Raw genomic sequence first — 115343 nt, 5'->3', positions numbered from 1 at the left:
GCGGCCACCACTTTCAAATACGTCTTCGACTATCACCCGGGTGACATTTACTGGTGTACCGCCGACGTGGGCTGGGTCACCGGACACAGCTACCTGCTGTACGGCCCGCTGGCCTGCGGTGCCACCACGCTGATGTTTGAAGGTGTCCCAAACTGGCCGACGCCAGCGCGTATGTGTCAGGTGGTCGACAAACACAAGGTCAACATTCTCTATACTGCGCCAACGGCGATCCGTGCGCTGATGGCAGAAGGCGATAAAGCCATCGAAGGTACTGACCGCTCTTCCCTGCGTATTCTTGGTTCCGTGGGTGAGCCAATTAACCCGGAAGCCTGGGAGTGGTACTGGAAGAAAATCGGTAACGAGAAATGCCCGGTGATGGACACCTGGTGGCAGACCGAGACCGGCGGCTTTATGATCACCCCAATGCCGGGAGCGACCCAACTGAAAGCAGGTTCTGCAACGAACCCATTCTTCGGCGTACAGCCTGCACTGGTGGATAACGAAGGTCATCCGCTTGAAGGGGCAACCGAAGGCAACCTGGTGATCACTGACTCCTGGCCAGGTCAGGCGCGCACGTTATTCGGCGATCACGAACGCTTCGAGCAGACCTATTTCTCCACCTTTAAAAATATGTATTTCAGTGGCGATGGCGCGCGTCGCGATGAAGATGGTTACTACTGGATAACCGGGCGCGTGGACGATGTGCTGAACGTCTCCGGCCACCGTCTGGGCACCGCCGAGATTGAATCTGCACTGGTGTCTCATCCGAAGATTGCTGAAGCCGCCGTGGTAGGTATCCCGCATAACATCAAAGGCCAGGCGATTTACGCCTATGTCACCCTGAACCACGGTGAAGAGCCATCGCCAGAGCTGTATGCCGAGGTGCGCAACTGGGTACGTAAAGAGATTGGCCCGCTTGCCACACCGGATGTTCTGCACTGGACCGACTCGCTGCCGAAAACCCGTTCAGGCAAAATTATGCGCCGTATTCTGCGCAAAATCGCGGCAGGTGACACCAGCAACCTCGGTGACACCTCAACGCTCGCGGATCCTGGCGTGGTGGACAAACTGCTCGAAGAAAAGCAGGCCATCGCAATGCCGTCGTAACCCCCTCACCCTAACCCTCTCCCGCAAGGGAGAGGGAACAATAAAACCTCCCCTACCAATACTTCTGGAGACTCTGTGATGAATAACGATATTTGTCAGCAGATAGAGAATAGTGCGCACTACAGGGAGCTCGTCGATAAACGGCAACGGTTTGCCTTCATCCTTTCCATCATCATGCTGATTATCTACGTCGGCTTTATTCTGCTTATCGCCTTTGCCCCACACTGGCTCGGCACCCCGCTGCACGAGGGGACCAGCGTCACGCGCGGGATCCCCATTGGCATTGGCGTGATTGTGATTTCATTTGTGCTGACCGGCGTGTACGTCTGGCGCGCGAACGGTGAATTCGATCGTCTTAATAAAGCGGTACTGCAAGAGGTAAAAGCATCATGAAGCGAGTCCTGACGGCGCTAGCCGCCACACTTCCCATTGCCGCCCACGCGGCGGATGCCATTACCGGTGAGGTACAGCGCCAGCCAACCAACTGGCAGGCGATTGTGATGTTCCTGATTTTCGTCCTGCTGACGCTGTACATCACGTACTGGGCATCGAAACGCGTGCGCTCCCGTAACGATTACTACACTGCGGGCGGCAACATTACCGGTTTCCAGAACGGGCTGGCGATTGCGGGTGACTTTATGTCTGCGGCCTCGTTCCTCGGGATCTCCGCGCTGGTGTATACCTCCGGCTACGATGGTCTGATTTACTCGCTCGGCTTCCTGGTCGGCTGGCCAATCATTCTGTTCCTGATTGCTGAACGCCTGCGTAACCTGGGACGCTACACCTTTGCAGACGTCGCATCTTATCGCCTGAAACAGGGGCCGATTCGCACCCTCTCAGCCTGTGGCTCGCTGGTGGTGGTTGCGCTGTACCTGATTGCGCAGATGGTGGGCGCGGGTAAGTTGATCGAACTCCTGTTCGGCCTGAACTACCACGTCGCAGTGGTGCTGGTTGGCGTCCTGATGGTGATGTACGTCCTGTTCGGCGGCATGCTCGCAACGACCTGGGTGCAGATCATCAAAGCCGTACTGCTGCTGTTCGGCGCCAGCTTTATGGCCTTCATGGTGATGAAACACGTTGGGTTCAGCTTCAATAACCTGTTTACCGAAGCGATGGCGGTCCACCCGAAAGGTGAAGCCATCATGAGCCCGGGCGGTCTGGTGAAAGACCCGATTTCAGCCCTTTCGCTCGGTCTGGGTCTGATGTTCGGTACTGCAGGGTTGCCGCACATCCTGATGCGTTTCTTCACCGTGAGCGATGCACGCGAAGCACGTAAGAGCGTTTTCTACGCCACCGGTTTCATGGGTTACTTCTATATCCTGACCTTTATCATCGGCTTTGGTGCCATCATGCTGGTGGGGGCAAACCCGGTGTTTAAAGATGCGGCAGGTGCGCTGATTGGTGGTAACAACATGGCGGCGGTGCATCTGGCCGACGCGGTGGGCGGGAATCTGTTCCTCGGCTTTATCTCCGCCGTGGCCTTCGCTACCATTCTTGCGGTGGTTGCAGGGCTGACGCTGGCAGGTGCGTCTGCGGTGTCACACGACCTCTACGCCAACGTCTTCCGTAAAGGCGCGAGCGAACGTGATGAGCTGAAGGTTTCCAAGATCACCGTGCTGGTGCTGGGTGTGGTCGCTATTCTGCTGGGCATTCTCTTTGAGAAGCAGAACATCGCCTTTATGGTGGGGCTGGCCTTCTCGATCGCGGCAAGCTGCAATTTCCCGATCATCCTGCTCTCCATGTACTGGTCAAGACTGACCACCCGTGGGGCGATGATTGGTGGCTGGCTGGGACTGCTGACGGCGGTGATCCTGATGATTCTGGGCCCAACCATTTGGGTGCAGATACTCGGTCATGAGAAAGCTATCTTCCCGTATGAATACCCGGCGCTGTTCTCTATTGCCGTGGCGTTTATCGGTATCTGGTTCTTCTCGGCTACCGACAATTCGCCGGAGGGTAACCTGGAACGCGAGAAATTCCGCGCCCAGTTTATTCGTTCGCAAACCGGTCTTGGCGTTGAGCAGGGTCGCGCGCACTAAGCCTTTCCTCCCCGGTTACTCTGGCCGGGGAATTTAAAACATCACCCACGCCACCAGCGGCGCAATCAGCACCATCACCACGCCTGAGAGCATCATCACCTGGCTCGCCACGACGCCCTCCTGCTGACCCAGCTCATAGGAACGTGCCGTGCCCGCACCGTGCGACGCCGCGCCAAAGCCCGCACCTTTCGCCATCCCTTCCCGAATAGACAGCCGCAGAAACAGCATATCACCCACCGCCATGCCGAAGACGCCGGTGACAACAACAAACAGCGCTACCAGATCCGGCTGTCCGCCAAGCGGTTTGGCCGCGGCCAGCGCAAATGGTGTCGTCACCGAACGTACCGCCAGGCTGCGCTGAATTTCATCGGGCAGCGTAAACAGCCGCGCCAGCCAGACCGAGCTACAGACCGCCACCACCGTGGCGGTGATCACGCCTGCGCTGAGCGACATCCAGTGGCGTTTGATAATCGCCAGGTTGTCATACACCGGGACGGCAAAGGCGATAGTCGCCGGCCCCAGCAGCCACAGCAGCCAGTGGGATTCGCCAATGTAGTTCTGCCAGGAGATATGACCGAAGACCAGCATCAACACCAGCAGGATAGGTGTGAAGACCAGCGGCATCAGCGGCAGGGCGTGAAAACGGCGATACAGCCGCTTGTTAGCAAAGTAGATCGCCAGCGTCGCAATCAGGCACAAGACGCTTATCTGAAAGTTAGTCATGTTTGTGCCTGCTGATTTCAAAGCGATACACTTTATCCACCACCCAGGCGGTCGTCCCCAGCACCATCAGCGTACTCAGCGCGATGACCGCAAAGATGCGCCAGCCATCCACCATCAGCAGTTGCGCATAGTTCACCACCGCTACCACTGCCGGAACAAAGAACAGCAGCATCTCTGCCAGCAGCCAGCGCGCACCAGCCCGTACCCAATTGAGGGGAATGACGCGACAAAGGATGAGCGTCAGCATCAGCATCATCCCCACAAGGTTGGCTGGCAGCGGCAGATGCAGCCAGCCGACAAGATATTCGGCAAAAACAAACAGTCCCGCGTAGAGCAGTACCTGAACCGGTACCTGGAGTCGTTGCGCAACGGCAGGCGTAACACGGCTTAACGCCACGGCCATGGGGGTTTCCTCAAAAATGAGACGAGGCGCCAGTATAGTGAGCGCACGGTATGGACAGAAATGAATTAAAATCATCAAAGGTATAGTTTCGAGGAATAATCATGGACATAAGAACGCTGCGCTATTTTGTCGAAGTGGTTCGTCAGCAAAGTTTTACCCGCGCAGCGGAGAAGTTGTTTGTTACCCAGCCCACCATCAGCAAGATGCTGAAAAACCTCGAAGATGAACTGAACTGCACTTTGCTGATCCGCGACGGGCGCAAGCTGTTACTGACCGATACCGGGCGCGTCGTCTTTGAGCGTGGGCTGGCAATCCTGGCGGAGTTCCGCCAGCTGGAAGCGGAGCTGGACGATATCAATCATCTGACGAAAGGTGTGCTTCGTCTCGGCATTCCGCCGATGGTAGGGATGATGATGGCCGGGCCGATTAGCCTGTTTCGCCAGCGCTATCCCGGCGTAGAGCTGAAGATATCTGAATTTGGCGGATTAACCGTCCAGCAGGCGGTTATCAACGGCGAGCTGGACGTGGCGATGACCGCCCTCCCCGTTGAGGAAGAGAGTGGCCTGGCGACACTGCCGCTCTTCAGCCATCCACTGTGCGTACTGGTTCCCCGCTCCGGCGACTGGCTGAAGAGAGACTCGGTGAAACCCGAGCTTCTCGGCGAACATCCGCTGCTGATTTACAACGAAGACTTTGCGCTCAGCCGCCAGTTGATGACGTTATTTAATCAACACAACGTGAAGCCGCGCATTGCGGTTCGCAGTGGTCAGTGGGATTTCCTGGCCGCGATGGTGCAGGCAGGTGTGGGGATTGCCATCCTGCCACAACCGATTTGCGAGCGGCTGGATAAAAACACGCTGCGCTGGATCCCGCTGGAGAGCAATCTTCACTGGCAGTTAGGGATGATATGGCGCGAAGGGGTGTATTTGTCGCACAGCGCACAGGCGTGGCTGGAGTGCTGTGAGGGGTTTTGGATCCCCTCACCCTAACCCTCTCCCACAGGGAGAGGGAACCGATCGAGCACGTAGGCCCGGTAAGCGTAGCGCCACCGGGCAAAAGCGCGTTACTGATTCTCTATCAACAGCGCTTCCAGCAGATCCAGATCGTGCAGCAGCTTTTGCAGCGTTTCGTTACTGATCTGGCGCGTGGCGCGCAGATGGTACAATTCAGCACGCTCTGAACGCAGCGCCGCCAGACGGAACCGGCGTTCGAGGTTCTCCTCCTGCAGCGAACTTTCCACATCGTTACGCCCATCGGCACGGCGACGCAGGTTACCAATCACGCGGGAACTGACTTCCGTCAGCAGTTGATTGTCGATGTTCTCTTCCGCATCGGCGGCCAGACGTTCTTCCATTTTCTGGATTGCCACAATCGCCACTTCGGCAGTCGCCGCACGGGCAATGCGCTCTTCCTTGTGCTGCTGGGTCGAATCACCGGCGTCAATGTGCTGCAGCAAAATAGGCAACATCACCACGCCAACAAACAGCGAGAACAGAATGACACCTGCCGCCAGGAACACCAGCTCATAGCGCGCCGGGAAGACATCGCCCGTCGGTAGCAGCAATGGAATAGAGAGCACACCGGCGAGGGTAATCGCCCCGCGTACCCCTGCGAAGGAGGCAATCAGCAGTTCACGTGTGGTCCACGAGCCGAACTCCATCGGTTTTTTCGTCAGGAAACGCACGCTGAACTTTTTCATCGTCCACAGCCAACCGAAACGCACCAGCATTAACGCCAGGTAGATCAGCACGATATCGGTAAACAGCATCCAGACTTCAACGTTCGGATCGGCCTCGGCCGCCACCAGCGAGGACTCCATAATGCCTGGCAATTGCAGGCCCAGGAGCAGGAACACCATGCCGTTAAAGACAAATTCCAGCATTGCCCAGGTGCTGTTCGCACGCAGACGCATAGCCAACGGTGCGCGACGCATCACGCCGGAACGGGTGATGGTCATGCCTGCCGCCACCGCAGCCAGAATGCCTGACACGCCGATATGTTCGGCAATCAGATAAGAGGCAAAAGGCAGAAGGAACAGCAGCACGATTTGCGTTGCGGGCTCATCGCCGCCCCAACGGCTGAGGAACCGCAGCGAACGTCCGTACAGCCAGCTCACCACGAAGCCTGCGAGAATACCGCCAATCGCCACCTTGAAGAATTCCAGCGTCGCACCGCCGACGGTAAAGACCATCGTGCCCATCGCGACCGCCACCGCAAACTTCAGGGCAACCAGGCCGGAGGCGTCATTCATCAGCGCCTCACCCTGTAGAATGCCCATAATTTTCTTCGGAATTCGGCCCTCACCCACAATGCCAGAAAGTGCCACAGCATCGGTTGGTGACAGGACGGCGGCCAGCGCAAAAGCGGGAATTAACGGGATACCCGGCACCGCCCAGTAAATCAGAAAACCAATCCCAACCACGGTGACCACCACCAGCGCCAGCGCCAGACCGAAAATCTCTCGCCCGTGCTCAAGGAATTCGCGCGTGGGGGTTTTCCAGCCATCTGCAAACAGCAGTGGTGGGATAAACAGCACGAGGAACAGTTCGGGATCGAACTCCACGTGCAGGCCAAACGTTGGCCACGCCAGCAGCGCGCCGATGGCAATTTGCATTAATGGAAGGGGGACCTGAAAGGGCAGTACGCGTGTAACTACCCCAGATAGCGAGACCACAAGGGTCATGATGAGTATTGTGAAGAAGATTTCCATGCGTTCCCTGTTTGCTGTGTTGCTTATGTACTCCGGAAGGCGTCGTGCCTTTTATTCTATCTTCCCCAGAGTAACGCAAAAGGCAACAGGATGAGTCCTGAAAATAAAAACGGGCGGCCTGAGCCACCCGTTTTTGCATCAAAGGACAACTTAGATTGCCCAACCGCCCGCGTAGAACGCCACCAGCGCAACGGCGATCACCACCGTGCCGATGTTCAGTTTGCGCCACTCGCCAGAGACCAGACGACCAATCACCAGCGATGCAAAACCGATCATAATGCCGGTCACGATGTTACAGGTCAGTACGATAAATACCGCGGTGATGAGGCCGGACATCGCATCCACAAAGTCAGCAAAGTCGATTTTTGCCACGTTGCTCAGCATCAGCAGACCAACGTACATCAGCGCTGGTGCGGTCGCATACGCCGGAACCAGATAGGAGAGCGGAGAAAGGAACAGGATCAGCAGGAACAGCACGCCGACGGTGATCGCCGTCAGGCCGGTTTTACCGCCTGCCGCCGTCCCCGCTGCGGACTCGATGTATACTGCAGCCGGTGCCGCACCCACCAGACCAGAGAAGACGCTGCTCAGGGAGTCAGTGGTCAGCGCTTTGCCGCCATCAATAATCTGACCGTCTTTATCCAGCAGGTTCGCTTGTCCCGCTACCGCGCGGATAGTTCCGGTTGCATCAAACACGGCAGTCATCACCAGCGCCAGCACGCTTGGCAGGATCACCGGGTTCAGCGCGCCGACGATATCCAGGCTACCAATCAGGGAGTTGCCTTTGTCATCGCTCAGCGACGGCATGGCGAAAATCCCGGAGAAGTGGACGTTTGGATCGAAAATCAGGCCGACAATAGAAACCCCGATAATGGTCAGCAGAATACCGCCCGGGACTTTCAGTTTTTCCAGACCGATAATCACCGCCAGGCCAATCAAAGACATAATCACCGGGAAGCTCGCGAAGTGACCGAGCGCAACCGGCAGACCGTCCAGCGGGTTCTTGATGACCAGACCGACGCCGTTGGCGGCAATCAGCAGCAGGAACAGGCCGATACCGATACCCGTACCGTGCGCTACGCCGTGCGGCAGGTTGCGCAAAATCCAGCTACGGATGCCGGTCGCTGAAATAACGGTAAACAGTACCCCCATCAGGAACACGGCACCCAACGCAACCGGTACGCTGATGTGTTGACCCAGCACCAGACTGAATGCGGTAAACGCCGTCAGAGAGATAGCGCAACCAATTGCCAGCGGCAGGTTCGCCCACAGGCCCATCACGATGGAGCCCACACCGGCCACAAGGCAGGTAGCAACAAAGACAGCTGCAGGCGGGAAGCCCGCTTTGCCCAGCATGCCCGGCACAACAATGACGGAGTAAACCATCGCCAGGAACGTTGTCAGACCGGCAACGACTTCCTGGCGCACGGTGCTGCCGCGAGCCGAAATTTTAAACATGGCGTCAAGTGAACCGCCAGTACGCGCAGATGGCGTAGACATAGAAAACATCCCCTGAGAGTTTTTTAGAAAGTCCGTAAGCGTGGTGGAGACGCCACTGCCAGCTAAACGTCAAATCCTTGAGTTGCGTTGGTGACGAAAGGGCGTCACATAAAAAGCAAACGTTTAGCTCCGCGCTTACAAACGGGTGGTCAAATTAAGGCAAACGATTATCTAGCCTAATCACCGCCCTTTTCAACTGAACTTTGTCGTTTTTCGCTAAAATTCACTTATGACGCTGAAGAAATAAACAGAGGATGCGCAAACGTTATCGTTTATGCGCAATTTGTTTACATTTCAATCGTCCCCCGGGATAGATAATGGCCCACCTTGTTCCAGCGTTCTTTTCCACCCGGGGCTGTTCTCAACCTTTTTCTTCCATGCCTGAATATGCGGCAGATTATTGATGCCACCGCGCGCCAGCAGGGCAAAAATCGGGAAACTCATCTGGATGTCGGCCATGCTGAGCGAATCCCCGGCAAACCAGCTGTTTTTAGCAAGATGCGACTCAATAAAGCGCGCATGGGTTTCCAGCTGGCGGTTAAGATAGGCTTTCTGCACTCCCTGTCCCAGCGCTTTACCCAGCGTTCTGATACCAAACGGGACGGGAGGTTTACCGAGGCTGTTAAACACCAGCTTCATTAACAACAGCGGCATCAGCGACCCTTCGGCATAATGCAGCCAGAAGCGGTATTGCACCTTATGAGCGGGATCCAAGGGTTTCAACCGTGAGTCGGGATCGTACGTTTCCTGCAAATACTCCAGAATGGCGCCTGACTCCGCCAGAATCAGGCCATTATCTTCGACGACCGGCGATTTGCCCAACGGGTGCACTTTTTTGAGGGACTCAGGAGCCAGCATGTTCTTTTCGCGCTGGTAGTGAATGATCTCATAAGGCAGGGCGAGTTCTTCCAGCGCCCAGATCACACGATGTGAGCGCGACTGGTTAAGGTGATGTACCGTAAGCATGGTTGTCTCCTGTTATTCATACTTTTTAACTATAGAAAATCGAACAACACCGCGAAAAAAATTCGGCTAAAAAACAACCGGCGTGGCTGGCGAAATGACGGGGCTTGCATAGAATTAAAGTGTCAGCACAATCCGGAACCTCCCCAACCAGCTCGACATGAGGGGTGCTGATGTCGGGGGAAACCCTCCCGTGAACCAGCGGGATAGAGAGAAAGACAAAGACCGGGAAAAACTAAAGCGCCCTTATGTGGCGCTTTAGTTCTTTATTAATCCTCTTCCAGCAATCGGGCTCCCGTTCCCTGTTCGCCCAGCCTGTCGCCCGGGTTACGCAACGGACAATCACTACGGGACAAACAGCCGCAACCAATGCAGCCATCCAGCTCGTCACGCAGTGCGACCAGGGTATGGATACGCCTGTCCAGCTCTTCACGCCACTGGGACGAAAGCTCCTTCCACTCTTTCGGGCTCAGCGTGTGACCTTCCGGCAGCACGCCAAATGCCTCGCCAATAGTGGCCAGGGGAATTCCGATTCTCTGCGCAATTTTGATAATCGCCACATAGCGAAGCACATCGCGGGTATAGCGGCGCTGGTTTCCACCGTTACGGATACTCTTGATTAACCCTTTGCTTTCATAGAAGTGGAGCGCGGATACTGCAACGCCGCTTCGCTTTGCCACTTCACCTGGAGTTAACAGCGCTTTAATTCGCGGCAATCTCTTTTCCATAAAACCTCTTTACCTCAAGCTAACTTGAGGAATTATACTCCCCCGCAGAGAAAACGACGAATCAACCAGGAAAGTTGTATCTACAGAGGGGCACCGTATGTCACATCAGCAGATTATTCAGACACTTATTGAATGGATTGATGAACATATCGACCAACCGTTGAACATTGATGTGGTCGCTAAAAAGTCGGGCTATTCGAAATGGTATTTACAGAGGATGTTCCGGACGGTTATGCATCAGACGTTGGGTGAGTACATTCGTCAGCGCAGACTGCTGCTGGCAGCCCAGGCGCTACGCTCAACGCAGCGGCCCATTTTTGATATCGCGATGGATCTTGGTTATGTGTCGCAACAAACCTTTTCCCGCGTGTTCCGTCGCGAATTTGACCGCACGCCGAGCGATTATCGCCACCAGTTGAATTAATCACTATCAATGCAAAGGTTGCTGCTGCCAGGTCATAAACTCCTGGGGCGGCATCGCTTTCGCGAAGTGCCATCCCTGACAGAACTGAACACCGCGCTTCAACAACCAACCGACCTGCTCTGCCGTCTCTACCCCTTCCGCAATGGTTTTCAGGCGCAGGCTTTGTGCCATCTCAATAATATGCTCGGCGATCAAGTGACTGGTGCTGTTGGTCGTCAAGGTGTCGATAAAGGATTTGTCGATTTTGAGGATATCAACGTTCAGCGAATAGAGGTTATGCAGGTTAGAGTAACCCGTCCCGAAATCATCAATTGCGACTTCATAACCTGCCTGACGGAAAGCCTGAATCACCGGTGTGGTTTTTGGCACATCAATAAACCCGCGTTCCGTCACCTCAATCTTGATTTGCTGCGCACGCACGTCATAGTGGCGGGCCTTGTCAGAAATCATGGCGATCAGCCGCGAGGAGTGGAAATCCGTGGCCGACAGGTTAATCGAGATATAGAGGTGCGGATGTGCGGCCAGGAAATGGCCCAGATCGCTGAACACCTCCTCAACAACATAATCCGTTATCCGCTCGCTCATTCCCTCTTTTTCAGCCAGCGGAATAAACTCTGCCGGGCTCATTACCTGTCCGTTAAAACCAGGCCAGCGTAACAACGCCTCAGCCCCCACACACTGATTGTTCTTGATATCAATGATCGGCTGATAGTGCAGGCAAAGCTGGCGTTTGTTCAGCGCCCGTTGCAGCAAGCGCCCAGGGGAATTGAGTTCACGATGGGTACGCGACCAAACCAGCAAAATAATAATGCTGCAGATCATCCCCAGTGGCAGCGTCAATGTCGCCTGATGATAAAGCGTTTCATAAAAGCGTTTATTCGATGTTGACACAATAGCCGCAATCGGTCTTTTTGGCGATTTTACGACGGTATAAAAACGGTTATCTTTTTGAAATACCGATTCCTTATCCCGAATCATCGAATTTAATAAAGAAACATTGGCTTTTTGGCTAACGGAAAAGAATGCATTGGTTATCGTGTCGTACACTCCCCATGAAAGGGAATGATCGTTTGACATCACTTCGCTGTACGAAAGCGGATTGACCACCACCACATAATTCCCACGCTGCATATATGTCATTTTATAGCCAGTATAAAATGGGGTATCGCGATAATAATAGATAGCGACATCCGGTTTACGGGTAATGGTGCCAACTTACTGATTTAGTGTATGATGGTGTTTTTGAGGTGCTCCAGTGGCTTCTGTTTCTATCAGCTGTCCCTCCTGTTCAGCTACTGAAGGCGTGGTGCGTAACGGTAAAAGTACTGCCGGACATCAGCGCTATCTCTGCTCTCACTGCCGTAAAACATGGCAGCTACAGTTCACTTACACCGCTTCTCAACCCGGTACGCATCAGAAAATCATTGATATGGCCATGAATGGCGTCGGATGTCGCGCCAGTGCACGCATTATGGGCGTTGGCCTCAACACGATTTTACGACACTTAAAAAACTCAGGCCGCAGTCGGTAAACTCACGCATACAACCGGGCAGTGACGTCATTGTTTGCGCGGAAATGGACGAACAGTGGGGTTACGTCGGCGCTAAATCACGCCAGCGCTGGTTGTTTTACGCGTATGACAGGATACGGAGGACGGTTGTGGCGCACGTATTCGGTGAACGCACGTTGGCCACGCTGGAGCGTCTTCTGGGCCTGCTGTCGGCCTTTGAGGTCGTGGTATGGATGACGGATGGCTGGCCGCTGTATGAATCACGCCTGAAGGGAGAACTGCACGTTATCAGCAAGCGATATACGCAGCGCATTGAGCGGCATAACCTGAATCTGAGGCAGCATCTGGCAAGGCTGGGCAGGAAGTCACTGTCGTTCTCAAAATCGGTGGAGCTGCATGACAAAGTCATCGGGCATTATCTGAACATAAAACACTATCAGTAAGTTGGAGTCATTACCAAAGTTTGCATAACACCCCACTTTGCAATTGCGTATAGCCAGGGTGCTGCGGAGGAAATAAGGCGCGGCCAATATTCTCTTTCCAGTAGATCACCCGCCATGATCGGTGATGCCGCTGGAGCAGGGTACCTGCCAGAAAATCGGCGGCTTCAAAAGAGTGGCAGGCCACCTCACCTGCGCAGACGACACGGTGCAGCCCGTCATTATCATTAACGCTTACCCAGGCCAGGCTCGCCCCCAGCGAGCGATTGATCGTCTCCAGCATTTCTGCCAGTGAACACTGAGTGTGAAGCTGGGGCATCAACTTAGCCAGCGCATGCAAAGCCTGCATGCTGTCATTAACAATCTCACATCGTTTTTTTTTCATCTTTTTGCCGATTATCACGCGATAAACCGGACGCAACTGTCTTCAGGTTCAAAAACCGGTCAGCCAGAGCTGGAGGCTGAAAATCAGCACAACGAAATGAAACGACTGTTGTGTGTAATTAAAAACGGACAAAGAAATAAAAATAATAATAAAATTCAAAAACCTGAAAGGTTAGCTGCGAGTAAATTAATATGTCCACTCAAGCATAATCTATAGGTTTATTGCTGTAAACGTTGTACAACAGGCGCCGTCTTGCAGAGGTTTTGCTATCTCGATGAATTCATTATGAAGAGTAGGGGAAAAGGGTTTATTAGCCAGCAAAGATATATTTTCTATCTGATACCTATCCATTTCATACAGCTATGAATCCTTCAATTTTCATCATCCTGACACTGGCGAATAAATCATCAAATGTGATATGGTTCACATATCTTATGTAATTAAAAACACTGTTTCATTCAGTGAGTCTGTTTTGTAGAGGATGGGTTTTATGGCAACCATTACTACCAGCATGGTTCTCTTACGCTGGCCGTTGTTGAGTGCGGTATTGATGTTTTTAGCCAGTACGCTGAACATTCAGTTTCGTAAGTCTGATTACGCTGGCCTTGCTATCATCAGCACCCTGCTTGGGCTGGGTGCAGCCTGCTGGTTTGCAACGGGCCTGCTTGGCATCACCCTGCTGGATATCGCTGCCGTCTGGGAAAATATTAAAGTGGTGATGGTTGAAGCGATGAGCCACACGCCACCAGACTGGCCGATGGTGATTACCTGATCCCTTACGGAATAAAAAACCCAGACTATTGTCTGGGTTTTTTGTTTGGATATCAGGGGATCAGAACGGAATATCGTCGTCGAAATCCATTGGTGGCTCGTTAGACGGTGCAGGAGCAGACTGCTGCTGCGGGCGAGACTGTGCGCCACCGCTAAACTGGTTGCCACCCTGCGGCTGCTGAGGCTGACCCCAACCGCCCTGCTGCTGGCCGCCACCTGCTGGTGCGCCACCGCCCTGACGGCCACCCAGCATCTGCATGGTGCCGCCAACGTTTACCACAACTTCAGTAGTGTATTTCTCAGCTCCGGACTGATCGGTCCATTTGCGGGTACGCAGCTGGCCTTCGATATACACCTGAGAACCTTTACGCAGATATTCACCGGCCACTTCTGCCAGTTTGCCAAACAGCACAACGCGGTGCCATTCAGTCTGCTCTTTCATCTCACCGGTCGCTTTATCACGCCAGGATTCGGAAGTAGCCAGCGTAATGTTGGCAACTGCGCCACCACTCGGCATGTAGCGTACTTCCGGGTCCTGGCCCAGATTACCGACGAGAATCACCTTGTTTACGCCTCTGCTGGCCATGTTCGTGTCTCCTGAATACGTTTCTTAATAGTGTAAACGCGCGAGTGTACCATTTCCACGCTGCATTTTGATAGCTGCGAGATGGATTCCAGAGTTCTCGTGCGAACGCTACATTGTTACATAGCCAATCGGAAAATGCATTCCAATACTGTATATTCAAACAGGTTAAATTGTGTCATAATTAGCCGTTTCTGACAGCCGTTTGTCCTTCAAACAAACCAGGCAATCCGTGTTCCAACCGGGAAAGGTGAATGGATAAGATCGAAGTTCGGGGCGCCCGCACCCACAATCTCAAGAATATCAACCTCATAATCCCTCGCGACAAACTCATCGTCGTGACCGGGCTTTCGGGGTCTGGCAAATCCTCACTGGCTTTCGACACTTTATATGCCGAAGGACAGCGTCGTTACGTTGAATCACTCTCTGCGTACGCGCGTCAGTTCCTGTCGCTGATGGAAAAACCGGATGTCGACCACATTGAAGGGTTGTCCCCTGCTATCTCTATTGAGCAGAAGTCCACCTCGCACAACCCGCGTTCAACGGTCGGTACCATTACCGAAATTCACGACTACCTGCGTCTGCTGTATGCCCGTGTGGGTGAGCCGCGCTGCCCGGACCACGACGTCCCGCTGGCGGCCCAGACCGTGAGCCAGATGGTGGATAACGTGCTGTCGCAGCCGGAAGGCAAACGCCTGATGCTGCTGGCCCCCATCATTAAAGAGCGTAAAGGCGAACACACCAAAACGCTGGAAAACCTCGCAAGCCAGGGTTATATCCGCGCCCGTATCGACGGTGAAGTGTGTGATCTGTCAGATCCCCCCAAGCTGGAGCTGCAGAAAAAGCACACCATCGAAGTGGTGATTGACCGCTTCAAAGTACGTGACGATCTCGCGACGCGTCTGGCGGAATCCTTTGAAACGGCGCTGGAACTCTCCGGCGGCACGGCCGTGGTCTCCGACATGGACGATCCGAAAGCAGAAGAGCTGCTCTTCTCCGCTAACTTTGCCTGCCCGATTTGCGGCTACAGCATGCGCGAGCTGGAACCGCGCCTGTTTTCGTTCAACAACCCGGCGGGCGCGTGTCCGACGTGTGACGGCCTGGGCGTTCAGCAGTATTTCGACCCGGATCGTGTGATCCAGAACCCAGAACTGTCCCTGGCAGGCGGGGCCATTCGCGGCTGGGACAAGCGTAACTTCTACTACTTCCAGATGCTGAAATCGCTGGCAGAGCACTATAAGTTCGATGTTGAAGCCCCGTGGGCCAGCCTGAGCCCGAGTGTGCACAAAGTGATCCTGTTCGGTTCCGGCAAAGAGAACATCGAGTTCAAGTACATGAACGATCGCGGTGATACCTCTGTGCGTCGCCACCCGTTTGAAGGTGTGCTGCACAACATGGAGCGCCGTTACAAAGAGACCGAATCCAGCGCGGTACGCGAAGAACTGGCGAAATTCATCAGCAACCGCTCGTGCGCCACCTGTGACGGCACGCGTCTGCGTCGCGAAGCGCGCCACGTCTTTGTCGAAAATACGGCGCTGCCGACCATCTCAGACATGAGCATCGGCCACGCGATGGACTTCTTCAACAACCTGAAGCTCTCCGGACAGCGCGCGAAAATCGCCGAGAAAGTGCTGAAAGAGATCGGCGATCGTTTGAAATTCCTGGTGAACGTCGGCCTGAACTACCTGACGCTTTCACGCTCCGCTGAAACGCTCTCCGGCGGTGAAGCCCAGCGTATCCGTCTTGCCAGCCAGATCGGCGCAGGTTTAGTCGGCGTGATGTACGTCCTGGATGAGCCGTCTATCGGCCTGCACCAGCGTGATAACGAACGTCTGCTCGGCACGCTGATCCACCTGCGTAACCTCGGTAACACGGTAATTGTGGTTGAGCACGACGAAGACGCGATCCGCGCCGCTGACCACGTTATCGACATTGGCCCGGGCGCAGGCGTGCATGGCGGCCAGGTGGTCGCGGAAGGGACGCTGAAAGATATCATGGCGGTACCTGAATCGTTGACCGGCCAGTACATGAGCGGCAAGCGCAAGATCGACGTGCCGAAACAGCGCGTGGCAGCAAACCCGGAAAAAGTCCTGAAGCTGACAGGTGCACGCGGCAACAACCTGAAAGACGTCACCCTGACGCTGCCTGTCGGGCTGTTTACCTGTATTACTGGCGTGTCCGGTTCAGGTAAATCAACGCTTATCAACGATACGCTATTCCCGATTGCACAGACGGCACTGAACGGCGCAACGCTTGCCGAGCCAGCACCGTACCGCGATATTCAAGGTCTGGAGCATTTCGACAAGGTTATCGACATCGACCAGAGCCCGATTGGCCGTACCCCACGTTCTAACCCGGCGACCTATACTGGCGTCTTTACGCCTGTACGTGAACTCTTTGCTGGCGTACCGGAATCTCGTTCACGCGGCTATACACCAGGACGTTTCAGCTTCAACGTGCGTGGTGGGCGCTGTGAAGCGTGCCAGGGCGACGGAGTGATCAAAGTTGAGATGCACTTCCTGCCGGATATCTACGTGCCGTGCGACCAGTGCAAAGGCAAACGCTATAACCGCGAAACGCTGGAAATTAAGTACAAAGGCAAGACTATCCATGAAGTGCTGGATATGACCATTGAAGAAGCACGTGAGTTCTTCGATGCCGTCCCGGCGCTGGCGCGTAAGCTGCAAACGTTAATGGATGTGGGGCTGACCTATATCCGTCTCGGACAGTCAGCAACGACGCTCTCGGGTGGTGAAGCGCAGCGCGTGAAGCTGGCGCGTGAGCTGTCGAAACGCGGCACCGGTCAGACGCTCTACATTCTGGATGAGCCAACCACCGGCCTGCACTTTGCCGATATCCAGCAGTTGCTGGACGTTCTGCATCAGCTCAGAGATCAGGGCAACACCATTGTGGTCATTGAACACAACCTGGACGTGATTAAAACCGCGGACTGGATTGTCGATCTTGGCCCGGAAGGCGGTAGCGGCGGCGGTGAAATCCTCGTCTCCGGGACGCCAGAGACCGTTGCAGAGTGCGAAGCCTCGCACACCGCACGCTTCCTTAAACCGTTGCTGTAATTGTCACACGGAAAGCTGCTGTCGGGTCGTTTCCGGCAGCAGTTCAACCGCCTGCTTGTACGATGCATCCACCAGATAGTAAATTTGCGAGCCCGGCAGAGAACCGTCGAGGTAGACAGTGCTCCAGTGAGCCTTGTTGAGATGCTGGCTCGGTCGGACGTCATGGTGCTGCTGACGTAATAAATCAGCCAGTTCCGGGCTGGTTTTCAGTGCAGCCGCCGGACGGCCTTCAACCTCTTTCACCATCGCAAACAGCACGTCAGCCACTTTGATCTGCGTGGCTTTCCAGTCGCTGTGGACGCTTTGTTCCGCGCCGGGCTTACTCATGCAGTACTGGAGTATCTCCGAAATTGTCATCTTAGCTCCCCTCTAAATGGGTTGGACACGGCCTGAGTTCCTGCCTCTTTAAGTGTGCAGCAAGACGACAAAAGGTAAACCCGGCAGGCGTGATTTGTACAAAAAACCAGCATACCTCAGTATTCAGAATTAACAATCACCTCTTCACCAAATTTCCCGGCCATCGGCAGTGGTCGATAGGTCGAATTAGAGGCGCGTAACACCCTGATCCCTCTTGCCCCTACATCATGCGCAGCGGTGATATCGTTATCAGAATCGCCATAAAACACTTTGATATTTTTCTGCTCCAGCCACTGCGTTTTGCTGTTCTGACCGGGTTTATCTCCCGCAAAAATGACCGGATTCATGTTGGCGGCAGGGATCAGAAAATCGTCCTGCAAGGTTTTAGATACTGTTTCCGTTTTGGTCTGGCTGCGTCCGGTAACAAAGTAAATGCTGTCGCCGCGCTTAACATGCATGGCAATAAGCGATCGGGCGACCTCTTTCGGGATACTGAACTCATCCCAGCCGTTGTTCATTTTTTCCCAGAACTCCGGGTTTTTCAGATAGTCTTCGCTGTCCGGTGAATATGTTTTCTTACCGCGCCAGAAACCCGGGCTTGAGAACAGGACGGTATCGTCAATATCGAAGCCCACGGCCATTGGCGGACGCCCCATCAGACTATTTTCGATTTGTGCCACAGAGACCCAGTGAACAGGCGCCTGCTCGGCAAGGATGGCGGCGGTGGTTCCGGTGTAAAGCGGTGTCGGTGCGGAGGCTCGCGCAACGACTGCGCTATTAAGCGAGAACAATAAGCAGGCGGCGCTGAGCGCCAGTGTGATCTTGCGCATGTTTTCCCCTGAATATTCAGTTTGTTATCGTTTTATTTTGAGCGAATGGTCAAAAAACTATCCGACCATAACCCCAGCGGGAAGCGAAGGAAAGGAGTTTTTGCTTATGGATCAGCGAAAAAGAAGAAAGATCACATTCTCTCTTCTGAAAGAAGAGAGAATGTGATCACTTACTTACATTACAGCGGCAAAGGCCTTCGCCACGCGCTGAACATTGCTGGCATTCAGCCCCGCCACGCACATACGGCCGCTGGCAATCAGATAGACGCCGAACTCTTCGCGCAGACGATCGACCTGAGCGGCACTCAGGCCGGTATAGCTGAACATCCCGCGCTGCTTGAGCAGATAGTCGAAGTTATGGCCCGGCACGGCCTCTTTCAGGACGTTAACCAGCTCCTGACGCATCGCCAGAATGCGCGTACGCATTGATTCCACTTCAGCAAGCCAGGATGCTTTCAGTTGCGCATCACCAAGAACCGTGGCGACGACCTGCGCACCAAAGTTTGGCGGGCTGGAGTAAATGCGGCGCACCGTCGCCTTCAGTTGACCCAGCACGCGGCTGGCGGCTTCGGCATCTTCACACACCACGGACAGACCGCCGACGCGTTCGCCGTACAGAGAGAAGATTTTAGAGAAAGAGTTACTCACCAGCGCCGGCAGACCTGCGCTGGTAACGGCGCGAATGGCGTAAGCATCTTCTTCCATGCCTGCGCCAAAGCCCTGATAGGCAATGTCGAGGAACGGGATCAGATTACGCGCTTTCAGTACCTCAATTATTGCATCCCACTGGTCATTAGTGAGGTCCGCGCCGGTCGGGTTATGGCAACATGGATGCAGCAGCACAATACTGCGCTCCGGCAAGGTGTGCAGTTTTTCCAGTAATGCCTCTACACGCACACCGTTGGTTTCGTTGTCGAACCACGGATAGGTCGCGACCTTAAAGCCTGCGCCTTCAAAAATCGCAACATGGTTTTCCCACGTAGGATCGCTGACCCACACCCCGGAATCCGGGAAGTATTTTTTCAGGAAGTCTGCGCCGACTTTTAGCGCACCCGATCCGCCAAGCGTCTGGATGGTGGCGACACGTTTTTGCGCGAGCACCGGATGATCGGCACCAAACAGCAGCGGCGCGATAGTGTTACGGTAAGTATTTAACCCTTCCATCGGCAGATAAAGCGATGCGCCATGTGGTACAGCGTTAAGGCGTGCTTCAGCTTCGGCAACGGCTTTTAATTGAGGAATAATGCCATCCTCGTTGTAATACAGACCGATGCTGAGGTTCACTTTGTCGCTGCGAGGATCTTCTTTGAAACGCTCCATTAAGGAGAGAATGGGGTCGCCGGCATAGGCGTCAACTTTCTGAAACACGCGATGATTCTCCGGAATTCGATGAGGCAGGAATTTCAACAATAAACCGGATATGGCAGAAGATCGAGGGGATGTTAATAAACGTGGAGTGAGAGTAACACTCTCACTCCAGCTATAAGTTAATCTATGTACTTCATCGCCACCCGTGATGTCAGGCGTGTAATAAGTTCGTAAGCACTCACTTTCGTGATTTCAGCAATGCGTTCAACGGGCAAGCCTTCACCCCACATCACCACAGCGTCACCCGCTTTCTCCTGTGCTTCCGGCCCCAGATCGACGCAAATCATGTCCATCGCCACGCGACCAACAATCTTCACTTCACGGCCATTGACCAACACTGGCGTACCCGACGGTGCGGCACGTGGATAGCCGTCACCATAACCCATCGCCACAACGCCCAACCGGGTATCACGCTCGCTGATCCAGGTTCCACCGTAGCCTACGGGTTCACCCGCTTTGTGCTCACGCACGGCAATCAGGTTAGACACCAATGACATCACCGGCTGGAAGCCAAAATCCGGTCCCCAGGGTTTGTTCTCCAGCGGCGATACGCCGTAAAGAATAATGCCCGGACGCGCCCAGTCGAAGTGGGATTGTGGCCACAGCAAAATACCGCCAGACGCGGCAATAGAGCGCATTCCCGGCTTACCTTCGCAGAAGGTATTAAAGATATCGAGCTGTTGTTCGGTCGCACCACATTCAGGCTCGTCGGCACGAGCAAAGTGACTGACGATGTTCACTGGCTGGCGCACATTTTTGCACTGGCATAAACGCTGATAAAACGCTTGTGCGTTTTCCGGACGGACGCCCAGTCGGTGCATGCCCGTATCGAGCTTCATCCACACGGTTACCGGCTCGCTCAGTTCGGCGGTCTCCAGCGCAGCCAGCTGTTCTTCGTTGTGAACGGCGGTGTGCAGGTGCTGATCGGCAATAGTGGGCAAATCAGTGGCTTCGAAAAAGCCTTCCAGCAGCAAAATGGGTTGTGTGATCCCACCCGCACGCAGTCGGATGGCTTCTTCAAGACGGGCGACGCCAAAGGCGTCGGCATCGGGGAGCGTTCGCGCGGTCTCAAGAAGACCGTGTCCGTAAGCGTTCGCTTTCACGACTGCAACGAGCTTACTGGCGGGAGCCAGTTCACGCAGACGTTGCAGGTTGTGTCGCAGAGCGCGGCGGTTAATGACTACTGTTGCCGCTTGCATTTGAATTCCTTAGAAATTACTCATCATCATATTGAGGACCGGCATAGTTGTCGAAACGCGACCACTGTCCGTTAAAGGTCAAACGTACCGTACCGATTGGGCCGTTACGTTGCTTACCAATAATAATTTCGGCGATCCCTTTCAGGTCGCTGTTCTCGTGATAAACCTCATCACGGTAAATAAACATGATTAAGTCAGCATCCTGCTCGATGGAGCCAGACTCACGCAGGTCGGAGTTGACCGGGCGTTTGTCGGCGCGTTGTTCCAGGGAGCGGTTAAGCTGGGAGAGCGCCACCACCGGCACGTGTAGCTCTTTGGCTAATGCCTTGAGCGAGCGGGAAATCTCTGCAATTTCCAGCGTACGGTTGTCGGAGAGCGACGGCACACGCATCAGCTGGAGATAGTCAATCATGATAAGGCCAATACCGCCGTGTTCACGGGCGATACGGCGCGCGCGGGAGCGCACTTCCGTCGGTGTCAGGCCGGAGGAGTCATCGATATAGATATTGCGTTTATCCAGCAGAATCCCCATTGTGCCGGAGATCCGCGCCCAGTCTTCATCGTCGAGCTGGCCGGTACGGATACGGGTCTGATCCACGCGAGACAGCGACGCTAGGGAACGCATCATGATCTGTTCTGATGGCATCTCAAGACTGAAGATTAAAACAGGTTTATCCTGCAACATCGCCGCGTTTTCGACGAGGTTCATCGCAAATGTTGTTTTACCCATTGATGGACGCGCCGCGACGATGATCAAATCCGACGGCTGCAGACCGGCGGTTTTCTTGTTGAGATCGTCATAGCCGGTATTCACACCGGTCACACCATCATGTGGCTGCTGGAACAGCTGTTCGATACGCGCAACGGTAGCATCAAGCACATCGGCGATGTTTTTCGGCCCTTCGTCTTTGTTCGCGCGGCTTTCGGCGATTTTAAAGACGCGGGACTCAGCGAGATCGAGCAGATCTTCACTGGTGCGACCCTGCGGATCAAAACCGGCCTCGGCGATCTCATTCGCCACCGAGATCATCTCACGAACTACAGCACGTTCACGCACGATATCCGCGTAAGCACTGATATTCGCCGCACTTGGCGTGTTTTTCGATAATTCTGCCAGGTAGGCAAACCCACCGACGCTGTCCAGTTGCCCCTGTCGCTCCAGCGATTCCGCAAGTGTGATCAGGTCAATCGGGCTACCCGACTCCTGCAGACGCGCCATTTCGGTAAAGATATGACGATGCGGTCGGGTGTAGAAATCCTCAGACACCACGCGCTCAGCGACGTCGTCCCAGCGTTCGTTATCCAGCATTAAACCGCCCAACACCGACTGTTCCGCTTCAATCGAGTGCGGCGGGACTTTTAAGCCTGCGACCTGGTAATCACGTTCGCGAGGTTCAGTCTGTTTGTTGAAGGGTTTGTTTCCTGCCATAGTGAATGGAGTTACCGAGATAAAGAGTGGGTCGAAAGATTACCATATTTTTCTTACGGAGGGAGCATGGCAACGCGCATTGAATTCCAGAAACACGGTGGGCCAGAAGTGCTGAAAGCGGTGGAATTTACCCCAGTAGCACCAGGCGAAAACGAAGTTCAGGTTGAAAACAAGGCCATAGGTATCAACTACATTGATACCTATATTCGCGGAGGCCTCTACCCGCCTCCGTCACTGCCGAGTGGCCTGGGTACCGAAGCGGCAGGAGTGGTTATCAAAACTGGCCGCGCCGTTAAGCACCTTAAAGAGGGCGATCGCGTGGTGTACGCCCAATCTGCTCTGGGGGCATACAGTTCCGTCCACAACGTCCCGGCGGATAAAGCCGCCCTGCTGCCCAACGCCATCTCCTTTGAGCAAGCTGCAGCCTCATTTCTGAAAGGGCTTACGGTCTATTACCTGCTGCGTAAAACCTACGAAATTAAACCTGACGAGCAGTTCCTGTTCCATGCTGCTGCGGGTGGTGTGGGGCTGATCGCGTGTCAGTGGGCAAAAGCGCTGGGGGCGAAACTGATCGGTACCGTGGGCAACGCGCAAAAAGCGCAGCGCGCATTGCAGGCGGGAGCCTGGCAGGTGATTAACTATCGTGAAGAGAACATCGTCGAGCGGCTGAAAGAAATCACCAACGGCAAAAAAGTGCGGGTGGTGTATGACTCGGTAGGGAAAGACACCTGGGAAGCGTCTCTCGATTGCCTGCAGCGCCGCGGGCTAATGGTGAGCTTCGGGAATGCATCAGGCGCTGTGACCGGGGTTAACCTTGGTATTCTGAACCAGAAAGGCTCACTGTATGTGACTCGCCCTTCGCTGCAAGGTTACATCACTAACCGGGAAGAGCTTGAGGAAGCCAGTAACGAGCTGTTCTCGCTGATCGCCAGTGGGGTGATTAAAGTGGATGTGGCAGATGCACAGAAATATCCGCTTGCCGATGCACAGCGCGCGCATGAGGTACTTGAGAGCAGGGTGACGGAGGGTTCAAGTCTGTTAATTCCCTGAATCCAGAAAAGAAATTGGGCTTCCCTGAGGAAGCCCTTTCTTTTTTTAGTTCGGCTGTATGTAGGGTACAGCTCGATGAATTCTTTAGCGGCAGTCATAGTGACAGATTCGATAAGTAAATCCTATTCTGTTCTAAGCAATGCCACCAGAAAAGTTACAAGTATGTGACGAACCCCTCAATACCTTAGTAACGAAAGCGGTTATTGCTCTGATAAGTGGACACTTTTGGCGTTTTAATCGCCCGTATCACCCACACCACCACAATAGCCAGCAGTAGCCACGGCAACAGCTTGATCGTCAGGGCAAATAATCCGCCGATAAACATCACCACCGTGGCGACAACGATAGCGGCCAGAATGCCGAGCAGCGAAACGCCTGTGGCTAATAGCATGACGAAAAAGCCAATCACAAAAAGTAGTTCCAGCATATTTTTCTCCCACACGCTCCTGAGTAATGCAGTAACCATTACAAAAAGCATGCCAAAACTAACTCATTGTTCTTAAAGCAAAACGCCCCGCAAAGATTTGCAGGGCGTGGTGAATTTGACCATCTTTTAGCGAAATTTATCGCTTATCAGCCACCAGTCTCAGCGCATGTTCCAGCACCTCGATGTCGGCACCGGCTTTATGCGCGTTCTCGCTCAGGTAACGTCGCCACTGACGCGCTCCCGGAATACCCTGGAAAAGGCCAAGCATGTGGCGGGTGATATGGCCAAGATATGTGCCGTTGCTCAGCTCGCGTTCGATGTACGGATACATGGCACGAACTACCGCAACCGGATCGGTATCTGCGCCTTCTACACCGTAGATTTCGCGATCGACCGTCGCCAGAATGCCCGGGTTCTGATACGCCTCGCGCCCGACCATCACGCCATCCATATGTTCCAGATGCGCTTTGGCCTCTTCCAGCGACTTGATGCCACCGTTGATTGACATCGTCAGGTGCGGGAAGTCACGCTTCAGCTGATACACGCGCGGGTAGTCCAGCGGCGGGATCTCACGGTTCTCTTTCGGGCTGAGGCCAGAGAGCCAGGCTTTTCGCGCGTGGATGATAAACATCTCGCACTCACCTTTCCCGGATACCGTATTGATAAAGTCGCACAGGAATTCGTAGCTGTCCTGGTCGTCAATGCCGATACGGGTTTTGACCGTGACCGGAATGGAGACGACATCGCGCATCGCCTTAATGCAGTCCGCCACCAGCTGTGCGTTCCCCATCAGGCACGCGCCAAACATACCGTTTTGCACGCGGTCAGACGGGCAGCCAACGTTGAGGTTGATCTCGTCGTAGCCACGCGCTTCTGCCAGCTTCGCGCACTGCGCCAGCGCGGCCGGATCGCTGCCGCCCAGCTGCAGGGCAACCGGATGCTCCTCTTCGCTGTAAGCCAGATAGTCGCCCTTACCGTGAATAATTGCCCCGGTGGTCACCATTTCGGTGTACAGCAGCGTATGGCGGGAGAGCTGACGCAGGAAGTAGCGGCAGTGTCTGTCCGTCCAGTCGAGCATTGGCGCAATGGAGAAACGGTGTGCAGGGAAAGCAGTCTGTAATTCTGACGACATGGCGAAGTTTTAAGCATCTGGTGAAAAGGGGCGCTACTATAGCACAAAGAAAAGCCGGAGGCGCAGCGCCTCCGGTGGACTTTAGAACGTCATGCTCAGTTGCGCCCCCGCGCCCCAGGTTTCGTCTTCACCATACAGACCCATCAGGTCGATATGAACCGTGTTAAGCGGTGCAAAGCCCACACCTGCGGTAAAGACATTGCTGTCATTGTCTTTCACATCAGCACGATAACCTGCGCGAACCGCCAGCCAGCTCAATGGCGTCACTTCCGCACCCACGCCAACATATTGGGAGTTCTCTTCGCTTTTAAAACCTTTGGTTTCGGTCAGGTCACCATCCGCCGTCAGCGTCAGGAGATCGGTATGCCAGGCCGCACCCGCCGTAACGACAGGGCTGATTTGGTAAGTATCGCGCACGCCATCCACCTCTTTGGTGTCGATATCACGCGAGAACAGGTTTTTACCGGTCAAACCCACCGTCCAGTTTTCGCCGAAATCAGCAGCAAGGCCGGCATCAACGTTAAACCCAGTATCGTCGTTGCGATAGCGACTGCTGTTGATATCGCCACTGTCAAAGTTGTAGATCGAGACCGTGTAGTTGTAGAGCCAGGTCTGTTGCAGCTTAGGAGTGATACCCACGGAAACAGGCACGCCGCTGATATCAAACTGACGCGCCACTGCAACGCCATAGTCTGAAACGATTGCAGCACGACCAAAACCCTTTGATTTCAAATCATTCGGGTCAACCCCAAATACGGCCGCCGGAACGGCTTCCACCGCGCGCAATTTGTCGATATCGCCCTGATCGATGTAAGAACTCACGCGAGCACGCGCATTGGCTTTGGCCACGAAAGCCACTGAGAGCACGTCATTAGGAATACTTACAGCGATCCCACCTCCCGCTTTACCGCTGGCGGTTTTCCCTTTCAGTGAATCCAGTTGATCGGCAAGGTCGCCTGCGGCGGCAGAGACCTGCCGCGATGCAGCACTGGAAGGATTAAGGAGATCGATAAGATTGATATTATCCAGGGTCCTGCGATAGGCGCTGACATCATCACTGATGTCATCAATCTTATCGCGCAGGTTGTCTTTGTCTGAAATTTGCGCACCGATAGATGGCAGGATCAGCGTGATACCATCGTCAGGTTTCGCCTTTGCAAGCAACGCCGGGTTGATTAATACCCCGCTGCCATAGCTCCCAGCCGCGACCCCCGTCCCCCCCATCGCATCGCTACGTGCTTCTGTCCAGGTATTGGCTGCTCCGGCCTGATTTGCCATAAACAAGGAGACGGCGATGCTAACCACCGAAAATTTAAAATGTTTTTTCACAGTATGCTCGTCTTATAGTCTGTTATGAAATAACCCCTGTCTGTTATCACTCAAACAGGTACGAACTATTGCTGTGAATAAGTACAAAAAGACCCGCTATTTCCTTAAGTTAAATTCTAACCAGACCTGTTGTAATTTGTGACGGCCCTCAATATTTATAGAAGAGGAAATTATTTTTTCCCAGGTTTTCCATCATGTGGCCCAAAAAACTGGGGCGGGTGATCGACCCAGCGATCTTCTCGCGTGGCGGCATACACTGGGTTGAGCGGATAGTAGATGCGGTTGTGCTTCTTGTTGGCTTCGCCAACTACCAGGAGTCGAACCTCTTCGTCCGTGTTGTTGATAAAGGTGTGGCAGACGCCGGTTCCGGCGGGAAAACCTACGCTATCGCCGGGTTCAAGTTTCCACAAATAGCCATTAATCCAGGCTTCAGGATACCCTTCAAGCACGTAAATGAACTCTTCTTCGTCGCTTTCCGCATGGGGATAGGATGTCCGACGTCCGGGGGGTAAACGCTCATGATGGATACCAATACGCCCTAGCCCGAGCTTGCGAGCCAGCGGCGCACCGATGGAAAAACGCTCGTCGCTGTCGGGATAGGTTGAGTTATCAGCGCCTTCCACGTCGCGCCAGTGTCGAATACAGTCAGGTCTTTTCATTGTTCGTTTCCCGGTTTGCAATGCGTCAGGTATAGCACAGACAGGCGGATCTCGGTGTTTTTACCAGAACATGATAAAGTGAGGGTTTTCCGTCCTATAACATCCGGGGTGCTAAATGGATAAGTCCACAAAAGAGCTGTTAGCGCAGGCCGAAAAGCTCTGCGCGCAACGCAATGTGCGCCTGACTCCGCAGCGCCTTGAGGTATTACGCCTGATGAGCCTGCAACAGGGAGCCATCAGCGCGTACGATCTGCTCGACCTGCTCCGCGAAAGCGAGCCGCAGGCCAAACCGCCTACGGTGTATCGCGCGCTCGATTTTCTGCTGGAACAAGGGTTCGTGCATAAGGTTGAATCCACAAACAGCTATGTGCTGTGCCACCTGTTTGACCAGCCAACCCATACATCAGCCATGTTTATCTGCGACCGCTGCGGCGTGGTAAAAGAAGAAGGGGCTGAAGGTGTTGAAGACATTATGCATACGCTGGCGGCCAAAATGGGCTTTGCCTTGCGTCATAATGTTATTGAAGCACATGGGCTGTGCTCTGCCTGTGTCGAGGTGGAATCATGCAGCCATCACGATAAGTGCCAGCACGACCACACAATCGTTGTGAAGAAAAAACCTCGCTAGCAATGAAAAAGGCGGCTCATGGCCGCCCTCAGGGTGTACTTCCTTGTACTTTCGGGTATAACCCGGTTACCAGCGGTAGTCGTTGCGTTTTTCCCAGTCGCCAACTTCCTTTTCCGCCTGGTCTTTTGCGTAGCCGTAGCGTTCCTGGATTTTACCGACAAGCTGATCGCGTTTACCTTCAATGACGGTCATATCGTCATCTGTCAGCTTCCCCCACTGCTCTTTCGCTTTACCTTTGAACTGCTTCCAGTTGCCGCTGATTTCGTCTTTATTCATCATCGTGTCCTCTTGTTAAGCGTCGGGTCGCAACGTCCGTTACGTTCTTTTCTGCTGGACGTGATAATAATTGTAGTTAAGGATTCTGCAGCTATTTTGATATTCGGAATCTTTAACCGTCACGATATATCGTGATGGGAAGGCAACCAGGTATTATTTCGCCAGTGACGGCGCCAGATAAAGGCCAGAGACAGGCCCCGCAACGAGAGGAAAACGGCCAACGCCAGCCACAAACCATGATTGCCAAGCCAGGGAAGCGTCAGCAGCGTCAGACCAAACCCTGCAGCTGCCACCGCCATACTGTTACGCATTTCGGCTCCGCGCGTAGCCCCAATGAACATGCCGTCCAGCAGATAACACCAGACACCGACCACCGGTAAGATCACCTGCCAGATGAGATAGTGGCTCGCCAGTTCACGCAGTGTGGGAAGTGAGGTGAGTAATGCAATGATCTGCTCACCAAAAACGGCATAAACCAGCGCAAATGCCAGTGCCACCAGCCCCGACTGACGACAGGCTGCCCGCCAGACATCCTGAAGCTGCCCGCTTTCGCGCGCACCGTACGCCTGCCCGGAATGTGCTTCCACAGCATAGGCAAAACCGTCCAGCGCGTAGGCGGTAAAGGTCAGTAGCGTCATCAATACGGCATTGACCGCGACGATGTCTGGCCCCAGCCGAGCCCCGAAAACCGTCAGCGCACCGAAACAGAGCTGAAGGAAAAGTGAGCGCAGCATGATGTCGCGGTTGAGTGCCAGCAGCTTACGGATATTGCCGCGCCATGCGGTTTTGAGTAGCGCAAGAGAGATCCCGCGCATCGCCAGCACGCGCCAGACCATCCACAGACCGATGATAAAAGTCCCGTATTCGGCAATTGCCGTCGCCAGTGCAGCCCCCTGCACGTTCATATGCAGACCCATTACCAGCCAGACATCAAGCACAATGTTGAGAAGGTTTCCCACCACCAGCAAAATGACGGGCGCGCGGGCATACTGCACGCCCAGTAACCATCCCAGCAGAACCAGGTTAGCCAGCGATGCCGGCGCACTGAGCCAGCGGATTTCAAGGAAACGTCTCGCCTGCTCCAGCACCGCCTCGTTACCGCCAACGATGTGAAGCGCGAGGTCAATCAGGGGCGAGCGCAATACAACGATTAATGCCCCCGCACCAAGCGCCAGAATGAGCGGCTGCACCAGCGCGCGCGCCAGACGCAGCGGATCTCTGGCACCATACGCCTGTGCCGTGAGCCCGGTAGTACTCATGCGCAAAAAGAGCAGCAGCATAAACAGGAAGCTGGTTGCCGTCGCGCCAATCGCCACGCCGCCAAGATAAACAGGTGAATCCAGATGACCAATAACAGCAGTATCGACCAGACCCAGCAAGGGCACGGTAATATTGGAGAAAATCATCGGCAGTGCAAGACGCCACAATGCCTTATCTGATGCCGTCAGCAGTGACATGAAAAATACCGGGAGAGGTAAAGGAAGCAGGCTACAGCAACGCCGTAGCCTGTCAGGAAGAGATTACAGCCATTCGCCGTTGCGAATCACCCCTACTGCCAGCCCTTCGATAGAGAAGTTCTGTTCGCGAAGATCCACCACAATCGGGGAGAATTCGCTGTTTTCAGGCAGCAGCTGTACGGTATTACCCTGTTTTTTCAGACGCTTAACGGTCACTTCGTCATCAATACGCGCGACCACAACCTGGCCGTTTCGCACATCCTGCGTTTTGTGAACCGCAAGCAGATCACCGTCAAGAATACCGATGTCTTTCATCGACATGCCGCTTACGCGCAGCAGGAAATCAGCGCTCGGTTTAAACATCCCCGGATCGACCTGGTAGTGGCCTTCAATATGCTGCTGTGCCAGTAAAGGCTCACCGGCAGCAACACGCCCCACCAGCGGAATGCCCGTCTCTTCTTCCACCAGCAGGCGGATACCGCGTGACGCGCCCGAAACAATCTCAATCACGCCCTTACGCGCCAGCGCTTTCAGGTGTTCTTCGGCAGCATTCGGAGAACGGAAGCCCAGACGCTGAGCGATTTCCGCACGCGTGGGTGGCATACCCGTCTGGCCGATATGATCCCGGATGAGATCAAACACCTCTTGCTGCCTGGTCGTTAACGCTTTCATTCCGCCCCCTGGGTGTATATACAGTTATGCTGTGAGTATATACAGTCAAAGGCGATTTTGGAACCAAAAACTGCACAAAAAACCAGGGACTTAATTATTCCTCGAGGCTCATCGGAAATGTGACCAAAGCAGCGTGACCCAGGTAATGACCGCAGTAATAATCGCCAGCAACACGGCAGCGGAACCCATGTCTTTTGCCCGGCCAGAGAGCTCGTGGAAATCTGAACCAATCCGGTCAACAACGGCCTCAATAGCGCTATTGAGAATTTCCACTATCATCACCAACAGTACGGAGCCGATGAGAAGAACGCGTGTTATTGCATCAATATCAAGGAAGCAGGCGATAATCACCGCGATGATAGCGGCGACGCCCTCCTGGCGAAAGGCGGCTTCATTGATCCATGCGGCACGGAAACCTTTCCAGGAATAGCCGGCGGCTTTGATGATTCGGGTTAACCCAGTGGTATTATTGGCCATTAAAAGAACCTTTTATTGGAAATAGCGTCAGTAACTAGAGTGGCAGCGCGTTTCGCTGCCGCCTGAAGTATGACGGGTAACAACAGAAATTTTGCGCGCTTTCTGTTATCCTTGCGCCGCAATTGCATTATTAACCAGAGGCTTTACATCGTTTATGTCCGGCTGGCCACGAATTTACTACAAATTACTTAATTTACCATTAAGCATCCTGGTAAAAAGCAAGTCTATCCCAGCAGAACCCGCGCTGGAATTGGGGCTCGATACGTCGCGCCCCATTATGTACGTTTTGCCTTATAACTCGAAGGCAGACTTACTGACGCTTCGCGCCCAGTGCCTGGCGCATGACTTACCTGACCCGCTTGAACCGCTAGAAGTTGACGGTACTCTGCTGCCGCGCTACGTGTTCATTCACGGTGGACCGCGCGTGTTTACCTATTACACGCCAAAAGAAGAGTCCATCAAGCTGTTCCATGACTATCTCGACCTGCACCGCAGCAATCCTGATCTGGATGTGCAGATGGTGCCAGTATCGGTGATGTTTGGTCGTCGCCCGGGTCGTGAAAAAGGTGAAGAGAATCCACCGCTGCGCATGCTTAACGGCATCCAGAAGTTCTTCGCGGTCTCCTGGCTGGGACGCGACAGCTTTGTGCGTTTCTCCCCTTCCGTTTCGCTGCGTCGAATGGCGGACGAGCATGGCACCGATAAGATCATCGCGCAAAAACTGGCGCGCGTAGCGCGTATGCACTTCGCCCGTCAGCGCCTCGCTGCCGTTGGGCCGCGTCTCCCGGCGCGTCAGGATCTGTTCAACAAGCTGTTGGCCTCCAAAGCGATTGCCCGTGCCGTCGAAGACGAAGCACGCAGCAAGAAGATTTCACATGAGAAAGCCCAGCAGAACGCCATTGCACTGATGGAAGAGATTGCAGCGAACTTCTCTTACGAGATGATTCGTCTGTCCGATCGTATTCTCAGCTTTACCTGGAACCGTCTCTATCAGGGCATCAACGTCCATAACGCCGAGCGTGTACGCCAACTGGCGCATGATGGCCATGAAATTGTCTATGTCCCCTGCCACCGCAGCCACATGGACTACCTGCTTCTCTCCTATGTGCTTTATCACCAGGGGCTGGTACCGCCGCATATCGCGGCCGGTATTAACCTGAATTTCTGGCCAGCTGGCCCGATTTTCCGTCGACTGGGCGCCTTCTTTATTCGCCGTACCTTCAAGGGCAATAAGCTCTACTCCACGGTGTTCCGCGAGTATCTGGGTGAGTTGTTCAGCCGCGGATATTCCGTTGAGTACTTCGTGGAAGGTGGTCGCTCCCGTACCGGCCGTCTGCTCGATCCGAAGACCGGCACGCTGTCCATGACCATTCAGGCCATGCTGCGCGGAGGAACTCGTCCAATCACGCTGGTGCCAATCTATATCGGCTATGAGCATGTGATGGAGGTGGGGACTTACGCTAAAGAGCTGCGTGGCGCGACTAAAGAGAAAGAGAGCCTGCCGCAAATGCTGCGCGGTTTGAGCAAGCTACGTAATCTCGGACAGGGCTACGTGAACTTTGGCGAGCCGATGCCGCTGATGACGTATCTGAACCATCACGTTCCGGAGTGGCGCGAGTCTATCGACCCTATCGAAGCGGTTCGTCCGGCCTGGCTGACGCCAACGGTCAACGGCATCGCGTCTGAACTGATGGTGCGCATTAACAATGCTGGTGCGGCTAACGCTATGAACCTGTGTTGTACGGCGCTTCTGGCGTCTCGCCAGCGTTCACTGACTCGCGAACAGCTGACAGAGCAGCTCGATTGTTATCTCGATATGATGCGCAACGTCCCGTACTCGGTTGACTCGACGGTACCTTCTGCGAGCGCCAGTGAGCTTATCGATCACGCTTTGCAGATGAACAAGTTCGAAGTCGAAAAGGACACGATCGGCGACATCATCATTCTGCCGCGCGAGCAGGCCGTGCTGATGACGTACTATCGCAACAATATCGCCCATATGCTGATGCTGCCGTCACTCATGGCAGCTATCATCACCCAGCATCGTCGCATTTCACGCCAGGAGCTATTGCGTCACGTTGACACGCTCTACCCGATGCTGAAAGCGGAGCTGTTCCTGCGCTGGAGCAAGGATGAACTGGCTGGCGAGCTGGATAAACTGACGGAAGAACTGCGTCGTCAGGGGCTGATCACTGTTGTGAACGACGAGCTGCATATCAATCCGTCACGTTCCCGTACCCTGCAACTGCTGGCGGCCGGTGCGCGTGAAACGCTGCAGCGTTATGCCATTACATTCTGGTTGCTCAGTGCGAACCCGTCTATCAACCGTGGAACGCTGGAGAAAGAGAGCCGGACGCTGGCACAGCGCCTGTCCGTTCTGCACGGTATTAACGCTCCTGAATTCTTCGACAAAGCGGTCTTCAGTTCACTGGTTCTGACGCTGCGTGATGAAGGCTTTATCAGTGATACGGGCGATGCCGAACCGGAAGAGACGCTGAAGGTCTACCAGATGCTGGCTGAACTGATTACATCTGATGTGCGTCTGACGATTGAGAGTTCAACGCAGGGCGAGTGATAATAAAAAGCCGGGCGGAGTTTTCACTCTTCCCGGCCTGTCTTTCGCAGAATGATTAAGGCCCGGTAAGCGCTAACGCTACCGGGCCTTATTTTTAGCCTTGGCAAATCACCGCATTTAACTCAGCAGCGTAAAGGCAATCATCCCGACAATTGCGCCTGTCGTACCGAGGATGGTTTCCATCAGCGTCCAGGTTTTCAGCGTCTGCGCTTCGGTGGCACCGGTAAATTTACCGAACAGCCAGAAACCTGCGTCATTCACGTGAGAAACCACGATAGACCCACCTGCAATACAGATAGACAGCGCAGCCATTTGCGCGCCTGAGTAATGCAGCTGTTCAATCACCGGCATCACCAGACCCACTGCGGTTAAACACGCGACGGTCGCAGAACCCTGAATGATACGCACCGCAGCCGCCAGCACGAAGCAGGTCACGGCTATCGGCAAGCCCATTCCGGTCAGCGCTTCACCCAGAGCGGGACCCACGCCGGAATCCACCAGTACCTGCTTGAACACCCCACCCGCACCGATCACCAGCAGAATAATGCCAGCCGGTTGCAGCGCTGCGCCGCAAATCTCCATGACCCGGTCTTTCGGCATCCCCTGGCGCATCGCCAGGCCATAAATCGCCACCAGACACGCCACCAGGATCGCCGTGAACGGATGGCCAATAAACTCAAACCATTCGTACGCGCTGGAACCTACCGGCACAAAGCGCGCGGCAATGGTTTTCAGCCCAACGAGCACCAACGGGAGCAGGATCAGTGACAGACTGAAGCCGAAGGATGGCATTTTACCTTCGCCGAGGTGCGGCTCGGTGATGTCATCCGGAATGTGCAGTTCAACGTAACGGCTGATGAAGTTGCCCCACAGCGGACCGGCAATAATCATCCCCGGGATCGCCGCACACAGACCAATCAGGATCATCCAGCCGAAATCAGCGTGCATCTGAGATGCCAGCAGCATCGGCGCTGGCCCGGGCAGCAGGAACGCCGCTGCCGCTGCCACGCCCGCAAACAGTGGGATAACCAGCTTCACGAGGTTAGTCCCGGTGTGGCGCGCCATAGAGAACGCCACGCTAATCAGCAACACAACCGCCACTTCAAAGAACAGCGGCAGGGCACAAATCAGACCGGCCAGACCAATCGCATAATGCGCACGGTTATGTCCGAAGGATTTCAGCATCTTGACGGCTATCTGATCAACAGCGCCTGTCTCATGTAAAATCTTGCCAAACATCGCCCCAAGCGCGACGACAATCGCCAGGAAGCCCAGCGTACCGCCCATCCCTTTTTCCATGGTCGCTGCGATTTTGTCGAGCGGCATCCCGGAAAAGAGACCTGCACCAATAGAAACCACCATCAAAGCAACGAAAGCGTGCATACGCGCCTTCATCACTAAAAACAGCAGCAGCAACACGGAACCCACTGCTGTCAAAACAAGCGTTAATGTACTCAAAACTTACTGCCTTTTATTAATGACCTCGATGGTGCTGGCAACAACACCTTCCAGTGACTGATCGATATCAACCACTAAGACATCTTTCTCATCTTCACCCGGTTCCTGCAGCGCTTCGAACTGCGTCACCAGCATCTGAGTCTTGAAGAAGTGACCTTTGCGCGCCTTCAGACGGCTTTCAATCACCTCAAAATCCCCTTTCAGGTAGATGAAAGAGAGGTTCGGGTTGCCGTCACGCAGCAGGTCACGGTAGGTTTTTTTCAGCGCGGAGCAAACGATAAGGGAAACTTTGTTGGTGCGCTGCATCGCGAACGCGGCGTCATTCAGCGCCTGCAACCACGGTTTGCGGTCGTCGTCGTTCAGCGGCTCGCCGGAGGCCATTTTCATGATGTTGCTGCGCGGATGGAGGAAGTCACCATCAAGAAACGCAGCCTGGAGTTGATGCGCCACTTCGCTGGCCACGGCTGATTTCCCGCTACCGGAAACGCCCATCAGGACGTAGACGTGGTGATCATGATTAGTCGTGCTCAAAGGGTGTCCCTCAGTCAATTGTTACGGGTAACAGTTATCGGTAACATTGTCCTGCCGGGGCAAAAGCGAAGCAATATCCAAACGTGCGAGAAGTGAATAAGTGTGAGCTAGCTCAAATTTGTCAGCTCAAATAGATCCACCCGGTGACAAGGTGAAACCTAAATCTAACATTTTAGGGGTAACCGTCTCGCCACGAATGCGCGCCAGCAGGCGTTCTGCGCCAATACGCCCCATACGTTCACGCGGTGTCAGGACGCTCGCCAGACGAGGCTCCATGACCTGGCCGATATCGTGGCCGTGGAAACCGGCAATCGCCATATCACGCGGGATGGAAAGTCCCAGACGCTGACATTCGAACGCTGCACCGACAGCAAGGTCATCGTTGGTACAGAAAATACCGTCCAGTTGCGGATACTCGCGCCGCGCCTGACGCATCAGCTCAATACCCGACGTATAGGAAGAGGACTGCTCCACCATCACGCTGTACGGGATTAAGTTCGCGTCGAGCATCGCCTGCTCGTATCCCTTCTGCTTGATGATAGTACGTTCATCAAGACGCGCTCCCAGATAGGCAATGTGACGATGACCGCGCGCGATAATCGCCGCCGTCATCTGACGTGCCGCTTCGAAGTTATCAAAACCCACGGCGATATCGAGGCATGGGGACTGGCTGTCCATCAGCTCCACCACCGGAATGCCCGCCACTTCGATCATCTTCAGCGTGCGCGGCGTGTGGGTACGTTCCGTTAAGATAAGGCCGTCGATGTTCCAGGAAAGCATGGACTCAAGACGTTCCTCTTCCAGCTCCGGCTTGTACCCGTAGTGCGCAAGCATGGTCTGATAACCAAACGCATCGGTCACACTTTCAATTCCGCGCAGCACTTCGGCGAAAACCTGGTTGGTTAAAGAGGGAAGCAGGACGCCCACCGCACGACTGGTCGCATTGGAGAGAATATCGGGTGCGCGGTTAGGGATATAACCCAGTTCATCAAGAGCCGCGGCAATCTTGCCACGCAGCGCCACGGAAACCTGCTCCGGGTTACGTAAAAAGCGGCTGACCGTCATTTTGGTCACACCAACGCGGTCAGCGACATCCTGAAGTACGGGGCGTTTCTTTTTCATCGTCCTGAGAAATCTTGAAGTGAGAGATTTGCTCAGTTTATCACGGACAAAGCCCAACCTTCCCCTGTCAGAGGGAAGGTTGGGCATTTATTTATGATTTATTACACCGGAGGCAGGTCAAACAGCAGAATTTCACTCTCGCTGTCAGCGTGTACGGAGATCGCCTGCTCGTCCCAGATGGCCAGGCCATCAGCCGTTGTTGCTTTAGTACCGTTGATGGTGACTTCACCTTTCACCACCTGGATCCAGATGCGGCGGTTAGCAGCAATCTGATGAACAGACTGTTCGTCTTTCGCCAGCGCCCAACGATACAGTTCCATATCCTGATGCACTTTCAGGGAGCCTTCTCGCGCATCCGGGGACAGCACCAGCTGTTTACCCTGTTTAGCGTCGAAGCGGCGCTGCTCATAGCGTGGCGTGATGCCGGTTTCTTCTGGAATAATCCAGATTTGATACAGGTGCAGTTTTTCCGTTTTGCTCGGGTTGTACTCAGAGTGACGAACCCCGGTACCCGCGCTCATAATCTGGAATTCGCCCGCAGGAACCTGCTCTTTGTTGCCCATGCTGTCCTGGTGTTCAACCGCGCCTTCCAGCACATAGGTCAGAATTTCCATGTCTTTGTGCGGGTGAGTGCCGAAGCCCTGTCCTGCATCAATCACGTCGTCGTTAATCACGCGCAGTGCGGAGAAGCCCATGAAGTTCGGGTCGTAGTAGTCGGCAAACGAGAATGAATGCCATGAGTCCAGCCAGCCATGATTCGCGTGACCACGTTCGTTTGCTTTGCGTAAGTAGATCATTGTTTTCACCCTCAGTTCGTTTCGATGGAGTAAGTGTGGACGCAAACGGCCTGGGATCATAGAGGGTGAAAATTGACTCCTCTGTTCAAAAATTATGAACAAGCGCAGAGGAGCCATTTTTGCTTATTTCGCGAGGGTTACCGTGGCAGGAGAAGCCTGTTCAAAGGCCCGTTCAAGGATTTCAAGGTTAGTCAGAACGTCAGATTCCTTGACGTAATTCGCCGCACCGCTATGGATAGTCGCAAACAGTGCATCGTACACGCGGCCATAATCACCCACCTCGGGCTTCAGCTCTTCTCTGGCCGTCGTGCCATCCGCCTTCACATATTCCAGCACGCCAACCGAATCATCCGCCGCAAAGCCCGGTTCACCCGGCATGATATTGGCCTTCAGGCTGGTCTCCTGCTGGTCAATACCGTATTTGATAAACGAGCCTTTCGTACCGTGAACGATAAATTTCGGATAGTCGATTTTCACCAGATGGCTGGTTTTGACAATGGCTTTCAGGTCGCCGTAGAACAGCTGCGCTTCAAACGTGTCGTCCGGGTTGGCTTTGTTACGCAGGCTGCGGATGTCATATGCCACGTAGTCCGGGCGACCAAACAGGGAGATGACCTGATCCATGGTGTGTACACCCAGCCCATAGAATGCGCCATCCTGAGGCAGACCAGGTTGGGTTTCTGCCACCGGGCGATAGTAGTCAAAATGACTTTCAATCTCGACGATGTCACCGAGCTTACCGCTCTCAATCGCTTTTTTCGCCGTCAGGAAACAGCTGTCAAAGCGACGGTTTTGATATGGCGTAACGGTCAGCCCTTTACTTTTCGCCAGTGCGAACAACGCCTTCGCTTCGGCGATGGTCGGCGTAAACGGTTTTTCCACCAGCACGTTTTTGCCTGCTTCCAGGGCGCGTTTCGCGTAGTCAAAATGGCTGTCAGCATGAGTACAGACAACGACCAGTTTCACCTGCGGATCGTTAAGGATTTCGTCCAGATCGCTGGTGAAATGGATGTGGGAATACTGCGGAGACTGCTCCTCTGGCTTCGCGCGGCGGCGGTAGATATGGGCCACATGCCAGGAATCTTTACGATGAAGGACATACGGAAGGTGATAGCGGGTCGTACTTTTACCAAATCCAATAAATGCGCAATGTAGTGTCATGGCTCAGTCCTTTTGGAAGGTTACTGAGATCTACCATAACAAAAAAAAAGCCAGCTAAAAGCTGGCTAAAGTAATACTGGAAGCAATGTGAGCAATGTCGTGCTTTCAGGTTCCCGTAGCGGTCTTCCTGAATGCAGGACAATAATAATCATTCTCATTCGCAGTTGTCCAATACTTTTTGCAAAAAATAGCGGTTGACTCAAATTTTAAAGTCACTGATGTTAAAGAGGACATTAACCCACAGAGGACGAAGGAATGAGTGAGATAGTGATACGCCACGCTGAACCGAAAGATTATGACGCTATTCGTCAGATTCACGCCCAGCCGGAGGTGTACCACAACACGCTACAAGTCCCTCATCCTTCTATGGAAATGTGGCAGTTGCGGCTAAGCGATCAGCCTGGGATTAAGCAGTTAGTTGCCTGCATTGATGATATCGTCGTCGGGCATCTCACGATTGATGTCGCACAGCGGCCGCGCCGCAGCCACGTCGCTGATTTCGGTATTTGTGTAGGGGCGCAGTGGCACAACCGCGGCGTTGCCAGCGCGCTGCTTCGCACCATGATTGATATGTGCGACAACTGGCTGCGGGTTGATCGTATTGAGCTGACGGTGTTTGTCGACAACGAACCGGCCATTGCGGTCTACAAGAAGCACGGATTCGAAATTGAAGGCACCGGCAAACGTTACGGACTGCGCAACGGCGAGTATGTCGATGCGTATTATATGGCGAGAATGAAGTAGTTTGTTGCCCTCACCCTGTGGGAGAGGGAATGAAAAACGTAGGCCGGGTAAGGCGAAACCGCCACCCGGCAATATAATCAATACCCCGCCGTTAAATCATCCACCGAACGCGGGTCCGATGCCCCAAACAGTGCGCCATCCGGCCCGACCATAATGCTCTGGGTGCTCCCCATCGCCTCTTTCACCGCCACCTTCTGTCCGCGCTGCTCCAGCAGTTTGATCGTATCCGGGCTAAAGCCCTTCTCGACACGCAGCTCATCCGGCAGCCACTGATGGTGGAAACGCGGGGCATTGGTCGCTTCGGCAACGTTCATCCCAAAGTCGATACTGTTCACGACCATTTGCAGCACAGTCGTGATAATGCGGCTGCCGCCCGGGCTACCGGTCACCAGCCAGATTTTACCGTCTTTCACCACGATGGTAGGCGACATGGAAGACAATGGACGCTTCTTCGGCCCCACCGCATTCGCATCACCACCGACCAGCCCGTAGACGTTCGGCACACCCGGTTTGGCAGAGAAATCATCCATCTCGTTATTCAGCAGAATGCCGCTATTGCCCGCCACAATCCCGGTGCCGAAGGTGGTATTCAGCGTATAGGTCACCGCCACCGCGTTACCGTCTTTATCCACCACCGAGAAATGGGTGGTCTGGTTGCTTTCGTACGGTGCCAGCTTGCCCGGGCGGATCTCACTCGACGGCTTAGCCTTGTTGATGTCGATCTGTTCAGCAATCGATTTGGCATAAGCCTTATTGGTCAGCGCCTGCCACGGCACCTTCACGAAGTCCGGATCGCCGAGATATTCCGAACGGTCAGCGTAGGCATGCTTTTCCGCCTCGGCCATCACCTGCATGGCATCGGCACTGCCGAAGCCGAATTTGTGCATATCGAAGTTTTCAAGAATGTTGAGGATCTGCACGATGTGAATGCCACCAGAGGACGGCGGTGGCATGGAGAAGACTTCGTAGCCGCGATAGGTTCCACTGATCGGCGCACGCTCCACCGCCTTGTATTCTGCCAGATCCGCTTTGGTGATGAGCCCGCCGTTCTTTTGCATCTCTTCAGCAATCTGGTCTGCAATCGCGCCTTTGTAGAAGGCGTCCGGGCCGTGCTCCGCAATCAGCTCCAGGCTTTTGGCAAGGTTCTTCTGCACCAGCTTATCGCCCTTCTTCAGCGGCTCACCGTCTTTCCAGAAGATCGCCTTGCTGTTTTCATGGTTCGGAATGACTTCACTACCGTAGGTTTTGAGATCGTCGGCCAGGGCGTCATTCACAATAAAGCCATCCCGCGCCAGCTTGATGGCAGGCTGCACGACTTTGTTCAGCGGCAGAGTGCCGTATTTTTCCAGCGCCAGAGAGAAGCCCGCCACGGTGCCCGGCGTGCCGGACGCGAGATGCGAGGTCAGCGATTTTTTGCTGTCCGGATTGCCCTGATCGTCAAGGAACATATCGCGGGAAGCCTTGCCGGGAGCCATTTCACGGAAGTCGATAGCCGTGGTTTTCCCGTCTTTGGTGCGCAGCATCATAAACCCCCCGCCCCCCAGGTTACCCGCCTGCGGATGCGTCACCGCCAGCGCGTACCCGACGGCAACAGCCGCATCCACCGCGTTACCGCCCTGCTTGAGAATGTCGACGCCCACGCGGGTCGCCAGTGCATCCACGGATGCCACCATCCCGTGGGTTGCCCTCACGGGATGAAAGACATCTTCCTCCACGCCGTAAGAGACTGGCGGTGCCGCTGGCGGGTTGGCCGCCACGCTAAATGTGCCGCCTGCCATCAGCGCGGCGATCGCTACCCAGCGTAAAAATGTTGGTTTCATCATTATTGTTCTCCAGGTGAAGGGATCCATATTCCCCGCTTAAGCCTGGTTCACAACTCCTAAAAAATCATCGTCATGGTGAAATCAGGGTAAACTTAAGAGAGGCCTCAAAAGGAGGAAATGACAATGAAACGCTTACTGATTCTTACCGCGCTGTTACCGTTTACCGCGCTCGCACAGCCACTGAATACCATGAACAATCCGAACCAGCAGGGTTATGTCATTCCGAGCCAGCAGCGTATGCAGACGGAGATGATGAGCCAACAGCAGCAGCAAAAAGGGATGCTTAACCAGCAGTTGAAAACGCAGACCCAGATGCAGCAGCAAAGCCTGCAAAATCAGATGAACGCCAACACTCAGCGCGTGCAGCAGGGCCAGGTACGGGAACAGCCGCTGCCCAACCATAACGGTGGCATGTTAGGCAACGGAACAATGCAGAGCAGCGGACAGCAGCATATGCTGCCGCCGCAGTCGAATGGCAGTATGCTTAATCCGCAGAACTAAAGTCCGGGCCGATGACGTCAATCGCATCGGTACAGATGCTGTCCACGCCCCAGCGCAGCAGTTCGGCTGCACGCTGGGGTTTATTGACGGTGTAGACCAGAATATGCAGACCCGCGTCTTTCAGCATCTTCACGCGCGCCTCATCCAGCAACTTGTGATTGAGATGGATAGAGACACACGCTAAACGGATAGTCAGCTCGCGCCAGTCTTCGCGCCACTCATCCAGCAATAGCCCGCGCGGCAGTTCCGGCACGGCCGCCTGCGCCGCCTCCAGGGCGTCAATTTCAAACGAGGAGAGCAACGGCGCGGTCATTCCTTCCCACAACTCACGCGCGGCCAGCGCGATGACCTTGCCCGTTAGCGGCCCGGTGCCGGTTGTCGGTTTGATTTCAATATTGGCCATCATCCCGTGCTGACGGCAGCGGTCCGCCACTTCCGCCAGCAGCGGCAGCGGCTCGCCTTTGAATTCACCGCTGTACCAGCTTCCGGCATCCACTTTCAGCAGATCGCGCCACGGCAATTCACCCGCCACACCCCAGCCGTTGCTGGTGCGTTCGAGGTTATCGTCATGCAGCAGGAAAATTTCGCCGTCTTTCGACAGCTTGGCGTCGAATTCGATCATCGTGTGGCCGTAACGCGCGCCAACATCAATTGCCGCCAGGGTGTTTTCCGGCGCCAGTTTACCGCCGCCACGGTGGGCGACAATATGGGGATAAGGCCAGTTGCTCATACTCGTTGTCCTGTTTCACCGTCAAATAAGTGCAGGTGATTTTCCGGCAGATGCAGCCATAGCGTGCTGCCGGCTTTAGGGCGTTCCTGATGTGCCAGACGCACCACCATTTTTTGCTCGCCCCAACGTCCGTGCGCCAGGTTATCAGCCCCCAGCATCTCCAGCGTATCCATCACCAGCGGTACGCCGCCTTCCGCCTGAGAGGTTAAACCAATATGCTCCGGGCGGATACCGAGCGTCATTTTACGCCCGGCGTAGCCACGATAGTACCAGTTGATTGGCAATGCCATCCCGCTTTCCAGCTCAAAATGGGTTCCAGCACTGCTGATACGCCCTTCCAGCAGGTTCATTGCCGGGCTGCCGATAAAGCTCGCCACAAAGCGGGTGGCCGGTTTTTCATACACTTCAACCGGGGTGCCGATCTGCTCAGCTATCCCCTTGTTCATCACCATCACGCGCTGGGCGAGCGTCATCGCTTCGACCTGATCGTGGGTCACGTACAAAGAGGTGGTTTTCAGGCGGCGATGCAGCTGCTGTAGCTCCAGGCGCATCTGCACGCGCAGCTTGGCGTCGAGGTTGGAAAGCGGTTCATCAAACAGGAACACCGCCGGGTCACGCACAATCGCGCGCCCCATCGCCACACGCTGACGCTGACCGCCGGAAAGCTCACGCGGTCGGCGCTTCAGCAGGCCATCCAGCTCCAGAATGCGGGCCGCTTCTCTCACGCGCTCCTCGATATGCCCTTTGCCCATTCCGCGGATTTTCAGCCCCCAGGCCATGTTCTCTTCCACACTCATGTGCGGATAGAGCGCGTAGTTCTGGAACACCATCGCGATGCCTCTGTCTTTCGGCTCCATTTCGGTGACGCGCTGACGGTCAATCCAGATATCCCCGGAGGTCACGCGCTCAAGCCCCGCCACCATGCGCAACAAGGTTGATTTACCGCAGCCGGACGGCCCGACCATCACGATAAATTCGCCGTCCGCCACGTCGAGCGTTAACGGCTGAATAACCTGGGTTTTGCCATCCCAGCTTTTAGTAACTGCCTGAAGTTTTAAACCTGCCATCTTATTTCTCGCTATCGACCAGGCCACGGACAAATGCACGTTGCATGGCTAAAACAATGACTACGGGTGGGATAAGGGTGAGCAGCATCGCCGCCATCACCTGGTTCCAGAGGGTGGTACCTTCACCAGTGGCGATCATGCCTTTGATGCCTGCCACGGCAGTGCCGAGGTTGACGTCCTGAATAATCAGCAGTGGCCACAGGTACTGGTTCCAGCCATAGATAAAGGTGATCACAAACAGCGCCGCGAGGTTGGTTTTCGACAGCGGCAGCACGATGTCGCGGAAGAAGCGCATCGGTGAAGCGCCGTCGATACGCGCGGCTTCAATCAGCTCGTCCGGCAGGGTCATAAAGAACTGGCGGAACAGGAAGGTGGCGGTCGCCGAGGCCATCAGCGGCAGGGTTAAGCCCGCATAGCTGTCGAGCATCTTCAGGTTGGCGATGACCTCCACCGTCGGGAAGATACGCACCTCCACCGGCAACATCAGCGTAATAAAGATCATCCAGAAGAACAGGTTACGCAGCGGAAAGCGGAACCAGACGATGGCAAAGGCCGAGAGCATCGACACTGTAATTTTGCCCACCGTGATACCGAACGCCATGATGAAACTGTTGAGCATCATCAACCAGAACGGTGCGCTGTTAACACCCACGCCCTGCGTCCAGATGGTCGACATATTCTCGAAAAGATGACCGCCCGGGATCAGCGTCATCGGCGTATCAAACACCGCCTTGGTGTCCAGCGTGGCGGCGACAAAGGCCACGTACAACGGGAACAGGATGACAATAATCCCTAAAATCAGCATGGTATGGCTGAAAATCGTCAGCCCGCGACGGTTCTCAATCATTGGTAGCGCACCTTACTTTCGACATAACGGAACTGCACCACCGTGAGGATGATGACAAGGAACATCAGCACGACGGACTGCGCGGCAGAGGCCGAGAGATCCAGGCCAGCAAAACCTTCGCGGTAGATCTTATAGATAAGCGTCGTTGTCGCCTGCACCGGGCCGCCTGCGGTCGCTGCGTCGATCACCGGGAAGGTATCGAAGAAGGCGTACACGAGGTTAACCACCAGCAGGAAGAAACTCACCGGGGCGATCAGCGGCAGCGACAGCCTGAAGAAACGACGAATAGGCCCTGCGCCGTCAATTGCCGCAGCTTCCACCAGCGAGCGCGGAATGGACTGCAGCGCGGCAAAGAAGAACAGGAAGTTGTAGCTGATCTGCTTCCACACCGAGGCGAATACCACCAGGAACATCGCCTGGCCGCTGTTCTGCGCGTGGTTCCAGTCGTAGCCGAACTCTGCCAGGAAGTGGGTAATCAGCCCGCGGCCAGGGTTAAACAGGAAGATCCACAGCACGGCAGCGACGGCGGGCGCTACGGCGTAAGGCAGCAGCATCAGCGTTTGATACAGACGGCTGCCGCGCACCACGTAATCCACCAGCGCGGCGAAAAACAGCGAGGCAACAAGGCCGCTGACGGTGACCAGCGCGCTGAACTTCATCGTCGTCCAGAAGGAGTCCAGGTAGTAGCTGTCATGGAACAGCGCGGTGAAGTTGTCCAGGCCAACAAACTGGCTGGAAAGCCCGAACGGATCGACGCTTTGCACCGAATACCACAGCGCTTCGCCCGCAGGCCAGATAAAGAAGATAACGGTGATGACCAGCTGTGGCGCGACCAGCAGATAGGGCAGCCAGCGGGACCGGAACACCGGACGGGATGATGACATTGAGATTTGGTTCCTGAACAATGCCGGGTGGCGGCTGCGCCTTACCCGGCCTACAAATATTTCTCCCTCTCCCCGTGGGAGAGGGTTGGGGTGAGGGCATCAGCCCGCACGATCCCCGTAGGCCCGGTAAGCGCAGCGCCACCGGGCGAATCACGGATTACGATTTGGTCGACTGCTCAAAGCGGCGCAGCAGCTGATTTCCGCGCTCTACCGCAGAGTCCAGCGCCTGCTGTGGCGTTTTCTTCCCGGTCCACACGCTTTCCAGTTCTTCATCGACGATGGTGCGGATCTGCGGCATATTGCCCAGACGCAGACCTTTGGTGTACGGCAACGGCGGCTTGTTCAGCATCTGGCGCGTCGCGATGTCCGCGCCCGGGTTCTTGCTGTAGAAACCCTGCTCGCGGGTCAGGTCATAGGCGGCTTTGGTGATTGGCAGGTAACCGGTTTTCTGGTGCCATTCGGCGGCATTTTCTGGTTTTGCCAGGAAATCCAGGAACTCAGCCACGCCTTTGTAGGTGCCCTTGTCTTTGCCCTGCATCACCCACAGGCTTGCCCCGCCGATGATGGCGTTCTGCGGCGCGCCTTTCACGTCAGCGTCGTAAGGCATCATGCCCACGCCGTAGTTGAATTTGGCGTAATGACGGATGTCTGCCAGCGAGCCGGAAGAAGCGGTAGTAATAGCGCAATCGCCGTTGTAGAACTTCTCGGTGGATTCGTCTTTACGGCCGTAGTAGCTGAAATCGCCCTTCTTGTTGAGTTCTTCCAGGAGCGCAATGTGTTTCACCTGCTCTGGCTTATTGAACTCCAGGACCGCGTCAGTGCCGTCGAAACCGTTGTTTTTGGTCGCCACCGGCAGGCCATGCCAGGCGCTGAAGTTTTCAATCTGGATCCAGCCCTGCCAGCCGCTCGCATAACCGCACTTCATCCCTGCCGCTTTCAGCTTCGCGGTGTACTCGGCCAGATCCTGCCAGGTTTTTGGCGGCTGCTCTGGATCTAAACCGGCTTTTTTGAAGGCGTCTTTGTTGTAGTACAGCACAGGGGTGGAGCTGTTAAACGGCTGGGACAGCAGGTGGCCAGTTTTGGAATCGGTGTAGTAACCGGAAACGGTCGGTACGAACTGGGATTCGTCGAAGTTGATACCCGCGTCTTTAAAGACTTCGTACACCGGTTTGATGGCTTTAGAGGCCATCATGGTGGCGGTACCCACTTCATAAACCTGTAACAGCGCAGGCGCGTTGCCGGTACGGAAAGCAGCAATACCTGCGCTCAGGCTCTGCTCGTAGTTACCTTTATACACCGGCACAATTTTGTAATCCGGATGGGTGTCGTTGAAACGCTGCGCCAGGGAGTCAACTTCTTTACCCAACTCCCCTTCCATGGAATGCCAGAACGGAATGGTGGTGACAGCCATTGCGTTCGTCGCAAAAGCCAGACCAATTGCCAGACCCAAAGCTGTGTGTCGTAACGATGTCATTGTCATCTCTCTTATTGTGCCGGATGCGCGATATCACGCGTTTTATGCTCGCGAGGTAACATGACATGCTCGAATGACAGAAAAATAACTGTTTGTTTACAGATAAGTGACAGCCAGGCGTCAGGGGGATGATGGTTGTGTGAAGGGGGTTGGGGTGAAAAAAAGCCGGGTGGCGGCTACGCCTTACCCGGCCTACTCGATCCTGTAGGCCCGGTAAGCGTAAGCGCCACCGGGCGATGAAGACGGCTCAGCCGCCTAAATAAGCGCTCCGCACCGCCTCGTTCGCGAGCAGCGCGTCTCCGGTATCAGAAAGCACCACGCGGCCGTTCTCCAGCACGTAGCCACGGTCTGCAAGCTTCAGCGCCTGGTTAGCATTCTGCTCGACGAGGAAGATGGTCATCCCCTCTTTACGCAACTGTTCGATGGTGTCGAAAATCTGCTGGATGATGATTGGCGCAAGCCCCAGCGACGGTTCATCGAGCAGCAACAATCGCGGCTGGCTCATCAACGCACGGCCAATCGCCAGCATCTGCTGTTCACCACCGGACATAGTGCCCGCACGCTGAATACGGCGTTCCCACAGGCGCGGGAAGAGTTCATACACCCACTTGATGCGGGTCTGGTATTCATCGCGGTGGGCAAAGAAGCCGCCCATCGCCAGGTTCTCTTCCACCGTCATGCGGGAAAACACGCGGCGCCCTTCCGGCACAATCGCCACCGCTTCACGCATGATTTTGGCGGTCTGCCAGTCGGTAATGTCTTTGCCATCAAACACAATTCGCCCGCTGGTCGCGCGCGGGTCACCGCACAGGGTGCCGAGCAGTGTGGTTTTGCCCGCGCCGTTGGCCCCAATCAGGGTGACGATTTCACCCTGATTGATATGAAGGCTGACATCGTGCAGCGCCTGAATCTTGCCGTAGTGCGCATTGACCTTGTCGAACGTTAACATCGCTTTTTCCATCTTATGGCTCGCCCCCATTATGCTTCGCCTAAATAGGCGCGGATCACGTCCGGATTGTTGCGGATCTCTTCCGGCGTGCCGTTTGCCAGCGGCGTGCCCTGGTTTACCACGTAGATACGGTCAGAAATGCCCATCACCAGCTTCATATCGTGCTCAATCAGCAGGATGGTGGTGTCGTGATGATCGCGCAGCTCGGCAATCAGCTCGTCCAGCTCTTTGGTCTCTTTCGGGTTGAGGCCAGCAGCAGGTTCGTCGAGCATCAGGATTTCCGGCTGCGTCACCATGCAACGCACAATCTCCAGACGGCGTTGGTCGCCGTAAGCCAGGTTGCTAGCCTGACGGTTAGCGTGCTGCAACAGACCGATGCGGTCGAGCCAGGTGGCAGCGCGATCCAGCGCTTCATCCTGCGCGCGACGGAAGGCCGGGGTTTTCAGCAGGCCGGAGAAAAGCCCGGTTTTCAGCTGCTGATGTTGCGCCACCAGCAGGTTCTCAATGACCGTCATCTCGCGGAACAGACGCACGTGCTGGAAAGTACGCACCACGCCCATACGGGCGATCTGTTGCCCGGGCAGGCCTTCAAGGTGCTGGTCGCGCAGCATAATGGTGCCGCCCGTCGGCTTGTAGAAACCGGTCAAACAGTTGAAGACCGTGGTTTTCCCCGCGCCGTTCGGGCCAATCAGGGAGACAATCTCTTTCTTGTGCAGATCCAGATTCACGTTGTTGACCGCCAGCAGGCCGCCAAAACGCATCATCAGACCGTTAACGGATAATAATGGCTGACTCATGCCTGCTCTCCTTTCGCTTGCCCGTTCTTCAGCTTCAGCTGTGGACGGGTCATCGGCAGCAAGCCCTGCGGACGCCAGATCATCATCAGCACCATTAAACCACCCAGCATCAGCATGCTGTATTCGTTAAAGTCGCGCATCAGCTCACGCGAGACCACCAGCAGGATGGCCGCCAGGATAACGGCGAACTGCGAACCCATCCCGCCGAGCACCACAATCGCCAGCACAAAGGCAGATTCGGCAAAAGTGAAGGATTCCGGGCTGACAAAGCCCTGGCGTGCGGCAAACAGCGTTCCGGCAAAACCGGCAAACGCGGCACTGATGGTGAACGCTGTCAGCTTGATGCGGGTAGGGTTCAGGCCCAGGGAGCGGCAGGCGATCTCATCTTCACGCAGTGCTTCCCACGCGCGGCCCAGCGGCATGCGCAGCAGACGGTTGATCACAAACAGGGTAATCACCACCAACAGCAGCGCCACCAGGTAGAGCCAGATGACACGGTCAGACGGGTCGTATTTCACGCCAAAGAAGTTGCTGAAGGTATCCCAGCCGCCTTCACGGGCGGTACGGCTGAATTCCAGACCAAAGAAGGTCGGTTTCGGGATCTGGCTGATACCGTTCGGGCCACCGGTCACTTCAGTGTTGTTGAGCAGCAAGATACGGACGATTTCACCAAAGCCTAAGGTCACAATCGCCAGGTAGTCACCGCGCAGGCGCAGCACCGGGAAGCCCAGCAGGAAGCCCGCAGCCGCAGAAACCAACCCCGCCAGCGGCAGACATGTCCAGAAGCCGAGGCCGTAATAGTGGTTCAACAGCGCAAAAGTGTAGGCGCCGATGGCGTAGAAGCCGCCGTAGCCCAGCACCAGCAGGCCAGACAAACCCACTACCACGTTCAGACCGAGACCGAGGATCACGTAGATCATGGTCAGAGTGGCAATATCTACCGTCCCGCGCGACACCACGAACGGCCACGCCACCGCCGCCACCAGCAGGGCGACGAGGAACAGCTTCTGTTTAACAGTTGAACCATCAATCGCAGGCAGCACGAATTTCGGGCCAGAAACGCCTTTCAGCGTCTTCTGGAACAGCGGACGCAGCAGCTGGAACAGGAACACCACGGCAGTGCCGATAAACACCCACTGCCAGCGGATGTCTGCTGCGGTGTCCACCACCAGCTTAGTACCGTTCAGCTCTAACTGAACGCCCATAAAGACGCCCGCCAGCACGAAGAACATGGCGGCAGAGAGCAGCGCCATTGCAAAATGCATCGGTTTCATACTTTCTCTACCTCCGGACGACCCAGAATACCGGTAGGCATTACCAGCAGAACCAGAATCAGCAGGGCAAACGACACCACATCTTTATATTCCGTACTCAGATACGCCGAGGAGAGCGCTTCGGCCACGCCGAGGATAAGACCGCCAATCATCGCGCCCGGAATGCTGCCGATACCACCCAGCACCGCTGCGGTGAAGGCTTTCATCCCGGCCATAAAGCCGATGTACGGGTTAATCACACCGTAGAACTGACCGAGCAGCACACCTGCGACGGCAGCCATTGCCGCACCAATCACGAAGGTAAGTGCAATCACACGGTCCGTGTTAATGCCAAGCAGGCTCGCCATCTTCAGGTCTTCCGCGCAGGCACGACAGGCGCGCCCCATGCGGGAATAACGAATGAACAAGGTCAGCGCCAGCATCGCAATGAAGGTCACGATCCAGATAACCAACTGCATGGTGGTAATAGACGCAGAGAAGTTATCACTCGCCCCGACAACCCACTGGCCATTAAACAAGCTTGGCAGCGCCACGTCGCGCGAGCCTTCGGTCAGGCTGACGTAGTTTTGCAGGAATATTGACATACCGATGGCGGAGATCAGGGCAATCAGGCGCTTGGAGCTGCGCACTGGCCGGTAGGCCACGCGTTCGATGCTCCAGCCGTAGGCACTGGCAATCACGATCGCGCCGACAAACCCGGCAGCGACCAGCAGCCAGCTGCTGTCGATACCCATCATCATCAGCGCGGCGATGATCATAAAGGAGACATAACTACCGATCATGTACACCTCGCCGTGGGCGAAGTTAATCATGCCGATAATACCGTAAACCATCGTATAGCCGATGGCGATCAGCGCGTAGGTGCTTCCCAGCGTGACGCCGTTAAACATCTGCTGCAGGAAATAGAGAAACTGCTCGGACATATGCAAACCTTTTTATACCCGCCCGTCAGTCCGGGCGGTGGGATAATTATTTGGCGGCCGAGGATGAACCGTCGGCGTGCCACTTAAAGACACCAAACTCAAATCCCTTCAGATCGCCTTTCTCATCCCAGTTCAGCGGCCCAATCACGGTGTTCGCCCCGTGTGCTTTTAAATCTTTCACCAGATCCAGCGGTTCTTTGCTGCCGGAGCGATCCAGTGCGGTTGCCAGAGACTGCACAGCCGCGTAGGTGATCCAGACGTATGGACCACTCGGATCCTTCTTCTGCGCCTTGAGCGCATCAACGATAGCCTTGTTGGCCGGATCCTGGTCATAGCGTTTTGGCATCGTAACCAGCATGCCTTCGGCGGCATCACCCGCGATGTTTGACAGGGAGGCGTTACCCACGCCTTCCGGCCCCATAAACTGGGTTTTCAGCCCTACCGAACGCGCCTGGCGGAGCATCTGGCCCATTTCCGGGTAGTAGCCGCCGTAATAAACGAAATCAATATTCTCTTTTTGCAGACGGGCGATCAGCGCGGAGAAATCTTTCTCACCGGCGGTAATTCCATCGAAGAAGACGACATTCGCGCCGCCTTTTTTCAGGCCGTCCTGAACGGAACGCGCCAGGCCTTCACCGTACTGCTGTTTGTCATGAATAATGGCAATGCGCTGTGGCTTAACGGTGCCGAGGATGTATTTGGCGGCGGTTGGGCCCTGAGAGGAGTCCAGACCCGCGGTACGCATAATGTGCTGATAGCCGCGTTGGGTCAGCTCCGGGTTGGTCGCACCTGGGGTGATCATCAGAATGCCTTCGTCTTCGTAGATATCAGACGCAGGCTGGGTGGAGGATGAGCACAGGTGGCCGATCACATACTGAATACCGTCGTTGACGATTTTGTTGGCGACCGCAACGGCCTGTTTGGGATCGCAGGCATCGTCGTATTCCACACCGACCAGTTTGTCGCCTTTGATACCACCTTTGGCGTTGATGTCTTTGATGGCCTGGCGCGCACCGTTGAACTCCATATCCCCCCACTGGGCAACAGGACCGGACATCGCACCGACTACAGCAACTTTAATCTCTTCCGCCATGGCCGCATGCGAAATCGACAATGCAACCATCCCCGCGAGTAACGTTTTCGCGTTCCTTCTCATCTCTGAATCCCCATTCGTGATGTCGTGTTTATATTTTGTTTTATTCTGGTTAAAAAGCATTCTGTACTTTTAATGCACAACGCTATTTTTACCAGTGCCTTTAATGGTTTAGCGCAGGTTTTTGTCAAAAACCAGACTAAAATCTCTATTTTTCAGGCTATTAAGCAAAGATAATATTCTGAAATCAGGCAGAGATAAACAAATAAAAGTGCAGTTTGCAGCATAAAATAACGGTACAAAGCGCCGAATAAATCACTACCATTCAGGTTAAAATTCTGCTTATTTTTCGATCCATGTGTTTTCAAACTGCCCATCGCGCTGCCAAAAAACTAATCACCTGGTTAATGAGAATAAAAAGAGGAAGCCGCTGAGTGAATAAATTGAGTACACTGCCCCTACTCAATTTGATTTGGACAACAAGCTAATGAAACTGACAATCGTTCGTCTGGTGACCTTTAGCGACCAGGATCATATCGACCTGGGCAAGATCTGGCCGGAATATTCCCCTTCGTCACTGCGCGTTGACGAGACTCACCGCATTTATGCTGCGCGATTTAATGAACGTTTGCTGGCTGCGGTTCGCGTGACTCTGAGCGGCACCGAAGGGGCGCTGGATTCACTGCGCGTGCGTGACGTCACCCGTCGTCGTGGTGTAGGGCAGTATTTGATTGAAGAAGTGATCCGCGAAAACCCGAGCGTGACCTCCTGGTGGATGGCCGACGTGGGCGTGGAAGACCGTGGCGTGATGGCGGCATTTATGCAGGCGTTAGGGTTTACGGCGCAGGAGAATGGGTGGGAGAAGCGCCAGGGATGACCTGTGCGGCCTGATGCCCTCACCCCGACCCTCTCCCACGGGGAGAGGGAGAAAACATTAAAAAAGGCAACTTACGTTGCCTTTTTGCGGCTTTTCCCAAGAATTTCGTGTTGCAGGAAGGCGGCAAGTTATGAAATCCCCGGGAGCTTACATAAGTAAGTGACCGGGGTTGAATAACGCAGCCAACGCACCTGCGGCGCGAAAGGCGACGGGAAAATTATTTGGCGTCTGTCGCCGTGCCATTCGCGTGCCAGTCAAACACGCCGAACTCGAAGCCCTTCAGGTCGCCCTTCTCATCCCAGGAGAGTGGCCCCATCACGGTCTCAACAGTATTCGCTTTCAGCCAGGTGGCAATCTCTGCCGGATCGGCTGATTGGTTCAGGCCCGCCTGCAGCGACTGCAGCGCAGCGTAGGTGGTCCAGACGAACGCACCGCTTGGATCCTGTTTCTTCGCCTTGATGGCATCTACGATTGGTTTGTTCGCCGGAACCTGGTCGTAGTTCTTCGGTTTGGTCACCAGCAGGCCTTCAGCGGATTCACCCGCAATGTTAGACAGGGAAACGTTCGCCACCCCTTCCGGGCCCATGAACTGGGTTTTCAGGCCTGCGGCACGCGCCTGACGCAGGATCTGGCCCATTTCCGGGTGGTAACCACCGTAGTACACAAAATCAATATTCTCTTTCTTCAGACGCGCCACCAGGGTGGAGAAGTCTTTCTCACCGGCAGTAATACCGTCGAAGAACACCACGTCAGCATTCGCTTTCTTCAGGTTGTCCTGGACGGAACGCGCCAGACCTTCACCGTACTGCTGCTTGTCATGAACGATAGCGATGCGCTTCGGCTTCACTTTTTCAACGATGTATTTCGCCGCAGTTGGGCCCTGGTCAGAGTCCAGGCCGGTGGTGCGCAGGGTCAGCTTGTAGCCGCGCGAGGTCAGTTCCGGTGCGGTTGCAGCCGGGGTGATCATCAGAATGCCTTCGTCTTCGTAGATGTCAGACGCTGGCTGAGTAGAGGAAGAGCACAGGTGACCGATAACGTATTTGATCCCGTCGTTCACCACTTTGTTCGCGACCGCGACCGCTTGTTTCGGGTCACAGGCATCATCATATTTTACGATCTGCAGTTTTTCGCCCTTAATACCGCCCTTGGCATTAATGTCTGCAACCGCCTGTTCTGCGCCAGTAAATTCCTGGTCACCATACTGTGCTACCGGACCGGACATCGCTCCTACGACAGCCACTTTAATATCTGCCTGTGCCATCGTGCTAAATGCCAACGCGATACATCCTGCCAGTAACGCTTTACCCTTCATGTTCATCCTGAGATTCCCCATTATTATGGTTATTACGATTATTGTGATGTTGTTGTGTAGCGCTTTATTTCAGTTATAGGTATGCCACTCGCGCTTTTTCAGCATACTCTGCTAAAACATACCCCATTTTTATGATTTTGGAATAGCTAATTTGAAATGAATATATGATAAGCCCGGCAGAGATTTCCGCCGGACGTGTGGCTTTAACGTGTCAGCGACGCGGAGATGATGTCCAGCGCTTTACGGAACTGCACTTCAGGGATAGTCAGCGGATACAAGAAACGAATGACGTTGCCGTAGACGCCGCAGCTCAGAAGAAGTAGCCCTTCCTGCAACGCGCGTTCTTGTACCTGACGGGTGAATTCCGGCGACGGGAGCCCTGATTGCGGGTCGTTAAACTCCACCGCCACCATCGAGCCTTGCGCACGAATGTCAGCGATATACGGGCAATGTTCCTTCGCTTTGCTCAGCACTTCCACCAGGTGATGACCAAGGTGCGCCGAGCGCGTGCAGAGATCCTCTTCATCAATCACGTCCAGCACGGCATGCGCCGCCGCAATCGCCAGCGGGTTACCGGCGTAGGTTCCGCCCAACCCACCAGGCGCAGGTGCGTCCATCACCTCGGCCCGGCCCGACACCGCCGAGAGCGGCATCCCGCCCGCCAGGCTTTTTGCCATGGTGATCAGATCAGGCTTCACACAGTGGTGTTCCATAGAGAACAGTTTGCCGGTACGGGCGAAGCCGCTTTGCACCTCGTCGGCAATCAGCAAAATGCCGTGGGTATCGCACAGCGCGCGCAGGGCCTGCATAAAATCAGCAGGCGCAATGTTGAAACCACCTTCTCCCTGAACCGGCTCGAGAATAATAGCCGCGACCTGGTCGGGTGCGATATCCGCTTTAAAGATGCGTTCCAGGCTCTTTAACGCCTCTGCCGTGCTGACGCCGTGCAATTCATTAGGATATTGCGCGTGGTAAACCGAGCCGGGGAACGGGCCAAAACCCAGTTTGTAGGGTGCCACTTTCCCCGTTAAAGCCATCGTCATAAAGGTGCGGCCGTGGAATGCACCACCGAAGGTGATAAGGCCAGGACGCCTGGTATACGCGCGGGCAATTTTTACGGCGTTTTCGACCGCCTCAGCCCCCGTGGAGAAGAACGCCGTTTTAGCCGGGCCCTCAACGGGCACGCGTTCGTTGAGACGTTCGGCAAGCGCCACGTAGCCTTCGTACGGCACAATCTGGTAGGCCGTGTGGGTAAAGGCATGGAGTTGCTTTTCGATGGCGGCAATGACTTTGGGATGGCGATGGCCGGTATTCAGTACCGCGATCCCCGCAGCGAAGTCGATGTACTCATTACCCTCCACGTCCCACACCGTGGCATTTTCAGCTTTATCGGCATAAAAATTACACATCACGCCGATGCCGCGCGGCGTCGCCTGTAAACGCCGGTCGTTCAGTTCGTTATTTTTCACCCTGTCCCCCTGAGAAAGTCACCTGCTTAGCGCATCAGTAAGTGTTTGCCAGGGGGAAGGAATTCGCCAGAGCGGGCGCTAAAAAAACAAAACCCCCGAATTTGCATTCGAGGGTTCTCGGTGTACTTCGCTTATCTTACGCTTCGATAGCGGCGCGAAGTTTTTTCATGGCGTTCTTCTCAAGCTGACGAACACGTTCAGCGGAAACGCCGTAGCGGTCGGCCAGTTCCTGCAGCGTGGACTTGTTGTCTTCGTCCAGCCAGCGGGCGCGGATAATATCCTGGCTACGTTCGTCGAGGCCTTCCATCGCATGGGTCAGCTTGTTCGCGGCCTGATCTTCCCAGTTATCCTCTTCAATGCCGTCAGCAAAGTTAGAGGCTTTATCCTGCAGATACAGTACCGGTGCCATCGGCTGGCTGTCGGATGCGTCGTCGTCGGAGGACATATCAAAGGTCATGTCCTGCGCGGCCATACGGGATTCCATCTCACGCACATCTTTGCTGGATACGCCCAGCTCGCGCGCCACCATTTCAACTTCATCCTGATTGAACCAGCCCAGACGCTGCTTGGTTTTACGCAGGTTGAAGAACAGTTTGCGTTGCGCTTTTGTCGTGGCGACTTTCACAATACGCCAGTTACGCAGAACGTATTCGTGAATCTCTGCTTTGATCCAGTGCACGGCGAAGGAGACCAGTCGCACACCCACTTCCGGGTTGAAGCGACGCACAGCCTTCATCAGACCGATGTTACCTTCCTGAATCAAGTCCGCCTGCGGCAGGCCGTAGCCCGCATAATTACGAGCAACGTGAACAACAAAGCGCAGGTGAGACAGGATCAGCGTCTTAGCTGCTTCCAGATCGCCCTGGTAATGCAGCTTTTCAGCAAGCTCCTTTTCTTCCTCGGCCGTTAACATCGGCCAGGTGTTCGCAGCCCGGATGTAAGACTCCAGGTTACCAACAGGGGCTAAAGCTAAAGTTTGCATTTCTTTGGTCATTCATTCCTCTCAATGTTTCTTCTGGTCCAGGTTATCCCCATCAGGCAACAACCATGCCAAAGCGTTTGAGCAACGAGATTAGCATTCACTCTTGTATCAGACAGTGATTTTATCCACAAGTTCCAGGTGCAACGGTGAATAAATTACGCACAAAATGTGACATGAAGATGATAACAGGGGAAGAGACAACAGGGACACTTTCCCTGCAGAGCGAACATCTCGGTGCAGGGAAAGATTATATCACGCTTTTATTAATCGGGAGTAAAGTGACGTAAATGTTGAACGGTTGCCAGCCAGGCTGCCACCCACCCAATCATCGAACACACCAGCAGCAGCAACAGGCACTCATCGAACCCTAAGCCGCTGATATCAAACTTCGTTCCGAAAACCTGCGCCACTTCTGTGACTGCCGACGACAGACGCATCACCAAAATTTCTGACAATATCAGTGAAAGAAATGCGCCGGAAAAACCGAGCAGTGCGCCGCCATAGAGGAACGGACGCAGGATGAAACCATCCGTCGCACCAATCAGTTTCTGCACGTTGATGGTATCGCGACGGGCGAAGATGCTCAGGCGCACGCTGTTACCGATGACGAGGAAGACCGCCGCCACCATCAGCACGCCAATCATCGCCGCCACGCGGCCTACCAGCCCGGTCAGGGCAGAGAGACGCGCAAACCAGCTGTCATCCATGCGCACTTCATCAATGCCCTTAATGCGCGTGATGCGATCGCGCAGGGTGTTAAGCGAATCGGTCCCCTGGAAATCCAGCTTCGGGATCACCACCGCCACGGCAGGCAGCGGGTTCTCTTCAAGCATGTCCAGCGCGCCGCCAAAGCCTGACCAGTTGCGGAACTCGCCCAGCGCGTCTTCACGCGAGAGATAGTTAACCTTCTCCACACCCTGCTCGGCCTGAATTTGCCCGACCACCTGCGCTGCGGCGTTATCGTCGAGCGCTTTATCCAGATAGACCGTGATCTGCGGGGACGGATAGTATTGTGAGGCCGCCTGGTTGACGTTTTTATAGACCATATAGCAGACGCTTGGCAGCGTCAGGGAGATGGCAATCACCATCACCGTCAGGAACGTCGCCAGCGGTTTGCTTTTCAGGTCCTGCAGCGCGCCGTGGAACGCGTAGCGCACCTGCTCGTTAAACACGTTGGTTTTGCGGGAGGCAGGCATTGGCGCGGCTTTCTGGCGCTTTGGCGCATTACGATTGCCATCACCACCGCCCTGCGACTTACGGAAACGATCAAACCGGTTCCCGAACTGTCGAATCTGGTTTATTGCATCACGCTTATTCACCATGGCCTCCGTGCAAATGACCGTCGCTCAGGGTCAGCATGCGGTACGAACGACGGGAAATAAGCCCGATATCGTGCGTCGCCATCAAAACCGTCACCCCTACGCGGTTGAACTCCTCAAACAGACGCAAAATCCCTTCTGACAGGGCGTCGTCCAGGTTACCGGTCGGCTCATCCGCCAGCAGCACCGCAGGTTTGTTCACCACCGCACGGGCAATGCCCACGCGCTGCTGTTCACCGCCGGAGAGCTGGATCGGGAAATTCTTCGCTTTGTCCAGCAGCCCGACCTTATCCAGCGCCGCAGAGACGCGACGGCGGATATCATCATAGCTGGCACCGGCAATAATCAGCGGAATCGCCACGTTATCGAAAACGGTGCGATCCATCAGCAGGTGGTGGTCCTGGAAAATCATGCCGATCTGCCGACGCAGAAACGGCACTTCGCGATTTTTCAGACGGCTTATCTCATGACCGCCGAAAAAGATTTTCCCGGCACTTGGCCGTTCGATCCCACAGATAAGCTTGAGCAGGGTACTTTTCCCCGCGCCGGAATGGCCGGTCAGGAATGCCATCTCGCCCGGTTGCAGGTGGAATGTCACCCCCTGCAACGCTTGTCTCCCACCGAGATAGGCCTTGCTGACGTGTTCAAAGCGAATCATTGTTAGTCCTCTCGGGCAAATAGTGCCTCAATAAAGTCGTCCGACTTAAACGGACGTAAATCTTCAATACGCTCGCCCACACCGATGTAACGGATAGGAATGCCGAACTGATCGGCCACGGAGAAGATCACCCCGCCTTTGGCGGTGCCGTCCAGTTTGGTCAGCGTGATCCCCGTCAGTCCTACCGCTTCATGGAACAGTTTTGCCTGACTAATGGCATTCTGTCCGGTGCTGGCATCAATGGTCAGCATAATTTCATGCGGTGCTTCTTCATCCAGTTTTTTCATCACCCGGACGATTTTCTTCAACTCTTCCATCAGGTGCGATTTGTTCTGCAAACGCCCTGCGGTATCGGCAATCAGTACATCCACGTTGCGCGCCTTCGCCGCCTGGATGGCGTCAAAGATAACGGATGCGGAATCCGCGCCGGTATGCTGGGCAATCACCGGGATGTTATTGCGCTGGCCCCAGACCTGCAGCTGCTCAACCGCTGCTGCACGGAAGGTATCACCTGCCGCCAGCATCACCGATTTACCCTGCTGTTCGAACTGACGCGCCAGCTTGCCGATGGTGGTGGTTTTACCCACGCCGTTCACGCCAACCATCAGAATAACAAATGGCGTTTTGCCTTCAATATTAAGCGGTTCGTCAACTTTTGCGAGAATTTCACCCATCTCATCTTTCAGAAGGCCATACAGCGCTTCGGCGTCGCGCAGCTGTTTGCGGCTCGCCCCTTCGGTCAGGTTGGTGATGATCTTACGGGTGGTTTCCACACCGACGTCGGCGATCAGCAGTTGCTCTTCCAGCTCTTCAAACAGATCGTCGTCGATCTTCTTGCCGCGGAAAAGACTGATAAATCCGGAACCTAAGTTTTCTTTTGTTTTAAGCAGGCTGCGTTTCAGGCGGGCGAAGAAACCTTCTTTGGTCGGTTTTTCCTGTTCCTGAACGATCTCCTCTTCTGCCTGCTCTTCCACTGGCACCACGATAACCGCTTCTTCAGCCGCTTCTGCTGCCAGCGCCTGTGCTTCCAGCTCTTCGTCGGTCAGTTCAGGTTCGTTTTCGGCTTCTTCTTCCACCGCCTCAACAATTTCAACGGTTTCCGCTTCGGCCTGCCACTCTTCGGCAGAAACGGCTTCGGTTTTCACCTCTTCCGGCAGCGGCAGTTCTTCGTGTTCGATGACGGCCTGCGGCGCTTCGGGAATCTCTTCGGCGACAACCGGTTCTGGCTTCTCGCTTTCCTGAACCTGTTCAGTGACCTCAACCACCTCTTCAGCGAAAGATTCAATCTCTTCTTTGCTGTGTGCCGTCTCTTCCGCTTCGACAACCGCGGCGGTTTCTACAGGCGTTTCAGGCTGCGACTGCTCTTCAACGGCATGTTGCTCTTCGGTTTTCTGTTCTGTTTCTTGCTCTTTTTCACCGAAGCCCAGCCAGGAAAAGAAGCCACGTTTTTTTTGTTTTGCCATCTGCGACTACACTCCTCGCGGCGCTATATACATGGAAGCTAAAAAAATGATGAAATAGTCTAACACTTTACTTAATTGACATCACCGCCCGCAATCGCAGGCCAATTGTTAACAGAGCTTTCCTGAGATGAAGAAACCCAACCGCGCCCCGGCCGGTCAAATTCGTATTATCGGCGGTCAGTGGCGAGGCCGGAAACTACCGGTGCCGGACAGCCCCGGTTTACGCCCTACTACCGACCGCGTACGCGAGACGCTGTTTAACTGGCTGGCCCCGTCAATGGTAGACGCCCACTGTCTCGACTGTTTCGCCGGAAGCGGCGCACTCGGACTGGAAGCGCTGTCACGCTATGCCGCCAGCGCCACGCTGCTGGAGATGGAACGCGGCGTGGCGCAGACGCTGCAGCAAAATCTGGCGACGCTAAAGGCAACCAACGCTAAAGTCGTGAACACCAACACGCTGAGTTTCCTCGCGCAGAAAGGTACGCCGCATAACGTGGTGTTTGTCGACCCACCGTTCCGTAAGGGGCTGCTGGAAGAGACGTTATCCCTGCTGGAGCAAAACGGCTGGCTGGCAGATGACGCATTGATTTACGTGGAAAGTGAAGTGGAAAACGGTTTACCGCCGGTTCCCGCCCACTGGGATCTGCACCGTGAAAAAGTGGCAGGTCAGGTCGCTTATCGTCTGTATCACCGTCAGGCTCAAGGAGAATCCGATGCCGGTACTGATTAATCTGGGACGTTTGTTGATGCTGGGCGTCTGGGCGTTTTTAATTCTCAACCTGGTGCACCCGTTCCCGCGACCGATGAATATTTTTGTTAACGTCGCGCTGGTTTTCACATCGTTTATGCACGCCCTGCAGATGGTAATGCTGAAAAATGGTCTGCCAAAAGATGGCCCGCAGATGACCGGCTGGCAGCAGCTGCGCGTCTTTATTTTCGGCGTGTTTGAACTGCTGGTGTGGATGAAGAAATTTAAGGCGCAGGTGAAGAAGTAAGGTGCGGCCTGATGCTCTCACCCTCTCCCACAGGGAGAGGGAACCGATCGAGCATTATTCAGGCGTAAAACCTTCGAATCGGGACCCTTTATAACTCAGCGTCCCTTTCTCCCCCACCGTCAACTGATGGTACTGCTGCGCCTCCAGGCGGAAGGTCATCTCGAGCCCGCCGGTTTCCGGCTTAAAGCTCGCTTCATAGCGCATTGTCGTGCCTGCTGGCGTCACCTGCTGCTGGCGTGAACGGCGGTCGTTAAGCGGTTTTTCGCGTTTGTTCGTCACTACCACGCGCTTTTGCAGCAGCGGTGCAGCATCGTTATCCGCCTTTTCGCGGCGCTGCTGTACGAAACGGAACGAGGCGGCAATGACGATAATCGCCACCACGATAATGAAAAACAGCGGCATCTTGCTCATTCTAAAATCCCATCAGATTATGCGGAATTCAGGATACCCTGCCTTCCCTGCCATTGCCAAACGCCCGTCCGCATCACTACACTGGATCAGAAACTGATTATTCAGCCTTAACAGATACAGGGAGTTAATATGCTTTGGTCATTTATCGCTGTCTGTTTTTCCGCATGGCTTTATGTCGATGCGTCGTACCGCGGTCCCACCTGGCAGCGCTGGTTGTTTAAACCGGTCACGCTGTTGCTCCTGCTGCTGCTGGCCTGGCAAGCGCCGATGTTTAACGCCGTAAGCTATCTGGTCCTCGCCGGGCTGTGTGCTTCCCTGATTGGCGATGCCTTAACCCTGCTGCCACGTCAGCGTCTGCTGTATGCCGTGGGGGCATTTTTCCTGTCGCATCTGCTCTATACCATCTACTTTGCCAGCCAGATGACGCTTTCATTCTTCTGGCCGCTGCCGCTGGTACTGCTGGTGATTGGCGCACTGCTTATTGCGGTGATCTGGTCGCGTCTGGAAGAGATGCGTTTGCCGGTCTGTACGTTTATCGCCATGACGCTGGTGATGGTATGGCTGGCAGGCGAACTGTGGTTCTTCCGTCCAACGGCACCGGCGATGTCCGCGTTCTTCGGTGCAGCACTGTTGTTACTCGGGAATATCGTATGGCTGGGCAGCCACTATCGCCGTCGTTTCCGGGCGGATAACGCGATTGCCGCCGCCTGCTACTTTGCCGGACACTTCCTGATTGTGCGCTCGCTGTATATTTAAATAAGCCTTGACTCTGGAGTCGACTCCAGAGTGTATGCTGCGGTTAATGAGAAAATTATCATTGCCGGAGACTGCCATGTCGACTCCAGAAACACCAAAAAAAGCCCCACAATTCTCAGCATTTAAGCTCAGTCCGGTTCCGCCGAAGGACGACTGCTGCTGCGATGGTGCGTGCGAAACACAAACCGAAATACTCCCTGAAAACGGCAACCGCTACAGTTGGGTCGTCAACGGTATGGACTGCGCCGCCTGCGCCCGTAAAGTTGAAAACGCGGTAAAACAGGTGCCGGGTGTGAGTCATGTCCAGGTTCTGTTTGCCACTGAAAAGCTGCTGGTCAGCGCGGATAACGACGTTAGCAAACAGGTTGAAGCTGCCGTAAGTCAGGCGGGTTACAGTCTGCGTAGCGAAAATGCGCCGGCAGAAAAAACCTCTTCCCTGCGAGAAAATCTGCCGCTTATTACCCTCATCATCATGATGGCCCTGAGCTGGGGACTGGAACAGATTAACCATCCGTTCGGCAATCTGGCATTCATCGCCACCACGCTGGTTGGGCTGTTCCCAATTGCCCGTCAGGCATTGCGGCTGATGAAAAGCGGAAGCTGGTTTGCCATCGAAACGCTGATGAGCGTGGCCGCTATTGGTGCACTGTTTATTGGTGCGACAGCAGAAGCGGCGATGGTGCTGCTGCTGTTCTTAATCGGTGAACGTCTTGAGGGCTGGGCCGCCAGCCGCGCGCGTAAAGGAGTCAGCGCGCTAATGGCCCTGAAACCTGAAACCGCCACACGCGTGATCAACGACAACCGGGAAACCGTCGCCATCAACACGCTGCGCCCGGGCGATGTGATTGAAGTCGCCGCAGGCGGGCGTCTGCCTGCAGACGGTGAGTTGCTCACCGCAACAGCAAGCTTCGACGAAAGCGCCCTCACCGGAGAATCGATTCCGGTTGAACGTACAACCGGTGAAAAAGTGCCTGCGGGTGCCACCAGTGTTGATCGTCTGGTGCAACTGACGGTGCTTTCCGAACCCGGTGACAGCGCCATCGACCGTATTCTGAAGCTGATTGAGGAAGCCGAAGAGCGTCGCGCGCCAGTTGAGCGGTTTATCGATCGCTTCAGCAGGATTTACACCCCCGCCATCATGCTGGTTGCCCTGCTGGTCACTGTCGTTCTACCCCTGTTTTTCGGCGCACCGTGGGAAGGCTGGATTTATAAAGGTCTGACGCTGCTGTTGATTGGCTGTCCGTGTGCGCTGGTGATCTCCACCCCGGCGGCCATCACATCCGGGCTTGCGGCGGCGGCACGTCGCGGAGCGCTGATCAAAGGCGGAGCCGCCCTGGAACAGCTAAGCCAGGTTCAGCACATTGCCTTCGATAAAACCGGTACGCTGACCGTAGGTAAGCCGCAGGTGACCGGTGTTTATCCGCAGGAAATCAGTGAAAACGAACTGCTGACATTGGCAGCTGCCGTAGAGCAAGGTTCAACCCACCCGCTGGCGCAGGCGATTGTGCGTGAAGCGAAGGCGCGTGAACTCACCATCCCTGCGGCAACTTCCCAGCGGGCACTGATGGGCTCAGGCATTGAGGCCGTCGTCGACGGTAAAAAGGTGCTGATTGTCGCGGCTGGCAAGTCTTCTACTCCAGAGGTTGAGGCGTTAGAACAGACCGGGCAAACGGTCGTGGTCGTCATGCAGGACGGCGTGGCGAAAGGAATGCTGGCATTGCGCGATACCCTGCGTGATGACGCAAAAGAAGCCGTGGCGGCGCTGCACCAACTGGGCGTACAGGGCGTTATTCTTACAGGCGATAACCCTCGTGCGGCAGCCGCAATTGCCGGTGAACTGGGGCTGGAATTTAAAGCCGGATTGTTGCCTGCAGATAAGGTCAGCGCAGTCACAGAGTTGAACGCTCATGCCCCGCTGGCGATGGTTGGTGACGGGATTAACGATGCCCCGGCGATGAAAGCGTCCACCATTGGTATTGCGATGGGCAGCGGTACCGACGTGGCGCTGGAAACGGCCGACGCGGCGCTGACCCACAACCGCCTGACCGGGCTGGCGCAGATGATCGGGCTGGCACGTGCGACGCGTGCCAATATCCGTCAGAACATTGGCATCGCGCTGGGGCTGAAAGGGATATTCCTGGTGACCACCCTGCTCGGCATGACCGGGCTGTGGCTGGCGGTGCTGGCGGATACCGGGGCAACGGTGCTGGTGACGGCGAACGCACTCCGGCTGTTGCGTCGTCGATAAAAAAACGCCCGGTGGCGTAACGCCTACCGGGCTTTATTTCAGGAGAAATAGCTCATCGCCAGGCCTAAAAATAGCACCAGACCGACGTAGTTATTATTCATAAACGCCTTAAAACAGGCTTCACGCTCGCGCTTCGCAATCAGCTTTTGCTGGTACGCAAACAGCAAGCCCGCCACCAGCACGGACCAGTAAAACTCCCAGTTCAACCCGTTTATGCGACCAATCGCGACCATCAGTGCCAGTACCGCGACCTGCAGGATACCGATAATCAGCTTGTCCTGACGACCAAAGAGGATAGCGGTTGATTTGATGCCAATTTTCAGGTCATCGTCACGGTCTACCATCGCGTATTGCGTGTCATATGCCACGGCCCAGAGAATATTCGCCAGGAACATCAGCCAGCAGCTGAGTGGTAAGGACTCACTAACTGCCGCAAATGCCATCGGAATCGACCAGCCAAATGCCGCCCCCAGCACCACCTGAGGCAGATGGGTGTAGCGTTTCATAAACGGATAAACCCAGGCCAGGGCCAGCGCCGCAACGGAAAGCAGAATGGTCATGGTGTTAAGGGTTAACACCAGCAGGAAAGAGAGCAGCACCAGAACAATGAACAGCACGCGGGCTTCTTTCCCGGTGACTTGCCCGCTGGGTAACGGACGACCGACAGTACGTTTTACATGCCCGTCGAATTTACGATCGGCATAGTCATTGACCACACAGCCTGCCGCGCGCATCAGCCAGACGCCGGCAACGAATACGCCCAGGATCCACAGCGGTGGCACGCCCGGCGTCGCGACCCACAGCGCCCATAAGGTCGGCCACAGCAACAGTAACGCGCCAATCGGTTTATCGGTACGCATTAAGCGGTGATAGGCCAACAGCTTATTCTGCGTCAGGCTCCACTCCATTTTTTTCTTCCTCTTAGTACAACGGCGATGCCGGTAAAAAAAGCTCCGTCAGTATTAACGGTTTACCGCTCAGGCGAAGGCGGGAACGACGCCCCCACAGTTCGGCATCACGACCAATCTCAATAAAATCTCGGGTAAGCTCAGACGAGGTGAAAAGGTAACGCCCCAGAGGCGTTTTCCCCAGCCGTTGCAGCGCCAGCTCGGGCCCGGAAAGGGTAGATTCGGGCACCACCGTCCGCCCGGCAAGCCATGGCTCGCCATCAGCGCAGAGTAAAATTTCACGCAGCCAGTAACGTGGCTCTTGCGGCAATAGCGGCAGCTCGGCAGCAATCTCATCGCCAGAGACAAACCCTTCCTGAATCAGGGTCACCGTGACCGTTTTACCCTGCTGCTCAAAACGTTTCGTCATGGAATCTTCCAGCAGCAACCAGTCCAGTTGCTGCGGATCAAGCGCAGGTATTTGGTCGAAATAGCGCAGCGCACGCAGTTGCGTTAGCGCAGGGTGTGACATGCCAGACTCTCCGATACATAACGTGATGGCATTGTATCGCAGAAAAGCAGATTGAGGGCGGCCAAACGTTATTTAACGATCACTATCGCAACAAGAGCGCAACAGCCCGGAGAATACCAAAAAAAGTGCGCCCACTCAGGCGCACCAAACTACTAACAAATCAGCACTGTGGGGAAACGGTTACCCCTTGCCTTTTACACTGCTGATAAAGGTGGAACGGGCAGTGGTTGAACCTAAACGTTCGGCTTCATCAAGCAGTTTCAGCGCTTTATCGACATCGCCGCGCTTCACCGCCTGCTTAATGGCGTTGTTGAAGTACTCTTCGGTGTCGTTCAGAACCGGTTCAGCTTTCTTCGATGGGGCTGGTGCAGCGGCGGCTACCGGTGCGGCAGCGGCTGTGGCGGCTGGAGCGGCATACACAGGCGCGGCTGTATTGCCTACTGTGACAGGGCCAGTACCGGAAGAGCCAAACAGTGGGCCAACCAGCACGCTGGATGCATTGTTTGTTGAGACTTTCAGCTTAAGCAAACCGTCGGTGACGTGACGCGCTAATGGATCCGGAATATCCGGAACCGAGTTGCCGGTGCCTTTCGCATAGGCTTTTGCCGGATCGATAAGCTTAGTGGTCTGCTGCAGATCTTTTTCGGTCGTGAAAACCAGAACATAAATCTTCTGCTGACCCAGGGCAGGCGTCAGGCGCATTTTGCCTTCCAGACGGTCGGCGCTCATCACGCCTGGTTCCTGGTAACTAAAATATTCGCTTGGGAAGAAAGCAGATGGCGTCAGGTTCTGATCCAGAATCAGTACGTTAGGTGCGAAGACGCTGGTTTGCTTGTTCACTTCGCTGGTCAGCGTCAGGGTTAGCTCACCAATGTTGGCCGGCACGCTGTAGGCGGCAACCGGCCCGGTGATCCCCGGCACGTTCAGTTGCTGGCCGCCCGTAGAAAGCTGTGTCGACTGCGTTTTGGATTGATCAACTGGCGTCCAGGTCAGTTGCTGGAGCGCCGCCGCCGGGATAGCCGGCGCAGCGCTGGTATTTTGTGGTACGAAATTCACGTCTGCAAAGGAGACCGCCGGAACACAGGCCATCAGCCCCGCAGAGAGGCACAGCGCGACGAGACTTTTCTTCATTTTCATTGTTATTACCTCTGATAGCGTGAGCACTGCGGTGGCCAGGCAATAGCGCGCAGCACCCTAAGGATAGAGGGGCTTGCGCCCCTCTTTTAGGTCATTACGTCAGGTCTAACGAATTACCACCAGATTTCCATCTGGGCACCGAAGGTCCACTCATCAGAGTCGCCGCGGCTGAAGGTTTTTGCGGACGTGTCGCTGTACGCAATACCAGAGTCATAGCCTGCACCGGAGTCGCCGTTCGCGTAGCCCCATTTTTCATCCCACTTCGCGTAAGTTGCGAAGACACGGATAGCTGGACGGGACCAGATGCTGTCGCCTGCCTGCCATTGTTGTGCCAGGGTGATTTTGTACTGACTGTTGGTGTCGTCGGTTTTCTGAGACTTAACGTTGTCGTAGCCCACTTCTAACAGGGTGCTCATGATTGGCGTCCATTTGTACATAGGACGCACACCGACGGTCCACCATTTGGTGCCGTTGTTGTTATCCAGGTTGATGTCCTGGTACATACCTACGTACATCAGATCCCAGGAGTCGCCCAGAGAGATCGCACCGTGGTCCAGAACACGCCACATGTCGCCGTTGTTGTTGATGCTACCACCTTCCGGACGGCCCTTGCCGTTGGAGGTCATAGAGTCAGTTGCGTACTGCAGCACAAACTTGTTAAAGCCCTTCAGCATGCTCTGGGTATGTTCAGCGGTGAACATCCAACCGTCTTTAGATGCGCCAGGCTGCAGGTAGTAGTCATCTGGAATATTGGTGTGACCATAATCAACACCGAACTCCAGCGTACCGCCTTCATTGACCTGCATCTGTGCTAAACGGACGTCGAAGACATCGTTCGGTACCAGGTTGTCATAAATACGGTTACCCAGCGCGTCACGATCGGCAAAGGTCGCTGAACCGCCCGCTTCGGAAGAACGGGTTGCAGCCAGAGAGAGCTTACCGAAGCCCAGGTCGATGTTTTCGATACCCGCACCAGGACCAGAAATATCCCAGTAGTAGAAGTCGATCATGTGAACGTCATGACGCTGATAGAAGCGCTTACCGGCCCAGATGGTGGAACCTGGCAGTGCGTCAATCAGGTTTTTACCCTGCACGTTAGCTTCACGGAAGGCCGGGCTGGTAGATTCCCAGTCGTTCTGCTGAGAGACGGAATACGCAACGTTGGTGTCGAAATAGAAGCTCTTATCGCCTTCTTTCCACACTTCCTGGCCCAGTTTCAATTCCGCATAGGTTTCACATTCGTTACCGAGACGGTATTTACTTTGTGCACCGGTTGCCTGGAAACACTGTTGCTCACCGCCACTCCCTGTCCAGCCAATGCCGGAACGAGCATAACCTTTAAAGTCCACAGCACCCGCCTGGGCAGACAGGATGCCTGCCGCAATGGCGATTGCCAGAGGGACTTGTTTGCGCAGAGTAATCATCATTCTATCTCCTGAGATCATTGCTTTTCTTTGAACACTTCACCTGTCGGTTTCGTGTCTTCTATTGGGATTGCTTAAACGCCTGGCTCTTTGTGCAACCGACGACATGCAGTGCCATCCTCACGGAACAGATGGCAACGCTCTGGCGGCAAGCCGATAGCGAATGTGGCACCCTCTTCTACCAACACCACGTCATTCTGGCGGTAGACCAGGTTCTGACGGATGGCGGGGATCTGGATATGAATCTGTGTTTCGTGACCAAGCTGTTCGACAACCTGAACTTCACCTTCCAGCGTCACATCGGCGATGTGGCTCGGCAGCAGGTGCTCAGGACGAATACCGAGGGACATGTTTGCCCCTACCTGTACGTTGGCGCTGTCAACAGGCAGCCAGACCTGCTGGCGGTTTGGCAGCTCCACCTGTACCTGTTCGATCGCAGTTGCCGTCACTTTGACGGGCAGGAAGTTCATCTTTGGCGAGCCAATGAAGCCCGCAACAAAGCGGTCTGCCGGGTAGTGATAAAGCTCGAGTGGTTTGCCCACCTGCGCCACGCGACCGGCGTCCAGCACCACAATTTTGTCGGCGAGGGTCATCGCTTCGACCTGATCGTGGGTGACGTAAATCATCGTGCGGCCAAGACGTTTGTGCAGACGGGAGATTTCAATACGCATCTGGACACGCAGAGCGGCATCCAGGTTGGAAAGGGGTTCATCGAGCAGGAACACGCGCGGTTCCGCCACCAGCGTACGGCCAATCGCCACACGCTGACGCTGACCGCCGGAAAGCGCTTTCGGTTTACGCTCAAGCAGGTGCGCCAGCTGTAATACTTCCGCCACCTGCGTGACGCGCTGGTTAATCACGTCTTTCTTCGCACCCGCCAGTTTCAGGCCAAAGGACATGTTTTCGGCAACGGACAGATGGGGGTAAAGCGCATAAGACTGGAACACCATGCCTACGCCACGTTCGGCAGGCGGGATGTCGTTCATACGGGTGTCACCAATAAACAAATCGCCACTGGTGATCGTTTCAAGACCGGCAATCATACGCAGCAGAGTAGATTTACCGCAGCCTGATGGGCCGACAAATACCACGAACTCACCTTCGTGGATGTCCAGATTGATGTCTTTCGACACCACAACGTCACCCCAGGCTTTCGTTACATTACGCAGCTGTACGCTCGCCATGCCCTTCTCCCTTCGTTACAACCTGTCGCCGACAGAAACATTCAAGATAAGTTCACTATGGGGTATCCATTACTTTCCCGAATCCTCCACCCCCCGGCTTTTTTATGGGGGAGGAGGCGGGAGGATGAGAGAGCAGGCTCTGCGACCGCGGCTGGAGGGCTGAGGCGAAATTCGTGAAGCCACCTGCAAAATTCAGTGTGTTTTTATGTGCGCCAGCACTCATAACTTAAATTTATGCAACGAAGATCACACAAACCGGGGGTGGGGCGTAGGAGTTGGGAGGATGGAAAGAGGATGTCAAATAAGGAGACTGAGTCACGTTGAACCACCTCATTGTATCCACGAGCACATCACCAAAAAAGGATGGCAGATATGAAGATCAAGACTGGCGCACGTGTTTTCGCATTGTCCGCCCTTGCAGCAATGATGATTTCCGCACCGGCTCTCGCCAAAATTGAAGAAGGTAAGCTGGTAATCTGGATTAACGGCGATAAGGGCTATAACGGCCTGGCCGAAGTGGGTAAAAAATTCGAGAAAGACACCGGTATCAAAGTGACCGTAGAACACCCGGATAAGCTGGAAGAGAAATTCCCACAGGTTGCAGCAACCGGTGACGGCCCGGACATCATCTTCTGGGCGCATGACCGTTTCGGTGGCTACGCGCAGTCGGGTCTGCTGGCAGAAGTCACGCCGGACAAAGCCTTCCAGGACAAACTGTTCCCGTTCACCTGGGACGCCGTTCGCTATAACGGCAAGCTGATCGCTTACCCAATCGCGGTTGAAGCCCTTTCTCTGATTTACAACAAAGACCTGGTACCTAACCCACCGAAAACCTGGGAAGAGATCCCGAAACTGGATAAAGAGCTGAAAGCGAAAGGTAAGAGCGCGCTGATGTTCAACCTGCAAGAACCATACTTCACCTGGCCGCTGATTGCTGCGGACGGCGGTTACGCGTTCAAGTTTGAAAACGGCAAGTATGACGTGAAAGACGTGGGCGTGGACAACGCTGGCGCGAAAGCGGGTCTGACCTTCCTGGTTGACCTCATCAAGAACAAACATATGAACGCGGATACCGACTACTCCATCGCGGAAGCGGCGTTCAACAAAGGCGAAACCGCGATGACCATCAACGGTCCGTGGGCCTGGACCAACATCGACAAGAGCAAAATCAACTACGGCGTGACGCTGCTGCCAACTTTCAAAGGCAAGCCGTCTAAACCGTTCGTTGGTGTGCTGAGCGCGGGTATCAACGCGGCAAGCCCGAACAAAGAGCTGGCGAAAGAGTTCCTGGAAAACTACCTGCTGACCGATCAGGGTCTGGATGAAGTGAACAAGGACAAACCGCTGGGTGCCGTTGCGCTGAAATCCTTCCAGGATCACCTGGCAAAAGACCCACGTATTGCGGCCACCATGGATAACGCTCAGAAAGGCGAAATTATGCCGAACATCCCGCAAATGGCGGCGTTCTGGTACGCCACCCGTACTGCGGTCATCAATGCGGCAAGCGGTCGTCAGACTGTTGATGCCGCGCTGAAAGATGCGCAGGGTCGTATTACTAAGTAAGTCTGAAAAACGGCGGGTGGCGCATGCGCTTACCCGCCCTACGACTACGGCACGATCCGTAGGTCAGGTAAGCGCAGCGCCACCTGACGATAAGTTTCCACCGTTGTAGAGGAAGAACCCCATGGATGTCATTAAAAAGAAACGCTGGTGGCAAAGCGACGCGCTGAAGTGGTCAGCGATAGGTCTGCTGTGTCTGCTGGTGGGTTACCTTGTTGTTTTAATGTACGTACAAGGGGAATATCTGTTTGCCATCATGACGCTGATTTTAAGCTCTGCTGGCCTGTATATTTTCGCCAACCGTAAAGCCTATGCCTGGCGCTATGTCTACCCGGGCGTGGCCGGGATGGGGCTGTTTGTTCTCTTCCCGCTGATTTGTACTATTGCCATTGCGTTTACCAACTACAGCAGCACGAACCAGCTTGCGCAGGAACGTGCCCAGCAGGTCCTTCTGGATCGCTCTTACCAGGCCGGCAAGACCTTTAACTTCGGCCTGTATCCTGCCGGTAACGAGTGGAAGTTAGCGCTTACTGACGAAGCAAGCAGCAAATACTATGTCTCCGACGCGTTCAAATTTGGCGGCGAGCAGAAGCTGACCTTAAAAGAGGCCGCAGCGCTGCCGGAAGGCGAACGTGCCAACCTGCGCGTCATTACCCAGAACCGTCAGGCGCTGACCCAGCTCACCGCCGTACTGCCAGACGAAAGCAAAGTGACCATGAGCTCACTGCGCCAGTTCTCCGGCACGCAGCCTCTCTACACGCTGGCGGATGACGGCACGCTGACCAACAACCAGAGCGGCGTGAAATATCGTCCGAACAACGACATTGGTTTCTATCAGTCCATTACTGCCGATGGCAAATGGGGTGATGACAAGCTCAGCCCGGGCTATACCGTCACCATCGGCTGGGACAACTTTACCCGCGTGTTTACCGACGAAGGCATTCAGAAACCGTTCTTCGCCATCTTCATCTGGACGGTGGTCTTCTCGGTTCTGACCGTGATCCTGACCGTGGCTGTGGGCATGGTTCTGGCCTGTCTCGTGCAGTGGGAAGCCCTGAAAGGCAAAGCGATTTATCGCGTACTGCTGATTCTGCCGTATGCCGTACCGTCGTTTATTTCGATTCTGATTTTCAAAGGGCTGTTTAACCAGAGCTTCGGTGAAATCAACATGATGCTGAGCGCGCTGTTTGGTATCAAACCGGCCTGGTTCAGCGACCCGACGACTGCCCGTTCGATGATTATCATCGTCAATACCTGGCTGGGCTATCCGTACATGATGATCCTGTGCATGGGGCTGTTGAAGGCGATCCCGGACGATCTGTACGAAGCCTCGGCGATGGACGGAGCGGGTCCGTTCCAGAACTTCTTTAAGATTACGCTGCCGCTGCTCATTAAGCCGCTGACGCCGCTGATGATTGCCAGCTTCGCCTTCAACTTTAACAACTTTGTGCTGATTCAACTGTTGACCAACGGCGGCCCTGACCGTCTTGGCACCACCACGCCGGCGGGCTATACCGACCTGCTCGTGAGCTACACCTACCGTATTGCTTTCGAAGGCGGCGGTGGTCAGGACTTCGGTCTGGCGGCGGCGATTGCCACCCTGATCTTCCTGCTGGTTGGCGCCCTGGCGATTGTGAACCTGAAAGCCACACGAATGAAATTTGACTAAGGAGGGCATCGATCATGGCTATGGTACAACCCAAATCTCAGAAACTGCGCCTCCTGGCGACGCATTTAGGCCTGCTGATTTTTATTGCGGCGATCATGTTCCCGCTACTGATGGTCATCGCCATCTCCCTGCGTTCGGGTAACTTCGCCACCGGGAGCCTGATCCCGGACGAAATCTCCTGGGAGCACTGGAAGCTCGCGCTGGGCTTCAGCGTGGAACACGCAGATGGTCGCGTCACACCGCCGCCGTTCCCGGTGCTGTTATGGCTGTGGAACTCGGTGAAAATCGCCGGGATCACCGCGATAGGTATCGTGACGCTCTCCACCACTTGTGCGTACGCTTTCGCCCGTATGAAGTTCCCGGGCAAGGCCTCACTGCTGAAAGGGATGCTGATTTTCCAGATGTTCCCGGCGGTACTGTCGCTGGTCGCGTTGTATGCCTTGTTTGACCGTCTGGGCCAGTACGTGCCGTTTATCGGCCTGAACACCCACGGTGGCGTAATCTTCGCCTATCTTGGCGGTATCGCACTGCATGTGTGGACCATCAAAGGGTATTTCGAAACCATCGACGGCTCGCTGGAAGAAGCTGCGGCACTGGATGGTGCAACCCCGTGGCAGGCGTTCCGTCTGGTGCTGCTGCCGCTGTCGGTGCCTATCCTGGCGGTGGTGTTTATCCTGTCGTTTATCGCCGCCATCACCGAAGTGCCCGTCGCTTCTCTGTTACTGCGTGATGTGAATAGCTACACGCTGGCCGTCGGTATGCAGCAATACCTCAACCCGCAAAACTACCTGTGGGGCGACTTTGCCGCGGCGGCCGTGCTCTCCGCCATCCCGATTACCGTGGTATTCCTGCTGGCGCAGCGCTGGCTGGTGAATGGCCTGACGGCGGGCGGTGTGAAAGGTTAAGTTTCATTTTGTTATGCCACTGCAACCCTCAACTTTAGACGTATTGTATTGACCCAACTTGTGACTGTTATTAGGCGGCCTCCGGGCCGCCATTTTTTTATTCGCGTTTCAGCCGCTTCGAGTTACACAGCCAGAGGGTGATTACCAGCAGCAGGATCGCCGCCGAGTAGATCAGCACGTCGAGCGGGGATTTATGATCGACGATGATCAGCCGCACTATCGCGGTGATCCCAATGTAGACGAAATAACGCAGCGGGAAGTGAAAGCCGGACTGAAAGTACTTCACAATCAGGGCGATAAATTCAAAGTAGAGAAAGTAGACCACCAGTCCTTCCACCAGCGCATATTTGCTGGTTTGTTCAGGGGCAAACAGCACATCCGCCAGATGCACCGTCTCTTTTCCCAAAAAGACGACCAGTATCAGTCCAAGGCTCAACAGACCGAGGTTCAGCACGGTCTGGAGGATAGTTGAGATAAACTCAACGCGCGGGCGAGTCAGGGATGTCATACAGCACCTCATTCTCCGGGGCGAGGTTCCTGTATAACGCAAAAATGTGACGGAGATCTATATTTTTTGTTTATATTTCGCGCGATCGCCCGGTGGTGAAGTACCACCGGGCTGGTCAGGCATCAGCGGAAGTTAATGTTTTTATCGCTGGTCATATCATACAGCTGGAACTTACGACCCAACTGCTGACCCCCGTCGCGCGTCAGCGGCGTCCAGCCAATCGCCGCACGGCTGCGGGTTGGGCCTGACGAGAACAGATCCAGCGGAATCGACACGTATACGCCTTTGGTGAAGTCCCCTTCCCCATATTCGTCCGGCGAGACGTTGGTGATGGTGGCATAACCGCCCACCACGACGCCGCTGTCAAAGTGTTTAGATATATCCAGCGTGCCGCCCTTATCACCCGCCAGGTACTGGCCGACGCTGGCTTTCACCAGTACGTCAGGGGCAAATGACGGTGTCCAGTAGGCGGTCAGATGACCCGTTTTGACGCTATAGTCGGTGAACTTCATCATGTCCTGGGCGCTGCGCCAGTCACGCTGTTTGACATAGTTGGCATCAATCCCGAACGCCCAGTTGCTGTCGACAGGACGATAAAGCACTTCTGCCCCAGCGCCGCCGAACATGGTTTCCAGATATCCGCCGTACACCTGGCCGTAGAAGCCGTTGCCGAAGTACTGGAAGTAGTTGGCCTGCAGGTTGTTCACATAGACATTATTCTGCACATACTCACGCACGCGGGTGCGCACGCGCGGCAGCGTCGAGTCATTTGGCGGATTGGTGTAGTTGAACTTGTCGTAGTTGTTAGCAATGTTGCCAAACAGGCTACCGGTGGTCAGCAGGTGGTCGGTGAGCCACAGATCCGCTGTCGCCATCGCGCCCAGCTGATACATGTAGAAGTTCTCTGGCCCGCCGACGGACTGATTCAGCACCGGATCGATATGGAAATCGAAGCGCGACTTGTCGATATACCAGCCCTGCTCGGTGGTATCTGGCACGATCGGCTCTACGCGTTTTTGCACCAGCTCGGTTTCATGCCCGAGCGGTTCACCTTCCAGATGGCGCTTGAGGCTGGCGACGTCCGTTTCCGTCGTCACCTGCGGCAGGTTGAGACGGTTCTCCGTCACGCGGATCGTGCGGATCCCATCCGGGAGATCGTTCATGACGATCCGGTTGGCGCGCTCGATCCCTTCACGCGAGTCGCGGTATTTCACATGCTCGCCGGTAACGTACAGCGTATCGCCTTTTACCTGAATTTTCGGATCCGCCAGACCCGCATTATATTTCAGCAACGTCAGCTGGTTTGCCACCACCGAGTGCTGCAGGATGGCGTCCTGCGGCTCCGGCTGGTATGCAGGCCGTGCGTTATCGTTGTAGTGCGGGCGCATGTCGTTGAAGTTAGTGCGCAGCGTGAAGCCAAACATGAAGGTATTGCCACGCTCGTAGCTGAGGTTAACGTCGGCCCAATCGGTGACGCGATAAATGGCGCCGACGTTAAACTTGCTCTTCTGTTCAATCTTGCCAGCGAAATCCTGCGAGTAGTCATTCCCTTCATACTCCAGCTTCAGGCGCAGCGGCTGCCAGGGTGTCTGGTATTCGACGCCACCAAACAGCGACGCCGGTCCGTGGAACATCTGGTCGCCGTTGATCGAACCCGCTTTCTGGTAACTATTATCGCGGTAGCAATATTTATCGCTGTAGGAGCAAAACGGGTTTTTGACGTTGCCGCTGGTACCGAGATAACCCCAGCCCAGACCGAGTGAGAAATCAAATGGTCCCCAGGCTTTACTGGCAACGATGTATTCCGCATCAAACAGACCGGTACCGCCGATATCTTTTGCGCCGACGGAGACCTGCGGCATCCAGTAACTCTCTTCCCACAGACGTACTTTGAGGTCGAAGGCTTTATCTTTGTAAGTCTGATCGCCGGAGAACGCCTCTACGCTGCTGTACTGTTTCGTACGCACGTCGGTATAGCGCAGCGTGGTTTCAAGCCACGGAAACAGTTGCACCGACGCCGAGTAGTAGCGGTATTGATCGTTATCGCGATAGTTAAGGCTCAACTCACCCTCACGCGCCATACGTGCGGTGGGCGTTTGCAGTAAACCGACGCCACCGAAGTCTGACTGGGACGGGCCAATAGGTGCCGGATACGTTTCTGCATGGCAGGCGGCACTCACACAAAGTGCCAGCATGCTGTAGAGATAGGTTCTTTTCATTATTCCGGAATCCGCTGTATCAGGGAGCGAAGGATATCGGCGTTAAGTCCGTCATACCCCTTCGTCCAGAAATGGTCGGCAAAACCGACAAAAATGATGCTGCCAGGCATAGGTTCGATATGGCGTTTGTTCCAGTAGGCCACTGGCGCTTTTTGTGTGTGCCCGTCAGGGTAAACCACCCAGGCGTAGCTGTTATCCGCACCGCTTAACAGGCTCTGCTCGTCGAGATAGCTCGCCACGTCACGACCGGGCGTAAAGGGCTTTTTCCCGGGGTGGCTGATAAGACCAAAAACGGTGATGGTTGAGGGTTGTGCAGGCAGCCAGAGCGTGTATTCCCCTTCCAGAGCCGGGTTACCGTTCTCCGACACGCGCACGTCATCTGGATCGAGGTTCACCGGCAGCCGACCGGTGATTTTCAGGGCCTGAACCTGCTGGCGAACGCTGTTAATCGCCGCCGCATCGTCACCCTCTTCCTGCTCCGCTAATCCCGTCAGCCTGGCGAGGAGCGCCTTGTATTGTTGTTCCGCTTCAGCGGTTTTCTGGCGTTCAGCGATCACCGCGCCAGGCCACCAGCTGTTCGCCAGTCTGGGCTGGCCGACGAGATCGAACAGATGCCCGGCGTTGGTCAGTGTTTTGGGCTGCGTGCTGTCCGGGATATAGACCTTCACCGTTCCGGCAGACCAGGCAAGCGGCGCGGCAAAACTGGCGATCAGCGCCACGCGAATAAGTGTTTTCATGATTTCGCGGCCTTGATAAGCGTAGTTTTGACCGGGAAGAATCCGGCTCCGAGATACTGCAGGGACTGACGGATTTGTCCGTCATCGTCGACCCAGAAACGGTTATGCCACGTGGCCTGGTCGGTGATCACTTCTTCATCGAGCACGCGAACCTGGGTTTTGTCACTTCCCACGCTGACACTGTCCGTCCCCTCCCAACGGAAGGTGGAGCGTGCGGTGGCGTAACGCACCTGTTTATGCTCGGTCCAGCCCATCGTGCGCGTCCAGCTTGCGCCGTCGGTGATCTGGTTGGGTTTGATAAGCGGGTCAGCAGCGATATTGTTCACCTCAAGCAGGTTGTCTCCACCCAACAGGGTTTTCACGAGACGTCCATGCTGCGTCACGATGGTGGCCTGATCCTGCGTCACCCATTTCTGCTGCCCGTTTTCATCGAAAGCGAGCACCACAAACAGTTGCGGGCCATCGTTTAACTGCATGTACTGGCTGGCATACGGCATGTTCTGAAGTTCATCATCGGTCAGATGTACACCCGGTGTGCCGAACATGCTGTCCCACAGTGAGTTCCCCAGCCCTTTGGTGGTGGCTGAGCACGCCTGCAAGAGCAGGCAAATCATGATGATTGCAGGTCGCTTCACGACTCTTCTCCGAAGGGCGAAATAACCACACCGAAGTGTGGTTATGATTAAAACACCCGGAATTATCGGGTGCTGGTCGTTGTGGTGGTCGTGGTTCCGGTATTGGAGCCATCACCGCCACCGGTTGCCGCCAGCGCGACACCCACGGCTGAACTTACGGTGCTGGTGCTGGCTGCGGTAGAACTTCCCGCAGACGCAGACGTCGCAGCCGACCCTGCCGCTTCCCCGACCTGAACCGGAGCTGCATAGACAGATGTCGCCGCAAGCGCAGATATGGCAAAAATGCCATACAGTACTTTTTTCATAACAATTTCCCTTCAATGAATGAATGGAGATTTGCCCGATAAGAATTTCAGGCGGAATCGAGTATACACAACTACTGCAGAGGGTTTGCCGTAAGGGTAAATAGGGAGAGAGTTTTCAGACTAATGGATAAGATCGAAGTATAAGAAAAGAAAGATAAATATAAAAACCAATAAAATCATTAAGATAAAATAAAAAAGCTGAAAGCAATTATCCGTATATTCCTAAAATAAACCGCAGCAATTAACGGGTTAACGGCTTTTTTCAGATAAAACTCAGTAGTGAAATTTGAGGGAGATAATAGACATCAGGAATTATCCGATAAAAAAATGCCGGCATATCGCCGGCACTTTTCATGACATTTTAATTACGCACGCCATGCTTTATAACGGTTGATCAAACCATTTGTTGAGCTGTCATGGCTGGTAATCGCTTTATCATCACCCAGCTCTGGCAGAATACGGTTTGCCAGCTGTTTGCCCAGCTCAACGCCCCACTGGTCAAAGGTGAAGATGTTCAGGATCGCGCCCTGCGTGAAGATTTTGTGCTCGTACAGGGCAATCAGCGCCCCCAGGCTGAACGGCGTGATTTCGCGCAGCAGGATGGAGTTGGTTGGACGGTTGCCTTCGAACACTTTGAACGGCACAACGTGATCCAGGGTTGCCGGATCTTTACCCTGGTCACGGTATTCCTGCTCGACCACCTCGCGGGATTTACCAAATGCCAGCGCTTCAGTCTGGGCGAAGAAGTTAGACAGCAGCTTCGGATGGTGGTCGGACAGTGGGTTATGGGTGATAGCCGGGGCGATGAAATCGCACGGTACCATTTTGGTGCCCTGGTGAATCAGCTGGTAGAACGCGTGCTGACCGTTCGTGCCCGGCTCACCCCAGATGATTGGACCGGTCTGGTAATCCACGGCGTTGCCGTTACGGTCAACGTATTTACCGTTGGATTCCATGTTGCCCTGCTGGAAGTAGGCCGCGAAACGGTGCATGTACTGATCGTATGGCAGGATCGCTTCGGTTTCAGCGCCGAAGAAGTTGTTGTACCAGATACCAATCAGCGCCAGCAGCACAGGCAGGTTTTTCTCTGGTGCGGTGCTGGAGAAGTGTTTATCCATCGCGTGTGCGCCTGATAGCAGCTCAACGAAGTTGTCGAAGCCGACAGACAGGATGATGGACAGACCGATTGCAGACCACAGAGAGTAACGGCCGCCAACCCAGTCCCAGAACTCAAACATGTTCGCGGTATCAATCCCGAACTCACCAACGGCCTTGCCGTTGGTGGACAGCGCCGCGAAGTGTTTCGCCACGTGCTTGTTGTCGCCAGCAGTCTTCAGGAACCAGTCGCGCGCGCTATGGGCGTTGGTCATGGTTTCCTGAGTGGTAAAGGTTTTAGACGCAACCAGGAACAGGGTGGTTTCCGGGTTCACGTTCTTCAGCACTTCGGCGATGTGGGTACCATCGACGTTAGAGACAAAGTGCATGTTGAGGTGGTTTTTATATGGACGCAGCGCTTCGGTCACCATGAATGGACCGAGGTCAGAACCGCCGATACCGATGTTAACCACGTCGGTGATGGCTTTGCCGGTGTAGCCTTTCCAGCTACCAGAGATGATCGCTTCGGAGAAGGCTTTCATCTTTTCCAGCACCGCGTTCACTTCCGGCATTACATCTTTGCCGTCAACGATGATTGGCGTATTGCTACGGTTACGCAGCGCCACGTGCAGCACGGCACGGTCTTCGGTGCGGTTGATCTTCTCACCGGAGAACATGGATTTGATGGCGTCAGCAAGCTGCGTCTCTTTTGCCAGATCCTGCAGTTTCGCCAGCGTCTCTTCGGTAATGCGGTTTTTGGAGAAATCCACCAGCATCAGGTCATCAAAGGTCGCGGAGAATTTGTTGAAACGATCGGCATCTTTCGCGAACAGCTCCGCGATAGTGACGTCTTTCATTTCATCAAAATGTTTTTGTAGTGCCTGCCAGGCAGCGGTCTGCGTTGGGTTGATGTTTTTCATTAGCAATACTCTTCTGATTTGAGAATTGTGACTGCGGTCGATTGTAGCGCCTGCAAATAAAAATTGTGATGGTTTTTATGCCATTGCCCTGGCCTGCATCAAACGCAGGTGAAAAGACCCGAAAAGTATAGCTGCTGGAGAGCGCTCCCGGAGCGGCGAAATGTCGGTCAAAACCGGGTAAAATGAAGCATAAAATATGGCCCTGTTATAAGTCCTGTTTCTCAGGGGTACCCCCCCATGAAAAATCCGCATAATCCCGGCATTGACAGGACCTCCCCCGCATTTTATTTATAGGGCCGTATTTTGCGCCTGCACCTGTTTTCGTTTCATTCTTGTGCCAAGGTCGCTTTATTCATTCCCTGACACGAGGTTGTTATGACGAGTTTTGTGGTCGCCAAATTTGGCGGCACCAGTGTGGCCGATTACGATGCCATGAACCGCAGCGCCGATGTGGTGCTAGCCGATCCGAATACCCGCCTGGTGGTGCTTTCTGCCTCTGCTGGCGTGACGAACCTGCTGGTTTCTCTGTCTGAAGGACTGGAAGCGACCGAGCGTTTCGTTAAGCTGGATGCACTGCGCAAAATTCAGTTCGACATCCTTGAACGTCTGCAGAACCCGAATGTCATCCGCGAAGAAGTGGAACGCCTGCTGGAAAATATCACCACGCTGGCAGAAGCGGCTTCTCTGGCCACCTCCACCGCCCTGACCGATGAGCTGGTCAGCCATGGCGAACTGATGTCGACTCTGCTGTTTGTGGAAATCATGCGCGAGCGTAACATTCAGGCGCAGTGGTTTGACGTGCGCAAAGTGATGCGTACCAGCGATCGCTTTGGCCGCGCCGAGCCGGACGTTGAAGCGCTGGCGGAGCTGACCAACCAGCAGCTGGCTCCCCGTCTGGCAGATGGTATTGTGATCACCCAGGGCTTTATCGGCAGTGAAGCGAAAGGCCGCACCACCACGCTTGGCCGTGGCGGCAGCGACTACACCGCCGCACTGTTGGGCGAAGCCCTGCATGCAACGCGCGTGGATATCTGGACTGACGTTCCGGGCATTTACACCACCGACCCGCGCGTTGTTTCTGCGGCTAAACGTATTGATGTGATCGCCTTCGAAGAAGCGGCAGAAATGGCCACCTTCGGCGCGAAGGTGCTGCACCCGGCAACCCTTTTGCCAGCCGTACGTAGCGATATTCCGGTCTTCGTCGGCTCCAGTAAAGACCCGAAAGCAGGCGGCACGCTGGTCTGCAAGAAAACGGAAAATCCACCACTGTTCCGCGCGTTGGCCCTGCGCCGTCGCCAGACGCTGGTCACGCTGCACAGCCACAATATGCTGCACTCCCGTGGCTTCCTGGCGGAAGTGTTTGGCATTCTGGCGCGCCATAACATCTCTGTAGACCTGATCACCACCTCCGAAGTGAGCATCGCGCTGACGCTGGATACTACCGGTTCCACCTCCACTGGTGACACCCTGCTGACGCAGTCACTGCTGATTGAGCTTTCTGAACTGTGCCGCGTGGAAGTAGAAGAAAATCTGGCGCTGGTTGCCATCATTGGCAACAAGCTGTCGCGTGCCTGCGGCGTAGGGAAAGAGGTCTTCGGCGTACTCGACCCGTTCAACATCCGTATGATTTGTTACGGTGCATCCAGCTATAACCTCTGCTTCCTGGTCCCTGCCGATCAGGCGGAGCAGGTGGTGCAGAAACTTCATCAGAATTTGTTTGAATAAAATTCGTTAGCACGATAAACAATACCTATAAGCCGGGCACAGACCCGGCTTTTTCATAACTAAACACAACACAATCGCAAGGAAATACCTATGTTATCCGCCATCACACGGCTGTTCCCGTTATGGGCGCTGCTGCTCTCCGTAGTCGCGTATTACACGCCCACCTCGTTCACCGGTATTGGTCCATGGGTCACCACCCTGCTGATGCTGATCATGCTCGGTATGGGCGTGCATCTGAAAATCGACGATTTTAAACGCGTGCTGTCGCGCCCGGCCCCCGTCGCTGCAGGCATATTCCTGCACTACCTGGTGATGCCGCTCGCCGCGTGGCTTCTGGCGATGGCCTTTAAGATGCCGCCCGATCTCTCCGCCGGGATGGTGCTGGTGGGCAGCGTGGCCAGCGGTACCGCATCCAACGTGATGATCTACCTTGCGAAAGGCGATGTGGCACTCTCCGTCACTATCTCTTCCGTTTCCACACTGGTTGGCGTAATTGCCACCCCGCTGTTAACGCGCTTATATGTGGACGCACATATTCAGGTGGACGTCATGGGCATGCTGCTTAGCATCCTGCAAATAGTAGTGATCCCGATTGCGCTAGGGCTGGTCATTCACCATCTTTTCCCGCGCGTGGTGAAAACGGTTGAACCGTATCTGCCGGCGTTCTCGATGGTCTGCATTCTGGCGATCATCAGCGCCGTGGTGGCGGGTTCCGCCTCACACATTGCTTCTGTAGGCTTTGTGGTGATCGTCGCGGTAGTGCTGCATAACACCATTGGATTACTCGGTGGTTACTGGGGCGGGAAGCTGTTTGGCTTTGACGAGTCCACCTGCCGCACGCTGGCAATCGAGGTGGGAATGCAGAACTCCGGTCTGGCGGCAGCACTCGGTAAGATTTACTTCTCACCACTGGCGGCCCTACCTGGCGCACTGTTCTCCGTCTGGCATAACCTGTCCGGTTCGCTGCTGGCGGGTTACTGGTCCGGTAAGCCGATTGATGAACAACCCAAAAAAGATGCGGTGAAGCAGGGTTAATTTACGCGGCTTGCTTTACACTGAAGCCTCCCCATCAGGAGGCTTCAGCAATGGCTACACCACGACTGACCCAGAAAGACATGACGGAAGCCGAGCAGCGCGAACTGAAAACGCTTCTCGACCGCGCCCGTATCGCACATGGCCGCACGCTGACGAACGCCGAAACGAACCAGGTTAAAAAAGAGTATATCGACAAATTGATGACACAGCGTGAGGCTGAGGCGAAAAAAGCCCGCAAACTGAAAAAGCAGCAGGCTTATAAACCCGATGCGGAGGCGACCTTCTCGTGGTCTGCCAACACATCGACTCGTGGAAGGCGCTGATTAGCGCCCTTTCTTTTTACGGCCAGGCTGGGTAAAGCGTTTCCCGTTGGCCGGTTTGCCGCGTCCTTTCTCTTCCGCCTGCGGCGCCTTCACCACCGGGCGCTTAATCGCCTGGGTTTTAGGTTTGGCTTTGGCCTTCGGCTTTGCTTCGGATGAAGAATTCTCAATAAGTTTGAACAGCTCGATCAGCTCGTCATCCGTTAAATCACGCCATTCACCCAGCGGGATCCCGGACAAGCTGACGTTCATGATGCGCGTGCGTTCCAGCTTCGTCACTTCATAACCGAAGTGCTCACACATACGGCGGATCTGCCGGTTTAAACCCTGGACCAGCGTAATACGAAACGCGAACGGTGCTTCTTTCTTCACCTTACACTTCTTCGTAACGGTGCCCAGAATTGGCACGCCCGCCCCCATCCCACGGATAAACTCATCCGTCACAGGCTTATTCACCGTGACGATGTACTCTTTCTCATGGTCATTTCCGGCGCGCAGAATTTTGTTCACCAGGTCACCGTGGTTGGTGAGAAAAATCAGCCCCTGGGAGTCTTTATCCAGTCGACCAATCGGGAAGACACGGCTGCTGTGGTTAACGAAATCAACGATGTTGTCCCGCTCGCCATCTTCCGTGGTACTGACGATACCAACCGGTTTATTCAACGCGATAAACACCAGGTCTTCAGCATCGCGGGGTTCGATGACCTGACCATTCACTTTAACCACATCGCCAGGGACGACCTGGTCGCCAATGGTGGCGCGTTTGCCGTTGAGGAACACGTTACCCTGTTCAATGTAACGGTCAGCCTCGCGACGTGAGCAGATCCCGCTCTCGCTAATGTATTTGTTTAATCGGGTTGATTGAGTTGGCAGCATAGTTTCTCCTGTGAAGGGCGAAATATACCTTACCTTGCGGCTGACAAAAAAGTGTTAGTAACCGTTGATCAAAAAATCGAGTGCATCCCGCAATGAAGCCCGGTTTTGCGTAAGATCGGCGACACGCTCGCCTAACTCTTTTGGCGATATGCCTGCCATCATGTGCATCATGACCACGCAGAGCTTACCCGCTATCTCAACGACAGGGCACACTTTCGCAGGCGGTTGAATGCCTCCCAGGTGGCTAAGCTCAACTGCGGGGGCGACCAGGATATGCTTCATCACATTGGCCACGGGATGCTGCATATTGATTAGCCAGGGATAGGCAGTTTTCCCCTTACCTTCATTCTCATAAGCAAAATATTGCTCCATCAGAACGACCTCTGAAAGTCACTAAAAGAGCCGTTTTCATCAACCCACTGGTTAATGGCCTCAATAGAAGCTTTATTTTCTGCTAACCACTCGGCGCGCTGATGCGCACGAAACTGCTCCTGCAGCGCAGCCGTGAGTACAGCGGATAGATTAAGTTTAAGCCGTCGCGCCTCTTCAAGAATTTCTGGTGCTAACGACACATTAACTGATTTTTTAATGCCTTGAGTAGTGCGCATGAGAACCCCCATCGGAATGCGCATGAATTGGCAAAGAGTAGCGTAATAAACGAGCATTTTCTATTCCCTTAAAAATGTAAGGTCTGAAGAGTAAATGGCGCTTTATAAGGTGTCACGCCTCGCAAAACGGTTTTGCGAGGCGCTTTCAGAGATTAATATTCATCCCGCTCGTCGTCTTCATCCGGCTGTTCCATCACGCTGTACGCCACCGCGCAGAACAACGAGTTGAGACGTTTCATATCCCCCAGCAGCCCCAGGTGCAGCGAACTCGTTTCGATACTCTGCACGTTCTGCTGATGCAGACGCTCAACGTGGGCGTGCGAGTAGCGGCGGTTCAGAATACGGAAACGATGCTTGTTGCGGCGCAGGCGGCGCGCACTCGGCACGTCGCTGGAGAAGAACACCGACATCGCCAGCTTGAGGTTGCTGACCAGCTGTTCGTGCAGCGCCTCCAGCTCCTTCAGGCCTTCACCTGAAAATGCGCGACGCGCGGCAAGGGATTTGTCGGCAATCTCGCTGCCCATGCGCTCAACGATATCTGAGGCCTGCTCCAGGTTAAGCGACATCTCGATAATTTCCGCCCAGCGGCGGGACTCCTCCTCCGCCAGTTCATCCTGCGGAATACGCGCAAGATAGAGCTTGATGGCGGTATAGAGCACGTTGATGTCGTCCGCCAGTCTGCGCAGCTCTTTCTCTTCACGTGGCTCGCCGTGCATCACCTTTTGCAGCCCTTCGAGCATGGTTTCCATCGCATCGCCTATACGCAGCGTCTCACGGGCAGCATTCGCCAGCGCCAGTGCAGGGGTGTCCAACGCGGACGTATCCAGATGCTTAGGTTTCAGACGCGCATCCAGCTCCGGTTCATCCTGAATAAGTCGTTCACAGAAACGGGCCATCGGCTCAGCAAAAGGCACCATCGCCAGGCAGCGCACCAGGTTATAGAAAACGTGGAAATAGATCACCAACTCCGCCTTCGGCAGCGGAAGGTTGTCCATCAGGTTCGCCAGCGGGTGGATAAAGGGCAGGATAATCAGGCTGCCCACCAGCTTGAACAACAGGCTGCCAAGCGCTACGCGACGGGCGGCAGCATTAGCGGCACTGTTGTTGAGCATCGCCAGCAGGCCAGAACCGAGGTTAGCCCCGATCACCAGACATAACGCGACCGGGAAGGAGATCACCCCTGCAGCGGTGAGTGTTGCTGTCAGCAGTACCGCAGCCAGGCTCGAGTAACTGACGATGGCAAACACTGCACCGATCAGCGCGTCCAGCATGATGTCGCCAGTCAGCGAAGCGAAGATGACCTGAACACCATTAGCCTCGGTAATGGGAGTGACCGCCTGCACAATCAGTTCCAGCGCCAGCAGGATAAGCCCCAGGCCAATCCCTACGCGTCCGAGCTGTCCGGCTCGCGTTTGTTTGCGGCCGAGGAAGAAGATGACGCCAATAAAAATCAGCAACGGCGACAGCCAGGAGAGATCAAAGGTAAGGATACGCGCCATCAACGCGGTACCTACATCAGCACCCAGTACAATCACCAGCGCCGGGGCCAGCGCCACCAGATCTTGCGCCACAAACGAGGTGACAAGCAGCGTCGTGGCGTTGCTGCTCTGAACCAGTGCCGTTACGCCAATACCCGCGCAGAAGGCGAGCGGTTTCTTCTCAACGCTGCTGCTGAGAACGGTACGTAAACGGGCACCAAATACGCGCATCACGCCGGTACGGACAATATGGGTGCCCCATACCAGAAGTGCGACTGCGGAGAGCAGATGTAACAGAATCAGCACGGAAGATGTTCCTCCTTATCGTTATTCGTTTTCCCTTGGTTCAGTATAAGGGTTTAAACGTAATAAAGAGACAGGGCGCCCAATGAGCGCCCTGTTTGTTGTAAGGAAAAGTGACGTCAGTCCGCGTCGTAGCCTAAATTCGGCGCTAGCCAACGCTCCACTTCAGAGACACTCATACCTTTGCGCAGGGCGTAATCTTCGATTTGATCGCGTTGCAGCTGCGCCACGGCGAAGTACTTGCTGTCAGGATGGCTGAAATACCAGCCGGAAACGGACGCCCCTGGCCACATGGCGAACGACTCGGTGAGTTTCATCCCTGTATGCGCTTCAACATCCAGCAGCTTCCAGATGGTTCCCTTTTCGGTGTGTTCCGGGCAGGCCGGGTAGCCAGGTGCCGGACGAATCCCCTGATAGTTTTCGCGGATCAGTTCCTCGTTGCTGAGGTTCTCATTGGCCGCGTAGCCCCAGAGTACCTTACGTACGCGCTCGTGCAGGTACTCGGCGAAGGCTTCCGCCAGGCGGTCGGCAATCGCTTTGACCATGATTTTGTTGTAATCATCGTGCTGCGCTTCGTACGCATCCGCCAGGGCATCTTCTTCCAGACCACCGGTTACGGCAAATGCGCCGATGTAATCGGCTTTACCAGAAAGCTTCGGCGCAACGAAATCGGCCAGGCAGTAGTTCGCGAAACCCACTTTCTCGGTTTGCTGACGCAGATGGTGACTCACCGCCAGCACGTGAGTGCGGGTTTCATCGCGATAGATTTCAACATCGTCGCCCACGCGGTTCGCCGGAAACAGCCCCACCACGCCACGCGGGTTGAGGGTTTTCTCCACACTCAGTTTGTCGAGCATCTCGTTGGCATCTTTAAACAGGCGCTGTGCTTCTTCACCGACTACTTCGTCTTCGAGGATGCGCGGATATTTGCCCGCCAGCGACCAGGTCATAAAGAACGGCGTCCAGTCGATGTAGTTGCGCAGCGTCTCGATGCTGGCAGTCACATCCTGCACGCCCAGACGATGCGCGACAGGTGGCGTATAGCTCGACCAGTCAAACGCCAGATCGTTATCGCGTGCCGCCTGCAACGTAACAGGCGGTGTGCGCGGTTTCTTGCGACCGTGCTGAATACGGACGGTTTCGTACTCTTTGCGGGTGCGCGTAACAAACTCGTCGCGCTGGGTGTCAGAGAGCAGCGCGGACACCACGCCTACCGTTCGCGAGGCATTTTGCACGTAGACCGTTGGACCACTGTAGTTCTGCTCGATTTTCACCGCCGTGTGCGCTTTTGAGGTGGTCGCCCCACCAATCAGCAGCGGAATGGTAAAGCCCTGACGCTCCATCTCTTTCGCCACGTTGACCATCTCATCAAGCGACGGGGTGATCAGCCCGGAGAGGCCAATCAGGTCGGCATTCACTTCACGTGCGGTTTTGAGGATTTTGTCCGCAGGTACCATCACGCCAAGATCGATAATCTCGTAGTTATTACACTGCAGCACCACGCCGACGATATTCTTGCCGATGTCGTGAACATCGCCCTTCACGGTGGCGATCACCATTTTCCCGTTGCTGGAGCCTTTCTCTTTGCTGGCTTCGATAAACGGTTCAAGATAGGCCACCGCCTGCTTCATCACGCGGGCGGATTTCACTACCTGCGGCAGGAACATTTTGCCCTCACCGAACAGATCGCCAACCACGTTCATGCCGTCCATCAGTGGCCCTTCGATCACTTCAATCGGACGTGCGGACTGAAGACGCGCTTCTTCGGTATCCAGTTCGATAAACTCGGTAATACCTTTCACCAGCGAATATTCCAGACGCTTTTTCACATCCCAGGAACGCCACTCGGCCTGCTGAACGTTGGCTGCTTCATCCGATTTACTGCCACGGTATTTCTCCGCCAGATCCAGCATCCGCTCGGTGGCATCGTCACGACGGTTCAGGATCACGTCTTCTACCGCGTCGCGCAGTTCTGCCGGCAGGTCGTCGTAAATCGCGAGCTGTCCGGCGTTTACGATCCCCATATCCATCCCGTTACGGATGGCGTAGTAGAGGAACACGGCGTGAATAGCTTCACGCACCGGGTCGTTACCGCGGAACGAGAACGATACGTTCGATACACCGCCGGAGATCAGCGCATGCGGCAGCTCGCGCTTAATGTCTTCACACGCGCCGATAAAGTCCTGGGCGTAGTTGTTGTGCTCTTCAATCCCGGTCGCCACAGCGAAAATGTTCGGGTCAAAGATGATGTCTTCCGGGGGGAAGCCTACCTCTTCGGTCAAAATTTTGTACGCACGGCGGCAAATCTCAATCTTGCGCTCGCGGGTGTCTGCCTGGCCCACTTCATCAAAGGCCATAACCACAACGGCCGCGCCGTAACGGCGTACCAGCTTCGCGTGATGGATAAAGATATCAACGCCTTCTTTCATCGAGATGGAGTTAACGATGCCTTTACCCTGAATGCATTTCAGCCCTTTCTCGATGACTTCCCACTTAGAGGAGTCAATCATGATCGGCACGCGGGCGATGTCCGGTTCACCGGCAATCAGGTTGAGGAAACGCACCATCGCCGCTTCGGCATCGAGCATCCCCTCATCCATGTTGATATCAATAATTTGAGCACCGCTCTCAACCTGCTGGCGGGCGACGTCCAGCGCTTCGCTGTACTTCTCTTCTTTAATCAGACGTTTGAACTTTGCTGAACCGGTGACGTTAGTACGCTCACCCACGTTCACAAACAGGCTGTCGTCACCGATGGTCAACGGCTCAAGGCCGGAGAGACGACAGGCAATAGGCAGCTCAGGTAATTTTCGTGGCGGCAGCCCGGCCACCGCATTGCTCATGGCCGCGATATGCTCAGGCGTCGTGCCGCAGCAGCCACCGACGATGTTCAGGAAACCAGACTCGGCCCACTCGCGGATTTGCGCCGCCATGGTGTTGGCATCGAGATCGTATTCACCAAACGCGTTCGGCAAACCGGCGTTCGGGTGCGCGGTGACGTAACATTCCGCAATGCGCGACAGTTCCTGTACGTACTGACGGAGTTCATCTGGCCCCAGTGCGCAGTTCAGGCCGAAGGAGAGCGCTTCGGCGTGGCGCAGTGAGTTATAAAAGGCTTCGGTTGTCTGGCCGGATAAGGTACGGCCGGAGGCGTCGGTAATGGTGCCGGAAATCATGATCGGCAGGTCAACGCCCAGCGCCTCGAACTCCTCTTTCACCGCGTAAATCGCGGCTTTAGCGTTGAGGGTATCGAACACCGTTTCAATCAGGATCAGATCGGAACCGCCTTCCACCAGCGCTTTGGTCGATTCGCGGTAGGCGGCAACCAGCTGGTCAAAGGTGATATTACGAAACGCCGGGTCGTTCACGTCCGGTGAAATCGACGCGGTGCGGTTGGTAGGGCCAAGCACCCCGGCAACGTAGCGCGGCTTGTCCGGCGTGCGGGCCGTCCACTCGTCGGCGCAGGCGCGCGCCAGCTTCGCGGCTTCAAAGTTGATTTCCGCCGACAGGGATTCCATCTGGTAATCCGCCATGGCGATGGTTGTCGAGTTGAAGGTGTTGGTTTCAACGATATCTGCACCCGCTTCGAAGTACGCGTTGTGGATATCGGTAATGACTTGCGGCTTGCTCAGCACCAGCAGGTCGTTGTTACCCTTCAGATCGCATGGCCAGTCGGCAAAGCGCTCGCCGCGGAAATCGTCTTCGCTCAGACGATAGCCCTGGATCATAGTGCCCATGCCGCCGTCCAGCACCAGAATTCGTTCATTTAACTGCGCACGCAGTTGCTCTACTTTGCTGCTCACACTTGCTCCCGACAACGCTCAACAAGGCCAAAAGGCTGCATTCCATACTGGCATAATCTCGCAGGGTGGAAAAGTCACACAGGGGTAACATGAGACATGTTCACTATCACTCCTCCGATCAGTCAGGATAACGGTTGCAAATTCACCAAATAAAACGAAAATGATTTCCACGATACAGAAAAAGGAGATCGTCATGGTCGCGACCGTTCCCGCTAAACGCGGCAGAAAACCTGCTGCTACCACCGCCGCACAACAGGGCGGACAGGTTCAATCGCTCACGCGCGGTTTGAAGCTGCTGGAGTGGATAGCCGAGTCGCACAACAGCGTGGCCCTGACGGAGCTGGCCCAGCAGGCTGGCCTGCCGAACTCCACAACGCATCGACTGCTGACCACCATGCAGCAGCTGGGCTTTGTCCGTCAGGTCGGTGAGCTGGGACACTGGGCTGTAGGCGCGCATGCGTTTATCGTCGGCAGCAGCTTCCTGCAAAGCCGTAATCTGCTGGCGATTGTGCACCCGATCCTGCGCAAGCTGATGGAAGATTCCGGCGAGACGGTAAACCTGGCGGTACTCGACCAGAGCGACCATCAGGCGATCATCATCGACCAGGTACAGTGTACGCAGCTGATGCGTATGTCGGCCCCCATTGGCGGCAAGCTCCCTATGCACGCCTCCGGGGCGGGGAAAGCGTTTCTGTCGCAACTGAGCGAAGAGCAGGTGACGGGGTTATTGCACCGTAAAGGGTTGCACGCCTACACCCACGCAACGCTGGTTTCGCCGGTGCATCTTAAAGAGGATCTGGCCCTGACCCGCAAACGCGGCTATTCGTTTGATGACGAGGAACATGCTCTGGGCCTGCGTTGCATTGCAGCCTGTATCTTTGACGAACACCGCGAGCCGTTCGCCGCCATCTCCATCTCCGGGCCGATTTCACGCATGACGGATGATCGCGTGACCGAACTGGGTGCGCTGGTGATTAAGGCGGCGAAAGAGGTGACGCTGGCGTATGGTGGGATTCGTTAAACCGCAAGCAAAACCGCTGCTTACGTCGATAGGCGTACACATCTTCAACATGCCCATTCTTAATTCGCGTTTGCAATCCACGCCAGTAACTGGCGTGGAACAGATCGTCGTGCATCTCTGCGAATAATGGCCCAATTCGCGGGTCAGCGCACAGCCAGTGGCGGAACTCCTCAGGAAATACATCACCCGGCGAGACGCTGTACCATGGCTCACCGGAGAGTTCATCTTCCGGATAGCGGGGCTGCGGGATGTCGCGGAAATTCACCTCAGTCATGTAACAAATTTCATCGTAATCGTAGAACACGACGCGCCCGTGGCGGGTGACGCCGAAGTTTTTAAACAGCATATCCCCCGGGAAGATATTGGCGGCAGCAAGCTGGCGAATCGCATTGCCATACTCTTCAATGGCATCGCGAAGCGCCTGACCTTCGGACTGCTCCAGCCAGATGTTCAGGGGCACCATACGGCGTTCAATGTAGAGATGGTTAATCACAATTTTGTCACCAATATCGGTGATTTTGCCGGGTACTTCCTGCATTAAAAGCGCCATTAGCGCCGGATCGATCTGCTGCTTATCCAGCACAAAGTTTTCGAATTCCTGGGTATCGGCCATGCGTCCAACACGGTCGTGCTCTTTAACCAGCTGGTAGCAGGCGCGGACATGTGCAGCCGTCATCTCTTTTTGCGGCGCGAATCTGTCTTTAATTACCTTAAAGACCCGGTCAAAGCCCGGCAGCGTAAACACCAGCATTACCATGCCGCGAATGCCCGGTGCTTCGATAAACTTCTCATCAGCGGCAGTGACATAGCGCAGGTATTCCCGGTAGCTTTCCGTTTTAGCGTGCTTCTGGCAACCAATCGCCATATACAGCTCGGCGGTGGTTTTGCCCGGCAGGATCTCGCGCAACCATTCCACGAGCGCGGCAGGTAACGGCGCGTAGACCATAAAGTAGGAACGGGCGAAGCCAAACACAATGCTGGCTTCGGCGCTGGTGGTCAGACAGGTATCGACAAACAGTTCGCCGTCGTCGGTGCGGTGGATCGGTAACAGAAACGGCACGATGGCTGCCGGCGTAACCAGTTTGCCCACCAACCAGGCGGCTTTATTGCGATAGAACAGTTCATTGGCGACCTGCAAATGGCTGTGCCCAAGAACGTCCTCGCCGAAGGTTTCAGTGAGATGCGCGTGGATATAGCCGATATCCCGGGTTTTATTCTCCCAGGGTAAACGCAGCGGCAAGTCTGTTAACACGCGGTGCAGGAGCTTTTCCCACCCGCGATCGGGAAAGAAATCTTTCGCCAGCGGACGAGGAATAGTACGAAAACGCCGCTCGGGCTGGGAGCTGAAAATAAATAACCGCTCAGGAGATAATGAGCGGTGGTCAAATAACCGACAATAGACGGAGTTAAAGAAGCTCTCCGCAATCTCGAAGCGCGGGTAATCGGGTAACAAACGGGTGTAGTGCTCTTTCACGCGCAGTAAAAATTCCGCGTCTGGACTTTTACCGTCGGTGATACAGCGCAACTGCTCCACCACCAGACCCACATGGTGGTCGTAGAGATGGATACGCTGCTTCATGGCCTGCTGAACCGCATGCCAGTCTGCATGTTCGAAGCGCTGCTGCGCGCCGGAGGTCACTTCCAGAAAACGGCCATACTGGGCATCGAAGCCCTGCAAAATAGTTTGGGCAATCAGTAATTCCAGACCACGCGACATATATCCCCCCTCACCCCAACCCTCTCCCCGAGGGGGGAGAGGGGGAAAAGTTTAGAACTGTGCTTCTTCGGTTGATCCCGTTAAGGCGGTGACGGAGGAGGTGCCGCCCTGAATAATCGTGGTCACATTATCAAAGTAGCCAGTTCCCACCTCCTGCTGGTGAGACACGAAGGTGTAGCCATCTTTACCCGCGGCAAATTCCGGCTGCTGCACCTTCTCAACGTAGTGCTTCATGCCCTCACCCTGCGCATAGGCGTGCGCCAGGTCGAACATGTTGAACCACATGCTGTGGATGCCTGCCAAAGTAATGAACTGGTATTTGTAGCCCATGTCGGACAGCTGCTGCTGGAAGCTGGCGATTGTCTTGTCGTCCAGTTTTTTCTGCCAGTTGAAGGACGGTGAGCAGTTGTAGGCCAGCAGTTTGCCCGGGTACTTCGCATGAATGGCATCGGCAAAGCGTTTTGCCAGAGCCAGATCCGGCGTGGAGGTTTCGCACCAGACCAGGTCCGCATAAGGAGCGTACGCCAGACCACGGCTTATCGCCTGCTCAATACCGGCATGGGTACGATAGAACCCTTCGCTGGTACGTTCACCGGTAATGAACTCGCTGTCGTACGGGTCGCAATCTGAGGTAATCAGGTCAGCTGCATCCGCATCCGTACGGGCAATGACCAATGTCGGCACGCCGAGCACGTCAGCAGCCAGACGCGCCGCAACCAGTTTCTGAATCGCCTCCTGGGTCGGGACCAGCACTTTGCCGCCCATATGTCCGCATTTCTTCACTGACGCCAGCTGGTCTTCGAAGTGAACGGCCGCTGCACCGGCCTCAATCATCGATTTCATCAGCTCGAAGGCGTTCAGCACGCCACCGAAACCCGCTTCCGCATCCGCAACTATCGGCAGGAAGTAATCAATAAAGCGCGGATCGTTTGGCTCAATGCCTGCCGCCCACTGGATCTGATCCGCACGGCGGAAGGTGTTGTTGATCCGATCCACGACCGACGGTACGGAGTTAGCCGGATAGAGCGACTGATCCGGGTACATGCTGGAGGCCAGGTTAGCGTCCGCCGCGACCTGCCAGCCGGACAGGTAAATGGCTTCTATCCCCGCCTTTGCCTGCTGCAGTGCCTGACCGCCCGTCAGCGCGCCAAGGCTGTTGATGTAACCTTTTTTGGAACCACCGTGCAGCAGCTTCCACATTTTCGCCGCGCCATTTTGCGCCAGCGTGCATTCCGGATTGACCGAGCCGCGTAATTTCACCACTTCCTCCGCGCTGTACGGACGGCGGATGCCTTCCCAGCGAGGTTGTGTCCACTCTTTCTTTAATTCTTCGATTTGTTGGGTACGGGTTTTCATGTGCAGATGCTCCATATTGTTATGTGGTGAGTTACGCCAGGAAGCGGTAGCCCGGCAGGGTCAGGAAGTCGATTAAGTCATCTGATGTGGTGATTTGCTCCATCAGGCGCGCAGCGTCGTCAAAACGTCCACTGCTGAAGCGGTGTTCGCCCAGCTCGTCCTGGATCACCCGCATCTCTTCGGCCAGCATCTGGCGGAACAGGGATTTGGTTACCGGCTTACCATTGCTGAGTGTTTTTTGATGGTGGATCCACTGCCAGATGGAGGTCCGTGAGATCTCCGCCGTCGCGGCATCTTCCATCAGGCCGTAGATCGGCACACAGCCGTTGCCGGAGATCCACGCTTCGATGTATTGCACGGCGACGCGAATATTGGCACGCATGCCCTCTTCAGTGCGTTCACCCGCACACGGTGCCAGCAGTTGCTCTTCGGCTGTTGGCGCATCGTCTTCACGCGTGACAAACAGCTGGTTTTTATTGTCGCCAAGCACGCGGTTGAATACCTCCATCGCGGTATCGGCCAGGCCCGGATGTGCAATCCACGTCCCGTCATGACCATTGCGTGCTTCAAGCTCTTTATCGGCTTTCACCTTGTTGAGTACCTGGCTATTACGCTCCGCATCTTTGCTTGGAATAAACGCGGCCATGCCGCCCATCGCAAAGGCACCACGCTTGTGGCAGGTTTTGATCAGCAGACGCGAGTAGGCGCTCAGGAACGGTTTATCCATGGTGACAACCTGACGATCCGGCAGTACGCGATCGGGATAATTCTTCAGGGTCTTGATGTAGCTGAAAATGTAGTCCCAGCGCCCGCAGTTCAGGCCGACAATGTGATCGCGCAGGGCATGCAGAATTTCATTCATCTGGAACACGGCAGGCAGCGTTTCAATCAGCAGCGTGGCTTTGATAGTGCCGCGCGGCAGGTTGAATCGATCTTCCGCATAACTAAACACCTCACTCCACCAGGCCGCTTCCTGCCAGGATTGGGTTTTCGGCAGATAGAAGTAAGGGCCGCTACCTTTTGCCAGCAGGTTTTTGTGGTTGTGGAAGAAATAGAGCGCGAAATCAAACAGGCTGCCCGAAATGGCTTCCCCACGCCAGGTGACGTGTTTTTCAGGCAGGTGCAGCCCGCGTACGCGGCATATCAGCACCGCCGGGTTCGGTTTGAGCTGGTAAATTTTGCCGGCTTCGTTGGTATAGCTGATGGTGCCGTTCACGGCGTCGCGCAGATTGATCTGCCCGTCGATAACTTTGTTCCAGTCTGGCGCCAGTGAGTCCTCAAAATCAGCCATAAAGACTTTAACGTTCGCGTTCATGGCGTTGATCACCATTTTGCGCTCTACCGGCCCCGTGATCTCAACCCGGCGATCCTGTAAATCTTCAGGGATGCCGCGGATTTTCCACTCACCGCGACGAATGGAAGCGGTTTCCGAAATAAAACCAGGCAACTTGCCATCGTCAATTTCCTGCTGCTGATGAATGCGCGCTGCCAGCAGCTTATTACGCTGTGGCGTAAAGCGCGTTACCAGTTCAGTCAGGAATTCTACCGCTTCCGCCGTCAAAACTTGCTGTTCTTGCTCGCCATACGGCTGGGTAAAGGCCAGTTCATCGACCGTCGTTGCCTGTTGAGTCATCACTCTGCTCCTCATCAAAGATCCAAATTCACATCCCCAATGCGAACGAAAGATCGTTGTGTAGTTTTCGCTCAGCAGAATTAAGACTATCTATATTTTTTCCAAAATCAAAAACAATTTCCATTTTAATTTAATTTTAGATCCAATTTATTGATTTAATTGAAATTAAAGTTTTATTGAGTGGTGAGTGGCATTTCGGAAATAAAAAAGGCACCCGAAGGTGCCTGATCTGAATAGCTGAAACGCTTTAGGATCGTTTAGTGCAGAAGATTACTCCAGCGTCGGATTCATGTGACGCAGATCGTATGGTGTGATTTGGTAGACGTAATAGTTGAGCCAGTTCGTAAACAGCAAATTCCCGTGGCTGCGCCAGGTTGCTCTCGGTTTGTTTTGCGGATCGTTTTTCGGGAAATAGTTGTACGGAACATCCGGATTCAGACCCGCTTCGACGTCACGGAAAAACTCAGCCGCGAGGGTGTTTGGGTCATACTCGGGATGCCCGGTGACAAAAGCAATACGCTTATCTTTGCTGGCAAACAGGTAGGCATCACCGTCTTCCGTTTCAGCCAGGATCTCCAGATCGGTGTAATCGCGGATCAGTTGTGCCGGGAAATCGGCATAGCGAGAGTGTGGGGCAAGGAAAGTGTCATCAAATCCGCGCGTCAGTAATGCGTGTGGATGCAGAATATGGTGTTCATATACGCCAGAGAGCTTTTCAGTGCGGGTTTGCTTTGGAATGCCATACAGGATATTCAGTGCCGCCTGGACCGCCCAACAGACAAAAAGCGTGGAGGTGACGTGATCTTTTGCCCACTCCAGCACCTGTTTTATCTGCGGCCAGTAGGCAACATCATTGAATTCAACCAGGCCCAGTGGTGCTCCCGTTACAATCAGTCCATCGAAGTTTTCATCGCGGATGTCATCGAAGTTACAGTAGAAATTGTTCAGATGCTCAGAAGGTGTATTTCGCGACTCACGGGCATCAATTCGTAGCAGCTGGATATCAACCTGAAGCGGGGAGTTCGAAAGCAGACGAAGAAACTGGTTTTCTGTTTCGATCTTTTTTGGCATCAGATTGAGAATAAGCACCTTCAGCGGGCGAATTTCCTGACCTGTAGCGCGTGAAGCCGTCATGACAAAGACATTTTCTTCACGTAAGAAATTGACGGCTGGTAGCTCGTCCTGCACCCGAATCGGCATAACCTTATATCCTCACAGCATACGTATAAACGTTTAGACATCCAGACAGCTAACGATAACCAGAAATGATCTGAATGTCGAGTCTGCAAGTGAAAGGTGAGAAAGTTTCAAGGAGGGAATGTGTAAGATCCAAAGCAAAAAACCCCGCACCTTACGGTACGGGGTTCTTCTTGTTTGATGCCTGGCAGTTCCCTACTCTCACATGGGGAGACCCCACACTACCATCGGCGCTACGGCGTTTCACTTCTGAGTTCGGCATGGGGTCAGGTGGGACCACCGCGCTAAAGCCGCCAGGCAAATTCTGTTAATCTGTATCAAGGCTGAAAATCTTCTGTCTCTCTTCGCCGAAACAGCTTCGGCGTTGTAAGGTTAAGCCTCACGGTTCATTAGTATCGGTTAGCTCAACGCATCGCTGCGCTTACACACCCGACCTATCAACGTCGTAGTCTTCAACGTTCCTTCAGGACTCTCAAGGAGTCAGGGAGAACTCATCTCGGGGCAAGTTTCGTGCTTAGATGCTTTCAGCACTTATCTCTTCCGCATTTAGCTACCGGGCAGTGCCATTGGCATGACAACCCGAACACCAGTGATGCGTCCACTCCGGTCCTCTCGTACTAGGAGCAGCCCCCCTCAATTCTCCAGCGCCCACGGCAGATAGGGACCGAACTGTCTCACGACGTTCTAAACCCAGCTCGCGTACCACTTTAAATGGCGAACAGCCATACCCTTGGGACCTACTTCAGCCCCAGGATGTGATGAGCCGACATCGAGGTGCCAAACACCGCCGTCGATATGAACTCTTGGGCGGTATCAGCCTGTTATCCCCGGAGTACCTTTTATCCGTTGAGCGATGGCCCTTCCATTCAGAACCACCGGATCACTATGACCTGCTTTCGCACCTGCTCGAGCCGTCACTCTCGCAGTCAAGCTAGCTTATGCCATTGCACTAACCTCCTGATGTCCGACCAGGATTAGCTAACCTTCGTGCTCCTCCGTTACTCTTTGGGAGGAGACCGCCCCAGTCAAACTACCCACCAGACACTGTCCGCAACCCGGATTACGGGTCTACGTTAGAACACCAGCCATTAAAGGGTGGTATTTCAAGGGCGGCTCCACGCAGACTGGCGTCCACGCTTCAAAGCCTCCCACCTATCCTACACATCAAGGACCAGTGTTCAGTGTCAAGCTATAGTAAAGGTTCACGGGGTCTTTCCGTCTTGCCGCGGGTACACTGCATCTTCACAGCGAGTTCAATTTCACTGAGTCTCGGGTGGAGACAGCCTGGCCATCATTACGCCATTCGTGCAGGTCGGAACTTACCCGACAAGGAATTTCGCTACCTTAGGACCGTTATAGTTACGGCCGCCGTTTACCGGGGCTTCGATCAAGAGCTTCGCGTTACCGCTAACCCCATCAATTAACCTTCCGGCACCGGGCAGGCGTCACACCGTATACGTCCACTTTCGTGTTTGCACAGTGCTGTGTTTTTAATAAACAGTTGCAGCCAGCTGGTATCTTCGACTGATTTCAGCTCCACCCGCAGGGGCTTCACCTACATATCAGCGTGCCTTCTCCCGAAGTTACGGCACCATTTTGCCTAGTTCCTTCACCCGAGTTCTCTCAAGCGCCTTGGTATTCTCTACCTGACCACCTGTGTCGGTTTGGGGTACGATTTGATGTTACCTGATGCTTAGAGGCTTTTCCTGGAAGCAGGGCATTTGTTACTTCAGCACCGTAGTGCCTCGTCATCACACCTCAGCGTTAATAAGGTACCGGATTTACCTGGAACCTCCGCCTACATGCTTAAACCGGGACAACCGTCGCCCGGCTAACATAGCCTTCTCCGTCCCCCCTTCGCAGTAACACCAAGTACAGGAATATTAACCTGTTTCCCATCGACTACGCCTTTCGGCCTCGCCTTAGGGGTCGACTCACCCTGCCCCGATTAACGTTGGACAGGAACCCTTGGTCTTCCGGCGTGCGGGCTTTTCACCCGCATTATCGTTACTTATGTCAGCATTCGCACTTCTGATACCTCCAGCATCCCTCACAGGACACCTTCAACGGCTTACAGAACGCTCCCCTACCCAACAACGCATAAGCGTCGCTGCCGCAGCTTCGGTGCATGGTTTAGCCCCGTTACATCTTCCGCGCAGGCCGACTCGACCAGTGAGCTATTACGCTTTCTTTAAATGATGGCTGCTTCTAAGCCAACATCCTGGCTGTCTGTGCCTTCCCACATCGTTTCCCACTTAACCATGACTTTGGGACCTTAGCTGGCGGTCTGGGTTGTTTCCCTCTTCACGACGGACGTTAGCACCCGCCGTGTGTCTCCCGTGATAACATTCTTCGGTATTCGTAGTTTGCATCGGGTTGGTAAGCCGGGATGGCCCCCTAGCCGAAACAGTGCTCTACCCCCGAAGATGAGTTCACGAGGCGCTACCTAAATAGCTTTCGGGGAGAACCAGCTATCTCCCGGTTTGATTGGCCTTTCACCCCCAGCCACAAGTCATCCGCTAATTTTTCAACATTAGTCGGTTCGGTCCTCCAGTTAGTGTTACCCAACCTTCAACCTGCCCATGGCTAGATCACCGGGTTTCGGGTCTATACCCTGCAACTTAACGCCCAGTTAAGACTCGGTTTCCCTTCGGCTCCCCTATACGGTTAACCTTGCTACAGAATATAAGTCGCTGACCCATTATACAAAAGGTACGCAGTCACACCACGAAGGTGCTCCCACTGCTTGTACGTACACGGTTTCAGGTTCTTTTTCACTCCCCTCGCCGGGGTTCTTTTCGCCTTTCCCTCACGGTACTGGTTCACTATCGGTCAGTCAGGAGTATTTAGCCTTGGAGGATGGTCCCCCCATATTCAGACAGGATACCACGTGTCCCGCCCTACTCTTCGAGTTCACAACCTGTGCATTTTCGTGTACGGGGCTGTCACCCTGTATCGCCGGACTTTCCAGACCGTTCCACTAACACACAAGCTGATTCAGACTCTGGGCTGCTCCCCGTTCGCTCGCCGCTACTGGGGGAATCTCGGTTGATTTCTTTTCCTCGGGGTACTTAGATGTTTCAGTTCCCCCGGTTCGCCTCGTTAACCTATGTATTCAGTTAACGATAGTGTGACGAATCACACTGGGTTTCCCCATTCGGACATCGCCGGGTCAAAGGTTCATATCACCTCGCCGGCGCTTTTCGCAGATTAGCACGTCCTTCATCGCCTCTGACTGCCAGGGCATCCACCGTGTACGCTTAGTCGCTTAACCTCACAACCCGAAGATGTTTCTTTCGATTCATCATCGACTTGCGAAAATTTGAGAGACTCGAACACACATTAACTGTGTGTCGTTTCAATTTTCAGCTTGATCCAGATTTTTAAAGAGCAAATATCTCAAACATGACTCGCAAGTCAGTTTTGAGATATGACGGCAGGTGACTTTCACTCACGAACCAGCAAGTGGCGTCCCCTAGGGGATTCGAACCCCTGTTACCGCCGTGAAAGGGCGGTGTCCTGGGCCTCTAGACGAAGGGGACGTATAAGTCTCAATCGCAAGACGCCTTGCTATTTACTTTTCATCAGACAATCTGTGTGAGCACTACAAAGGCAGGTTCTTTAAGGTAAGGAGGTGATCCAACCGCAGGTTCCCCTACGGTTACCTTGTTACGACTTCACCCCAGTCATGAATCACAAAGTGGTAAGCGCCCTCCCGAAGGTTAAGCTACCTACTTCTTTTGCAACCCACTCCCATGGTGTGACGGGCGGTGTGTACAAGGCCCGGGAACGTATTCACCGTAGCATTCTGATCTACGATTACTAGCGATTCCGACTTCATGGAGTCGAGTTGCAGACTCCAATCCGGACTACGACGCACTTTATGAGGTCCGCTTGCTCTCGCGAGGTCGCTTCTCTTTGTATGCGCCATTGTAGCACGTGTGTAGCCCTACTCGTAAGGGCCATGATGACTTGACGTCATCCCCACCTTCCTCCAGTTTATCACTGGCAGTCTCCTTTGAGTTCCCGGCCGGACCGCTGGCAACAAAGGATAAGGGTTGCGCTCGTTGCGGGACTTAACCCAACATTTCACAACACGAGCTGACGACAGCCATGCAGCACCTGTCTCAGAGTTCCCGAAGGCACCAATCCATCTCTGGAAAGTTCTCTGGATGTCAAGAGTAGGTAAGGTTCTTCGCGTTGCATCGAATTAAACCACATGCTCCACCGCTTGTGCGGGCCCCCGTCAATTCATTTGAGTTTTAACCTTGCGGCCGTACTCCCCAGGCGGTCGACTTAACGCGTTAGCTCCGGAAGCCACGCCTCAAGGGCACAACCTCCAAGTCGACATCGTTTACGGCGTGGACTACCAGGGTATCTAATCCTGTTTGCTCCCCACGCTTTCGCACCTGAGCGTCAGTCTTTGTCCAGGGGGCCGCCTTCGCCACCGGTATTCCTCCAGATCTCTACGCATTTCACCGCTACACCTGGAATTCTACCCCCCTCTACAAGACTCTAGCCTGCCAGTTTCGAATGCAGTTCCCAGGTTGAGCCCGGGGATTTCACATCCGACTTGACAGACCGCCTGCGTGCGCTTTACGCCCAGTAATTCCGATTAACGCTTGCACCCTCCGTATTACCGCGGCTGCTGGCACGGAGTTAGCCGGTGCTTCTTCTGCGGGTAACGTCAATTGCTGAGGTTATTAACCTCAGCACCTTCCTCCCCGCTGAAAGTACTTTACAACCCGAAGGCCTTCTTCATACACGCGGCATGGCTGCATCAGGCTTGCGCCCATTGTGCAATATTCCCCACTGCTGCCTCCCGTAGGAGTCTGGACCGTGTCTCAGTTCCAGTGTGGCTGGTCATCCTCTCAGACCAGCTAGGGATCGTCGCCTAGGTGAGCCGTTACCCCACCTACTAGCTAATCCCATCTGGGCACATCTGATGGCAAGAGGCCCGAAGGTCCCCCTCTTTGGTCTTGCGACGTTATGCGGTATTAGCTACCGTTTCCAGTAGTTATCCCCCTCCATCAGGCAGTTTCCCAGACATTACTCACCCGTCCGCCGCTCGTCACCCGAGAGCAAGCTCTCTGTGCTACCGCTCGACTTGCATGTGTTAGGCCTGCCGCCAGCGTTCAATCTGAGCCATGATCAAACTCTTCAATTTAAAAGTTTGATGCTCAATGAATTAAACTTCGTAATGAATTACGTGTTCACTCGTTGAGACTTGGTATTCATTTAGTGTCCGAAGACATTAAGAATCCATGTCACTTTGAGTGCCCACACAGATTGTCTGATAAATTGTTAAAGAGCAGTTGCAACGCGGCTTTCAGCTCACCGTTGCGAGGTGGCGTATATTACGCTTTCCTCTTTCAGAGTCAACCCGTTATTTCAGGATTTTTTCTCTTCAACCGACCGGGTTGTTTGTGAAGTGATTCACATCTGCCGTGTCGATGGAGGCGCATTATAGGGAGTTCTCCGCAGGCCGCAACCGAAAAGTTGCAAAAAAATGACTGACTGCTGCATTCCCCAGCAAAACCCCGCTTTATACCTTTTTACACACAGAGTTATCCACAATGATACGAAAAAGTGAAAATGTGCGAGCGTTGCGCAAACGTTTTCGTTAAAATGTTCGCGCTTAACAAGGATGCCCTGTCAGGTGTGTTAGATGAGTTTTTCGCTGGAAAATTCATCTAACGCTCTCTGTAATCGTGAAATCCAGGGGATTTACCATGCAACAACGTCGTCCAGTCCGCCGCGCTCTGCTCAGTGTTTCTGATAAAGCCGGTATTGTCGAATTCGCTCAGGCACTTTCTGCACGTGGTGTGGAGCTGCTTTCCACAGGCGGTACCGCTCGCCTGTTAGCAGATAAAGGTCTGTCGGTAACCGAAGTGTCCGATTACACCGGTTTCCCGGAAATGATGGATGGACGCGTCAAAACCCTGCATCCGAAAGTCCACGGCGGTATTCTTGGCCGCCGCGGTCAGGACGACGCCATTATGGAAAAACATGATATCGCGCCAATCGACATGGTCGTCGTTAACCTCTATCCGTTCGCTCAGACTGTTGCCCGCGAAGGCTGCTCGCTGGAAGATGCCGTAGAGAATATTGATATCGGCGGCCCGACCATGGTGCGCTCCGCTGCCAAGAACCATAAAGATGTGGCTATCGTGGTGAAGAGCAGCGACTACAACACCATTATTAATGAGATGGATGCCAACGAAGGGTCACTGACTCTGCAAACGCGTTTCGATCTCGCCATCAAAGCATTCGAACACACCGCTGCATACGACAGCATGATCGCCAACTACTTCGGTAGCCTGGTGCCGGCTTACCACGGTGAAAGCAAAGATCCTTCTGGCCGCTTCCCGCGCACCCTGAACCTGAACTTCATTAAGAAGCAGGATATGCGTTATGGTGAGAACAGCCACCAGCAGGCAGCCTTCTATATAGAAGAAGAAGTCAAAGAAGCCTCGGTTGCTACCGCTCAACAGGTTCAGGGCAAAGCGCTTTCCTATAACAACATCGCTGACACCGATGCTGCGCTGGAATGTGTGAAAGAGTTCAGTGAGCCTGCCTGCGTTATCGTCAAGCACGCCAACCCATGCGGCGTCGCGGTAAGTAGTTCTATTCTGGATGCCTACGATCGCGCCTACAAAACCGACCCGACCTCCGCGTTCGGCGGTATTATCGCCTTCAACCGCGAGCTGGATGCTGAAACGGCACAGGCCATCATCTCCCGTCAGTTTGTCGAAGTGATCATCGCGCCATCCGCATCTGAAGAAGCGCTGAAAATCACCTCTGCAAAACAGAACGTGCGCGTGCTGGTTTGCGGCCAGTGGGCTGAGCGTGTACCAGGCCTGGACTTCAAACGCGTGAACGGCGGTCTGCTGGTTCAGGACCGCGACCTGGGTATGGTGACAGAAGCCGACCTGCGCGTGGTGACCAAACGTCAACCAACCGAGCAGGAACTGCGTGATGCGCTGTTCTGCTGGAAAGTGGCGAAATTCGTGAAATCCAACGCCATTGTCTACGCGAAAGAGAACATGACCATCGGGATAGGTGCAGGCCAGATGAGCCGTGTCTACTCTGCAAAAATTGCCGGGATTAAAGCAGGTGATGAAGGTCTGGAAGTGAAAGGCTCCGCCATGGCGTCTGACGCCTTCTTCCCGTTCCGTGACGGTATCGATGCTGCCGCAGCAGTAGGCATCACCTGTGTGATCCAGCCTGGCGGTTCCATTCGTGATGACGAAGTGATTGCCGCTGCCGATGAACACGGTATTGCGATGATCTTCACCGACATGCGCCACTTCCGCCATTAATTCCCGGAGTAGAAAATGAAAGTATTAGTGATTGGTAATGGCGGACGCGAGCACGCTCTGGCGTGGAAAGCGGCACAATCCCCGCTGGTGAAAACCGTCTTTGTGGCACCGGGCAACGCCGGTACGGCGCTGGAGCCTGCGCTGCAGAACGTGGCTATCGGCGTGACCGATATTCCAGCACTGCTGAGCTTTGCCCAGAACGAGAAAATCGATCTGACCATCGTCGGCCCGGAAGCGCCGCTGGTGATTGGCGTGGTGGATGCGTTCCGCGCGGCCGGCCTTAAAATCTTCGGGCCAACCGAAGGTGCAGCACAGCTCGAAGGCTCCAAAGCCTTCACCAAAGATTTCCTCGCGCGTCAAAACATCCCGACGGCGGAATATCAGAACTTCACGGAAGTTGAGCCAGCCCTGGCTTATCTGCGTGAAAAAGGCGCGCCGATTGTCATTAAGGCCGACGGCCTGGCTGCCGGTAAAGGCGTTATCGTGGCGATGACTCTCGAAGAAGCGGAGGCCGCGGTGCAGGACATGCTGGCAGGTAACGCATTCGGCGACGCAGGCCATCGCATCGTGATCGAAGAGTTCCTCGATGGTGAAGAGGCGAGCTTCATTGTAATGGTCGACGGCGAGCACGTTCTACCGATGGCTACCAGCCAGGATCATAAACGCGTAGGCAATGCGGATACCGGCCCGAACACCGGCGGTATGGGCGCTTACTCACCCGCTCCGGTCGTGACTGACGAAGTACATCAGCGCACGATGGATCGCATCATCTGGCCAACCGTAAAAGGTATGGCAGCCGAAGGGAACACTTACACTGGTTTCCTCTATGCGGGTCTGATGATCGATAAACAGGGTAACCCTAAGGTCATCGAGTTCAACTGCCGCTTTGGCGATCCAGAAACTCAGCCAATCATGCTGCGCATGAAATCCGATCTGGTCGATCTGTGCCTGGCAGCCTGTGAAGGTAAGCTGGATGAGAAAACTTCCGAGTGGGACAAACGTGCATCTCTGGGCGTGGTGATTGCCGCTGGCGGCTATCCAGGCAATTACAACACCGGAGATGAGATCCACGGTCTGCCGCTGGAAGAGCTCGAAGGCGGTAAAGTGTTCCATGCGGGTACGAAACTGTCTGACGACGATCGCGTACTGACCAACGGTGGCCGCGTGCTGTGTGCGACCGCATTGGGTCATAGCGTTGCAGAAGCACAGAAGCGCGCCTATGCGCTGATGGCGGATATTCACTGGAACGGTAGCTTTAGCCGTCAGGATATCGGCTATCGCGCGATTGCGCGTGAGCAAGGGGAGTAACGGAAGCGTCTGTTACACTCACCCAACTCCTCTCCCTCAAGGGAGAGGGGATTTACGTCAGAAACTTTTTTCTGTCGGCTGCCAGGTGCAGAAGTCTTCGTTCGCCACCAGCAGCAGTTGAGAACCTTCCGGTGCTTCAAGCCACGCCACACTCACCTCCATAGATGAATGACGCTGACGACGTTCAATATGTTCGGTTGCCCAGGATTCAAGCTCAGGCTTCACTGTCTGCCCTTCGCAAGTTGTTACCGTCCCATCGGCGTGCCAGCGCCCCTGGCGCAGTACAACGCGTCCCTGACGCAGCGCATCGCTGGTCTGGCGGATCTGTTCAGCACGATAACGATAGAGAGCAATTTGATCGCTGGAAAGCTGCTGTTTTTGACCACTCACTTCACGCTGCATAAAGCTCAGCTCGCCATGGTCATCAAAACGGACTTTCACATGTTCGGGGGTTTTACTGTAGACGTTCAGTTCGATCAGCGTGAGGTCATCGCCCTGCCAGCGATACTCCGCGGTCGAGGTATTGCCGTTATGCCACGGGCTAAAAGCAGAAAGCAGATGCACTTCCCCGCCGGAATCTTTGCGCCAGATCCTGACCGCCCCCTGGTTGTCAGCGTAGCCGCTGGCGGTAAACGGTGGCAGAGTGGAGTCATGGCTACAGGCTGACAGCAACAGCACGCCGGCCAGCGCGAGCGCACCACGCCAGACAGACAAAAGGGGCGTTACCGCCCCTTCGTTAAAACTGTTCACTGCCACGCGTCTTACTTAACAGCGTCTTTCAGAGCTTTACCAGAAACGAATGCTGGCACGTTAGCTGCGGCGATTTTGATTTCTTTACCGGTCTGCGGGTTGCGGCCAGTGCGCTCAGCACGGTGGTTCACTTTGAAGGTACCGAAACCAACCAGTTGTACAGCATCGCCTTCTTTCAGAGACTCAGTAATTGCAGCCAGGGTAGATTCCAGAGCAGCTTTAGCCTGCACTTTAGACAGATCAGCCTTGTCCGCAATTACATCAATCAGTTGAGTCTTGTTCATAAGTTATCCTTTCAATGTGTTTATCGCTTGCTAAGCATCGAGTGCGACGAAAATGCCAAAAAAGCACTCTCCTGCATACACGCACCGATAGCCACTTTTTTTCGCCCCCCAAATGTAGACCAGACAAGGGGCGAAAGGGAAGAGTCGAGGAGCGACAAAACGGGCGTTATCTCAAGTTTTATTGTCTCATTGGTTAAAAATTATACCAATATTGCTCTCACCGGCCTCACGTAAGTCCGCGCGCAGCCCTTTTATCAGCTCGATATCGCGTTCTTCACACTCTGCCAGCAGGCGGAAAATTTCCCACTGAATGTCCCATTCTTGTTCTACCGCCGGGTTCGCACGCAGCTCTTCGTCGGTCATTTCACGACCTTCCTGAGTCATTTCCAGCATCGCAACGGTCGTAATTGATGCCTTACTGACTTCGATAGCATGCTCCAGCGTTTCACCACTCAGGCGGGAGTGAATCAACTCGCTTAACGCCACACAGGCATCGATCGCCGGATAGACACCGTACAGGTCAAAATCATCCGCAACCGGAATCGCCTCTTCCAGCTTTTCGAGCTGAGAGTCGAAATTCACCTTCGCGTCTTTCACCGTCAGCGTTTCCCAGATCAGATCCAGAATTCGGCGATAAATATGACCATCACCAAAGCCCGTCTGCTTGCAGAACGCGGCATAGTTGGGATACATGCGCTCGCACAGGCAAGCCATAAAGGTGACGTGCTGCCAGCTTTCCAGCTTCTCAAGGCGCAGGTGAATCGGGTTTTGTAACATGATGATCTCTCGAATCGAAAATTAGGCGCAGTTTACCTGAATCATCGCTGAATTTCCTGCCAACGAACAAAAGCTGGGCGTGAAGAAGCCACCGCATCAGCCCAGCGCGTCGGCTCTGGTAACCGGTAACCCTTCACACAGCGCTGCACCCACCCCAGAGCGCTATCCATGCTCACCCGATGTCCGGTGGCAATAAACAGCGGGTTACAACGGGCTTTGCTGCGCCATACCCACGCCAGTTGTTCACCTTTATCAATGAGCGGCGCCAGCGCGCCAGGCTCGGCAGAAAGCGGTTCAAACGCGCCGCACAAGCGTTTCTTAGCAACGCCGATGGTGGGAACATCCACCAGCAGGCCAAAGTGGCTGGCCACGCCTAAACGGCGCGGATGCGAAATACCGTGCCCATCGACAAACAGCAGGTCAGGTTTTTGCGAGAGCTGTTCCCACGCTGCCAGAAGCGCGGGGTATTCGCGGAAGGAGAGAAAGCCCGGGATGTACGGCATAGTGGTGGCAATACGCGCCACTTTGTACTCCACCAGCTCAAGCGAGGGATATTTCAGTACCACCATCGCCGCTCGCGTCACGTCCCCACCCTGCTCAAACCCGACGTCAGCTCCACCGATAAACTGCGGGGGATCCTTATCCAGACGATCCTCGCGGATCACGGATGAAGCCAGTTCAATTTGTTGGGCGCGTAATGACGCGAGATCCATAGAGATTCCTTACTTGTGGTATTGCGCAGAGAGTCGGTGTACCGCCTCCACAAACGCGCCAGCGTGTTCTGGCGGCACGTCCTGATGAATACCATGCCCGAGGTTAAAGACGTGCCCTTCGCCCTGGCCGAAACCGGCGAGAATAGTTGCCACCTCTTCTTCAATGCGAGCCGGCTGTGCATAAAGCATGGACGGATCCATATTGCCCTGCAGCGCCACCTTGTCACCCACGCGACGGCGCGCATCGGCAATATCGGTTGTCCAGTCAAGACCCAGCGCATCACATCCCGTTGCAGCCATCGCCTCCAGCCACTGACCGCCGCCTTTGGTGAACAAGGTCACCGGCACGCGGCGACCTTCGTTTTCACGCAGCAGGCCATCAACGATCTTGTGCATGTAATAGAGCGAGAACTGCTGATAATCGCGCCCGGTAAGTACGCCGCCCCAGGTGTCGAAAATCATCACCGACTGTGCGCCCGCTTTAATCTGTGCGTTCAGGTAGAGAGTGACGCTTTTCGCCAGCTTGTCGAGCAGCGCATGCAACGCCAGCGGCTCCGCGTACATCATCTTTTTAATCACGGTGAAAGCCTTGCTGCTGCCACCTTCAACCATGTAAGTCGCCAGCGTCCACGGACTGCCGGAGAAACCGATCAGCGGTACTTCACCCTTCAGCTCGCGGCGAATGGTGCGCACAGCGTTCATGACATAGCCCAGTTCATCTTCAGGATCGGGAACAGGCAGCTTGTCGACGTCGACTTTGCTTTTGATTGGGGACGTGAAACGTGGACCTTCACCGGTTTCAAAATAGAGCCCAAGGCCCATCGCATCCGGGATGGTCAGAATATCCGAGAAGAGGATCGCAGCATCCAGCGGGAAGCGGCGCAGCGGCTGGAGCGTCACTTCACAGGCCAGCTCAGCGTTTTTGCACAGCGACATAAAATCGCCTGCCTGCGCGCGCGTGGCTTTGTACTCTGGCAGATAGCGTCCCGCCTGGCGCATCATCCACACCGGGGTGACATCAACGGGCTGGCGCAGCAGCGCACGCAGATAACGATCGTTCTTCAGTTCGGTCATTTTTGCAGTTCCTTAAGCGTCATGGCCTCAGTGTAACACTACTCATACTCAGCCCGACACATTGCCACGGTATCTTCTATCAGCCGACGCGCCACCGTACCTGGCGGCGGTAACAGAGGTAAATCGTCATACCGATACCAGTTTGCTTCCAGTAACTCTTTCTGGTCGATGACGATGTCCCCGCTATCGTATTCGGCCATAAATGCCGTCATCAGTGACTGCGGGAACGGCCATGGCTGAGAGGTAACATAGCGCAGGTTCTTCACTTTAATCCCGCTCTCCTCCATAACTTCACGCGCCACCGCCTGCTCCAGCGTTTCGCCCACTTCGACAAACCCGGCCAGCACAGTGTGAATGCCGTTACGGTGACGGGTATGCTGCGCCAGCAGGATGGAATCCTCGCGACGGATAGCGACGATAATGCACGGCGCGATCTGCGGATAGTAGCGTTCGCGGCAGTGACTGCAGAGCATCGCCCACTCGGTTTTGCTCGGGTGCATGGTATGCCCGCAGTAACCGCAGTATTTATGCGAACGATAAAACTCCGCCAGCTGTACACCACGGCCCGCCAGCTGGAACAGCCCCACATCCAGATCCAGCACCTGACGAACCGATCCCATGTCCTGACGTCGAGCCTGCTGGACCATCCACACGGGATCGCCCTGCCACTCACCGATCCTCAGTGCAGGTTGACCAACAAGATCGAATTTTTCCGCCGCACCATAGGGAATTTCCCCGACGGGGAGCCATAATTTTTGTTCGTGACTGACGATCCACCAACCAAGATCTGATTTTTCAATAATACGATCCATATCTATTGCACTACCTTCGCTTCACTGACATGTTGTTAGCATTGTGGTTACATTTTGGATAAGCAGATTCAATTCTAAACTTTGCGGAGTCGAACATGTTAAACCAGCTAGAAAGCCTGACTGAGCGCGTTAGAGGAAGTAACAAACTGGTGGATCGCTGGCTACATGTGCGCAAGCATCTACTCGTGGCTTATTACAATCTGGTCGGTATTAAGCCTGGCAAAGAATCGTTTATGCGTCTGAATGAAAAAGCGCTGGATGATTTTTGTCAGAGCCTGGTCGACTACCTGTCCGACGGCCATTTCAATATTTATGAACGCATTATCTGCGAAATGGAAGGGACTACGCCGTATTTAGCGGCCAGCAAACTCTATCCGCTGCTGGAAGCCAATACCCAGCAGATTATGGACTACTACGATTCCACGCTTGAGAATGCGATCGATCACGATAACTATCTTGAGTTTCAGCAGGCGCTTTCCGACCTTGGCGAAGCGCTGGAAGAGCGATTCACACTGGAAGATAAGCTGATCGCCCTCGTGCTGGATAGCAATCTCAGTGCCAGCAACGAAGATAACATCGCGCGCCCTGCTTGAGTTCTTAATCGTTAACGAGTAATTTACAAACATTCGCCCCTCTCACGAGGGGGATTTTTCTTGTCGGAGTGCCCAGCGTTTACAAAAACGCGGGCTGAGACCGTTAATTCGGGATCCGCGGAACCTGATCAGGCTAATACCTGCGAAGGGAACAAGAGTCACACTGCTGTTGTATCGCCTGCGGGCGATCTTCTCTTGCTTCATCCGTCGTCTGACAAGCCATGTCCTTCACTTTTGGAATGAGCTATGTCTACCACTACTAAACTGACCCGCCGCGAACAGCGCGCACACGCCCAACACTTCATTGATACCCTGGAAGGCACCGCTTTCCCGAACTCGAAACGCATCTACATCACCGGCTCTCAGGCGGATATCCGCGTGCCGATGCGTGAAATTCAGCTTAGCCCAACGCTTATCGGCGGCAGCAAAGATAACCCACAGTATGAAGACAACGAGGCTGTGCCGGTGTATGACACCTCCGGTCCCTACGGTGACCCTGAAATTGCCATCAACGTTCAGAAAGGCCTGGCTAAGCTGCGCCAACCGTGGATCGACGCCCGCCTGGACAGCGAGGAGCTAAACGAGCAAAGTTCTGCCTATACCAAAGAGCGCCTGGCCGACGACGGTCTGGACGAGCTGCGCTTCACCGGCCTGCTGACACCGAAACGCGCTAAAGCGGGCAAATGCGTGACCCAGTTGCACTACGCGCGTCAGGGGATCGTCACCCCCGAAATGGAGTTCATCGCCATCCGCGAAAACATGGGCCGTGAGCGCATCCGTAGCGAAATTCTGCGCCACCAGCATCCTGGAGAAGGTTTTGGCGCTCGCCTGCCGGAAAACATTACGCCGGAATTTGTGCGTGATGAAGTCGCCGCTGGCCGCGCGATTATCCCTGCCAACATCAACCACCCGGAATCTGAGCCAATGATTATTGGCCGTAATTTCCTGGTGAAGGTCAACGCTAACATCGGTAACTCGGCCGTTACTTCGTCTATCGAAGAAGAGGTGGAAAAACTGGTCTGGTCGACGCGCTGGGGTGCGGACACGGTGATGGACCTCTCCACTGGCCGTTATATTCACGAAACCCGCGAATGGATCCTGCGTAACAGCCCGGTACCAATCGGGACGGTGCCTGTGTATCAGGCGCTGGAGAAGGTCAACGGCATTGCCGAAGATCTTACCTGGGAGGCCTTCCGCGACACGTTACTGGAACAGGCTGAACAGGGCGTAGACTACTTCACTATTCACGCAGGTGTACTGCTGCGCTACGTGCCGATGACGGCGAAACGTCTGACCGGCATCGTCTCGCGCGGCGGTTCGATCATGGCGAAGTGGTGTCTGTCCCATCATCAGGAAAACTTCCTCTACGAACACTTCCGTGAGATTTGCGAAATCTGCGCCGCGTACGATGTCTCTCTGTCGCTGGGCGACGGTCTGCGTCCTGGTTCCATCCGCGATGCCAATGACGAAGCGCAGTTTGCCGAACTGCACACGCTGGGTGAACTCACCAAAATCGCCTGGGAATATGACGTACAGGTGATGATTGAAGGCCCGGGACATGTGCCAATGCAGATGATCCGTCGCAACATGACCGAAGAGCTGGAGCACTGCCACGAAGCGCCGTTCTACACCCTCGGGCCATTGACCACCGATATCGCGCCGGGCTATGACCATTTCACCTCCGGGATTGGTGCGGCAATGATTGGCTGGTTCGGCTGCGCCATGCTCTGCTACGTCACGCCGAAAGAGCACCTCGGCCTGCCAAACAAAGAAGATGTAAAACAGGGTCTGATCACCTACAAGATTGCCGCCCACGCAGCCGATCTGGCGAAAGGCCACCCGGGCGCGCAAATCCGGGATAACGCCATGTCGAAAGCACGCTTCGAATTCCGCTGGGAAGATCAGTTCAACCTGGCGCTCGACCCATTCACTGCTCGCGCCTATCACGACGAAACACTGCCGCAGGAATCAGGCAAAGTGGCACACTTCTGCTCCATGTGCGGGCCGAAATTCTGCTCGATGAAAATCAGCCAGGAGGTACGTGACTACGCTGCCGCACAAACCATTGAAGTGGGCATGGCGGATATGTCAGAAACCTTCCGCGCCAAAGGCGGTGAAATCTACCTCAAAAAAGAGGAGGCGTAATGTACCAGCCCGATTTTCCACCTGTGCCCTTTCGTTTAGGGCTCTATCCGGTGGTGGATAGCGTGGAATGGATAGAGCGCCTGCTTGCGACGGGCGTTCGCACAATCCAGCTACGCATTAAAGATAAACACGATGAAGAGGTAGAGACGGATGTGGTTTCTGCCATCGCGCTGGGGCGTCGCTATGACGCTCGCCTGTTTATCAACGACTACTGGCGACTGGCGATCAAACATCAGGCTTACGGCGTACATCTGGGTCAGGAAGACCTTGAGACAACCGACCTCAATGCGATCCGCGACGCAGGGCTGCGTCTGGGGGTATCAACGCATGACGATATGGAAATCGACGTCGCGCTGACCGCCCGCCCCTCTTACATCGCCCTCGGCCACGTCTTCCCGACGCAAACCAAGCAGATGCCCTCCGCACCGCAAGGTCTGGCGCAGCTGGCGAGTCACGTTGAACGCCTTGCCGATTATCCCACCGTTGCCATCGGCGGCATTAGCCTTGAACGTGCCCCGGCGGTGCTGGAGACCGGGGTCGGCAGCATTGCCGTCGTCAGCGCCATTACCCAGGCAGCAGACTGGCAGTCGGCTACCGAGAAGCTGTTACGGCTGGCAGGAGCAGGCGATGAATGATCGTGATTTTATGCGCTACAGCCGTCAGCTTCTGCTGGAGGATATAGCCATTGACGGACAGCAAAAGCTGCTCGCCAGCCGGGTTCTGATTGTGGGTCTGGGCGGGTTAGGAGCCCCTGCCGCGCTCTATCTGGCAGGGGCGGGCGTCGGCACGCTGGTACTGGCCGATGACGACGACGTTCACCTCAGCAACCTGCAACGGCAAATTCTCTTTACCACCGAGGATATTAACCAGCCTAAAGCGCAAATCACCCGCCAGCGGCTGAACCAGCTTAACCCGGATATCGAACTGATTGCCTTACAGCAACGGCTCAGCGGTGAAAGCCTGCAACGCGAAGTTGCCCTGGCCGACGTGGTGCTGGACTGCACCGACAATATGGCGACGCGTCAGGCGATCAACGCCGCCTGTGTGGCAAATAATACGCCGCTTATCACCGCCAGCGCGGTGGGTTTCGGCGGGCAGATGATGGTCCTGACTCCGCCGTGGTCGCAGGGCTGCTATCGCTGCCTGTGGCCGGATGATGCCGAGCCAACGCGCAACTGCCGGACGGCGGGCATTCTTGGTCCGGTGGTCGGCGTGATGGGCACAATGCAGGCGCTGGAAGCTATCAAGCTGCTTAGCGGCATGGAGACGGAACGCAATACGCTGCGCTTGTTTGATGCCCGCTCCAGCGGCTGGCGGCATCTGGCACTTCACCGTGCCAGCCACTGCCCGGTATGCGGAGGCCACGATGCGCATTCTGTTTAACGATGAGCCGATGAGCTGCGACGACGGGCTTACCGTTGCCGTTTTGCTCGATAAATTACGTCAGCTTAAACCAGGCACGGCGCTGGCGCTCAATCAACAGATCCTGCCGCGCGAGCAGTGGGAGCTTCAGCAGGTCAATGAGGGTGATCAGATCCTGCTGTTTCAGGTTATCGCAGGGGGCTAAGATGTTACGTATTGCCGATAAAGTCTTTGATTCACATCTGTTTACCGGAACCGGAAAGTTCGCCTCCCCACAGCTGATGGTGGATGCCATCCGGGAAAGCGGCAGCCAGCTGGTGACGCTGGCCATGAAGCGCGTAGACCTGCGTCACCACAGCGATGCCATTCTGGCGCCTTTACTGGAAGCAGGCGTTACGCTGCTGCCCAATACGTCCGGTGCGAAAACGGCAGAGGAGGCGATTTTTGCCGCACAACTGGCGCGAGAAGCGCTCGGCACCCGCTGGCTGAAGCTGGAAATTCACCCGGATGCCCGCTGGCTGCTGCCTGACCCTATCGAAACGCTGAAAGCAGCCGAAAAACTGGTTCAGCAGGGGTTTATCGTTCTGCCTTACTGCGGAGCCGACCCCGTACTATGCAAGCGTCTGGAAGAGGTCGGCTGTGCCGCCGTCATGCCGCTGGGCGCCCCCATCGGCTCCAATCAGGGGCTGGAAACCCGTGCGATGCTTGAAATCATTATTGAGCAGGCCACCGTGCCAGTCGTTGTGGATGCGGGCATTGGTGTGCCAAGCCATGCTGCGCAGGCGCTGGAGATGGGCGCAGACGCCGTGCTGGTGAACACGGCCATCGCGGTAGCTGATGACCCGGTCATGATGGCGCGTGCGTTCCGCATGGCTGTAGAGGCCGGCGTGCTGGCAAGGGAGTCCGGCCCCGGCTCACGCAGTTTTCAGGCTCAGGCCACCAGCCCGTTGACCGGTTTTCTGGAGGCAATCTCATGAGCACGTTTACCGAGCGCTGGCGGCAGCTTAACTGGGACGACATTGCCCTGCGCATCAACAGCAAGACGGCTGCTGACGTGGAGCGAGCATTGAACGCCCGTCACCTCACCCGCGAGGATTTGATGGCTCTGCTCTCCCCGGCAGCCAGCGCCTATCTTGAACCGATGGCACAGCGTGCTCAGAGGCTGACACGCCAGCGCTTTGGCAACACGGTGAGTTTTTACGTCCCGCTTTACCTCTCTAACCTGTGCGCCAATGACTGTACCTATTGCGGTTTCTCCATGAGTAACCGCATCAAGCGGAAAACGCTCGATGAGAGTGAAATTGCGCGTGAGTGTGCGGCCATTCGTGAAATGGGCTTTGAGCATCTTCTGCTGGTCACGGGTGAACATCAGGGGAAAGTGGGGATGGACTATTTTCGTCAGCACCTCCCCGCCATTCGTCGTCAGTTTGCCTCTTTGCAAATGGAAGTGCAGCCCCTGTCGCAAGAGGAATACGCGGAGTTAAAAACGCTCGGGCTGGACGGGGTCATGGTTTATCAGGA

Annotated in this window: 104 protein-coding genes, 1 tRNA gene, 3 rRNA genes, 1 pseudogene and 1 riboswitch (2 of these 110 only partly in view); of the genes and pseudogenes, 34 read left to right on the top strand and 75 right to left on the bottom strand. The window is 54.9% G+C overall.

All coding sequences use genetic code 11. The annotated features are described in order from the left end of the window. From acs to actP, 3 genes are all read left to right on the top strand, one after another. Positions 1–1107: the 3' portion of an acetate--CoA ligase gene (gene acs / locus LCD46_01590; protein ID UOY71070.1), read on the top strand. Its footprint begins 852 nt before the window's first position; the window shows 1107 of its 1959 coding nt (coding positions 853–1959); its start codon lies off the left edge, out of view; its stop codon occupies positions 1105–1107. A 78-nt stretch (positions 1108–1185) separates the two neighbouring features. After that, positions 1186–1500, top strand: a complete 315-nt coding sequence (locus tag LCD46_01585) for a DUF485 domain-containing protein (GenBank protein ID UOY71069.1) — start codon at positions 1186–1188, stop codon at positions 1498–1500. Further along, positions 1497–3146, top strand: a complete 1650-nt coding sequence (actP, locus tag LCD46_01580; GenBank protein ID UOY71068.1) for a cation/acetate symporter ActP — start codon at positions 1497–1499, stop codon at positions 3144–3146. Before LCD46_01585 ends, actP begins: the two co-directional genes overlap by 4 nt. Positions 3147–3179: 33 nt before the next feature. Here the strand turns inward: actP and LCD46_01575 are convergent, their stop codons facing one another. Both LCD46_01575 and LCD46_01570 read right to left on the bottom strand, forming a co-directional pair. Then, complete coding sequence (locus LCD46_01575; GenBank protein ID UOY71067.1) at positions 3180–3869, bottom strand: LrgB family protein; 690 nt, start codon at positions 3867–3869, stop codon at positions 3180–3182. Beyond that, a complete protein-coding gene (locus tag LCD46_01570) occupies positions 3862–4272 on the bottom strand; it encodes a CidA/LrgA family protein (GenBank protein UOY71066.1) in 411 nt (136 codons plus the stop codon). Before LCD46_01570 ends, LCD46_01575 begins: the two co-directional genes overlap by 8 nt. 101 nt (positions 4273–4373) lie before the next feature. Between LCD46_01570 and LCD46_01565 the strand changes: the two genes are divergently transcribed. Then, a complete protein-coding gene (locus tag LCD46_01565; protein UOY71065.1) occupies positions 4374–5261 on the top strand; it encodes a LysR family transcriptional regulator in 888 nt (295 codons plus the stop codon). Positions 5262–5335: 74 nt separating this feature from the next. Here LCD46_01565 and LCD46_01560 read toward each other — a convergent pair whose 3' ends face one another. From LCD46_01560 to soxR, 4 genes are all read right to left on the bottom strand, one after another. Next, entirely contained in the window at positions 5336–6982 is a 1647-nt protein-coding gene (locus tag LCD46_01560) for a Na+/H+ antiporter (protein ID UOY71064.1), read from the bottom strand. A 150-nt stretch (positions 6983–7132) separates the two neighbouring features. Then, on the bottom strand, positions 7133–8482 hold the full coding sequence (gene ghxP / locus LCD46_01555; GenBank protein ID UOY71063.1) for a guanine/hypoxanthine transporter GhxP: 1350 nt from the start codon (positions 8480–8482) through the stop codon (positions 7133–7135). Positions 8483–8776: 294 nt separating this feature from the next. Then, positions 8777–9448: a glutathione S-transferase gene (locus LCD46_01550; protein UOY71062.1), complete on the bottom strand. Its 672-nt coding sequence runs from the start codon at positions 9446–9448 to the stop codon at positions 8777–8779. A 266-nt stretch (positions 9449–9714) separates the two neighbouring features. Further along, entirely contained in the window at positions 9715–10173 is a 459-nt protein-coding gene (gene soxR / locus LCD46_01545) for a redox-sensitive transcriptional activator SoxR (protein UOY71061.1), read from the bottom strand. A 97-nt stretch (positions 10174–10270) separates the two neighbouring features. Between soxR and soxS the strand changes: the two genes are divergently transcribed. Further along, positions 10271–10597 carry a superoxide response transcriptional regulator SoxS gene (gene soxS / locus LCD46_01540; protein ID UOY71060.1) on the top strand — a complete coding sequence of 109 codons (327 nt, stop codon included), beginning with the start codon at positions 10271–10273 and terminating at the stop codon, positions 10595–10597. A gap of 6 nt (positions 10598–10603) precedes the next feature. Here soxS and LCD46_01535 read toward each other — a convergent pair. After that, positions 10604–11797, bottom strand: a pseudogene (locus LCD46_01535) (EAL domain-containing protein). 55 nt (positions 11798–11852) lie between these two features. On the opposite strand from LCD46_01535, the gene LCD46_01530 reads away from it, so the two are divergent. Then, positions 11853–12550 (top strand): IS1 family transposase gene (locus LCD46_01530; protein ID UOY71059.1). Its coding sequence is split into 2 segments (ribosomal slippage): positions 11853–12102 and positions 12102–12550, totalling 699 coding nucleotides; the frame shifts between segments, so codons are not numbered across the junction. Between the two features lie 10 nt (positions 12551–12560). Here the strand turns inward: LCD46_01530 and LCD46_01525 are convergent. Further along, the gene (locus LCD46_01525; protein UOY71058.1) at positions 12561–12932 is read right to left on the bottom strand and encodes a hypothetical protein; all 372 of its coding nucleotides are present in this window, start codon (positions 12930–12932) and stop codon (positions 12561–12563) included. Positions 12933–13422: 490 nt separating this feature from the next. Between LCD46_01525 and LCD46_01520 the strand changes: the two genes are divergently transcribed. Continuing rightward, positions 13423–13704: a YjcB family protein gene (locus LCD46_01520; protein ID UOY71057.1), complete on the top strand. Its 282-nt coding sequence runs from the start codon at positions 13423–13425 to the stop codon at positions 13702–13704. 60 nt (positions 13705–13764) lie between these two features. Here the strand turns inward: LCD46_01520 and ssb1 are convergent, their stop codons facing one another. Further along, complete coding sequence (gene ssb1 / locus LCD46_01515; protein UOY71056.1) at positions 13765–14289, bottom strand: single-stranded DNA-binding protein SSB1; 525 nt, start codon at positions 14287–14289, stop codon at positions 13765–13767. 251 nt (positions 14290–14540) lie between these two features. Here ssb1 and uvrA point away from each other — a divergent pair, with 251 nt between their 5' ends. Further along, complete coding sequence (uvrA, locus tag LCD46_01510) at positions 14541–17363, top strand: excinuclease ABC subunit UvrA (GenBank protein ID UOY71055.1); 2823 nt, start codon at positions 14541–14543, stop codon at positions 17361–17363. A gap of 3 nt (positions 17364–17366) precedes the next feature. On the opposite strand, the gene LCD46_01505 is transcribed toward uvrA, so the two are convergent. From LCD46_01505 to dnaB, 5 genes are all read right to left on the bottom strand, one after another. Further along, complete coding sequence (locus tag LCD46_01505; protein UOY71054.1) at positions 17367–17720, bottom strand: MmcQ/YjbR family DNA-binding protein; 354 nt, start codon at positions 17718–17720, stop codon at positions 17367–17369. A gap of 116 nt (positions 17721–17836) precedes the next feature. Beyond that, on the bottom strand, positions 17837–18550 hold the full coding sequence (gene aphA / locus LCD46_01500) for an acid phosphatase AphA (protein ID UOY71053.1): 714 nt from the start codon (positions 18548–18550) through the stop codon (positions 17837–17839). 174 nt (positions 18551–18724) lie between these two features. Continuing rightward, the gene (tyrB, locus tag LCD46_01495) at positions 18725–19918 is read right to left on the bottom strand and encodes an aromatic amino acid transaminase (protein ID UOY71052.1); all 1194 of its coding nucleotides are present in this window, start codon (positions 19916–19918) and stop codon (positions 18725–18727) included. A 119-nt stretch (positions 19919–20037) separates the two neighbouring features. Beyond that, a complete protein-coding gene (alr, locus tag LCD46_01490) occupies positions 20038–21117 on the bottom strand; it encodes an alanine racemase (protein UOY71051.1) in 1080 nt (359 codons plus the stop codon). Between the two features lie 16 nt (positions 21118–21133). After that, positions 21134–22546 carry a replicative DNA helicase gene (gene dnaB / locus LCD46_01485; GenBank protein UOY71050.1) on the bottom strand — a complete coding sequence of 471 codons (1413 nt, stop codon included), beginning with the start codon at positions 22544–22546 and terminating at the stop codon, positions 21134–21136. A gap of 66 nt (positions 22547–22612) precedes the next feature. Here dnaB and LCD46_01480 point away from each other — a divergent pair, with 66 nt between their 5' ends. Then, positions 22613–23596: a quinone oxidoreductase gene (locus tag LCD46_01480; GenBank protein ID UOY71049.1), complete on the top strand. Its 984-nt coding sequence runs from the start codon at positions 22613–22615 to the stop codon at positions 23594–23596. Positions 23597–23780: 184 nt separating this feature from the next. On the opposite strand, the gene pspG is transcribed toward LCD46_01480, so the two are convergent. From pspG to LCD46_01460, 4 genes are all read right to left on the bottom strand, one after another. Continuing rightward, on the bottom strand, positions 23781–24023 hold the full coding sequence (gene pspG / locus LCD46_01475; GenBank protein ID UOY71048.1) for an envelope stress response protein PspG: 243 nt from the start codon (positions 24021–24023) through the stop codon (positions 23781–23783). 136 nt (positions 24024–24159) lie between these two features. Further along, the gene (gene dusA, locus LCD46_01470) at positions 24160–25155 is read right to left on the bottom strand and encodes a tRNA dihydrouridine(20/20a) synthase DusA (GenBank protein UOY71047.1); all 996 of its coding nucleotides are present in this window, start codon (positions 25153–25155) and stop codon (positions 24160–24162) included. Positions 25156–25236: 81 nt separating this feature from the next. Continuing rightward, positions 25237–26484, bottom strand: a complete 1248-nt coding sequence (locus LCD46_01465) for a conjugal transfer protein TraF (protein ID UOY71046.1) — start codon at positions 26482–26484, stop codon at positions 25237–25239. 170 nt (positions 26485–26654) lie between these two features. After that, the gene (locus LCD46_01460) at positions 26655–27143 is read right to left on the bottom strand and encodes a cupin domain-containing protein (protein ID UOY71045.1); all 489 of its coding nucleotides are present in this window, start codon (positions 27141–27143) and stop codon (positions 26655–26657) included. A 115-nt stretch (positions 27144–27258) separates the two neighbouring features. Between LCD46_01460 and zur the strand changes: the two genes are divergently transcribed. Further along, positions 27259–27771: a zinc uptake transcriptional repressor Zur gene (zur, locus tag LCD46_01455; protein UOY71044.1), complete on the top strand. Its 513-nt coding sequence runs from the start codon at positions 27259–27261 to the stop codon at positions 27769–27771. A gap of 66 nt (positions 27772–27837) precedes the next feature. Here zur and LCD46_01450 read toward each other — a convergent pair whose 3' ends face one another. The 4 genes from LCD46_01450 to LCD46_01435 form a co-directional block, all read right to left on the bottom strand. Beyond that, positions 27838–28047: a CsbD family protein gene (locus LCD46_01450; protein UOY72868.1), complete on the bottom strand. Its 210-nt coding sequence runs from the start codon at positions 28045–28047 to the stop codon at positions 27838–27840. 119 nt (positions 28048–28166) lie between these two features. Next, complete coding sequence (gene dinF, locus LCD46_01445) at positions 28167–29504, bottom strand: MATE family efflux transporter DinF (protein ID UOY71043.1); 1338 nt, start codon at positions 29502–29504, stop codon at positions 28167–28169. 63 nt (positions 29505–29567) lie between these two features. Further along, entirely contained in the window at positions 29568–30176 is a 609-nt protein-coding gene (gene lexA / locus LCD46_01440; GenBank protein UOY71042.1) for a transcriptional repressor LexA, read from the bottom strand. A gap of 108 nt (positions 30177–30284) precedes the next feature. Continuing rightward, positions 30285–30653: a diacylglycerol kinase gene (locus LCD46_01435; protein UOY71041.1), complete on the bottom strand. Its 369-nt coding sequence runs from the start codon at positions 30651–30653 to the stop codon at positions 30285–30287. 154 nt (positions 30654–30807) lie between these two features. Between LCD46_01435 and plsB the strand changes: the two genes are divergently transcribed. Further along, positions 30808–33228 carry a glycerol-3-phosphate 1-O-acyltransferase PlsB gene (plsB, locus tag LCD46_01430; protein ID UOY71040.1) on the top strand — a complete coding sequence of 807 codons (2421 nt, stop codon included), beginning with the start codon at positions 30808–30810 and terminating at the stop codon, positions 33226–33228. Positions 33229–33345: 117 nt separating this feature from the next. Here plsB and gntU read toward each other — a convergent pair whose 3' ends face one another. The 5 genes from gntU to LCD46_01405 form a co-directional block, all read right to left on the bottom strand. After that, the gene (gntU, locus tag LCD46_01425; protein ID UOY71039.1) at positions 33346–34686 is read right to left on the bottom strand and encodes a gluconate transporter; all 1341 of its coding nucleotides are present in this window, start codon (positions 34684–34686) and stop codon (positions 33346–33348) included. 3 nt (positions 34687–34689) lie between these two features. Further along, on the bottom strand, positions 34690–35217 hold the full coding sequence (gene gntK, locus LCD46_01420; GenBank protein ID UOY71038.1) for a gluconokinase: 528 nt from the start codon (positions 35215–35217) through the stop codon (positions 34690–34692). A gap of 126 nt (positions 35218–35343) precedes the next feature. Further along, the gene (gene gntR, locus LCD46_01415; GenBank protein UOY71037.1) at positions 35344–36339 is read right to left on the bottom strand and encodes a gluconate operon transcriptional repressor GntR; all 996 of its coding nucleotides are present in this window, start codon (positions 36337–36339) and stop codon (positions 35344–35346) included. A gap of 101 nt (positions 36340–36440) precedes the next feature. Further along, positions 36441–37136: a pirin family protein gene (locus tag LCD46_01410; GenBank protein ID UOY71036.1), complete on the bottom strand. Its 696-nt coding sequence runs from the start codon at positions 37134–37136 to the stop codon at positions 36441–36443. A gap of 123 nt (positions 37137–37259) precedes the next feature. Then, positions 37260–38297: an oxidoreductase gene (locus LCD46_01405; protein ID UOY71035.1), complete on the bottom strand. Its 1038-nt coding sequence runs from the start codon at positions 38295–38297 to the stop codon at positions 37260–37262. Between the two features lie 255 nt (positions 38298–38552). On the opposite strand from LCD46_01405, the gene yhhY reads away from it, so the two are divergent. Continuing rightward, positions 38553–39041 carry an N-acetyltransferase gene (gene yhhY, locus LCD46_01400; protein ID UOY71034.1) on the top strand — a complete coding sequence of 163 codons (489 nt, stop codon included), beginning with the start codon at positions 38553–38555 and terminating at the stop codon, positions 39039–39041. Between the two features lie 77 nt (positions 39042–39118). Here yhhY and ggt read toward each other — a convergent pair whose 3' ends face one another. Then, positions 39119–40864, bottom strand: a complete 1746-nt coding sequence (ggt, locus tag LCD46_01395; GenBank protein UOY71033.1) for a gamma-glutamyltransferase — start codon at positions 40862–40864, stop codon at positions 39119–39121. A 123-nt stretch (positions 40865–40987) separates the two neighbouring features. On the opposite strand from ggt, the gene LCD46_01390 reads away from it, so the two are divergent. Beyond that, positions 40988–41365: a DUF2756 family protein gene (locus tag LCD46_01390; GenBank protein ID UOY71032.1), complete on the top strand. Its 378-nt coding sequence runs from the start codon at positions 40988–40990 to the stop codon at positions 41363–41365. Here the strand turns inward: LCD46_01390 and ugpQ are convergent. The 10 genes from ugpQ to livK form a co-directional block, all read right to left on the bottom strand. Then, positions 41349–42095, bottom strand: coding sequence for a glycerophosphodiester phosphodiesterase (gene ugpQ / locus LCD46_01385; protein ID UOY71031.1), 747 nt, complete (start codon positions 42093–42095; stop codon positions 41349–41351). The two genes, LCD46_01390 and ugpQ, sit on opposite strands and share 17 nt — an antisense overlap. Further along, complete coding sequence (locus tag LCD46_01380) at positions 42092–43162, bottom strand: sn-glycerol-3-phosphate import ATP-binding protein UgpC (GenBank protein ID UOY71030.1); 1071 nt, start codon at positions 43160–43162, stop codon at positions 42092–42094. The genes ugpQ and LCD46_01380 overlap by 4 nt, the downstream gene beginning before the upstream one ends. A gap of 1 nt (position 43163) precedes the next feature. Then, complete coding sequence (gene ugpE / locus LCD46_01375) at positions 43164–44009, bottom strand: sn-glycerol-3-phosphate ABC transporter permease UgpE (protein UOY71029.1); 846 nt, start codon at positions 44007–44009, stop codon at positions 43164–43166. Further along, a complete protein-coding gene (gene ugpA, locus LCD46_01370) occupies positions 44006–44893 on the bottom strand; it encodes a sn-glycerol-3-phosphate ABC transporter permease UgpA (protein UOY71028.1) in 888 nt (295 codons plus the stop codon). The genes ugpE and ugpA overlap by 4 nt, the downstream gene beginning before the upstream one ends. 157 nt (positions 44894–45050) lie before the next feature. Further along, positions 45051–46367 (bottom strand): sn-glycerol-3-phosphate ABC transporter substrate-binding protein UgpB, encoded by a 1317-nt coding sequence (gene ugpB / locus LCD46_01365; protein ID UOY71027.1) that lies wholly within the window; start codon positions 46365–46367, stop codon positions 45051–45053. Between the two features lie 247 nt (positions 46368–46614). After that, the gene (gene livF, locus LCD46_01360; GenBank protein UOY71026.1) at positions 46615–47328 is read right to left on the bottom strand and encodes a high-affinity branched-chain amino acid ABC transporter ATP-binding protein LivF; all 714 of its coding nucleotides are present in this window, start codon (positions 47326–47328) and stop codon (positions 46615–46617) included. Between the two features lie 17 nt (positions 47329–47345). After that, positions 47346–48113, bottom strand: coding sequence for a high-affinity branched-chain amino acid ABC transporter ATP-binding protein LivG (livG, locus tag LCD46_01355; protein ID UOY71025.1), 768 nt, complete (start codon positions 48111–48113; stop codon positions 47346–47348). After that, positions 48110–49387, bottom strand: coding sequence for a branched chain amino acid ABC transporter permease LivM (livM, locus tag LCD46_01350; protein UOY71024.1), 1278 nt, complete (start codon positions 49385–49387; stop codon positions 48110–48112). Before livM ends, livG begins: the two co-directional genes overlap by 4 nt. Further along, positions 49384–50310, bottom strand: coding sequence for a high-affinity branched-chain amino acid ABC transporter permease LivH (livH, locus tag LCD46_01345; protein ID UOY71023.1), 927 nt, complete (start codon positions 50308–50310; stop codon positions 49384–49386). The genes livM and livH overlap by 4 nt, the downstream gene beginning before the upstream one ends. 46 nt (positions 50311–50356) lie before the next feature. Then, positions 50357–51466, bottom strand: a complete 1110-nt coding sequence (gene livK, locus LCD46_01340) for a high-affinity branched-chain amino acid ABC transporter substrate-binding protein LivK (protein UOY71022.1) — start codon at positions 51464–51466, stop codon at positions 50357–50359. A 424-nt stretch (positions 51467–51890) separates the two neighbouring features. Between livK and panM the strand changes: the two genes are divergently transcribed. Further along, positions 51891–52280, top strand: coding sequence for an aspartate 1-decarboxylase autocleavage activator PanM (gene panM / locus LCD46_01335; protein UOY71021.1), 390 nt, complete (start codon positions 51891–51893; stop codon positions 52278–52280). 217 nt (positions 52281–52497) lie between these two features. Here panM and livJ read toward each other — a convergent pair whose 3' ends face one another. The 6 genes from livJ to ftsY form a co-directional block, all read right to left on the bottom strand. Continuing rightward, the gene (livJ, locus tag LCD46_01330) at positions 52498–53598 is read right to left on the bottom strand and encodes a branched chain amino acid ABC transporter substrate-binding protein LivJ (GenBank protein ID UOY71020.1); all 1101 of its coding nucleotides are present in this window, start codon (positions 53596–53598) and stop codon (positions 52498–52500) included. 197 nt (positions 53599–53795) lie between these two features. Continuing rightward, positions 53796–55061, bottom strand: a complete 1266-nt coding sequence (locus LCD46_01325; protein UOY71019.1) for a 4-aminobutyrate--2-oxoglutarate transaminase — start codon at positions 55059–55061, stop codon at positions 53796–53798. Positions 55062–55197: 136 nt separating this feature from the next. Further along, positions 55198–56055 (bottom strand): RNA polymerase sigma factor RpoH, encoded by an 858-nt coding sequence (gene rpoH, locus LCD46_01320; GenBank protein ID UOY71018.1) that lies wholly within the window; start codon positions 56053–56055, stop codon positions 55198–55200. A gap of 251 nt (positions 56056–56306) precedes the next feature. Further along, a complete protein-coding gene (ftsX, locus tag LCD46_01315) occupies positions 56307–57362 on the bottom strand; it encodes a permease-like cell division protein FtsX (GenBank protein UOY71017.1) in 1056 nt (351 codons plus the stop codon). Continuing rightward, a complete protein-coding gene (gene ftsE, locus LCD46_01310; protein ID UOY71016.1) occupies positions 57355–58020 on the bottom strand; it encodes a cell division ATP-binding protein FtsE in 666 nt (221 codons plus the stop codon). Before ftsE ends, ftsX begins: the two co-directional genes overlap by 8 nt. 2 nt (positions 58021–58022) lie before the next feature. After that, positions 58023–59483 (bottom strand): signal recognition particle-docking protein FtsY, encoded by a 1461-nt coding sequence (gene ftsY, locus LCD46_01305; protein UOY71015.1) that lies wholly within the window; start codon positions 59481–59483, stop codon positions 58023–58025. Between the two features lie 127 nt (positions 59484–59610). Here ftsY and rsmD point away from each other — a divergent pair, with 127 nt between their 5' ends. Both rsmD and LCD46_01295 read left to right on the top strand, forming a co-directional pair. Beyond that, entirely contained in the window at positions 59611–60213 is a 603-nt protein-coding gene (gene rsmD, locus LCD46_01300; protein ID UOY71014.1) for a 16S rRNA (guanine(966)-N(2))-methyltransferase, read from the top strand. Beyond that, complete coding sequence (locus LCD46_01295) at positions 60197–60478, top strand: DUF1145 family protein (protein UOY71013.1); 282 nt, start codon at positions 60197–60199, stop codon at positions 60476–60478. Before rsmD ends, LCD46_01295 begins: the two co-directional genes overlap by 17 nt. A gap of 54 nt (positions 60479–60532) precedes the next feature. On the opposite strand, the gene LCD46_01290 is transcribed toward LCD46_01295, so the two are convergent. After that, positions 60533–60889, bottom strand: a complete 357-nt coding sequence (locus LCD46_01290; protein ID UOY71012.1) for a DUF2500 domain-containing protein — start codon at positions 60887–60889, stop codon at positions 60533–60535. 129 nt (positions 60890–61018) lie between these two features. On the opposite strand from LCD46_01290, the gene LCD46_01285 reads away from it, so the two are divergent. Next, positions 61019–61645, top strand: coding sequence for a lysoplasmalogenase (locus LCD46_01285; GenBank protein ID UOY71011.1), 627 nt, complete (start codon positions 61019–61021; stop codon positions 61643–61645). Between the two features lie 76 nt (positions 61646–61721). After that, entirely contained in the window at positions 61722–63893 is a 2172-nt protein-coding gene (zntA, locus tag LCD46_01280) for a Zn(II)/Cd(II)/Pb(II) translocating P-type ATPase ZntA (protein UOY71010.1), read from the top strand. Between the two features lie 38 nt (positions 63894–63931). On the opposite strand, the gene ubiA is transcribed toward zntA, so the two are convergent. From ubiA to malK, 5 genes are all read right to left on the bottom strand, one after another. After that, on the bottom strand, positions 63932–64801 hold the full coding sequence (gene ubiA, locus LCD46_01275) for a 4-hydroxybenzoate octaprenyltransferase (GenBank protein ID UOY71009.1): 870 nt from the start codon (positions 64799–64801) through the stop codon (positions 63932–63934). A gap of 13 nt (positions 64802–64814) precedes the next feature. After that, positions 64815–65312, bottom strand: coding sequence for a chorismate lyase (gene ubiC, locus LCD46_01270; protein ID UOY71008.1), 498 nt, complete (start codon positions 65310–65312; stop codon positions 64815–64817). Positions 65313–65492: 180 nt separating this feature from the next. Next, the gene (gene malM / locus LCD46_01265) at positions 65493–66449 is read right to left on the bottom strand and encodes a maltose operon protein MalM (GenBank protein UOY71007.1); all 957 of its coding nucleotides are present in this window, start codon (positions 66447–66449) and stop codon (positions 65493–65495) included. A gap of 113 nt (positions 66450–66562) precedes the next feature. Continuing rightward, positions 66563–67876: a maltoporin gene (locus tag LCD46_01260; GenBank protein UOY71006.1), complete on the bottom strand. Its 1314-nt coding sequence runs from the start codon at positions 67874–67876 to the stop codon at positions 66563–66565. A gap of 71 nt (positions 67877–67947) precedes the next feature. Further along, positions 67948–69057 carry a maltose/maltodextrin ABC transporter ATP-binding protein MalK gene (gene malK / locus LCD46_01255; protein UOY71005.1) on the bottom strand — a complete coding sequence of 370 codons (1110 nt, stop codon included), beginning with the start codon at positions 69055–69057 and terminating at the stop codon, positions 67948–67950. A gap of 372 nt (positions 69058–69429) precedes the next feature. Between malK and malE the strand changes: the two genes are divergently transcribed. From malE to malG, 3 genes are all read left to right on the top strand, one after another. Further along, entirely contained in the window at positions 69430–70620 is a 1191-nt protein-coding gene (malE, locus tag LCD46_01250) for a maltose/maltodextrin ABC transporter substrate-binding protein MalE (protein UOY71004.1), read from the top strand. Between the two features lie 121 nt (positions 70621–70741). Beyond that, entirely contained in the window at positions 70742–72286 is a 1545-nt protein-coding gene (gene malF / locus LCD46_01245; GenBank protein UOY71003.1) for a maltose ABC transporter permease MalF, read from the top strand. A 14-nt stretch (positions 72287–72300) separates the two neighbouring features. Further along, the gene (gene malG, locus LCD46_01240; GenBank protein ID UOY71002.1) at positions 72301–73191 is read left to right on the top strand and encodes a maltose ABC transporter permease MalG; all 891 of its coding nucleotides are present in this window, start codon (positions 72301–72303) and stop codon (positions 73189–73191) included. 97 nt (positions 73192–73288) lie between these two features. Here the strand turns inward: malG and psiE are convergent, their stop codons facing one another. The 6 genes from psiE to pgi form a co-directional block, all read right to left on the bottom strand. After that, the gene (gene psiE, locus LCD46_01235) at positions 73289–73699 is read right to left on the bottom strand and encodes a phosphate-starvation-inducible protein PsiE (GenBank protein ID UOY71001.1); all 411 of its coding nucleotides are present in this window, start codon (positions 73697–73699) and stop codon (positions 73289–73291) included. 122 nt (positions 73700–73821) lie between these two features. Next, a complete protein-coding gene (locus tag LCD46_01230; GenBank protein ID UOY71000.1) occupies positions 73822–75918 on the bottom strand; it encodes a YjbH domain-containing protein in 2097 nt (698 codons plus the stop codon). Next, complete coding sequence (locus tag LCD46_01225; protein ID UOY70999.1) at positions 75918–76655, bottom strand: capsule biosynthesis GfcC family protein; 738 nt, start codon at positions 76653–76655, stop codon at positions 75918–75920. Before LCD46_01225 ends, LCD46_01230 begins: the two co-directional genes overlap by 1 nt. Further along, positions 76652–77290 carry a YjbF family lipoprotein gene (locus tag LCD46_01220; protein ID UOY70998.1) on the bottom strand — a complete coding sequence of 213 codons (639 nt, stop codon included), beginning with the start codon at positions 77288–77290 and terminating at the stop codon, positions 76652–76654. The genes LCD46_01225 and LCD46_01220 overlap by 4 nt, the downstream gene beginning before the upstream one ends. Before the next feature lie 62 nt (positions 77291–77352). After that, positions 77353–77595, bottom strand: coding sequence for a hypothetical protein (locus tag LCD46_01215; GenBank protein ID UOY70997.1), 243 nt, complete (start codon positions 77593–77595; stop codon positions 77353–77355). Between the two features lie 365 nt (positions 77596–77960). Beyond that, positions 77961–79610 (bottom strand): glucose-6-phosphate isomerase, encoded by a 1650-nt coding sequence (gene pgi / locus LCD46_01210; GenBank protein UOY70996.1) that lies wholly within the window; start codon positions 79608–79610, stop codon positions 77961–77963. Between the two features lie 375 nt (positions 79611–79985). On the opposite strand from pgi, the gene lysC reads away from it, so the two are divergent. The 3 genes from lysC to LCD46_01195 all read left to right on the top strand — a co-directional run bounded on the left by lysC (position 79986) and on the right by LCD46_01195 (position 82693). Continuing rightward, a complete protein-coding gene (gene lysC, locus LCD46_01205) occupies positions 79986–81335 on the top strand; it encodes a lysine-sensitive aspartokinase 3 (protein UOY70995.1) in 1350 nt (449 codons plus the stop codon). 90 nt (positions 81336–81425) lie between these two features. Beyond that, on the top strand, positions 81426–82370 hold the full coding sequence (panS, locus tag LCD46_01200) for a ketopantoate/pantoate/pantothenate transporter PanS (GenBank protein ID UOY70994.1): 945 nt from the start codon (positions 81426–81428) through the stop codon (positions 82368–82370). 50 nt (positions 82371–82420) lie between these two features. Beyond that, entirely contained in the window at positions 82421–82693 is a 273-nt protein-coding gene (locus LCD46_01195) for a DUF3811 domain-containing protein (protein ID UOY70993.1), read from the top strand. Here the strand turns inward: LCD46_01195 and rluF are convergent, their stop codons facing one another. The 5 genes from rluF to metH all read right to left on the bottom strand — a co-directional run bounded on the left by rluF (position 82694) and on the right by metH (position 89758). After that, a complete protein-coding gene (gene rluF / locus LCD46_01190; GenBank protein ID UOY70992.1) occupies positions 82694–83566 on the bottom strand; it encodes a 23S rRNA pseudouridine(2604) synthase RluF in 873 nt (290 codons plus the stop codon). Positions 83567–83620: 54 nt separating this feature from the next. Further along, entirely contained in the window at positions 83621–83938 is a 318-nt protein-coding gene (locus LCD46_01185; GenBank protein ID UOY70991.1) for a CcdB family protein, read from the bottom strand. Next, entirely contained in the window at positions 83938–84231 is a 294-nt protein-coding gene (locus LCD46_01180; GenBank protein ID UOY70990.1) for a type II toxin-antitoxin system CcdA family antitoxin, read from the bottom strand. The genes LCD46_01185 and LCD46_01180 overlap by 1 nt, the downstream gene beginning before the upstream one ends. A 95-nt stretch (positions 84232–84326) precedes the next feature. Continuing rightward, positions 84327–85958: a Na/Pi cotransporter family protein gene (locus LCD46_01175; protein ID UOY70989.1), complete on the bottom strand. Its 1632-nt coding sequence runs from the start codon at positions 85956–85958 to the stop codon at positions 84327–84329. Positions 85959–86074: 116 nt separating this feature from the next. Beyond that, positions 86075–89758 carry a methionine synthase gene (gene metH / locus LCD46_01170; protein ID UOY70988.1) on the bottom strand — a complete coding sequence of 1228 codons (3684 nt, stop codon included), beginning with the start codon at positions 89756–89758 and terminating at the stop codon, positions 86075–86077. A gap of 193 nt (positions 89759–89951) precedes the next feature. Between metH and iclR the strand changes: the two genes are divergently transcribed. Continuing rightward, the gene (gene iclR / locus LCD46_01165; protein UOY70987.1) at positions 89952–90779 is read left to right on the top strand and encodes a glyoxylate bypass operon transcriptional repressor IclR; all 828 of its coding nucleotides are present in this window, start codon (positions 89952–89954) and stop codon (positions 90777–90779) included. On the opposite strand, the gene aceK is transcribed toward iclR, so the two are convergent. The 8 genes from aceK to LCD46_01125 form a co-directional block, all read right to left on the bottom strand. Beyond that, entirely contained in the window at positions 90733–92496 is a 1764-nt protein-coding gene (gene aceK / locus LCD46_01160; GenBank protein ID UOY70986.1) for a bifunctional isocitrate dehydrogenase kinase/phosphatase, read from the bottom strand. The genes iclR and aceK overlap by 47 nt on opposite strands. Before the next feature lie 51 nt (positions 92497–92547). Then, positions 92548–93852 carry an isocitrate lyase gene (aceA, locus tag LCD46_01155; GenBank protein ID UOY70985.1) on the bottom strand — a complete coding sequence of 435 codons (1305 nt, stop codon included), beginning with the start codon at positions 93850–93852 and terminating at the stop codon, positions 92548–92550. A gap of 31 nt (positions 93853–93883) precedes the next feature. Beyond that, positions 93884–95485 (bottom strand): malate synthase A, encoded by a 1602-nt coding sequence (aceB, locus tag LCD46_01150; GenBank protein ID UOY70984.1) that lies wholly within the window; start codon positions 95483–95485, stop codon positions 93884–93886. A gap of 270 nt (positions 95486–95755) precedes the next feature. After that, complete coding sequence (gene metA, locus LCD46_01145) at positions 95756–96685, bottom strand: homoserine O-succinyltransferase (protein UOY70983.1); 930 nt, start codon at positions 96683–96685, stop codon at positions 95756–95758. Positions 96686–96864: 179 nt separating this feature from the next. Continuing rightward, positions 96865–96980: ribosomal RNA gene (gene rrf, locus LCD46_01140) — 5S ribosomal RNA — on the bottom strand. Positions 96981–97050: 70 nt separating this feature from the next. Then, a 23S ribosomal RNA gene (locus LCD46_01135) occupies positions 97051–99956 on the bottom strand. A 192-nt stretch (positions 99957–100148) separates the two neighbouring features. After that, a tRNA-Glu gene (locus LCD46_01130) sits at positions 100149–100224 on the bottom strand. Positions 100225–100309: 85 nt separating this feature from the next. Beyond that, a 16S ribosomal RNA gene (locus LCD46_01125) occupies positions 100310–101849 on the bottom strand. The 16S, 23S and 5S rRNA genes sit together here with 1 tRNA gene alongside, the layout of an rRNA operon. 565 nt (positions 101850–102414) lie before the next feature. Between LCD46_01125 and purH the strand changes: the two genes are divergently transcribed. Together purH and purD are read left to right on the top strand one after the other, a co-directional pair. Beyond that, positions 102415–104004, top strand: a complete 1590-nt coding sequence (purH, locus tag LCD46_01120) for a bifunctional phosphoribosylaminoimidazolecarboxamide formyltransferase/IMP cyclohydrolase (GenBank protein ID UOY70982.1) — start codon at positions 102415–102417, stop codon at positions 104002–104004. Between the two features lie 15 nt (positions 104005–104019). Then, the gene (gene purD, locus LCD46_01115; GenBank protein UOY70981.1) at positions 104020–105312 is read left to right on the top strand and encodes a phosphoribosylamine--glycine ligase; all 1293 of its coding nucleotides are present in this window, start codon (positions 104020–104022) and stop codon (positions 105310–105312) included. A gap of 57 nt (positions 105313–105369) precedes the next feature. On the opposite strand, the gene LCD46_01110 is transcribed toward purD, so the two are convergent. The 6 genes from LCD46_01110 to nudC form a co-directional block, all read right to left on the bottom strand. Continuing rightward, positions 105370–106062, bottom strand: a complete 693-nt coding sequence (locus LCD46_01110; GenBank protein UOY72867.1) for a DUF1481 domain-containing protein — start codon at positions 106060–106062, stop codon at positions 105370–105372. Positions 106063–106073: 11 nt separating this feature from the next. Continuing rightward, positions 106074–106346: a DNA-binding protein HU-alpha gene (gene hupA, locus LCD46_01105; protein ID UOY70980.1), complete on the bottom strand. Its 273-nt coding sequence runs from the start codon at positions 106344–106346 to the stop codon at positions 106074–106076. 186 nt (positions 106347–106532) lie between these two features. Continuing rightward, a complete protein-coding gene (locus tag LCD46_01100) occupies positions 106533–107123 on the bottom strand; it encodes a YjaG family protein (protein ID UOY70979.1) in 591 nt (196 codons plus the stop codon). Between the two features lie 41 nt (positions 107124–107164). Then, positions 107165–107836, bottom strand: a complete 672-nt coding sequence (gene nfi / locus LCD46_01095; GenBank protein ID UOY70978.1) for a deoxyribonuclease V — start codon at positions 107834–107836, stop codon at positions 107165–107167. Between the two features lie 9 nt (positions 107837–107845). Continuing rightward, complete coding sequence (hemE, locus tag LCD46_01090; GenBank protein UOY70977.1) at positions 107846–108910, bottom strand: uroporphyrinogen decarboxylase; 1065 nt, start codon at positions 108908–108910, stop codon at positions 107846–107848. Positions 108911–108948: 38 nt separating this feature from the next. Then, positions 108949–109722, bottom strand: a complete 774-nt coding sequence (nudC, locus tag LCD46_01085) for an NAD(+) diphosphatase (protein ID UOY70976.1) — start codon at positions 109720–109722, stop codon at positions 108949–108951. Between the two features lie 95 nt (positions 109723–109817). On the opposite strand from nudC, the gene rsd reads away from it, so the two are divergent. The 7 genes from rsd to thiH form a co-directional block, all read left to right on the top strand. After that, positions 109818–110315: a sigma D regulator gene (rsd, locus tag LCD46_01080; GenBank protein ID UOY70975.1), complete on the top strand. Its 498-nt coding sequence runs from the start codon at positions 109818–109820 to the stop codon at positions 110313–110315. 54 nt (positions 110316–110369) lie between these two features. Further along, positions 110370–110483: riboswitch (TPP riboswitch) on the top strand. Positions 110484–110561: 78 nt separating this feature from the next. Then, a complete protein-coding gene (gene thiC / locus LCD46_01075; GenBank protein UOY70974.1) occupies positions 110562–112460 on the top strand; it encodes a phosphomethylpyrimidine synthase ThiC in 1899 nt (632 codons plus the stop codon). Beyond that, positions 112460–113095: a thiamine phosphate synthase gene (gene thiE / locus LCD46_01070; protein ID UOY70973.1), complete on the top strand. Its 636-nt coding sequence runs from the start codon at positions 112460–112462 to the stop codon at positions 113093–113095. The genes thiC and thiE overlap by 1 nt, the downstream gene beginning before the upstream one ends. Then, positions 113088–113843: a thiazole biosynthesis adenylyltransferase ThiF gene (thiF, locus tag LCD46_01065; protein UOY70972.1), complete on the top strand. Its 756-nt coding sequence runs from the start codon at positions 113088–113090 to the stop codon at positions 113841–113843. Before thiE ends, thiF begins: the two co-directional genes overlap by 8 nt. Then, complete coding sequence (thiS, locus tag LCD46_01060; protein UOY70971.1) at positions 113827–114027, top strand: sulfur carrier protein ThiS; 201 nt, start codon at positions 113827–113829, stop codon at positions 114025–114027. Before thiF ends, thiS begins: the two co-directional genes overlap by 17 nt. A gap of 1 nt (position 114028) precedes the next feature. Then, complete coding sequence (gene thiG / locus LCD46_01055; protein UOY70970.1) at positions 114029–114799, top strand: thiazole synthase; 771 nt, start codon at positions 114029–114031, stop codon at positions 114797–114799. Further along, a protein-coding gene (thiH, locus tag LCD46_01050; GenBank protein ID UOY70969.1) for a 2-iminoacetate synthase ThiH crosses the window boundary here: on the top strand, positions 114796–115343 show its 5' portion. 586 nt of this gene lie beyond the right edge of the window; the window shows 548 of its 1134 coding nt (coding positions 1–548); its start codon is at positions 114796–114798; the stop codon falls past the right edge of the window. Before thiG ends, thiH begins: the two co-directional genes overlap by 4 nt.

Origin of the sequence: Enterobacter ludwigii (genome assembly GCA_023023105.1) — a bacterium.
GTDB classification, from domain to species: domain Bacteria; phylum Pseudomonadota; class Gammaproteobacteria; order Enterobacterales; family Enterobacteriaceae; genus Enterobacter; species Enterobacter adelaidei.
Note: the sequence above shows the minus strand (reverse complement) of the source record. Positions and strands in the feature narration are given on the sequence as shown.

Excerpts from the sequence above, each read along its gene's own strand:
- LCD46_01450 (UOY72868.1), bottom strand. The coding sequence starts at position 28,047 with ATGAATAAAGACGAAATCAGCGGCAACTGGAAGCAGTTCAAAGGTAAA.
- ugpQ (UOY71031.1), bottom strand. The coding sequence starts at position 42,095 with ATGAGCAACTGGCCTTATCCCCATATTGTCGCCCACCGTGGCGGCGGT.
- plsB (UOY71040.1), top strand. The coding sequence starts at position 30,808 with ATGTCCGGCTGGCCACGAATTTACTACAAATTACTTAATTTACCATTA.
- rluF (UOY70992.1), bottom strand. The coding sequence starts at position 83,566 with ATGCTGCCAACTCAATCAACCCGATTAAACAAATACATTAGCGAGAGC.
- ssb1 (UOY71056.1), bottom strand. The coding sequence starts at position 14,289 with ATGGCCAGCAGAGGCGTAAACAAGGTGATTCTCGTCGGTAATCTGGGC.
- nfi (UOY70978.1), bottom strand. The coding sequence starts at position 107,836 with ATGGATCTCGCGTCATTACGCGCCCAACAAATTGAACTGGCTTCATCC.
- dinF (UOY71043.1), bottom strand. The coding sequence starts at position 29,504 with ATGTCACTGCTGACGGCATCAGATAAGGCATTGTGGCGTCTTGCACTG.
- LCD46_01435 (UOY71041.1), bottom strand. The coding sequence starts at position 30,653 with ATGGCCAATAATACCACTGGGTTAACCCGAATCATCAAAGCCGCCGGC.
- LCD46_01290 (UOY71012.1), bottom strand. The coding sequence starts at position 60,889 with ATGAGCAAGATGCCGCTGTTTTTCATTATCGTGGTGGCGATTATCGTC.
- LCD46_01260 (UOY71006.1), bottom strand. The coding sequence starts at position 67,876 with ATGATGATTACTCTGCGCAAACAAGTCCCTCTGGCAATCGCCATTGCG.
- rpoH (UOY71018.1), bottom strand. The coding sequence starts at position 56,055 with ATGACCAAAGAAATGCAAACTTTAGCTTTAGCCCCTGTTGGTAACCTG.
- LCD46_01520 (UOY71057.1), top strand. The coding sequence starts at position 13,423 with ATGGCAACCATTACTACCAGCATGGTTCTCTTACGCTGGCCGTTGTTG.
- LCD46_01185 (UOY70991.1), bottom strand. The coding sequence starts at position 83,938 with ATGGAGCAATATTTTGCTTATGAGAATGAAGGTAAGGGGAAAACTGCC.
- zntA (UOY71010.1), top strand. The coding sequence starts at position 61,722 with ATGTCGACTCCAGAAACACCAAAAAAAGCCCCACAATTCTCAGCATTT.
- LCD46_01225 (UOY70999.1), bottom strand. The coding sequence starts at position 76,655 with ATGAAAACACTTATTCGCGTGGCGCTGATCGCCAGTTTTGCCGCGCCG.
- LCD46_01285 (UOY71011.1), top strand. The coding sequence starts at position 61,019 with ATGCTTTGGTCATTTATCGCTGTCTGTTTTTCCGCATGGCTTTATGTC.
- ftsE (UOY71016.1), bottom strand. The coding sequence starts at position 58,020 with ATGATTCGCTTTGAACACGTCAGCAAGGCCTATCTCGGTGGGAGACAA.
- dusA (UOY71047.1), bottom strand. The coding sequence starts at position 25,155 with ATGTCGTCAGAATTACAGACTGCTTTCCCTGCACACCGTTTCTCCATT.
- rsd (UOY70975.1), top strand. The coding sequence starts at position 109,818 with ATGTTAAACCAGCTAGAAAGCCTGACTGAGCGCGTTAGAGGAAGTAAC.
- LCD46_01575 (UOY71067.1), bottom strand. The coding sequence starts at position 3,869 with ATGACTAACTTTCAGATAAGCGTCTTGTGCCTGATTGCGACGCTGGCG.
- thiC (UOY70974.1), top strand. The coding sequence starts at position 110,562 with ATGTCTACCACTACTAAACTGACCCGCCGCGAACAGCGCGCACACGCC.
- dnaB (UOY71050.1), bottom strand. The coding sequence starts at position 22,546 with ATGGCAGGAAACAAACCCTTCAACAAACAGACTGAACCTCGCGAACGT.
- nudC (UOY70976.1), bottom strand. The coding sequence starts at position 109,722 with ATGGATCGTATTATTGAAAAATCAGATCTTGGTTGGTGGATCGTCAGT.
- LCD46_01550 (UOY71062.1), bottom strand. The coding sequence starts at position 9,448 with ATGCTTACGGTACATCACCTTAACCAGTCGCGCTCACATCGTGTGATC.
- soxR (UOY71061.1), bottom strand. The coding sequence starts at position 10,173 with ATGGAAAAGAGATTGCCGCGAATTAAAGCGCTGTTAACTCCAGGTGAA.
- LCD46_01525 (UOY71058.1), bottom strand. The coding sequence starts at position 12,932 with ATGAAAAAAAAACGATGTGAGATTGTTAATGACAGCATGCAGGCTTTG.
- lysC (UOY70995.1), top strand. The coding sequence starts at position 79,986 with ATGACGAGTTTTGTGGTCGCCAAATTTGGCGGCACCAGTGTGGCCGAT.
- purH (UOY70982.1), top strand. The coding sequence starts at position 102,415 with ATGCAACAACGTCGTCCAGTCCGCCGCGCTCTGCTCAGTGTTTCTGAT.
- malM (UOY71007.1), bottom strand. The coding sequence starts at position 66,449 with ATGAAAATGAAGAAAAGTCTCGTCGCGCTGTGCCTCTCTGCGGGGCTG.
- livJ (UOY71020.1), bottom strand. The coding sequence starts at position 53,598 with ATGAACATGAAGGGTAAAGCGTTACTGGCAGGATGTATCGCGTTGGCA.
- LCD46_01195 (UOY70993.1), top strand. The coding sequence starts at position 82,421 with ATGGCTACACCACGACTGACCCAGAAAGACATGACGGAAGCCGAGCAG.
- actP (UOY71068.1), top strand. The coding sequence starts at position 1,497 with ATGAAGCGAGTCCTGACGGCGCTAGCCGCCACACTTCCCATTGCCGCC.
- thiG (UOY70970.1), top strand. The coding sequence starts at position 114,029 with ATGTTACGTATTGCCGATAAAGTCTTTGATTCACATCTGTTTACCGGA.
- malK (UOY71005.1), bottom strand. The coding sequence starts at position 69,057 with ATGGCGAGCGTACAGCTGCGTAATGTAACGAAAGCCTGGGGTGACGTT.
- purD (UOY70981.1), top strand. The coding sequence starts at position 104,020 with ATGAAAGTATTAGTGATTGGTAATGGCGGACGCGAGCACGCTCTGGCG.
- LCD46_01405 (UOY71035.1), bottom strand. The coding sequence starts at position 38,297 with ATGACACTACATTGCGCATTTATTGGATTTGGTAAAAGTACGACCCGC.
- ugpE (UOY71029.1), bottom strand. The coding sequence starts at position 44,009 with ATGATTGAGAACCGTCGCGGGCTGACGATTTTCAGCCATACCATGCTG.
- LCD46_01505 (UOY71054.1), bottom strand. The coding sequence starts at position 17,720 with ATGACAATTTCGGAGATACTCCAGTACTGCATGAGTAAGCCCGGCGCG.
- gntR (UOY71037.1), bottom strand. The coding sequence starts at position 36,339 with ATGAAAAAGAAACGCCCCGTACTTCAGGATGTCGCTGACCGCGTTGGT.
- aphA (UOY71053.1), bottom strand. The coding sequence starts at position 18,550 with ATGCGCAAGATCACACTGGCGCTCAGCGCCGCCTGCTTATTGTTCTCG.
- thiE (UOY70973.1), top strand. The coding sequence starts at position 112,460 with ATGTACCAGCCCGATTTTCCACCTGTGCCCTTTCGTTTAGGGCTCTAT.
- livM (UOY71024.1), bottom strand. The coding sequence starts at position 49,387 with ATGAAACCGATGCATTTTGCAATGGCGCTGCTCTCTGCCGCCATGTTC.
- malG (UOY71002.1), top strand. The coding sequence starts at position 72,301 with ATGGCTATGGTACAACCCAAATCTCAGAAACTGCGCCTCCTGGCGACG.
- LCD46_01410 (UOY71036.1), bottom strand. The coding sequence starts at position 37,136 with ATGATCTACTTACGCAAAGCAAACGAACGTGGTCACGCGAATCATGGC.
- ggt (UOY71033.1), bottom strand. The coding sequence starts at position 40,864 with ATGATGAAACCAACATTTTTACGCTGGGTAGCGATCGCCGCGCTGATG.
- aceB (UOY70984.1), bottom strand. The coding sequence starts at position 95,485 with ATGACTCAACAGGCAACGACGGTCGATGAACTGGCCTTTACCCAGCCG.
- panS (UOY70994.1), top strand. The coding sequence starts at position 81,426 with ATGTTATCCGCCATCACACGGCTGTTCCCGTTATGGGCGCTGCTGCTC.
- uvrA (UOY71055.1), top strand. The coding sequence starts at position 14,541 with ATGGATAAGATCGAAGTTCGGGGCGCCCGCACCCACAATCTCAAGAAT.
- thiS (UOY70971.1), top strand. The coding sequence starts at position 113,827 with ATGCGCATTCTGTTTAACGATGAGCCGATGAGCTGCGACGACGGGCTT.
- ubiA (UOY71009.1), bottom strand. The coding sequence starts at position 64,801 with ATGGAGTGGAGCCTGACGCAGAATAAGCTGTTGGCCTATCACCGCTTA.
- yhhY (UOY71034.1), top strand. The coding sequence starts at position 38,553 with ATGAGTGAGATAGTGATACGCCACGCTGAACCGAAAGATTATGACGCT.
- livH (UOY71023.1), bottom strand. The coding sequence starts at position 50,310 with ATGTCCGAGCAGTTTCTCTATTTCCTGCAGCAGATGTTTAACGGCGTC.
- lexA (UOY71042.1), bottom strand. The coding sequence starts at position 30,176 with ATGAAAGCGTTAACGACCAGGCAGCAAGAGGTGTTTGATCTCATCCGG.
- ftsY (UOY71015.1), bottom strand. The coding sequence starts at position 59,483 with ATGGCAAAACAAAAAAAACGTGGCTTCTTTTCCTGGCTGGGCTTCGGT.
- ugpB (UOY71027.1), bottom strand. The coding sequence starts at position 46,367 with ATGACATCGTTACGACACACAGCTTTGGGTCTGGCAATTGGTCTGGCT.
- soxS (UOY71060.1), top strand. The coding sequence starts at position 10,271 with ATGTCACATCAGCAGATTATTCAGACACTTATTGAATGGATTGATGAA.
- LCD46_01215 (UOY70997.1), bottom strand. The coding sequence starts at position 77,595 with ATGAAAAAAGTACTGTATGGCATTTTTGCCATATCTGCGCTTGCGGCG.
- LCD46_01460 (UOY71045.1), bottom strand. The coding sequence starts at position 27,143 with ATGAAAAGACCTGACTGTATTCGACACTGGCGCGACGTGGAAGGCGCT.
- hemE (UOY70977.1), bottom strand. The coding sequence starts at position 108,910 with ATGACCGAACTGAAGAACGATCGTTATCTGCGTGCGCTGCTGCGCCAG.
- LCD46_01565 (UOY71065.1), top strand. The coding sequence starts at position 4,374 with ATGGACATAAGAACGCTGCGCTATTTTGTCGAAGTGGTTCGTCAGCAA.
- livF (UOY71026.1), bottom strand. The coding sequence starts at position 47,328 with ATGGAAAAAGCGATGTTAACGTTCGACAAGGTCAATGCGCACTACGGC.
- LCD46_01560 (UOY71064.1), bottom strand. The coding sequence starts at position 6,982 with ATGGAAATCTTCTTCACAATACTCATCATGACCCTTGTGGTCTCGCTA.
- ghxP (UOY71063.1), bottom strand. The coding sequence starts at position 8,482 with ATGTCTACGCCATCTGCGCGTACTGGCGGTTCACTTGACGCCATGTTT.
- LCD46_01585 (UOY71069.1), top strand. The coding sequence starts at position 1,186 with ATGAATAACGATATTTGTCAGCAGATAGAGAATAGTGCGCACTACAGG.
- alr (UOY71051.1), bottom strand. The coding sequence starts at position 21,117 with ATGCAAGCGGCAACAGTAGTCATTAACCGCCGCGCTCTGCGACACAAC.
- pspG (UOY71048.1), bottom strand. The coding sequence starts at position 24,023 with ATGCTGGAACTACTTTTTGTGATTGGCTTTTTCGTCATGCTATTAGCC.
- LCD46_01570 (UOY71066.1), bottom strand. The coding sequence starts at position 4,272 with ATGGCCGTGGCGTTAAGCCGTGTTACGCCTGCCGTTGCGCAACGACTC.
- malE (UOY71004.1), top strand. The coding sequence starts at position 69,430 with ATGAAGATCAAGACTGGCGCACGTGTTTTCGCATTGTCCGCCCTTGCA.
- thiF (UOY70972.1), top strand. The coding sequence starts at position 113,088 with ATGAATGATCGTGATTTTATGCGCTACAGCCGTCAGCTTCTGCTGGAG.
- iclR (UOY70987.1), top strand. The coding sequence starts at position 89,952 with ATGGTCGCGACCGTTCCCGCTAAACGCGGCAGAAAACCTGCTGCTACC.
- LCD46_01380 (UOY71030.1), bottom strand. The coding sequence starts at position 43,162 with ATGGCAGGTTTAAAACTTCAGGCAGTTACTAAAAGCTGGGATGGCAAA.
- rsmD (UOY71014.1), top strand. The coding sequence starts at position 59,611 with ATGAAGAAACCCAACCGCGCCCCGGCCGGTCAAATTCGTATTATCGGC.
- livK (UOY71022.1), bottom strand. The coding sequence starts at position 51,466 with ATGAGAAGGAACGCGAAAACGTTACTCGCGGGGATGGTTGCATTGTCG.
- livG (UOY71025.1), bottom strand. The coding sequence starts at position 48,113 with ATGAGTCAGCCATTATTATCCGTTAACGGTCTGATGATGCGTTTTGGC.
- metA (UOY70983.1), bottom strand. The coding sequence starts at position 96,685 with ATGCCGATTCGGGTGCAGGACGAGCTACCAGCCGTCAATTTCTTACGT.
- LCD46_01480 (UOY71049.1), top strand. The coding sequence starts at position 22,613 with ATGGCAACGCGCATTGAATTCCAGAAACACGGTGGGCCAGAAGTGCTG.
- panM (UOY71021.1), top strand. The coding sequence starts at position 51,891 with ATGAAACTGACAATCGTTCGTCTGGTGACCTTTAGCGACCAGGATCAT.
- zur (UOY71044.1), top strand. The coding sequence starts at position 27,259 with ATGGATAAGTCCACAAAAGAGCTGTTAGCGCAGGCCGAAAAGCTCTGC.
- malF (UOY71003.1), top strand. The coding sequence starts at position 70,742 with ATGGATGTCATTAAAAAGAAACGCTGGTGGCAAAGCGACGCGCTGAAG.
- aceK (UOY70986.1), bottom strand. The coding sequence starts at position 92,496 with ATGTCGCGTGGTCTGGAATTACTGATTGCCCAAACTATTTTGCAGGGC.
- ubiC (UOY71008.1), bottom strand. The coding sequence starts at position 65,312 with ATGTCACACCCTGCGCTAACGCAACTGCGTGCGCTGCGCTATTTCGAC.
- LCD46_01100 (UOY70979.1), bottom strand. The coding sequence starts at position 107,123 with ATGTTACAAAACCCGATTCACCTGCGCCTTGAGAAGCTGGAAAGCTGG.
- ugpA (UOY71028.1), bottom strand. The coding sequence starts at position 44,893 with ATGTCATCATCCCGTCCGGTGTTCCGGTCCCGCTGGCTGCCCTATCTG.
- LCD46_01390 (UOY71032.1), top strand. The coding sequence starts at position 40,988 with ATGAAACGCTTACTGATTCTTACCGCGCTGTTACCGTTTACCGCGCTC.
- LCD46_01295 (UOY71013.1), top strand. The coding sequence starts at position 60,197 with ATGCCGGTACTGATTAATCTGGGACGTTTGTTGATGCTGGGCGTCTGG.
- aceA (UOY70985.1), bottom strand. The coding sequence starts at position 93,852 with ATGAAAACCCGTACCCAACAAATCGAAGAATTAAAGAAAGAGTGGACA.
- pgi (UOY70996.1), bottom strand. The coding sequence starts at position 79,610 with ATGAAAAACATCAACCCAACGCAGACCGCTGCCTGGCAGGCACTACAA.
- psiE (UOY71001.1), bottom strand. The coding sequence starts at position 73,699 with ATGACATCCCTGACTCGCCCGCGCGTTGAGTTTATCTCAACTATCCTC.
- LCD46_01180 (UOY70990.1), bottom strand. The coding sequence starts at position 84,231 with ATGCTCGTTTATTACGCTACTCTTTGCCAATTCATGCGCATTCCGATG.
- LCD46_01230 (UOY71000.1), bottom strand. The coding sequence starts at position 75,918 with ATGAAAAGAACCTATCTCTACAGCATGCTGGCACTTTGTGTGAGTGCC.
- hupA (UOY70980.1), bottom strand. The coding sequence starts at position 106,346 with ATGAACAAGACTCAACTGATTGATGTAATTGCGGACAAGGCTGATCTG.